This window comes from Paenibacillus sp. J5 (assembly GCF_054955055.1).
In genome coordinates this window covers 115344-230686 of sequence record NZ_JBUEDD010000003.1, presented here as the reverse complement: position 1 = coordinate 230686, position 115343 = coordinate 115344, and the positions used below count along the sequence as shown (strand labels likewise).

Annotated in this window: 88 protein-coding genes (2 of these 88 cut by a window edge); 44 read left to right on the top strand and 44 right to left on the bottom strand. The window is 55.0% G+C overall.

The window, feature by feature from the left end:
* A protein-coding gene (locus ACY1JZ_RS06245) for a glutamine--tRNA ligase/YqeY domain fusion protein (RefSeq protein WP_270166544.1) crosses the window boundary here: on the bottom strand, positions 1-1546 show its 5' portion. It extends 113 nt beyond the left edge of the window; only the first 1546 of its 1659 coding nucleotides appear in the window; it begins with the start codon at positions 1544-1546; its stop codon lies beyond the left edge, outside the window.
* Positions 1547-1799: 253 nt separating this feature from the next.
* Between ACY1JZ_RS06245 and ACY1JZ_RS06240 the strand changes: the two genes are divergently transcribed.
* The gene (locus ACY1JZ_RS06240; RefSeq protein ID WP_462628515.1) at positions 1800-2504 is read left to right on the top strand and encodes a hypothetical protein; all 705 of its coding nucleotides are present in this window, start codon (positions 1800-1802) and stop codon (positions 2502-2504) included.
* A gap of 237 nt (positions 2505-2741) precedes the next feature.
* Here ACY1JZ_RS06240 and ACY1JZ_RS06235 read toward each other — a convergent pair whose 3' ends face one another.
* A complete protein-coding gene (locus ACY1JZ_RS06235) occupies positions 2742-4091 on the bottom strand; it encodes a sodium-dependent transporter (RefSeq protein ID WP_270166546.1) in 1350 nt (449 codons plus the stop codon).
* Between the two features lie 151 nt (positions 4092-4242).
* On the opposite strand from ACY1JZ_RS06235, the gene ACY1JZ_RS06230 reads away from it, so the two are divergent.
* Positions 4243-4602, top strand: coding sequence for a LapA family protein (locus tag ACY1JZ_RS06230; protein ID WP_270166547.1), 360 nt, complete (start codon positions 4243-4245; stop codon positions 4600-4602).
* A 370-nt stretch (positions 4603-4972) separates the two neighbouring features.
* Here ACY1JZ_RS06230 and cls read toward each other — a convergent pair whose 3' ends face one another.
* Both cls and ACY1JZ_RS06220 read right to left on the bottom strand, forming a co-directional pair.
* The gene (cls, locus tag ACY1JZ_RS06225) at positions 4973-6412 is read right to left on the bottom strand and encodes a cardiolipin synthase (protein WP_270166548.1); all 1440 of its coding nucleotides are present in this window, start codon (positions 6410-6412) and stop codon (positions 4973-4975) included.
* 267 nt (positions 6413-6679) lie between these two features.
* On the bottom strand, positions 6680-7891 hold the full coding sequence (locus tag ACY1JZ_RS06220) for a foldase protein PrsA (protein WP_270166549.1): 1212 nt from the start codon (positions 7889-7891) through the stop codon (positions 6680-6682).
* A gap of 296 nt (positions 7892-8187) precedes the next feature.
* Between ACY1JZ_RS06220 and ACY1JZ_RS06215 the strand changes: the two genes are divergently transcribed.
* Positions 8188-10485: an ATP-binding protein gene (locus tag ACY1JZ_RS06215; RefSeq protein WP_270166550.1), complete on the top strand. Its 2298-nt coding sequence runs from the start codon at positions 8188-8190 to the stop codon at positions 10483-10485.
* Positions 10486-10498: 13 nt separating this feature from the next.
* Positions 10499-11815, top strand: coding sequence for a deoxyguanosinetriphosphate triphosphohydrolase family protein (locus ACY1JZ_RS06210; protein WP_270166551.1), 1317 nt, complete (start codon positions 10499-10501; stop codon positions 11813-11815).
* A gap of 213 nt (positions 11816-12028) precedes the next feature.
* Here ACY1JZ_RS06210 and ACY1JZ_RS06205 read toward each other — a convergent pair whose 3' ends face one another.
* The 9 genes from ACY1JZ_RS06205 to ACY1JZ_RS06165 form a co-directional block, all read right to left on the bottom strand.
* Positions 12029-15220, bottom strand: a complete 3192-nt coding sequence (locus ACY1JZ_RS06205) for an MMPL family transporter (protein ID WP_462628514.1) — start codon at positions 15218-15220, stop codon at positions 12029-12031.
* On the bottom strand, positions 15217-15684 hold the full coding sequence (locus ACY1JZ_RS06200) for a MarR family winged helix-turn-helix transcriptional regulator (protein ID WP_462628513.1): 468 nt from the start codon (positions 15682-15684) through the stop codon (positions 15217-15219). The genes ACY1JZ_RS06205 and ACY1JZ_RS06200 overlap by 4 nt, the downstream gene beginning before the upstream one ends.
* A gap of 479 nt (positions 15685-16163) precedes the next feature.
* Entirely contained in the window at positions 16164-21977 is a 5814-nt protein-coding gene (locus ACY1JZ_RS06195; protein ID WP_462628512.1) for a WIAG-tail domain, read from the bottom strand.
* A gap of 519 nt (positions 21978-22496) precedes the next feature.
* Positions 22497-23192, bottom strand: a complete 696-nt coding sequence (locus tag ACY1JZ_RS06190; protein WP_462628511.1) for a queuosine precursor transporter — start codon at positions 23190-23192, stop codon at positions 22497-22499.
* 360 nt (positions 23193-23552) lie between these two features.
* Positions 23553-24101 (bottom strand): glutathione peroxidase, encoded by a 549-nt coding sequence (locus ACY1JZ_RS06185; RefSeq protein ID WP_270166556.1) that lies wholly within the window; start codon positions 24099-24101, stop codon positions 23553-23555.
* Between the two features lie 267 nt (positions 24102-24368).
* Positions 24369-24767, bottom strand: coding sequence for a hypothetical protein (locus tag ACY1JZ_RS06180; protein ID WP_462628510.1), 399 nt, complete (start codon positions 24765-24767; stop codon positions 24369-24371).
* 171 nt (positions 24768-24938) lie between these two features.
* A complete protein-coding gene (gene pdaA / locus ACY1JZ_RS06175) occupies positions 24939-25733 on the bottom strand; it encodes a delta-lactam-biosynthetic de-N-acetylase (RefSeq protein ID WP_462628509.1) in 795 nt (264 codons plus the stop codon).
* A gap of 93 nt (positions 25734-25826) precedes the next feature.
* Positions 25827-26525, bottom strand: a complete 699-nt coding sequence (locus tag ACY1JZ_RS06170; protein ID WP_462628508.1) for a Na-translocating system protein MpsC family protein — start codon at positions 26523-26525, stop codon at positions 25827-25829.
* Positions 26526-26613: 88 nt separating this feature from the next.
* Positions 26614-27540 carry an ATP-binding protein gene (locus ACY1JZ_RS06165; protein WP_270166559.1) on the bottom strand — a complete coding sequence of 309 codons (927 nt, stop codon included), beginning with the start codon at positions 27538-27540 and terminating at the stop codon, positions 26614-26616.
* 378 nt (positions 27541-27918) lie between these two features.
* Between ACY1JZ_RS06165 and add the strand changes: the two genes are divergently transcribed.
* A complete protein-coding gene (gene add, locus ACY1JZ_RS06160) occupies positions 27919-28971 on the top strand; it encodes an adenosine deaminase (protein WP_462628507.1) in 1053 nt (350 codons plus the stop codon).
* A gap of 149 nt (positions 28972-29120) precedes the next feature.
* Here add and ACY1JZ_RS06155 read toward each other — a convergent pair whose 3' ends face one another.
* Positions 29121-29300 carry a hypothetical protein gene (locus tag ACY1JZ_RS06155; RefSeq protein WP_462628506.1) on the bottom strand — a complete coding sequence of 60 codons (180 nt, stop codon included), beginning with the start codon at positions 29298-29300 and terminating at the stop codon, positions 29121-29123.
* Between the two features lie 259 nt (positions 29301-29559).
* On the opposite strand from ACY1JZ_RS06155, the gene ACY1JZ_RS06150 reads away from it, so the two are divergent.
* The gene (locus ACY1JZ_RS06150) at positions 29560-29712 is read left to right on the top strand and encodes a DUF1540 domain-containing protein (protein WP_270166562.1); all 153 of its coding nucleotides are present in this window, start codon (positions 29560-29562) and stop codon (positions 29710-29712) included.
* Between the two features lie 145 nt (positions 29713-29857).
* On the opposite strand, the gene ACY1JZ_RS06145 is transcribed toward ACY1JZ_RS06150, so the two are convergent.
* The 7 genes from ACY1JZ_RS06145 to ACY1JZ_RS06115 all read right to left on the bottom strand — a co-directional run bounded on the left by ACY1JZ_RS06145 (position 29858) and on the right by ACY1JZ_RS06115 (position 39513).
* On the bottom strand, positions 29858-30970 hold the full coding sequence (locus ACY1JZ_RS06145) for a nitric oxide synthase oxygenase (RefSeq protein WP_462628505.1): 1113 nt from the start codon (positions 30968-30970) through the stop codon (positions 29858-29860).
* A 123-nt stretch (positions 30971-31093) separates the two neighbouring features.
* Entirely contained in the window at positions 31094-33190 is a 2097-nt protein-coding gene (locus tag ACY1JZ_RS06140; protein WP_462628504.1) for a PAS domain-containing protein, read from the bottom strand.
* A 259-nt stretch (positions 33191-33449) separates the two neighbouring features.
* A complete protein-coding gene (locus ACY1JZ_RS06135) occupies positions 33450-34643 on the bottom strand; it encodes a M14 family zinc carboxypeptidase (RefSeq protein WP_462628503.1) in 1194 nt (397 codons plus the stop codon).
* 85 nt (positions 34644-34728) lie between these two features.
* Complete coding sequence (locus tag ACY1JZ_RS06130; RefSeq protein ID WP_462628502.1) at positions 34729-35553, bottom strand: MBL fold metallo-hydrolase; 825 nt, start codon at positions 35551-35553, stop codon at positions 34729-34731.
* 41 nt (positions 35554-35594) lie between these two features.
* Positions 35595-37766 (bottom strand): PAS domain-containing protein, encoded by a 2172-nt coding sequence (locus ACY1JZ_RS06125; RefSeq protein WP_462628501.1) that lies wholly within the window; start codon positions 37764-37766, stop codon positions 35595-35597.
* A 129-nt stretch (positions 37767-37895) separates the two neighbouring features.
* Positions 37896-39020, bottom strand: coding sequence for a response regulator (locus ACY1JZ_RS06120; protein ID WP_462628500.1), 1125 nt, complete (start codon positions 39018-39020; stop codon positions 37896-37898).
* A complete protein-coding gene (locus tag ACY1JZ_RS06115; RefSeq protein ID WP_270166570.1) occupies positions 38998-39513 on the bottom strand; it encodes a helix-turn-helix transcriptional regulator in 516 nt (171 codons plus the stop codon). The genes ACY1JZ_RS06120 and ACY1JZ_RS06115 overlap by 23 nt, the downstream gene beginning before the upstream one ends.
* 375 nt (positions 39514-39888) lie before the next feature.
* Between ACY1JZ_RS06115 and ACY1JZ_RS06110 the strand changes: the two genes are divergently transcribed.
* From ACY1JZ_RS06110 to ACY1JZ_RS06090, 5 genes are all read left to right on the top strand, one after another.
* A complete protein-coding gene (locus ACY1JZ_RS06110; protein WP_462628499.1) occupies positions 39889-41661 on the top strand; it encodes a stalk domain-containing protein in 1773 nt (590 codons plus the stop codon).
* 70 nt (positions 41662-41731) lie between these two features.
* On the top strand, positions 41732-42433 hold the full coding sequence (locus ACY1JZ_RS06105) for a response regulator transcription factor (protein WP_270172690.1): 702 nt from the start codon (positions 41732-41734) through the stop codon (positions 42431-42433).
* Between the two features lie 14 nt (positions 42434-42447).
* The gene (locus ACY1JZ_RS06100; protein WP_462628498.1) at positions 42448-43929 is read left to right on the top strand and encodes a sensor histidine kinase; all 1482 of its coding nucleotides are present in this window, start codon (positions 42448-42450) and stop codon (positions 43927-43929) included.
* Positions 43930-44065: 136 nt separating this feature from the next.
* Positions 44066-45217, top strand: coding sequence for a polysaccharide deacetylase family protein (locus tag ACY1JZ_RS06095; protein WP_462628497.1), 1152 nt, complete (start codon positions 44066-44068; stop codon positions 45215-45217).
* A 193-nt stretch (positions 45218-45410) separates the two neighbouring features.
* Complete coding sequence (locus tag ACY1JZ_RS06090; RefSeq protein WP_462628496.1) at positions 45411-47015, top strand: histidine kinase N-terminal 7TM domain-containing diguanylate cyclase; 1605 nt, start codon at positions 45411-45413, stop codon at positions 47013-47015.
* A gap of 74 nt (positions 47016-47089) precedes the next feature.
* Here ACY1JZ_RS06090 and ACY1JZ_RS06085 read toward each other — a convergent pair whose 3' ends face one another.
* Complete coding sequence (locus ACY1JZ_RS06085; RefSeq protein WP_462628495.1) at positions 47090-47776, bottom strand: DUF1129 family protein; 687 nt, start codon at positions 47774-47776, stop codon at positions 47090-47092.
* A gap of 52 nt (positions 47777-47828) precedes the next feature.
* Complete coding sequence (locus tag ACY1JZ_RS06080; protein ID WP_462628494.1) at positions 47829-48167, bottom strand: PadR family transcriptional regulator; 339 nt, start codon at positions 48165-48167, stop codon at positions 47829-47831.
* 541 nt (positions 48168-48708) lie between these two features.
* Between ACY1JZ_RS06080 and trpB the strand changes: the two genes are divergently transcribed.
* A complete protein-coding gene (gene trpB / locus ACY1JZ_RS06075) occupies positions 48709-49872 on the top strand; it encodes a tryptophan synthase subunit beta (protein ID WP_462628493.1) in 1164 nt (387 codons plus the stop codon).
* Positions 49873-49991: 119 nt separating this feature from the next.
* Here trpB and ACY1JZ_RS06070 read toward each other — a convergent pair whose 3' ends face one another.
* Positions 49992-51749 carry a hypothetical protein gene (locus ACY1JZ_RS06070; RefSeq protein WP_462628492.1) on the bottom strand — a complete coding sequence of 586 codons (1758 nt, stop codon included), beginning with the start codon at positions 51747-51749 and terminating at the stop codon, positions 49992-49994.
* 460 nt (positions 51750-52209) lie between these two features.
* Between ACY1JZ_RS06070 and ACY1JZ_RS06065 the strand changes: the two genes are divergently transcribed.
* The gene (locus ACY1JZ_RS06065) at positions 52210-52647 is read left to right on the top strand and encodes a DUF1641 domain-containing protein (RefSeq protein WP_270166580.1); all 438 of its coding nucleotides are present in this window, start codon (positions 52210-52212) and stop codon (positions 52645-52647) included.
* Positions 52648-52684: 37 nt separating this feature from the next.
* On the top strand, positions 52685-53863 hold the full coding sequence (locus tag ACY1JZ_RS06060) for an NAD(P)/FAD-dependent oxidoreductase (protein WP_270166582.1): 1179 nt from the start codon (positions 52685-52687) through the stop codon (positions 53861-53863).
* 135 nt (positions 53864-53998) lie between these two features.
* Here the strand turns inward: ACY1JZ_RS06060 and ACY1JZ_RS06055 are convergent, their stop codons facing one another.
* Entirely contained in the window at positions 53999-54430 is a 432-nt protein-coding gene (locus ACY1JZ_RS06055; protein WP_462628712.1) for a GNAT family N-acetyltransferase, read from the bottom strand.
* A 74-nt stretch (positions 54431-54504) separates the two neighbouring features.
* Positions 54505-55488 carry a LacI family DNA-binding transcriptional regulator gene (locus ACY1JZ_RS06050; RefSeq protein ID WP_270166584.1) on the bottom strand — a complete coding sequence of 328 codons (984 nt, stop codon included), beginning with the start codon at positions 55486-55488 and terminating at the stop codon, positions 54505-54507.
* A 300-nt stretch (positions 55489-55788) separates the two neighbouring features.
* Here ACY1JZ_RS06050 and ACY1JZ_RS06045 point away from each other — a divergent pair, with 300 nt between their 5' ends.
* From ACY1JZ_RS06045 to ACY1JZ_RS06030, 4 genes are all read left to right on the top strand, one after another.
* Entirely contained in the window at positions 55789-57108 is a 1320-nt protein-coding gene (locus ACY1JZ_RS06045; protein ID WP_462628491.1) for an ABC transporter substrate-binding protein, read from the top strand.
* A gap of 69 nt (positions 57109-57177) precedes the next feature.
* On the top strand, positions 57178-58062 hold the full coding sequence (locus ACY1JZ_RS06040; protein ID WP_462628490.1) for a carbohydrate ABC transporter permease: 885 nt from the start codon (positions 57178-57180) through the stop codon (positions 58060-58062).
* Positions 58062-58889 carry a carbohydrate ABC transporter permease gene (locus ACY1JZ_RS06035; RefSeq protein WP_462628489.1) on the top strand — a complete coding sequence of 276 codons (828 nt, stop codon included), beginning with the start codon at positions 58062-58064 and terminating at the stop codon, positions 58887-58889. The genes ACY1JZ_RS06040 and ACY1JZ_RS06035 overlap by 1 nt, the downstream gene beginning before the upstream one ends.
* Positions 58890-58908: 19 nt before the next feature.
* Positions 58909-60435 (top strand): glycoside hydrolase family 32 protein, encoded by a 1527-nt coding sequence (locus tag ACY1JZ_RS06030; RefSeq protein ID WP_462628488.1) that lies wholly within the window; start codon positions 58909-58911, stop codon positions 60433-60435.
* A 266-nt stretch (positions 60436-60701) separates the two neighbouring features.
* On the opposite strand, the gene ACY1JZ_RS06025 is transcribed toward ACY1JZ_RS06030, so the two are convergent.
* Positions 60702-61349 carry a hypothetical protein gene (locus ACY1JZ_RS06025; protein WP_462628487.1) on the bottom strand — a complete coding sequence of 216 codons (648 nt, stop codon included), beginning with the start codon at positions 61347-61349 and terminating at the stop codon, positions 60702-60704.
* Between the two features lie 217 nt (positions 61350-61566).
* Between ACY1JZ_RS06025 and ACY1JZ_RS06020 the strand changes: the two genes are divergently transcribed.
* Positions 61567-62265, top strand: coding sequence for a class I SAM-dependent methyltransferase (locus tag ACY1JZ_RS06020; RefSeq protein ID WP_462628486.1), 699 nt, complete (start codon positions 61567-61569; stop codon positions 62263-62265).
* Positions 62266-62536: 271 nt separating this feature from the next.
* Here the strand turns inward: ACY1JZ_RS06020 and ACY1JZ_RS06015 are convergent, their stop codons facing one another.
* The 7 genes from ACY1JZ_RS06015 to ACY1JZ_RS05985 all read right to left on the bottom strand — a co-directional run bounded on the left by ACY1JZ_RS06015 (position 62537) and on the right by ACY1JZ_RS05985 (position 74674).
* Positions 62537-63679, bottom strand: coding sequence for a response regulator (locus ACY1JZ_RS06015; RefSeq protein WP_270166595.1), 1143 nt, complete (start codon positions 63677-63679; stop codon positions 62537-62539).
* Between the two features lie 680 nt (positions 63680-64359).
* Positions 64360-68292 carry an S-layer homology domain-containing protein gene (locus ACY1JZ_RS06010; protein ID WP_462628485.1) on the bottom strand — a complete coding sequence of 1311 codons (3933 nt, stop codon included), beginning with the start codon at positions 68290-68292 and terminating at the stop codon, positions 64360-64362.
* Between the two features lie 152 nt (positions 68293-68444).
* A complete protein-coding gene (locus ACY1JZ_RS06005) occupies positions 68445-69746 on the bottom strand; it encodes a pyrimidine-nucleoside phosphorylase (RefSeq protein ID WP_462628484.1) in 1302 nt (433 codons plus the stop codon).
* A 134-nt stretch (positions 69747-69880) separates the two neighbouring features.
* Positions 69881-71062, bottom strand: coding sequence for a phosphopentomutase (gene deoB / locus ACY1JZ_RS06000; RefSeq protein ID WP_462628483.1), 1182 nt, complete (start codon positions 71060-71062; stop codon positions 69881-69883).
* 13 nt (positions 71063-71075) lie between these two features.
* On the bottom strand, positions 71076-71477 hold the full coding sequence (locus ACY1JZ_RS05995) for a cytidine deaminase (protein ID WP_462628482.1): 402 nt from the start codon (positions 71475-71477) through the stop codon (positions 71076-71078).
* A gap of 63 nt (positions 71478-71540) precedes the next feature.
* Entirely contained in the window at positions 71541-72209 is a 669-nt protein-coding gene (gene deoC / locus ACY1JZ_RS05990; RefSeq protein ID WP_462628481.1) for a deoxyribose-phosphate aldolase, read from the bottom strand.
* 173 nt (positions 72210-72382) lie between these two features.
* The gene (locus ACY1JZ_RS05985) at positions 72383-74674 is read right to left on the bottom strand and encodes a UvrD-helicase domain-containing protein (RefSeq protein WP_462628480.1); all 2292 of its coding nucleotides are present in this window, start codon (positions 74672-74674) and stop codon (positions 72383-72385) included.
* A gap of 245 nt (positions 74675-74919) precedes the next feature.
* Between ACY1JZ_RS05985 and ACY1JZ_RS05980 the strand changes: the two genes are divergently transcribed.
* Genes ACY1JZ_RS05980 through ACY1JZ_RS05965 form a run of 4 tightly spaced genes read left to right on the top strand, consistent with a single transcriptional unit; the run spans position 74920 to position 77500 of the window.
* Positions 74920-75375, top strand: a complete 456-nt coding sequence (locus ACY1JZ_RS05980; protein ID WP_462628479.1) for a hypothetical protein — start codon at positions 74920-74922, stop codon at positions 75373-75375.
* The gene (locus ACY1JZ_RS05975) at positions 75368-75784 is read left to right on the top strand and encodes a hypothetical protein (protein WP_462628478.1); all 417 of its coding nucleotides are present in this window, start codon (positions 75368-75370) and stop codon (positions 75782-75784) included. Before ACY1JZ_RS05980 ends, ACY1JZ_RS05975 begins: the two co-directional genes overlap by 8 nt.
* 6 nt (positions 75785-75790) lie before the next feature.
* Positions 75791-77038 (top strand): glutathionylspermidine synthase family protein, encoded by a 1248-nt coding sequence (locus ACY1JZ_RS05970; RefSeq protein WP_462628477.1) that lies wholly within the window; start codon positions 75791-75793, stop codon positions 77036-77038.
* Between the two features lie 24 nt (positions 77039-77062).
* Complete coding sequence (locus ACY1JZ_RS05965) at positions 77063-77500, top strand: DUF350 domain-containing protein (RefSeq protein ID WP_270166604.1); 438 nt, start codon at positions 77063-77065, stop codon at positions 77498-77500.
* 117 nt (positions 77501-77617) lie between these two features.
* On the opposite strand, the gene ACY1JZ_RS05960 is transcribed toward ACY1JZ_RS05965, so the two are convergent.
* Complete coding sequence (locus tag ACY1JZ_RS05960) at positions 77618-78700, bottom strand: branched-chain amino acid aminotransferase (protein ID WP_462628476.1); 1083 nt, start codon at positions 78698-78700, stop codon at positions 77618-77620.
* 126 nt (positions 78701-78826) lie between these two features.
* Between ACY1JZ_RS05960 and ACY1JZ_RS05955 the strand changes: the two genes are divergently transcribed.
* The 5 genes from ACY1JZ_RS05955 (at position 78827) to ACY1JZ_RS05935 (ending at position 83984) form a co-directional block, all read left to right on the top strand.
* On the top strand, positions 78827-79729 hold the full coding sequence (locus tag ACY1JZ_RS05955; RefSeq protein ID WP_462628475.1) for a LysR family transcriptional regulator: 903 nt from the start codon (positions 78827-78829) through the stop codon (positions 79727-79729).
* Positions 79730-79896: 167 nt separating this feature from the next.
* Entirely contained in the window at positions 79897-81099 is a 1203-nt protein-coding gene (locus ACY1JZ_RS05950) for an AAA family ATPase (RefSeq protein WP_462628474.1), read from the top strand.
* A 22-nt stretch (positions 81100-81121) separates the two neighbouring features.
* The gene (locus tag ACY1JZ_RS05945) at positions 81122-81880 is read left to right on the top strand and encodes a PD-(D/E)XK nuclease domain-containing protein (RefSeq protein WP_462628473.1); all 759 of its coding nucleotides are present in this window, start codon (positions 81122-81124) and stop codon (positions 81878-81880) included.
* A gap of 191 nt (positions 81881-82071) precedes the next feature.
* Positions 82072-83280 (top strand): MerR family transcriptional regulator, encoded by a 1209-nt coding sequence (locus ACY1JZ_RS05940; RefSeq protein WP_462628472.1) that lies wholly within the window; start codon positions 82072-82074, stop codon positions 83278-83280.
* A 17-nt stretch (positions 83281-83297) separates the two neighbouring features.
* Entirely contained in the window at positions 83298-83984 is a 687-nt protein-coding gene (locus ACY1JZ_RS05935) for a class I SAM-dependent methyltransferase (protein WP_462628471.1), read from the top strand.
* An 88-nt stretch (positions 83985-84072) separates the two neighbouring features.
* On the opposite strand, the gene ACY1JZ_RS05930 is transcribed toward ACY1JZ_RS05935, so the two are convergent.
* From ACY1JZ_RS05930 to ACY1JZ_RS05920, 3 genes are all read right to left on the bottom strand, one after another.
* Positions 84073-84264, bottom strand: a complete 192-nt coding sequence (locus ACY1JZ_RS05930) for a hypothetical protein (RefSeq protein ID WP_462628470.1) — start codon at positions 84262-84264, stop codon at positions 84073-84075.
* A gap of 141 nt (positions 84265-84405) precedes the next feature.
* Complete coding sequence (locus ACY1JZ_RS05925; RefSeq protein ID WP_462628469.1) at positions 84406-84801, bottom strand: YvaD family protein; 396 nt, start codon at positions 84799-84801, stop codon at positions 84406-84408.
* Positions 84802-84866: 65 nt separating this feature from the next.
* Complete coding sequence (locus tag ACY1JZ_RS05920; RefSeq protein ID WP_462628711.1) at positions 84867-85193, bottom strand: DMT family transporter; 327 nt, start codon at positions 85191-85193, stop codon at positions 84867-84869.
* A 349-nt stretch (positions 85194-85542) separates the two neighbouring features.
* Between ACY1JZ_RS05920 and ACY1JZ_RS05915 the strand changes: the two genes are divergently transcribed.
* The gene (locus tag ACY1JZ_RS05915; protein WP_270166614.1) at positions 85543-85965 is read left to right on the top strand and encodes a hypothetical protein; all 423 of its coding nucleotides are present in this window, start codon (positions 85543-85545) and stop codon (positions 85963-85965) included.
* Between the two features lie 210 nt (positions 85966-86175).
* Here the strand turns inward: ACY1JZ_RS05915 and uraA are convergent, their stop codons facing one another.
* A complete protein-coding gene (gene uraA, locus ACY1JZ_RS05910; RefSeq protein WP_462628468.1) occupies positions 86176-87465 on the bottom strand; it encodes a uracil permease in 1290 nt (429 codons plus the stop codon).
* Positions 87466-87754: 289 nt separating this feature from the next.
* Between uraA and thrC the strand changes: the two genes are divergently transcribed.
* Positions 87755-89149, top strand: coding sequence for a threonine synthase (thrC, locus tag ACY1JZ_RS05905; RefSeq protein WP_462628467.1), 1395 nt, complete (start codon positions 87755-87757; stop codon positions 89147-89149).
* 191 nt (positions 89150-89340) lie between these two features.
* Here thrC and ACY1JZ_RS05900 read toward each other — a convergent pair whose 3' ends face one another.
* A complete protein-coding gene (locus tag ACY1JZ_RS05900; protein WP_462628466.1) occupies positions 89341-90300 on the bottom strand; it encodes a GGDEF domain-containing protein in 960 nt (319 codons plus the stop codon).
* Positions 90301-90755: 455 nt separating this feature from the next.
* Between ACY1JZ_RS05900 and pepT the strand changes: the two genes are divergently transcribed.
* Positions 90756-91994 carry a peptidase T gene (gene pepT, locus ACY1JZ_RS05895; protein ID WP_462628710.1) on the top strand — a complete coding sequence of 413 codons (1239 nt, stop codon included), beginning with the start codon at positions 90756-90758 and terminating at the stop codon, positions 91992-91994.
* A 257-nt stretch (positions 91995-92251) separates the two neighbouring features.
* Here pepT and ACY1JZ_RS05890 read toward each other — a convergent pair whose 3' ends face one another.
* The gene (locus ACY1JZ_RS05890) at positions 92252-94252 is read right to left on the bottom strand and encodes a glycoside hydrolase family 127 protein (protein WP_462628709.1); all 2001 of its coding nucleotides are present in this window, start codon (positions 94250-94252) and stop codon (positions 92252-92254) included.
* A 172-nt stretch (positions 94253-94424) separates the two neighbouring features.
* Between ACY1JZ_RS05890 and ACY1JZ_RS05885 the strand changes: the two genes are divergently transcribed.
* The 13 genes from ACY1JZ_RS05885 to ACY1JZ_RS05825 all read left to right on the top strand — a co-directional run bounded on the left by ACY1JZ_RS05885 (position 94425) and on the right by ACY1JZ_RS05825 (position 111865).
* Positions 94425-95261, top strand: coding sequence for a helix-turn-helix domain-containing protein (locus ACY1JZ_RS05885; protein WP_462628465.1), 837 nt, complete (start codon positions 94425-94427; stop codon positions 95259-95261).
* Between the two features lie 109 nt (positions 95262-95370).
* A complete protein-coding gene (locus tag ACY1JZ_RS05880; protein WP_462628464.1) occupies positions 95371-97200 on the top strand; it encodes a sensor histidine kinase in 1830 nt (609 codons plus the stop codon).
* Entirely contained in the window at positions 97175-98794 is a 1620-nt protein-coding gene (locus ACY1JZ_RS05875; protein WP_462628463.1) for a helix-turn-helix domain-containing protein, read from the top strand. Before ACY1JZ_RS05880 ends, ACY1JZ_RS05875 begins: the two co-directional genes overlap by 26 nt.
* Before the next feature lie 328 nt (positions 98795-99122).
* Entirely contained in the window at positions 99123-99998 is an 876-nt protein-coding gene (locus tag ACY1JZ_RS05870; RefSeq protein WP_270172702.1) for an ABC transporter permease, read from the top strand.
* A 21-nt stretch (positions 99999-100019) separates the two neighbouring features.
* Positions 100020-100916 (top strand): carbohydrate ABC transporter permease, encoded by an 897-nt coding sequence (locus tag ACY1JZ_RS05865; protein WP_270166627.1) that lies wholly within the window; start codon positions 100020-100022, stop codon positions 100914-100916.
* A 99-nt stretch (positions 100917-101015) separates the two neighbouring features.
* Positions 101016-102557, top strand: coding sequence for an ABC transporter substrate-binding protein (locus ACY1JZ_RS05860; RefSeq protein WP_462628462.1), 1542 nt, complete (start codon positions 101016-101018; stop codon positions 102555-102557).
* Positions 102558-102827: 270 nt separating this feature from the next.
* Complete coding sequence (locus ACY1JZ_RS05855; RefSeq protein WP_462628461.1) at positions 102828-104171, top strand: ABC transporter substrate-binding protein; 1344 nt, start codon at positions 102828-102830, stop codon at positions 104169-104171.
* Between the two features lie 145 nt (positions 104172-104316).
* Entirely contained in the window at positions 104317-105282 is a 966-nt protein-coding gene (locus ACY1JZ_RS05850; RefSeq protein WP_462628460.1) for a carbohydrate ABC transporter permease, read from the top strand.
* Positions 105283-106125 carry a carbohydrate ABC transporter permease gene (locus ACY1JZ_RS05845; protein WP_270166635.1) on the top strand — a complete coding sequence of 281 codons (843 nt, stop codon included), beginning with the start codon at positions 105283-105285 and terminating at the stop codon, positions 106123-106125.
* Positions 106126-106161: 36 nt separating this feature from the next.
* The gene (locus ACY1JZ_RS05840; protein WP_462628459.1) at positions 106162-107979 is read left to right on the top strand and encodes a cache domain-containing sensor histidine kinase; all 1818 of its coding nucleotides are present in this window, start codon (positions 106162-106164) and stop codon (positions 107977-107979) included.
* A complete protein-coding gene (locus ACY1JZ_RS05835; RefSeq protein ID WP_462628458.1) occupies positions 107976-109595 on the top strand; it encodes a response regulator in 1620 nt (539 codons plus the stop codon). The genes ACY1JZ_RS05840 and ACY1JZ_RS05835 overlap by 4 nt, the downstream gene beginning before the upstream one ends.
* 305 nt (positions 109596-109900) lie before the next feature.
* The gene (locus ACY1JZ_RS05830; protein WP_270166638.1) at positions 109901-110326 is read left to right on the top strand and encodes a MarR family winged helix-turn-helix transcriptional regulator; all 426 of its coding nucleotides are present in this window, start codon (positions 109901-109903) and stop codon (positions 110324-110326) included.
* A 150-nt stretch (positions 110327-110476) separates the two neighbouring features.
* On the top strand, positions 110477-111865 hold the full coding sequence (locus ACY1JZ_RS05825; RefSeq protein WP_462628457.1) for an MFS transporter: 1389 nt from the start codon (positions 110477-110479) through the stop codon (positions 111863-111865).
* 292 nt (positions 111866-112157) lie between these two features.
* On the opposite strand, the gene ACY1JZ_RS05820 is transcribed toward ACY1JZ_RS05825, so the two are convergent.
* The 3 genes in view from ACY1JZ_RS05820 to ACY1JZ_RS05810 are tightly spaced (at most 33 nt apart) and all read right to left on the bottom strand, a layout consistent with a single transcriptional unit that may run on beyond the window.
* Positions 112158-113768, bottom strand: a complete 1611-nt coding sequence (locus tag ACY1JZ_RS05820; protein ID WP_462628456.1) for a response regulator — start codon at positions 113766-113768, stop codon at positions 112158-112160.
* A gap of 33 nt (positions 113769-113801) precedes the next feature.
* Entirely contained in the window at positions 113802-115172 is a 1371-nt protein-coding gene (locus ACY1JZ_RS05815) for an ABC transporter substrate-binding protein (RefSeq protein ID WP_462628455.1), read from the bottom strand.
* Positions 115169-115343, bottom strand: the 3' portion of a protein-coding gene (locus ACY1JZ_RS05810) for a cache domain-containing sensor histidine kinase (RefSeq protein WP_462628454.1). Its footprint extends 1589 nt past the window's final position; the window shows 175 of its 1764 coding nt (coding positions 1590-1764); its start codon lies beyond the right edge, outside the window; its stop codon occupies positions 115169-115171. The genes ACY1JZ_RS05815 and ACY1JZ_RS05810 overlap by 4 nt, the downstream gene beginning before the upstream one ends.

The following is a 115343-nucleotide window of genomic DNA, read 5'->3' as shown; positions in this document are numbered from 1 at the left end:
ACTTGTCATGAGCATTCACACTGGACATATTCGGCTCCACGAAGCCGTGCAGCACCTCCAGCGAGTTCGGATTGATGCACTCCATGAACGGCTTGCCATCCTCCTCGGCCTCATCCGTAATGAGCGGCTCATACAGCCGGAATTCGGCAGGCACTGCCTGCGAAGCCTCCACCCAGTGGATCGTTCCCTTCACCTTGCGGCCAGTAAACCCGCTCCCGCTCTTCGTCTCCGGGTCATAGGTGCAGCGCAGCTCGACCACATGGCCGGACTCATCCTTGATGACCTCCTGGCACACGATGAAGTACGCATGCTTGAGACGCACCTCATTGCCAGGGAACAGGCGGAAATATTTGCTCGGCGGATTCTCCATGAAGTCGTCCTGCTCAATATAGATCTCGCGGGAGAATGGAATCTGGCGGCTGCCCAGCTCCTCGTTCTCCGAGTTATTCTCTGCTTCCAGCCATTCGGTCTGTCCTTCCGGGTAATTCGTAATAACCACCTTGAGCGGCTGCAGCACCGCCATCGTGCGATTCGCCTTCAGCTTCAGATCCTCACGGATAAAATGCTCCAGCATCCGCTCATCGACCGTGCTGAATGCCCTCGCCACACCAATCTCGCGGCAGAACGCGCGCAGCGCCTCCGGCGTATACCCCTTGCGGCGCAGCCCGGAGATCGTCGGCATCCGCGGATCATCCCAGCCGTCCACCGCCTGCTCGTCCACCAGTTGCTTCAGCTTGCGCTTGCTCATGACCGTATTGGTCACATTCAACCGTGCGAACTCGTATTGCTTAGGCGTCGCTTCCATCTCACATGCCGCAATGACCCAGTCGTACAGTGGGCGATGATCCTCGAACTCCAGTGTACAGATGGAATGCGTCACGCCCTCGATCGCATCTCCCAGCGGGTGGGCATAGTCGTACATTGGATAGATGCACCACGCATCGCCTGTCCGGTGATGATGGGCATGTGCGATCCGATACAGTACCGGGTCGCGCAGATTAATATTCGGAGACGCCATATCGATCTTGGCGCGCAGCACCTTCTCGCCATCCTTGAACTCTCCTGCGCGCATCCGGCGGAACAGCTCCAGATTCTCCTCCACGCTGCGGCTGCGGTACGGACTGTCCGTCCCCGGCTGGGTCAGCGTGCCGCGCGTCTCGCGAATCTGCTCGGCGTTCAGGTCGCAGACATAAGCCAGCCCCTTCTCGATCAGCTTGACCGCGCGCTCGTACATCTCCTCAAAATAATTCGAGGCAAAGCACAGATTGTCCCATTCAAACCCGAGCCAGCGCACATCCTCCTGGATCGACTCCACATATTCCGTCTCTTCCTTGAGCGGGTTCGTATCATCGAAGCGCAGATTCGTCTTGCCGCCGAACTCATCAGCCAGCTCGAAATTCAGACAGATCGACTTGGCGTGACCAATATGAAGATAGCCATTGGGCTCCGGGGGGAACCGGGTTACAATCTCGCTTACCTTGCCGCTGTTGAGATCATCGATGACGATGCTTTTAATGAAATTTGAGGACGATGTCTTGTTCTCCACTGCAATCAACCTTTCCCGTCAATACTTTGATAACTCCGATATATAAATGCCTGTATCTCCTTATAATACACAATTTTGCTGTGGAATATAAGCTTTCATGACAACCGTGCAACAAAAATCACCGATGGCACGTTTCAACTAGAAGACACGCCCTGGTAGCCGCCTATAATATTTTTACAGGTTTTGTACGATAAACACTAGGGAGCCAACATGCAAGACCATTCTATTATTTCTGCAAGGTAAGGTGTAATCGATGGACAAAAAAATCAAGAAAGTCAGAACGCCGCTCGGACTGATCGGCATCAGATGGTACAAGAGCAAGGATGGCACGCGCTGGATTCGATTTGGAGAAAACGGAGAGCGCAGGCGGATTGGGCGCGGCCTCTTCCTCCTCACACGAACAGCAACCATCCTGCTCATCGTAGCTCTCCTGGGCTGGAACGGCTACAAATTCGGCATGAGCTACGCCTCGGACAAGATGATCGAGCAGCTCTCCGACCAGTTCGTCAATGCCGAGGAGATCGAGCGGATGAAGCAGGACCCGGCCGTTCAGCAACTGCTTCTTGACCACGCCGACGAGCTCGGCAAGGAATATATCGACAAGCTGAACCTCCCATCCGTCCCGGCGACCCCCGTCACTCAAGGTACGACACCGCCGGTCAAGCCCGACGCAGCAGACGGAAGCCAGGCGACCACAGCGCCAGACGACCCGTCCTCCGCGTCAGAGGAGCAAGGCAAGAGCAGACTGGCCGTCAAGACGAAGGAGGAAGCACTGCAACTGCTGCTAGGCAAATTCTCCATGGACGAGCTGAAGACCCTGGCGAATTCCGCCAAGGGAGGGCTGACTGATCAGAAGAAGGTGGAGATCAAGAACACCCTGATGGAGCGCCTGACCTCGGAGGAATTCGAAGCCGTCAAGGTAGTCGTGCTGATGGAGCTGCTCAAGAAGGAAGGCTGAGCGGATACTGCGGTTCGGTCGACAGCCGTCATTGCAGCACTGCACCTCGCGCGAGGAGCTGCGTGCAGTGCGGGGAGCTGCGTGCAGTGCGGGGAGCGAGCGCGTGAGCCTTAGGCCAGTGCCTTCACCCGCTCCCCCGCCCTTCGCTCCGACTCTCCGTCCCGCCTCTGGGCGCAGCTCGCGCCCAGGAGGCATTTTCCCTCTGCCTTCATGTCTGGCAACCCGCCTACCTCTACATTACTCACCCAGCGACAGTACGCCGGTGCTGGATAACAGCACCAGCAGCACGAGCAGCGGCACCACATAGCGCAGCATGAACAGCCACAGCTTCAGCCACCCCTTATGAATGCCCGCCTCATCCGCCGCCCCCTTCCACACATAGCCGACGAACAAGGTCACGATCATGCCGCACAGCGGCAATATGATATTCGCGGAGATAAAATCCATCCAATCAAAGAATGACCTGCCCGCAACGTCCAATCCATCCACTGCCCCGCCGACGGACAGTACGGACGGCACCCCGAGCAGGAAGCACAATGTGCTCACAGTAACAGCGGACTTTGTACGGCTCCAGCCGTATCGATCCATCGCCCATGCTACCGGCACCTCCAGGATCGAGAAGGCCGAGGTAATGGCAGCGATCGCCAGCAGCACGAAGAACAAGCCCCCGAACAAGCCGCCCAGCGGCATCGCCGAGAACGCCGCCGGGAGCGCGACGAATACCAGCCCCGGCCCTTGCGACGGCTCCAAGCCGAAGGCGAAGGTTGTCGGGAAGATAATGAGTCCCGCCAGCAGCGCATACAGCAGATCGCCTACACCGATGGCAATCGTAGCCGTGCCCAGCGACTGCTCCTTGTCCACATAGGCGCCATAGGTCATCAGCACGCCCATCCCCAGCGACAGGGAGAAGAACGCATGCCCCAGCGCAATGAGAAATGACTGCGGCGACAGCTTGGAGAAATCCGGCTCCAGGAAGAAGGCTACACCTTCCCCTGCCCCGTCCAGCATCAGCACGCGCACGACGAGCATGAGCAGCAGGATCACCATGCCGGGAATGAGAATCCGATTATAGCGCTCGATGCCTCCGGCGACTCCCCTGGCGATGACGTAGCCGACAATGATCATAACGACGATCTGCCAGATTAGCGGTGAGAACCCACCGATGAAGCCCTCGAAGCGCGCACCGTAGCTCTCGCCGTTGAACAGCTTGCCGCTGAACGAGAGCATCGCATAATGAAGCGTCCAGCCTGCGACCACGGCATAATAAGAGAGAATGATGAACGGGCCAGCCACAGCCAGCAGACCCAGTCGACTCCAGGTCTTGCTGCCGCTTAGCCGCAGCAGCGAGGTCGAGGCATTGCCTCGCCCGGCTCGTCCAATCGTCATCTCTGCCAGCAGCACTGGCAAGCCAATCAATACAAGACAGATGATGAACAGCAGGAAAAAGGCCGCACCGCCATATTTGCCGGTAACATAAGGGAACTTCCATATATTCCCCAATCCTACAGAGCTCCCGATCGCTGCAAGGATAAATCCATAATTCGTGAACCGCTCCGCGCGGTTATGATTGGTATGATGTTCGTTCATGCCCAACGCTCCTGTTCTTTACAAAGATACATAATGAATCCTGTAGATGAATTAGTATTTACCATGGCCGCCTGCGCTCATTCATTTTCTACCGGGTACATATATAGTGTATAATGAGCACAAACTCACTCCGTAGAAATGAGGGTCTATCATGAGAACACAATGGATGGTCATCTCCGCATTGCTGTTTGCACTCGTCACCGCCATCTTCGCCGTCATTAACGTGGACAAGGTTCAAGTCAACCTCGGCTTCGTCCAGACCCAATCCCCGTTAATTCTGGTCATCCTGGTCTCGACACTGCTTGGCGGTCTGACCGTCTTTCTATTCGCCATCTTCCGCCAACTCAAGCTGTATCGCACGATCAAGCTGCTGGAGAAGCGGATTGCCGAGCTGGAATCAGCCACTCCTGCTGGCAGCGCGTCGTATAGCAGCGCCTTCGGCGAGGAGGCTCCTTCCGATTCAGCATCGAATAGGAGCGCTCAGGATACCTCCCTTCACAAGGAGCCGTAGGGCACTGGGCACGGTCAGACACGCCTAGCCATGAACCCGGTCAGTTGGCTGGGCTCATGGCGATTACGAGAACCCGCTCATAAAATTAACACTGCAAAAATAAAATAGTCTGAATATTTACATTATTCCGCAAACAGAGTATAATAGAGTCATCCCCAAACGAAAGGAGCGCACAACACCGGTTCACCGTTATTGTTTAATCGGTTGCTGTATCAGCATCTTCTCAAGAAGAAACTAGTAGCGCGTTCAATATCAGGGGAGAGGAGGAGCATCCACCCAATTGAATAATGTCGATGACGAACGATAGGGATGACCTTTATCTTTAAGATAAGAGGTCATCCCTATTACGTATGACACCTCCACATTAGCACTATAGAATCGGAGATAACAGCCTGGCAAGCGACTCCTTGAATCTCAGCATCAGCGAACGGTTCTGATAATTCTCCAATGTTAGCTCGGTGCTCGTGCGCATGTCCCGCTCATAGATCTGCTTGAGCCTGGTTGCCGTCGCCGTATCATAGATGAAGGCATTCATCTCAAAATTCAGCCTGAAGCTGCGGATGTCAATATTGGCGGTGCCGACTGAAGCAATCTTCCCATCCACCACGATCGTCTTGGCATGCAGGAAGCCGCTATTATACAGATACACCTGCACGCCGCTCTCCAGCACCTCGCCCAGGTAGAACGACGATGCCCAGTAGACCAGCTTGTGATCCGGCTCGTTCGGAATCATAATCTTGACATCGACACCAGAGATCGCAGCCAGCTTGAGCGCAGTCAGCAGACTGTCATCCGGGACAAAATACGGCGTCTGCAAATAGATGCTCTCCTTGGCGGCATAGATCATCTTCAGGTACCCGTTCTTGATCTGCTCCAGCACAGAGTCCGGGCCGCTGGATACGATCTGCATCCCGACGGAGCCGCTTCCTTCCGCCGTCTGGAAATATTCCAGATCGAGCGGAATCTGCGCGGTCGACGCCAGATTCCAATCCAGGATGAACTGTACCTGAATTTGCTGTACAGCCCCGCCCTCCAGCCTCAGATGCGTGTCGCGCCATGGGCCGAAGCGCTTGGTGATGCCGAGATACTCATCTCCGATGTTAAAGCCGCCGATATAGCCATATTGACTATCGATGATCACCAGCTTGCGGTGGTTGCGGTAATTCAGACGCAGATTGAGCAGCGGGATGCGAGATGGGAAGAAGGCTGCCACATGCCCTCCGGCATCGATCAGCTCCTGCACGAAACGGCGCTGTAGACGACGCGAGCCGACATGGTCGAACAGAAACCGCACCTCCACCCCCTCGCGGGCTTTGCGGACGAGCGCATTCATTAGCCGACGCCCCAGCTCATCATCCCGTACAATAAAGTAAAGCATATGAATGTGCTCCCGCGCATTTTCAATATCCTCCAGCAACGCATCAAACTTGCTCTGTCCATCCGTAAATATCTCGATCCGGTTATCCTGCGTGTACAGCGAATGACCGCTAACCAGGTGCATCAGAATGAGATCATGATAGTCGGAGATTGCCGGGTCCTTGAATTCGATTTTCCGCTGCTCCAGCATATGGAACTGATTTTTCAGCAGTGTACGCGCATAATTGAGGCGATCCTCCTTGATGCGGTAGATTTTGCGTCGGCTCAGATTCTGCCCGATGATGAGATAGAGGATGAAGCCGACACTGGGGAGAAAGGATAATACCAGCAGCCATGCCCAAGTCGCTGCAACATTGCGCCGCTCCAAGAAAATAACGACGCCTGCAAGAACGAAGTTCAACACGTATAACAACGTGATCACATTTTGCAGCATGCTTTAGCAAGCCCCCATTCTGTCTTGTATACTACCTCTATTATCTATAAAATCGGCAAAAATACCAGTCTATTATTATTCACAGCCGTCTTGCAGCAGCAAAAAGAGCAAGCACTGTGGCATCCCCACAGGCTTGCTCTTATGCTGCTTTGTATACTTAGCTTCAACTCCTGCTTCGCATCACCGACACGGGCGCCCTGCATGACTAGGCGCGTGCAGCTTGCGCCCGAGGACGAGCTACCGTCCTGCGCGAATGGAAGAGGCTCCTTATTCAGTCTTCGCCGGCTCCTGCTCGGTCTTCGCCTCGTCCTTCTTCTCGTCCGAGCTTGGATTGCTCTCCGTGCTCTTCTCTGGCGTTTCCTTGAGCCTATTCTCGATGGCCGATTTGGCCTTCAGCTCCTCCAGCCATTGACCAGACTTCTGGTAGACCTCCTGATCCTTAAGCTGCTCGGTAAGCTCGTCCTTCTTCTCTTCATAGGTAGGTGTCGATTCTTCCTTGCGCTCCGTTACTTTAATAATATGGTAACCGTGTTGCGTCTTCACAATCTCGCTCAGTTCGCCTACCTTCAGGGCAAATGCCGCCTGCTCGAACTCTGGCACCATCATGCCGGTTCCGAAGAAGCCCAGATCGCCGCCATTATCCTTGGACCCTGGATCCGTCGACTTCTCCTTCGCCAACGTCGCGAAGTCCGCTCCGTCCTTCAGTTGCTGCAGGATAGCCTTCGCCTCATCCTCGGTAGCCACCAGGATATGCGATGCTTTCACTTCCAGTGGAGTCGTCATGTATTGCTTGTTCGTTTCGTAGAACTCCTTCACCTTATCCTCACTCACGTCAATCGTCGGCTCCAGCAGCTTGCGCAGCTCGACCTGATGATACATCTGCTTGCGCAGCGCCTGTTCGGTGAAGCCGCTCTGTGACGCCAGGTTCAGCAGTTGCTCCTTAGAGCCGTATTGCTTCTCCAGCTTCGCCCATTCCGCGTCCACATCCGCATCGGTAACCGTAATCCCTGCTTTCGCCGCCTCCTGACGCAGCAGCTCCTCCGTGATCAGGTTCTCTACGGCGTTCGCTCCGCCTGCCTCCACCATCGAATCATACAATGTATTCTTATTGATCTCCACGCCATTGACTACCGCTACCACGTCATTCGAAGCCTTCCCGCTGAGCGGCCCGGTTACCGCTACCACAATCAACAGCACGAGCAGTACGAACGACACACCCATCCACACTGCGGCAGCCTTGTTCGGCTTGGCAGCGGATGCCGCTGGCTGCTCTTCCTGCAGGCCATCCTGTACCGGCTCGCTATATTCCCCTCTCCCATCCTTGCTATCTGTATCATGCTCATGTTCATGCTCCGCGAAGCTCTCTCTCTGTTCTTCTGCGTTGCGGCGCTCCTCATGTTGATCGTTGCTGCTATGGTCCTTAGCCGGGTCGTCGCCGCCCTGCAAGGAACCTGGTACCTTGTTATCTTCCTCTTTCATTGTTCTGCCCCTTCCCTCATTGGCTATTGCAAATTCTCTAAATACTATAACAGATTTACAGAAACTGTACCTTAAATCAAAATAAAAAATCTATCCCGTCTCTCCGGACAGCACCCGCCGCGCCCTCCTTCTCCCTGCTGCCAAACCATCCATCCCTATCGTGAGTCGAATGGGGCACATGAGATAACTATACAGAATTTAGCAACTTCAGTTTAATAATTGCAGCGAAACGTTAATTACGTGTACACTTCTATAGAAGCCCTCAATGGCCGAGATTTTATAAGGAAGGTGCAGGCATGTCCATTAAGCTGAAGTTGTCCATCTGTATTACGCTTGTCGTGGCGATCGTCTTATTCCTGAATATCTCCATCTTTTATTTTACGACAAGGGACGGGCTTATATCCAGTGCCAGACAACAATCACAGACCATCGCCGAACAGATTGGCATCGCCCTTGAAGTCTCCGAATCCTCGCGTCAGAGCATGGAGGAATCCCTGGGTCAGATGCTGCGCATGGCAGCTCTGACCGCCTTGCAGCAGCTTCCTTCCGACATTGACGACGTAACCAACGAACAACTGGTACGCCTTAGCCAGGAGCTTAATATTCAAGATATTACGCTCTGGCGCAAGGATGGCAGTGACATCATATCCGAGAAATCATCCGAGCCGGACGAAGTGGGGCTAAGCTCCAGAAGCTGGGGCTACTGGCACACCGCCTTCACACAGCTATTCGAGCAACAGAAGGTGACGATCCCGCAGGGACAGAAGCTGCTGAACTTCTGGTCCGGGCCCTACAATTATGCGACCTCGAATCCCGACCAGATTAATAAATGGGGCTACTACTACAATGGATCAACCAACTACATCATCAATCCCTACATCAGCGCCGAGTCCTTGCTCTCCTTCAATGAGCGGTTCAGAGTCGATACGCTCCCCAGACTCATCCATGGCTATGACAGCGTCCTTGAGATTAACGGCTTCGACCCCGAATTCACCGGCAAGGACCCGATTCTTCGCTTGAAACGAGGTCGGATTGTCCACAATCTGGATGTTCGCTCCGTCCTCTTCGGCAGCAATCACTACGTCAACCCCGACCCCGCCGTCGATGTTGACAGCATTCACGCGGCTGCTCAGACCGGGGAGCTGCAGATGCAGACAGCCGAGATTAACGGCAAGCAGGTGACCAAGTATTTCATTCCTTTTCAAGGAAAAGACAAGCCTTATGTATTCAATATTGTGCTCGATCAGCAAGCGATTGAGCGGCCACTCTATGACCAGTTGCTGCTGCAGACGCTGATCTCTCTCTCCTTGCTGATGATTACGCTGATTAGCAGTTATTTTATATCCGGTATTCTGATTCGCTCGCTGTACCAGATCATGTCCAAGGTGAACGATATTTCCTCTGGCAATTTCGGCGCACGCATCGAGCTGAGCGATGCCAAGGATGAATTCGGCCTGCTGGCCTCCAGAGTGAATCTGATGTCAGACAATCTGCAATTGTATATGAGTCGGCTGAAGAATTCGGCCGAGGAGCTGCGCAGCACCAAGGAATACCTCGAATCCTTCATTAATCATACCTCGGACGCCATCCATGTCTCCGATCTGGAGGGCAATATCACTCAGGCGAACCGGGCATTCCAGCAAATCTACGGCTGGGACATCAAGGAGGTAGAGGGCGGACTGCTGCCCGAGCAGCTACAGGTGATGCGAGAGGAGGAGCTGGCGCTGATCAGTCGGATCATGGAAGGGGAGACGGTGACGGACTATGAGACCGCGCGGATCACCAAATCCGGTGGCCATGTGGATGTTAGCCTCACCATCTCGCCGATTCGGGATGAGAACGAAGAGGTTGTCGCGATTGCTACCATCTCCCGCAATATTACGGACCGCAAGCAGACGGAGGAGATGATTCTTCGTTCAGAGAAGCTGTCCGTCGTCGGTCAGCTTGCCGCAGGCGTGGCGCATGAGGTGCGCAACCCGCTCACCACTCTGAGGGGCTTTGTGCAGTTGCAGAAGACGAAGGGCACTGTTAGCGAGAGCCATCTTAATATTATGCTCGCAGAGCTGGATCGCATCAACTTCATCGTCAGCGAGTTTCTCGTCCTGGCCAAGCCGCAGGTCATCTCTATTCAGACGTTCAATCTGCGCAAGCTGCTGAGCGATCTGGTCATGCTGCTGGACGGACAGGCCAATCTCGACAAAATTCAGATTCAGGTTCCAGAGCAGGGCCCGCCCATGATGGTAACCGGGGAGCCGAATCAACTGAAGCAAGTCTTCGTCAATCTGCTCAAGAATGCGATGGAGGCCATGCCCGGAGGAGGAACCATTTCGATGGAGATGGAACAAAATAAAGAAGGGATGGTCATTGTCCGCGTCCACGATGAGGGAGCGGGCATCGCCAAGGAGGATCTGCAGCATATCGGCGAACCGTTCTTCACCCGCAAGGACAACGGCACGGGTCTGGGACTTATGATCTGTCAGCAGATTATTTCTCATCACAAAGGAATACTCAATGTATACAGTGAGCTGGGGCAAGGTACAACCGTTGAGGTGATATTGCCCGCTGCTGCCAGTGAGCCTATACTCGGCCTATAAGGAGGATTGTCCGATGGATTTGCGAACATTGCGGCTCGATGAGCCGTCCATTCATAACTTTAGCGAGGAACGGGATGAATATGAACGCGATTATGCGCGCATGATTCAGTCCCCTGCCTTTCGTCGGCTGCAAGGAAAATCTCAAGTATTCGGCGCTGGAACCGGTGATTATTATCGGACACGACTCACCCATTCGCTTGAGGTGTCACAGATCGCCCGCGAGGTTGCCCGTCGTCTGACCAAGCGTTATCCATTTCTCTCCCGCAAGGAGCACCCTGGACTGATGATGGAATCGGCTGTTGTCGAGTGCGCGGCGCTGGCGCATGATCTGGGTCACCCTCCGTTCGGACACAAGGGAGAGGCCGTACTGAACGGCCTGCTCCTGCAGCATAGCGGCATCCCCTATGAGGGCAACGCGCAAAATTTCCGCATTCTGATGTTTCTGGAGAAGCGCGCTGGCAGCGGCAGCGGTCTCGATCTGACGGCGGCCGTGCTGCTGGCCATTAATAAATATCCGTTCTCGCTGGGCGTTCCTGGCATGCTCAAGGGACTGTACACCTCCGAATGGGCGGCCATCCAGGAGCTGCGCGACCTGTGGCAGATGCCTGAGGGCTGCGGCACGCTGGAGACCCAACTGATGGATCTGTGCGACGACATCGCTTATTCCACGCATGACATCGAGGATGGCATACGCGCTGGCAAGATCCGCATGGATCGCGCCTTCTTCGAGGACAATCGCGTCGTCGAGCTGCTCGTGCAAGAGATTACACAAGATGAGCATAACAGCGATGTCTGTTGGGATGAGGTCGACATCCCGTCCATGGTGCGTAGCGTGCTGTCCAGCTATTACGCGCAATGGGAGGAAGTCTATGCCGCCTGCAACCGCGACTCCTCGCGCACACGCAAAGAGATGAAGGCGCGCTGGGTCAGCATCTTCGCAGGTGGTGTCGGCATCATCGACGATCAGGCGCACAACTGGAAGCGCGTCACCTTTGTCCGTGACGGACAGAAGGATTATGAGCTGCTGCGGACGATGGAGGTGTTGAAGAAGCTCGCCTGGGTAACGCTGATCAAGGATTTTCGCGTGCAACGACTGCAGATGCGCAGCGAGATTCGCATCCGCAGGCTGTGGGACAGCTTCATCGATCCGGATTATGGGCGGCTCATCATCCCCCCGGACTGGATCAATAACTATGAGCAGCACAAGCAGCAATGGCCCTGGGCCCGCTTCGTTGCCGACTACATCTCCGGCATGACCGATGCCTATGCAGACAAGGTCTATGCCGAGCTGTTCTCAGGCATATCCGGCTCGATCTATGAGAAGGACTGAGCACGGCAAGCAAGCACAGGCGTTACTTCGATACCAGTTAAAAAAGCGCGAGCGGCCAGCATGCGGATCATTTCACTTGATCCCTGCATGCTGACGCACTCGCGCTTTTGGCTGTGCCGTCAATCTGGAATGTATAAATGCTTATCTCTTCCAGGCATCGGCTTCCGCCTTGCTCCCTTCAGCTCTTGCCTTCACCGATGTCGTATCGTCGTATCAATGGGAGACGTTGCCGCCCCTGCTGCTGGTGTGCCCAGCCACGTGGTTGCCCGTCTCGCCGCTGCGCTTCATGAAAGGCCACCAGTTGGCCTCCCCGAACATGCGCACCATGACCGGTACGAACAGCGGCAGCATCACTAGTGCATACAAGAATAATCCACTTAATACGAGTGTTGCAATCTGGAGCAGCGACATAACGCCGGACGGCAGCATCGCGGCGAAGGTACCACCCAGGATGAGCGCAGCGGACATAATGACCGTCCCCATGTTCTTCATCGAGAGCAGGATCGCCTCCATCGGCGACATGCTACGGTATTCCTTGAACCGATCCATCAGGAAGATACTGTAGTCAATACCTAGCGCCATCAGCATGACGAAGCCGAAGAACGGCACCGCCCAGCTTACGCCCGAGTAGCCCAGAATACGGACGAAAATCACCTCTGTCATCGCGAGCGACGTGTAATACGTCAGCAGCAGCGATGCGACCAGATACACCGGAATAACAAACGAACGGAACAAGATGATCAGAATAAGCAGAATGCCTGCCAGCATGAAGATCGCCGTGCGGGAATAGTCCGCAGCCGAGATATTTTTCAAGTCGTTGTTCGTGCTGGATACACCGCCTACCGCCAGCTCTGCCTGTTCAAAGGCTGTGCCCTTAATCGCCCGTGCTGCTGCTTCCTGCAGCAATGGTGTCTTCTCCAGCGTCTCTGTCGCATACGGATTGCCTTCGAAGACCACCTCGAATTTCGCCAGCTTGCGATCCTCGGACATATACACATCAAGCGCCGATTGGAATTCCTTCTTGTCGAGTGCCTCTTCCGGCAGGAACCAGCCTGTCATCTGACGGTTCGATACACCGGACAGCTCATTCAGATAGGTCTGGGCGGATTGCAAGCCGTCCGATACCTGTGTCAAGCCGTCGACGCTCTGATTGAGACCATCCGTCAGCTTGGATAGCTGTCCATTAATATCTGCGAAGCCGTTCTGCAGCTCCTTCTGACCACTCGCCAACTGCTCAAAGCCACCTGACAGCTCTGGAAGCTTCTTAATAATCTGCCCTTGCCCATCGGCTGCTTGCTGAACGCCTGCCTGCAGCTTGCCGATTCCCTCCGCAAGCTGACCCAGCCCGTCAGCCAGTTGCTCCTGACCGGAGATGGCCTGACTCAGGCCGCCATTGGCCTGCTCCATCCCACCGCCTATGCCTGCCAACTGCGTATTCAACTGTGTCAGCCCTTGGCCGATCCCCTCAGCCGTTGCCTTCGAGATCGCTAGCGATTGCTGCAGCTCGCCGAATATCGCATCCTCCTTCAGCTCGGGATGCGCCTCACCGAGCGCGCCCAAGCGCTCCAGTGTGCCGCCCAATTGAGCCGCAAGCTGACCCTGCTTCTCCGCCACATCCGCGTAGCCCGCGGACAGTTGACTGACACCGCCGCTCATCTGGCGATAGCCATCCAGCAGCGACTTCGATGCCTGCGCGAGCTGGTCGGCGCTTGCCTTGGCCTGCTCCAGCCCGGCCTTCAGCTCGCCCGCTCCCGCGGAGCCGTCGCGCAGCCCCTTCTCGATCTGCTTCAGGCCGTCACCGAGCTGAACGACGCCCGACTTCAGCTTATTCGTGCCATTGATTAGCTGCGCTGTACCATCGACAGCCTCATCCAGCTTCGGCGCATTATCACTTAACGCCTTGCTGGCATCGGCCAGACCGTCGCCGATCTTGTTCAGGCCGTCTCCGCCTTCGCCCAGTCCCTCGCCGAGTGTCTCCACCTGCTTGCCGACCTCGAAATCCTCCAGCGCCTCGCCTGTAGGGCGAGTGGCGCTGCGAACAGCCTTCACACCGTCCACCTTGGCCAGCTCCCGACTGATCTGCTCTACCGCAGCCAGACCTTCAGAGCTGTCGAGCGGCTGATCCACCTTAACCACTACGGTAGATGGGAGAGTGTCGCCAGGGCCGAAGCTGTCAGAGATAATCTCGAACGCCTTGACCGAATTATACTTATTACCCAGCTCATCCAGCGAATTGAACGATACCACTCCCTTGTACGACACCAGGAACGGAACGATCAGCACCGCCAGAATAATCAGCGCGCGCAGCGGACGCTTCAGCGAGAAGGAGCCAACAGCCCCCCACACCGCGCTCTGCTTATGCTCCAGAGAGCCTCGCTGCGGCCAGAAGATCGCCTTGCCCATCACAGCCATAAAGAATGGCACTACCGTCACCAGAGCGATCATCATGACGGCGACTCCCACTGCGACAGCGACCGCTGAGCGGTACAGCATGAATTGAGAGAAGCTGATCGAGCAGAAGCCGACCAACACCGCTAGCCCGGAATAGAATACCGTCTTGCCTGCCGTGCGATATGTGGCAAGCACAGCCTCTGTGCGGTCATTGCTATGCGCCAGCTCCTCCTTGAAACGGCTGATCAACAGAATGCAATAGTCCGTCCCGATCCCGAAGAGAACGGCAACCATGAATATCTGTGTAAAATTGGATAATGGGAAATCAAAATAATGCACCAGGAAAGCAACAATCGACTGTGACACCACGTAGCTCAGCCCGACCGTAACGAGCGGAATGAGCGGGGCAATCGCAGAGCGGAAGACGATGAACAGAATACCGAGAATGAACACCAGCGTAATGATCTCCGTCTTACGCAGCCCTTCCTGAGAGCTTTGTACTACATCCTCCATAATAAGCCAGTTTCCGGTAAAAAAATGGTCGACGCCGATACTCTCCGTCGCCTCATACAGCACATCCCTCATCTCGCCCGGCGTGCGTCCGTCCGGCACGATACTGATGAGCGTCAGCACCGTCTTGCCATCCTCGGCCTTCATCTGCTCTTCCAGCTCAGGCGTAAGGAAATGGCTCATCACTGATGTGATGCCGTATTTAGCCTTATCGCGGTCGAGTGCTTCTACCCCTTGCCGGATCTCTGCCAGATCCTTCTCCGTCAGTCCCTGCTCGTTATGAAAAGCAAGTACCGCCGACTCTGACTTCGACGCCTCCTCGCTGCCATTCTGGAGCTGAATCAGCAATTCATCCGCCTTGGAGGATGTATATCCATCTGGAACTCCGATCTGCCCTTTGTCCCGCACAAGCTGCTCCATGTTGGGCGCACCGAGGAACAGTCCCACTGCTCCGACCAGCCACAGCACCAGAATGAGCCATTTAAACTTCAATATCATCTTCATGTAGCGTTACCGCTCCCCTCTGGAGGTTCACTGAGCACCCGACCCAGCTTCTCAAACAAATACATAAATTGCATGGCCTCTTCTAATTCAAAATGCTGCAGGTACATCCCGAGCATCTCCTGGATCTTCTGATCGAGCGTCTCTGTAAGCTCCTTCCCCTCCCCGGTCAGCTCCAGGTGCGTCACCCTGCGATCCTTACTGTCCGGTCTCCGTTGCAGCAGCCCCTTATCAGCCAACCGGGTTATGATGGCCGTGATCGAGCTCTTGCCTACACAGAACCATTCCGCCAGCTCCGACGAGGTTACGCTGCCCTTTGCATTAATTTTGCGGAGCATAGAAAATTGGTCAATTGTCAGCTCCACAGGGATCAGCTCCCGAATAAAAGCATTCACCCTGCGGTTCACAATGAACATCGTCGTCTCATATCGCCGGATAATATCCGGCAGCATGGATTGATCGACCAATGCTCTGCACCTCCCCCTCCTTGTCCGTGCCTCTGCCTCGTAAGACAACGCCTGACAGCCGACGCGGCATCACATCGATAATTAGTTTGCAGATCGAATAATTTCACGATCAAATAGTTTCACTATTGAACTATATCACCCATCGCTATTTTACGTCAAACTCTGCAAGCGCTATTAATTATGTCTATTATGTGAATTGAAGCATACAGTCTCCTCCATAACGTTGTTCATCCAAAAAAAAGAATGCCTGCTTGCGCGTAGCAAGCGGCATTCTTCAATCGTAAACGGCAGGCGCCGTTCTAGGGCGTGTCTGAACACTCTGAACGGAACAGATCTGGCCGAATTTTCGTTCCAGGCAAGGCGCATTTTCGCAGGCGTACCGGGGGTACGTCAAGAAAAAGCAACGCAGCATGGGGCGAAAAGGCGGGGAGAGATGCCCTTGAACGGGTGTTCAGACACGACCTAATGAGTTAAGCTAGTTATTTGGGGCCTATCGCGATCCAGTTCAGCGTCCCGCTCGGGTTCGGGCTGATCCGGTTTCGAACGATCGTAATGATCGCGCCCTCCGGTGTTTTGGACTGGACATAGGCGAGACAGCACGGGTGGTCAGTCGTCGCTGTCATTGCATACTGGTCGCTGCCAAACGGCGTATCGAACAGGATTACCACATCGAGCTGCTCCTCCTGCGCGTCGAAGGCGAACGGCGACAAGCCGAAGGATTGGCCGATGACATGGTCAGCCGATAGACTGACTACTGGCGAGAAGGCCAGCTTCGACAGTGGCACCGAGCAATCTCCCAGATGCAGCCCGGTGACCGCCCCCGCCTCAAGAACAGGGGGCCCTCCTGCGCTCAGTACCCCTGGTGCCAATTTGTCGGCAGTAATACTGCCTTCAGCTAGCAGTTGACCCGTCAGCGCTCCGGGAGCCAGATGCTCCGGCTGGACTGCCCCGGCGGACAGATGATGCGTGTTTATTGCCCCCGGAGCCAGCTTCGCCCCGCTCACCGCTCCATCCGCCAGCGCTGCCTCGTCCACGGACTCAGAGGACAGATGATGCGTGCCTATTGCCCCCGGAGCCAGCTTCGCCCCGCTCACCGCTCCATCCACCAGCGCTGCCTCGTCCACGGACTCAGAGGACAGATGATGCGTGCCTATTGCTCCCGGAGCCAGCTTCGCCCCGCTCACCGCTCCATCGGCCAGCGCCGCCTCATCCACGGACTCAGAGGACAGATGATGCGTGCTTATTGCACCGGGAGCCAGCTTCGCCCCGCTCACCGCTCCATCCGCCAGCGCTGCCTCATCCACGGACTCAGGGGTCAGATGATGCGTGCTTATTGCACCGGGAGCCAGCTTTCTTCCGCTCACCGCTCCATCCGCCAGCGCTGCCTCATCCACGGACTCAGAGGACAGATGATGGCTCTGCACGGCCTCGGACGAGAGATGCGAGGATATGATGGCGTGCCGTGCAATCTTGTCGCGAGTTACGGCTCCAATATACAGTTGCTCGCTTCCTACAGAAGAGGGCGCAAGCTGCTCCATTCCGATGCTGTCAGATTGAAGGTGGCTGCCGCAGACGGTTCCCTCCCGCAGCTTCGCCCCGTCTATTGTCCCGTCCTCCCAATGGTCAGCCAGGCGCAGCTCACTGCTCAGATGATAGACCGTGACCGAACCGGCCGCCAGATGGTGCGAGCGTACTGCCTTATCTGCCAGATGATGAGCGTCTATCACGCCCGAAGCCAGCTTCGTTCCACTCACCGCTCCATCCGCCAGCGCTGCCTCATCCACAGACTCGGGAGCCAGATGATGCGCGCCTACCGCACCGGATGCAAGCTTCGTTCCACTCACCGCTCCATCCGCCAGCGCTGCCTCATCCACGGACTCAGGAGCCAGATGATGCGTGCCTACCGCACCGGATGCCAGCTTCGTTCCACTTACCGCTCCATCCGCCAGCGCTGCCTCATCCACGGACTCAGGAGCCAGATGATGCGTGCCTACCGCACCGGATGCCAGCTTCGTTCCACTTACCGCTCCATCCGCCAGCGCTGCCTCATCCACGGACTCAGGGGTCAGATGGTGCGTGCCTACCGCACCGGATGCCAGCTTCGTTCCACTCACCGCTCCATCCGCCAGCGCTGCCTCATCCACGGACTCAGGAGCCAGATGGTGCGTGCCTACCGCACCAGAGGCCAGCTTCGTTCCACTTACCGCCCCATCCGCCAGAGCCGCCTCATCCACGGACTCAGGAGTCAGATGATGGCTCTGTACGGCCTCGGGCGAGAGATGCGAGGACACGATGGCATGCCGTGCAATCTTGTCGCGGGTGACCGCTCCAGTATATAACTGCTCGCTTCCTACAGAGGAGGATGCAAGCTGCTCCATCCTGATGCTGCCAGCTTCGAGATGGCTGCCACCGATCGTTCCCTCCCGCAGCTTCGCCCCGTCGATCGTCCCGTCCTCCCAATGGTCAGCCAGGCGCAGCTCACTGCTCAGATGCTCGGCTGTGACCGAACCGACTGCCAATTGCTGAGCGCCTACGCTGCCTGAGGCCAGATGGTGCGAGCGTACTGCCTGCTCTGCCAGATGATGAGCATCTACCACGCCAGAAGCCAGCTTCGTTCCACTCACCGCTCCATCGGCCAGTGCTGCCTCATCCACGGACTCGGGAGCCAGATGATGCGTGCCTACCGCACCGGATGCAAGCTTCGTTCCACTTACCGCTCCATCCGCCAGCGCTGCCTCATCCACGGACTCAGGAGCCAGATGATGCGTGCCTACCGCACCGGGTGCTAGCTTCGTTCCACTTACCGCCCCATCGGCCAGCGCTGCCTCATCCACTACGTCCGGTGCCAGATGGTGACTCTGCACGACCTCAGGCGAGAGATGCCAGGACACGATAGCGTGCCGTGCAATCTTGTCTTGGGTGACCGCTTCAACATACAATTGCTCGCTTCCTACAGAGGAGGGCGCAAGCTGCTCCATCCCGACGCTGCCAGCTTCGAGATGGCTGCCACCGATCGTTCCCTCCCGCAGCTTCGCCCCGTCGATCGTCCCGTCCTCCCAATGGTCAGCCAAGCGCAGCTCATCGCTCAGATGCTCGGCCGTGACCGAGCCGGATGCCAGATGATAGGATTGCACGGCCTGCTCCGCCAACTGAAGGGCAGTTACAGCCCCCGGGCAGATGTGCCCGGTTTCCACCGATAACGGGGAGAGCTTCTGGGAGCTGACGCTACTGTCTTGAAGCTGCTCCGAACCGACACTTCCCGGCGCCAGATGGCGGCTGGACACGGTGCCCTCTTGCAGCTTGCCACCCGGGATCGAGCCGTCCTGCCACTGCTCCGCGGCGAATATCTCGCGTGACAGATGCCTAGGCTCCACAGCACCCGACTGAAGATGGCGGCTGTGCACCGCTCCGTCACCCAGATGCTGTGCCATGAGCGCTCCCGGCGCCACATGGATGCTGCGGATAGCCTCCGCAGTCAGCTTCTCTGGGCCGACCACGCCATCTTGCAGCATCTTGGCACCAACGGAGCCCTCAGACAGATGCTCGCTGCCTACTGAATCTGGCGCCAGATGGCGCCTGCCGACCGACTGAGCCGACAGATGCTGCGCGGTGACCGCATCAGTCACCAGATGTCTTGCGCCGATGCTTCCTTCACAGATTGTATCGGCTCCGACCGCCTTCGCCTCCAGATGGGCAGCCCCTACTGCGCCAGGCGCCAGGTGATCTGCACCGATGCTCTGCGATGCCACGTGACGCGACTGCACCGCCTCATCCGCGAGCGTGCTGTCCGTTACACTGCCTGCTGCCAGCTTCTCAGCCGTTACAGCGCCGTCAACAATCGTCTCTGAGGTAACCGCTGACGCCGCCAGATGACCGCGCTCCACCGCACCCTGCTCCAGATGGGACGCATTCACCGCACCAGCCGCCAGCTTCGTGGCTGTGACGGCTCCATTCGCAAGTGCTGCCTCATCGACTGCACCAGCATCAAGATGAAGCGTGTGAATCGACTCTGGCGCGATATGCGTAGCCGCCACCGAATGCAGCGCCAGCTTGCTCATCGTAACTGCACCGTTGGCTAGGTGGGTGGAGGATACCGAATCCGCAGCAAGCTGTTCCCCGCCCACACTTCCAGGCTGAAGATGCTCGGTGCCGATCGCCAGCCGCTGAAGCTTGCTGCCGGGTATGAATTGTTCAGGCCACTGATCTGTCTCGAATACGTCCGGTGACAGATGCTGCCGGGTAACCGCTCCTGCCGCCAACTGATCGCTGCCGATAGCTGCCGGTTCAATATGCTGGCTCTCCACTGCTGCCGGCGCGATATGTTCCGCTCCTACCGCCTGATGCGCCAGCTTGGAGGCCGTCACCGCCTGATTGCCAATGGCCCGTTCATCGACTGCTTCCGCCTCTAGGTGCTGCCGGGAGACCGACTCCGGGGCGAGCTGTGCGGAGCCTACAGCGGATGACGCCAGATGACCACGCTCCACCGCACCAGGTGCCAGCTTGCTAGAGCTGACGCTCCCGTCGCTCAGCTTGGCGGATGTCACCGCCCGGTCGGTCAGCTTATCGGTCGAGACCGACTCCGGCGACAGCTTGACGGAATTGACGACATAGTCCGCCAAGTGATGGGCAAACACCGTTCCCGCTCCTAGCTGGCGTTCGGTAACCGCACCTGGCGCCAGCTTCGCTGAAGTGACCGCCTCATGCGCGATCGCATCCGTTCCGACGCTTCCCGCCGCCAGATGAATAGCCTCGACAGCGCCAGCCTGAAGATGGCGGCCGCCTACAGCCCGCTCAGCCAGCGCCTGTGAGCCGACGCTTCCCACATCTAGCTTCGACCGGGTAACAGCTCCATCCGCTAGCTGAGCCGCGGTCACGGAGCCGCATGCCAGATGCTCCTCACCTATAGCATCCGGCGCGATCGCTTCAGACCCTACCGCGCCCTGCTGCAGATGCTCAGAGCCTACGATGCTGGACCTAAGATGGCGCCCGCTAACCACACCCTGCTGCAACTGCTGGGCCCCCACACTTTCCGGCGCCAGATGAGCTTGAGTTACGCTGCCGCTGATCAGATGCCTGCTATGCACGGCATAGTCGGCAAGCTTGCTCGCTGTCACACTATAGTCGGACAGCTTGGAGGACGTTACAGCATGGTCAGCGAGCTTGATCGTCGTGACCGCCTGCTCCGCCAGCTTGCTGGAGGTCAATGCGCCATCAGCAATATGACCCGATTCGATCTGTCCGGCTCCGATCTGAGCGGCTCCGATCGCCCCTTCCTGGATATGCCTCCCATCTACGGATTGAGGCGCTAAGCTATGAGCCGTCACCGCCCCCGCCTGCAACGAGCGACTGCCCACCGCGCTGGGGGCAAGCTGCTGCTCTCCGACGGATTCGGGCGCCAGATGGCGGCTATGGATGGACGACTCCGACAGATGGTGTGGCTGGATCAGTCCAGGCTGAAGATGATCTCCGCTTAGCGTCGAAGGACCAATCTGTCGACCGCTGATCGCCCCCTCCGCCAGCTTGCTGCTGGTGACGGCTCCGTCAGCCAGCTTCGCATTATCGACCGCTTCATTGGCCAAGTGAATGCTCTGCACTACACCAGGGCCAAGCTGAGCGGCTCCGATCGAACCCGGCTCCAGCAGCTCGCCCGCGATGCTCTCCAGCCTCAGATGGCGGGCATCGATGGAGCGTTCCGCCAGCTTCTCGCCACTGATGATGCGATCCGCCAGCTTCTCGGGGCCGATCGTTCCATCCTGCAGCTTCCCGCCGCCAATCGCCCCTTCCCGAATGTGCTCGCTCGTTATCGATTGCGGCGCGATATGCGCCTCGGTGACAGATTGAGGAGCAAGCTTCGCTGAGGTGACAGATTGAGGAGCAAGATTGATGCTCTCCACAGCGTAATCGGCCAATTGCTGCGTACTGACACTCTTATGCTGCAGTTGATTCCCGCCAATCGCGCCACGAGCCACCTTGCCCTCCGTGACTGAGCCTGGAGCCAGATCATCCGTATATACCAGCGGCATCGGCATGCTGCGTGCAGCCGCTGCAGCCTGTCGCTCTGTCCAGCGCTGCGTCCGTTCCTCCTGGGTTAGTTCGTCCTCTTCTGCCTCACTGAGTGTGGCGTCTTCCTCGTCAGACACACTCTTCATGCTGCTCTCATCCAGCTCGGGCTGTGACATGGCCTCCTCTTCCCAATCGGTATGTTCCGCGCTATCCCTCCACGTCTTCGCACCAGCTATACCCACATCTATCGCTCCGTCTGCAACATCATCAGCCGCATTAGAGTCCCCCATATTTCTCCATTCCCTTATCACAGGCGAAATCGGCGCGGATGCAGAATGAACTCCCATCTCCTTCTCCGGTATACCCCTGCCGGCTCTGCTCGGCCTGCCCCTGGTCTCCTCATCCAACCATTTCAGCTCGGAGGACCTTGGATTATCAATGTAAAACAGCGGTTTCTTTTCCCTTCTGCGCTTACCTCGCTTGTTCGTCGCCATCGCCTTCTCCTTTGCATCGCCTAGTTTCCTACAGCATATGCATCGATAGGCGGGCAGGTCACAGACTTAACGGCTACAGCCCGTCATGCAATTCTTCCGTTGTTTCTGAGCATCAAGCGCAGATGATTTCGCCGTCCATGACAGGCTAGGCTTCGTAACACACGAAAAACCTTCCCCAAGACAGGAGAAGGCTCGAATTCCCATAGATCGGCTCAGCAGCAGCGGAGCATGAATCCGCATAGTCGGCCAAGCTCAGGCACACTCGCTGCATGAACGCCTCCCGCATGAGCCCTACCGAGAGGACTACCAGGCAGATTAGACCGTGCTCTGATGATCATCTGGATGATGGTAGCGTCTGGAGATGTAGAGCACCGGAGTCGAGGCAACGGAGATGACAAATTTGAATAGATACGTAGTGAAGAGAATTTGCAGCCACACCACGAAGCTGTACTGACCCACAAAGGCGATCGTACAGAACACCAGAGAATCTACCAGTTGGCTAAGTGTAGTGCTGCCGTTCATCCGTATCCACAGTTGGCTTCGTGCTGGAAACCTCTGCCTCAGATAGCTGAACAGTCTCACATCCAGCAGTTGGCTGATAAAATACGCCGCCAGGCTTGCCAGTGCCAGCCGCGGCAGCATGCCGAAGATTGTCTGCAACGACTCCTGCGCCAGATCGCCCGGCTGCGGGGTAAATACGAGCGCCATCTGCATCATAATCGTCGACGCAATCAGCGTGAAGAAGCCGAACCAGACCGCCTTGCGCGCCGCTTGTGGCCCATACTTTTCATTCAGCAGATCGGTCGCCATGTAGATCGACGCATAGATGGTATTGCCGAGCGTCGTAATGACGCCTGCGACCTCAATCGTTTTTACCACCTGAATATTAGCAATGACAGTAGCAAAAGCCACCCAGGCATACAGTCCGCTCTTGCCGAACAGCCTGTAGCTTACGGTGAATAAGGTAAAGTTGACGAGTACAAACAAGATGCCCCAAGTTAGATTAAACATGGATGTCTCCCTTTAGTTTTGATAACGCGGGATGGTTGCGAACCGCGAATACAGCCAAAACACCCTGACTCCCATCAAGCTGGAAGCAGGGCATCCGCCATATTGAATGGCATTACTTTACTACAGATTGTGAAGGCGTGCAACTTCGCTCTCCCAGGCAGCAGTGCATACGACAACCCCAATAAGTGCTAGAGCCTGTCTTCAAACCAGCTCAAGGACACCCCTCGGCGCTTTTCGCCCCATGCCCGTGCAGTGTTGCTCTTCTTGACATACTCCTGATATGCCTGCGAGAAAGCTCCTCACGCTTGCGATCACAGCATTAGCCTACTAACAGCCTGCCCAGGCGTCAGCAGGCCTATGCTACAATACGTTCTCAATACTGTCCCTGATTGCATCAACTGAGGCAACAGGCTCGAAGCGCTGAATGACACGCCCTTCCCGGTCAATCAGAAATTTCGTGAAATTCCATTTGATCGCATCTCCGTGCAGCCAGTGTGGAGCCTTGTCCGCCACCATCAGCTTCAGCAGCTTGCCGTTCATATTCGATTCATCAAATCCGCCGAATGGCCCTGATTTCTTCAGGAAATCATATAACGGATGCGCCTGCTCGCCGTTGACGTCGAGCTTGGAGAACATAGGGAATTGCACGCCGTAGTTAATCTGACAGAACGACTCGGCTTCCTGACTGCTGCCCGGCTCCTGCTCGGCGAATTGATTGCATGGGAAACCGATCACCTGCAGGCCCCGCTCTTTATATTGATCGTACAGCTTTTGCATATCGTCGAATTGCGGCGTATATTTGCATTTGCTGGCCGTATTGACGATGAGCACCGGTTGGCCTTCATAATGATATAGAGGAAATCGCTCTCCGTTTGTCTTTGTTACAGTAAAATCATAGATCGTCGCCATCGTCATGGCACCTCGCATTCTATTGGAGTAGAGCCGTTAGCCCTCCGCATCCGAACACCGCCAATGACCTCGCAGATAATCAATTTTAGTCGCTGGCAGCAGGGCGGCAGAGGCCGTTGGCTTCTATTATACATTAACAGCTTTCTCACTGTCCTGGCTATTATGACGCTGCCCTGTCTGAACAGAGCGGCCCTATCGCATCGCAACGACACTGAGCCTAAGTAGCGAAGCGAAGCCGGTTGAGCCGATTGCCCTGTCCGCTTCAGCTTAGCCGTTTCTACTTCTCTGTCCTGATCGTTCATTGCCAGAGGCACGGGTTCGCTTCGCCTCACCCCGCTCACGGAACACCTGCCGCAGACCACGCGAGTAGAGGAGCCACAGCCCCGCCGCGGCATAGCTTACCAGGATGACCAATGTTGCGACCGGATAGGGCAGATTCATCGCTATAACGCCGGTCAACCCTAATCCTCCAACTGCCGCACTCACCAGCAACAGCACACTCAGCACAAGCCTCGCCCAGTTATGGCCTTGTCGAAGCAGGATGAGCAGCGCACCATATATGAAGAAGGTGACTACCTGACCTGAGATGAACATGGCCACCGTCTGATACGTCATTAATAGCACTGCCAAGCTGCGCAATATCAGCTTCTCTCTTCGTTGCAGCATCGAATGAGCCCTCCTAACGAGACGAGCGTACTTCATCTATATCCCATTATCTATATCCCATTATAGTGGAGTTCGTCCCATTACGCACGATGACAGGCAGCTTACATGCATACAAAGAGCCCTCAGCTCTACACACGGTAGCGGCCGAGGGCTCCCTGATTGTATTACGTATTACGGCAGTTCGTACAGTTGCTTGTGTCCCAACTCGTCCAGACTGCGGAACTGATAGCCCTGGGCACGGGCAGCATCGATAATATCGCTAAGCGCCTCTGCGTTATCCTTGGAGACAGAGTGCAGGAGCATAACAGCGCCCGGATGTAGTTGACTCATCACATTATCATAGGCATAGCGCTTGCCGCGCTGCTGCTTCGTGTCCCAATCCTTGTAGGCTACCGACCAGAACACATTGGTATAGCCCATCTCATGACTGACCTTGAGCGAGTGCTCGCTGAAGATGCCCCGCGGCGGGCGCAGATAGTCCATTCGAGACTGCCCTGTCACTTTGGCTACAGCATCCTTCACCTTATTCAGCTCTTCCTTAATCTGCTGAGTAGAGATCTGTGTCATATCCGGGTGGCTCCAGGAGTGGTTGCCTATAATATGACCCTCAGCCGCCATCCGCTTGAGCAGCTCCGGCTGGTCGTTCACGTAATGACCGGTAACAAAAAAGGCAGCCGGCACCTTCTTGTGCTTCAGCACATCCAGAATCTGACCTGTATACCCATTCTCATAACCATTATCAAAGGTGAGGTACAACGACTTATCCGCTGCCCGTCCAAGAAATACACCACCATGTCGTTCAAGCAGCTCCTTGAACCCTTCCTCATCGATCGAAGCCGGACTGCCGCCACGACTCTTCTTGAAGCCGAAATGATAGGGCTGGGCAGCCGCCAGCGCTCCCGGTGCCAGTGCCAATGCCAGAATGATGAGCAGACATATCGCAGCACGACCGCGTTGATTGAACATTGAACTTCACCCCTTGCACATTCGTTACAAGGTAGTATGCCAAGTTCGCCCGTATCTCATCCGGCTATGGCGCGCTTGGTGCAGACGACAGGATTAACGGTTGCCGGTGACCAGCAGGATGGCACTCTTGTCCTGCTCATAGTTCCAGTCTACAAAGCAATCCTGAACGCGCTTGTTCAGGATGAAGTCAAAATTACTGTTATGTAAAAGACGTTCTTTCTCCATGCTCTTCTTGATTCTCTTGAGCAGCTCGCCCTGCCCGTGACGAATCAGTTCCTTCTCCACCCCAAGCAAAATCCCCTGACGAATGACCACCAGTATCCGCGGGTTAAGCTCGAAGCTGATGATCGTATCAGGCGCTCGTTCATTACTGTGGCTAATCTGCCTAAGCTCCCGCTCCAGCTCGAGTTGACCGGTATAGCTCGTCTCCAGAGGCGGAATGCCGGGTATCGGCTGCCTGAAGAGCCCCAGCAGCATCATCGTCCGTTCTTTCACATTCCAGTCATAATAGATTTCTTCCAGCCGATTCTCGGTTAGGTTTTCCACATAATCGGCTATCTCCGGAACCATCGTCTCCATCAGCCTGTCGCGCATATCATGAATAATTGCCTCATGTCCCTGCTCTAGCAAGACGCGCTCCGTGGGAGTAATAAAATTGCGCAGGTAGATCGCCATCACATTGCCCCCTAATGACACGAACACGGATTCTGGCCCCTTACCGAAAAAATCACGAAGCAGCTTGCCGGTATAGCTGGCAATTAGTTGCTGATGTTGGTTAATTTGTTGACTCATAGGATTTGACTCGTCCATGGTCTATGTATAGCAGATTCCCCATTACACAGGCCACCAGTTCGAGCTTGTGACAAGTCCTGTTATCCCCCTATCTCAGAAAAATCGGCAATTTCACGGTTACTGTTGTACCGCCGTTTCCGTTATTGTGAAAATCAAGCTTCCCGTTGTGCTCCGCAACGATACGATGGCTTATCATCAATCCCAGTCCCGTTCCTTGCGCCTTCGTTGTAAAAAACGGCTCGCCCAGCCGCCCAAGCAGCTCCGTACCAATCCCGACACCCTGATCAGTGATCTGTACCGCCGCCCACTTATCGGACGAGGTCAATGTAATATTAATTTCGCCTCCTTTATCCATAGACTCGATTGCATTTTTGATCAAATTTATAAACACCTGCTTCAGCTTATTCTCTTCCCCGTGAACGATCATGTCCTCCTGATCGCACTCCGCAGGCAGGATGCGCAGCTCGACGTTATAGAGGTTGGCCTGGGCGTGAAGAAGCAGAGCAACGTTTTGTAGGAGCGAATATAAGCGCACCTTCTCCAAAGCCGAGGGTTTGGGCACAGCCAGCTCCAGCAGCTCGCTGACAATGCCGTTGATGCGGTCAATCTCGGTCAGCATCAGATCGGTATACTGAGGATTTTTCGTTCGTCCAAGCTGAATGAAGCCCTTCAGGCTGGTAAGCGGATTCCTAATCTCATGCGCAATACCGGCCGCCAGCGTCCCGGCCAGCGTGAGCTTCTCTGTCTCCTCCAGACGACCCTGCAGTTGTTTATTATTCTCACGGACGCTGCTCTGCTCAGCAATCGTATGCTCCTTCAGATACAGCAGCTTGTTACATCTGATGTGATAGACGATTCCGCCTGTGACCAGCCCGGACGCAAACAGAAATCCCCAGAGCCCAATTACTAGCGAGCTGCCCAGAATATACAAGATGACCTGGTTGACCAGTACAATAATGACTCCTAGACATATGACCAGCGACATAGGGAGTTGAAACATTTTCCTATGAAACATCCCCTTCAAACCCCCAGCTTTTGAAAAAAATGTAATAAATAAAAAAGCCTAACTGCTCACTAAGAGTAGTTAGGCCATGCAGTGACTTGGATTCGCGTTGAATCTTTCACTCATTTACCCGTAATACATCGTTAAGGTTCATTCTAAACAGGTTTGCTATTCTATGTACGATAGGAATTAGAAGAACCAGCAGCAAGATGGTATTGAATAACTGTATATCAATTCGCATATATCCGCTCCCAGTCGACCCCATTATATCACAAGGACTTGCACAAAAAAAGCTATTTGACGCTTGATAACAAAAGATTGCTTTACAGCATTTGACTTTTGACGAACACCTCGTTATGTTGTGTATATTAGAGCAAAGGAGCCGATATGATGATTCATCCGATTCCAATCGACAAGCTGCGGCTGATGCCCAAAACCGAGCTGCATCTGCATCTGGATGGCTGCGTTCGCCCGGCCACGCTGATCGAGCTGGCACAGAGTCAGCACTATGCCTTGCCCGTGCAAGACGCTGCTCAGCTATTGCCCTATATGCAGGTCGGTGAGCACTGCGGCAGTCTGAAGGAGTACTTAGAGAAGTTCGATTTCGTGTTGCCGCTGCTGCAGACAGCGGAGGCACTGGAGAGAGTGGCCTACGAGGCCGTGGCGCATTGCGCGGAGCAGGGCTGTCTCTATGCAGAGATTCGCTTTGCCCCACAGCTTCACACCATGCAAGGGCTGACGCTTGTCGAGACCATCCGCTGTGTACTCCGCGGCCTGACGCAGGCACAGGCCGACCATGACATCCAGGCGCAAGCGATCATTATATGCATGCGCCATCATAGCGAGGCGCTTAATCTGGCTGTTGTCGAAGCCGCCGCCCTGCTTGCCGGGCAAGGCGTCGCAGCCGTTGATCTGGCAGGCGATGAGGCTTCCTATCCGCCGCGGCTGTTCCGCCGGGTATTCGCCCGCGCTCGCGAGCTGGGACTTCCGGCCACAATCCACGCCGGCGAGGCCGCCGGTACGGATAGCATCCGCGAGGCACTCGATGGGCTGGGTGCTGTCCGTATAGGCCATGGCATCCGGTTGAAGGAATCTCCAGAGCTAGTCGCCGAGGTACAGTCACGCCGTGTGCCGCTTGAGATGTGTCCGACGAGCAATATTCAGACGAAGGCTGTGCCAGGCTGGGAGGCTTATCCCATCCGCGAGTATGTCGACAGAGGACTTCTGGTGACGGTCAATACCGACAATCCCACGGTATCCAACACGACCCTCACTTCGGAATATGCCGAGCTGAATCGCCGCTTCGGATTCTCCTGGGACGAACTGAAGCAGATCGCGCTGAACGGCGCCGCAGCCGCATGGCTGCCTGAGGCGGATAAGCAGGCGCTGAGAACAGCCATGCTGGAGAGATTCAGCAAGCTGGAACAGGAAATGAATCCATAGGCATATACGGGTTGAAATGCAGCAGGCTCCTTCGCGATACGCGAAGGAGCCTGCTGTTGCTATATCAATATGCAGCCCCGGTAGCTGCCCCAGTATATAGCGCAGCATCTGCCCAGACAGTCACCTTCATGCTGCCTTGGTGCTTCCTGCTAGGAATCCTTGTTATGGACATACTCATTTGGGATATCCCCGTTGTTTTGGGGGTTATTATTTTTATATTGGCTTTTGCGACCGTTGCGGAATTCCCCGCCATGCACCTCGGATGTACGCTGACCGTTGTTGTCGCTGTTCTCATTTCGGTTGCGGTTGTAGTTCACATTGCGGCTCATCATGCAGCCCTCCCTTCTGATGCTGTAGTGTCTAACGGGAGAGCAGGAATTATACCTCGCACGCCATGCCCCGGCAACTTAGATGAGGCGTCTGGGAGCTTCCTGGCAACGATGCGACAGCATCTGTGCCTAGATGCATCGCAGCCCTATGCGGTTGCAGGGCAAAGTAATGCCGGGCCGTATTGCACAATTTTGCTGCGCACACGTATAACAAAGCCCGATGTTTACCCATCCTAATAGGGAGAGAGGAGGTGAAACCATGGCACAAGATGTATTGTGTGAAGTAAACTCCTGTAAATATTGGAGCAACGGCAACAAATGCAGCGCGTCCTCCATCTATGTCGTAAGCCGCGGGCAGCATGCCCGCAACTCGGAGGAAACCGACTGCAAAACCTTCGAACCCAAGCTGTAGTCTATCAAGCAACCCCATATCAGATTCCACGAAGACAGCGGCCTCGGCAGGGCCGCTGTCTTCGTGCTGCCGCTGCTGGTTACAGTATTTCCAATAATGATAATTATTATCACTTTTTATCTTCCGCTTGATTCTCCAGGTGAGTTCAATCCACTCCGTAGGGCTTTTCCTGATATTCAAATCCCGGGCTATGCTCCTGATCGTGGTAGGCTGAATGGAAGATATGTGTGGTAGCTGGCGATAGCGGCGGAATCAGCCATGACCAGCGTCCCGTGACCTCCCGTCCACTCTCTGCCTCCCGCTCCTCGAAGCGTTGAAACTGCGTAGCGGCAGTGTGGTGATCGACGATCGTTACACCATGCTTCTTGTAGGAATCCAGCACCGCGGCATTCAGCTCCACCAGTGCGCGATCCTTCCACAGGGTCGAGGCATGTGAGGTGGGGTCAAGCCCCATCGCCCTGGCTACGGCGGGAAGCATGTTGTAGCGGCTCGTGTCCGCCAGATTGCGCGCCCCAATCTCGGTGCCCATGTACCATCCATTGAACGGTGCCGCGGTATATGAGATGCCTCCGATCTCCAGCCGCATATCCGATACGATCGGCACGCCGTACCACTGTAACCCCAGCTTATTGAATGCCGCCAGTTGCGGATGGCGGATCGGCACCTCCAGCACATCCTCCCTGTGTAGCGGGAACCACTGCGGCCTCTCCTCGCCGATCTGAATAACGAGTGGGAGCAGATCGTAGGCCGTCCCGGCTCCCCGCCAGCCCAGGGACTGGCAAACCTCGGTAAATCGCACGGACGCCGGATCGCCCAGCACCCCTTCACCCGTCTCATAGCCAGCATAACGGATAAGCTGATGATTCCAGATGCGGACATCGCCGCCCTGCTCCAGCCCGGATGCCTTGAACACGGTAATCGCCGGGCGGATACGACCGCCATTGGTTGCCCAGCGGATGTGATGCTGCAGAGCGTCAGCAATCTGCCGGGCATCGGTCAGCGCCCGCGCGTCGATTACATGCAGCGTCTCCCAGAACAGCCGACCGATGCAGCGATTGCTGCCTCGCCACGCCATCCGCGCGCCATGCTCCAGCTCCTCCACTGTATGCGTATAGGCCCCTGTCTCCTCGATTGCCTCGCGAATGGCAGCCAGCCGTTCCTCTGTCTCCTCATCCGTCTTCCCCAGCTCGCGGTAGCAGCGATGGATAAACTCGCTTGCCTTCGCATATCGCTCCTGTTCCTGTTCCTGTATGTTCATGGTGTTCCCCTCAGTTCAATAAGTACCCTTATTATAGCTTAGCTACAAAGCCGATGCCAATCCACAGCCCGAAGCTGACAAGACACAAACGACACGCTTTCGTTGTATCAGCCTGAGGGTAGGCTACAGCAGAGCGGGCAGCCGGATCGATACCGTCGTCCCGACATTTTCCACGCTGGAGATGTGCATGCAGCCCTTGTGCCCTTCAATAATGTTGAAGCTTACCATCATGCCAAGCCCTGTGCCCTTCTCCTTGGTGGTGAAGAATGGCTCCCCTAGCCGCTGCAGCTTGTCCGATGGAATGCCGCAGCCCTCGTCGCGAATGCTGATGCCGATCATATCATTATCGACCCGCTTCATGGAGACATGAATGATCCCGCCCCCTGGCATCGACTCAATCGCATTTTTGAGCAGATTGATGAAGACCTGCTTGAGCTGATTCTCAACACACTGGATCAACGGCAGCGTATCCTCCACCTCAGTAATGATATGCACCTTGTTCAATATAGCCTGTGTATCGATTAATAGCAGAACATCATTCAAGATGTGCAGCAGGTTGCTGGGCTGGAAGTTAATGATCTTGGGCTTGGACAGCAGCAGCAGCTCGTTAATAATATGCTCGATCCGGTTGAACTCCGAGAGCATGATGGCAATATATTTCTCATTGCCTCCCTGCGCCTTCATCAGTTGCACGAATCCCTTGAGCGCTGTCAGCGGATTGCGGATCTCATGCGCGATCCCCGCCGCCAATTCGCCCACCGCTGAGAGCATCTCGGATTTGCGCAGCAGCTCCTCCGTCTTCTTATGCTCTGTAATGTCCTCCGACATCTTCAGATAATGGATGATTTCGCCGTCCTTGTTTTTGATCGGCTGTATGGAGCAGCTCTCCCAGTACCAGTCGGCATCCCCATGCTTGCGCCGGTTTTTCAAGTCGCCAGACCATTCCTTGCCGCTGGCAATGGCACGCATGATCTCGCTCACCTGGCTCGGGGAAGCGGTGTGGGCATTCAGATACTCTCTCAGGTTGCAGTGCAGCACTTCCTTCTCCGTTAGCCCCGTCTTCTTGGTAAAGGCCGGGTTCACGTATTCAATATAGCCCTCTACATCCATAATCATGACCATGCTTGGGCTCTGCTCAATCGCATACGACAGCTTCTCCAGCTCTGTGTTCGCCTGCTTGAGCTCTGTAATATCAACGAAGGTCAGCACTGCGCCATGCACCAGGTTGTCCATCGTCCGATAGGGCAAAATACGCATACTGTACCACCGTCCGCTCAGACTGCGTACCTCGCGTTCAATGGTTTTGTATGAGGACAGCACCAACTGAATATCCTCCAGCAGCGAATTATATTTTAATTGATGGGTAATGTGGTAGATCGGGCGACCAATATCGACTTGCATCAGGTGAAACAGCTTCGTTGCCGACGGCGTAAACCGACGAATATGCATCTCCGTATCCAGGAACAGCGTTCCGATTCGTGTGCTGACGAGGAAATTGTCCATATCATTGTTCAACTCGGTCAAGTCAAATAATTTGCGTTGCAGCTCCAGATTGACCAGCATCAATTCGTTATTGACCGTATGCAGCTCCTCGTTGCTGTTCTTCAGCTCATCATTAACCAGCACCAGCTCGTCATTCAGCTCCAGCAGCGCATTGTTGGAGGCCTCAAGCTTCTGAATCGTCTGCTTCAGATTGTCCTGCGTACATTCCAGCTCGCTCTCCAAGGCGCGAATATGCGTATAGACGCTGTCGTCGATCCCTGCGATTCCTGCAATACCCGCCGGTCCTTCCCCCGGAATTTCCTCGACGATAAAAATTACCATCAGCTCCATCTCTTTCTGAGCGGAGAACGGCTCCACCGCCAGATGCATCCGACCTCTCCCCGAATCATCCACCACATGAAAGTCGCGGCAGACGACCTTGCGATTCTCCTGGCGGGCTTGATGGAGCGCGGTACCGATAACCAGCGCTAGCTGCGATGACAGCATCTTGAACAGATTCAGGCTGATCTTGCCTTTGGGAATGGCAATATAACGCTCGATCGGGCCGGACGTATGTACAATATCGTTGAATTTATTCACCAGGATACAGGGCGGCAAAAACTCATTTATCAACGTGCTATACAGCTCCGTTTGTTTCATGCAAGCTGTATTCAACGAAGTTTCGTCCACGCTCCAATCCTGATTGGAGCATGCAGAAGCTATTGGATCTGCTGTCACCGCGGCACAACCTCCCTGCGCTATGGCTCTCCCTGCGCTATGACTTTTCCTCACCCATTTCTCCCCGCGCCTCGCAAATTCCTTCCCTGCGTCAAAAGCTCTATTGGTTCGACAAAGCTTGCCACGTTCTGCACAGCCATAAGCTGCGTCCCCACCTTCATCGCTTGCTCAGATGGACACCGGTTGTATTCTGATCCATGAACGAAAGCCGCCTCTCTGCAGCAGAGAAGCGGCTTGGAATCGGGCCTTCAGATTGATATTATGTGAAGTCGAGACTAACAAGGAAGATGCCCAGGCTCTCCTCAGCGATCGCATCCAGCTCGGAGAGCGGCAGCGGGTTGACCCCCTCTCCCAGCTCGATGGTGAAGCCTGGCCTGCGCCAATCCTGTATGAACCAATCCTTATACCCGGCGTAGCTGTCGATCGTCTCCACAGGTGTATAGCCGCTGACACGGGCAAATTCATTAGCCAGTGTCTCTGATTCCGGTGGCTGCAGCCCCTCAAAGCCCCAATAGATGACCCGCCCCTGTGTGTGGTAAGCCAGCACGCGCGCGTAATCGCTCTGCCTGGTCAGCTCCGCCAGTGCAATCGCCTCCGGCTCGGTCAGCGGCGCCGTACCCGGATAATCGCGCGGGGACGGCTGCTGGAGCTGACGCTCCGCTTCCCGCTCCCACAATGCCGGGAACTGGTCGTTCAGATCCACACCGCGGATGTTGGCCTTCCAGCCGGAGAAGTCATCGCTTCCGCCATTGATCTCCAGCACCTGCGAGCGCAGCGGCTCCTCGGCAGGCGGTCCGCTGATGACCAGCTCGACCCCGTCCGGGTTGACCATCGGCACAACCGTCAGCATCGTCTGAACATAACGCGGCTCCATCTTCAGCCCGCGCAGCTCGCCGCGATTAGTCAGAGCCAGCACATAGTCATTCAATTGACGCATCAGGACAGGGGAGGTAATCCATTCATTGGCGTGAATAGCCGCATTGATATGCACACGATTCACACCACGTCCGACGTCCACTGCCGAAATATTGCGTCCCTGCACCGAGCTGCCTATGTAGCGACGACGGATGAAGGGGTAGAGCTCCGTCAGACGGTTCAGATCCTCTGTCAGTACCGTGTAGGAATAGGGCCGATCGGTATCGATGATCCGCCACGTCACTCGAAGCGGCAATTGAATGCGCTGTCCTGCCTGTAGACGGGATGGCTGCACCTCTGGATTTAATGCATAGATGCTCTCCAGCTCCACTTGGCGGGCAGTGGCAATATCCCATAGCGTATCGCCCGCCTTGATGGTATACGCTACAGTCTGGTAGCCAGGGATGCGAACCTGTCCCCCGACTGCCAATGCAGATGGAGCCAGCCCAGGATTAGAGTCCTCGATGAGCTCCAGCGGCACTCGAAACCAGCGGCTGTAGCCCCATAACGTATCTCCTCGTCTGACCGTAATGTTCATATCGCCGCCCCCTCTAACTTATCGCTACTTCTACCTTATGGAGAGGAACGGTGAATGATGACTGTCAGCACACCTGCGGCAATCCTCAGCCGCGTCCTAGCTCACGTTCGATAAGCGAGCGATTGGCCCGGTGAAACTTGCTCATATTCCGCGGGAAGGGGCAATCCGCGATGAGGGCTTCGATGCCCGCGTCATCCCCGCGCAGGATTGCGGCTCGCAGCGCGGCAATATACGCCTGATCCTTCTGCTGCCTGTGCCGCATCTCCTCGCGGTCACAAGTCGGCTGCCCATGTCCGGGGATCAGCAGTCTCACCTCATGCTGCTGCATTAGGTCGTCCAGCTTGCCGATCGTTGATTCATACTGCCTACTATTATGATAGATATAAGGGAATTCGATGTCGGATAGATAATCCCCAGCCAACCACAGTCCCAGCGGCTCGACCAGCGTGAAGATGCCATCATCGTTGTGACCTGGAGCATGGTAGAAGGTGAGTGTCGTACCTCCGAGCTCAAGCTGCTGTCCTTCCTCAGTGACCACTTCATCCACCCGTGGGTAGCTCACCGGATAGGGCCTGCTAATATAGTAATCGTCATCAAAGGCATGAATCTGCTCCAGGATGCTCTGCTGCTGCGCCTCTCCCTTGAAGGCCAATGCTGCACTGGCAATAATCGTCGCCTCCGGGAAAGCCCCAGCACCCAATATATGGTCAAAATCTGAATGCGTCAGCACCATGTACAGCGGACGCTCGCCGCGTATTTCCAGCACATAGCGGCGTATCTCCTCTATCTCATGAGGCAGCCAGCTTGGATCGGAGACAAGCACGGCATCCTCCGTCACCACGACAGTGGAGATCGTCTGATACAGCGCGCTCCTGAAGACCGCCACGCCCTCCTTCTCCCACAATAGCATAGGTGATTCTCCTTCCCATCCACTAAGGTGACGTCTGCTTTCTACTGCAGCGGCAATTTCACCTTCACTGTCGTTCCATGGTCAACCTGGCTATAGTACCGAATCGACCCATGATGCTCGTCTATAATATTGAAGCTGACCAGCATGCCCAGTCCCGTTCCTTTATCCTTGGTTGTGTAGAATGGCTCGCCTACTCGCTCCAGTTGTGCAGGATGCATCCCCTTGCCCTCATCGGCGAACAGGATGCACAGACTCCCATCCTCCAGGCGAAGCTTGATCCTCAGATGGCCACCGCCAGTCATTGATTCAATCCCGTTCTTGATGACATTGACAAATACCTGCTTCAACTGGTTCGCTTCACAGTAGAGCATCGGCAAGTCGCTCTCCATATCCAGGTCAATCATCACATTAGCCAGATTTGCCTGGGTGCTCAGCAGCTCCACAACCTCCTGAATAATATGGCTGAGATGGTTCATCTTGTATTGTGGCGTCTGTGGCTTGGCCAGCAGCAGGAGCTCACCCAGAATCAGCTCGATACGGTCAAACTCGCTCTGCATAATGTTGAAATAACGCACGCGCGTCTCATTCTCCGCACGCAGCAGCAGCTTGGCGAAGCCCTTCAACGCCGTCAATGGATTGCGGATCTCATGCGCTATTCCCGCAGCCAGTTGGCCTGCCGCCGACAGCTTCTCCGATTTCCTGAGCAGCTCCTCGGCCTGCTTCTTCTCGCTAATATTTTGCACCATACCGAACAGACAGAGTGGTTCTCCTGCCTCATCATAGATCAGAGAGCCGATCGTATGAAGCTGAATGACCTTGCCATCCGGCAATATCATGCGCAACACGGTATCGTATGTATCTCCATGAATACAGTGCTGAATCGCTTGCTTGACCTGACCGACATCGTCAGGATGAACCCGCTCATAGAACCCCTCCACGGTTCCGTCGAAGTCCCCCGGAACGATCTCCAGCATCGTATACAGCTCCTTGGACCAGAAGACTTGGTTCAACTGGAGATTATAGTCAAAGTACCCCAGTCCCCCCATCTGCTGGGACAGCTTCAGATTTTCCGTGATGCGCCTGATCTCCAGCTCTCGTTGACGATGCTCGCTAATATCTTGCAGCAAGCCGACCACATGAATACGTCCGCCTGACCGCTGCACGACTTCGCCTTGTATACGCACATTCCGAAAGCCGCCTTCGGGTCGCAGCATGCGCAGCTCATAATTATAGCGGTAGCCTGGAGGCTGCTGGTGGGTATGGACGATATTATGGCTATAGCGCTCCCGGTCATCAGGATGGATATAGCATAGAAGCATGTCTGATGTGAGTGGAAGCCTGCAGGCTAGCTCGGCAGCCGTCCCCAGTATCTCCTCCACCTCGGGAGAGATATAGATATACTGACCATCTCTATCCCGTTCCCAGCCACCGAATCGGCCAAGCTTCTGCGTAATCTCGAAGCGTTCCTCCAACTCCTTACGCTCAGTCACTTCCCGGCTTATACACAAATATACATAGCGATCCGCATGCTCTTGGTCGCTGATCTGCTTCACCGTGGTCTCAAACCAGTAGTAGGTGCCATTGGCATGCAGCATTCGGTAGGTGAGAAGCACCTCGTTATTTCTGATCGCCTCGCCAGACAGCGCATTACCGACAGCCTGCACATCATCGACATGAATATAATCGGCAGCGCGCTTGCCAACCAATTCGTAAGGGCGGTACCCTAACAGCTTGTATATAGAGGGCGAGACATAGCTGAACCTGCCCTCCGGGTCCTTATAGCTGATGACATCCATCGCATGCTGCGGCACCATCTCGACCAGATGCCGTACATCACCCCCGGTTTTGCTCGGCTGAACCGTATTCAAGTTATGGAACACCAGCAACAGTCCTTCGGAGGAAGGGTAGACACTGACCTTCAGCCATAAGGCAAGCGGCGGATAGTAATCCTGGAATGTGTAGCTCTCCTGGATATCATGTGGCGCAGGGTATTGGCGGAACAGCCGATAATTGAGCGCCTCCGGGAACTGCTCCACCATATCCTGGCCGATCAGAGCGTCCGCAGCTCTAGACAACCTTCGCGTCACCACGTCATTCACATACAGGATACGCCACTGCTTATTCACAGCGATACAGCCGTCCTGCATCCCATTGAACAGAACATTCAATGCCTCAGACGAGTGTAAGCTGAAGTCCATCTGTGATGAGTCCAAACCCAATCCCCCTCGTACCATGATCTATGATCCTGTATTCGCCACTATGGATATGTCGTCTGGGCCGCCGAAGGTGTATTCGGTTAGCGGCTCGTTCTCCTGACCTTCCGGCTGGGCCAGCACCAGTCGCTAGCTGGACAACCCCTCCATACAGTCCCGGTAGCGCTGCTCGGTCTGCTGAGAGGGACGGATGCCCAGATCGATACTGAGCACCCGCTCGAATGTCTCATAGTGCCGACGCAGTGCAGCGGTATTACGCAGCTTGGCATAGCAAGTCAAGGTCAGGCGGCAGATTTCCTCCGAATACGGTTCTCTGGCTTGTAGCGCTTCCAATAATCCTACTGCCCTCTCCTCACGCCCCTGCTCCAGATCGTAGCGAACAATAGCCAATGCAGCATTTAAGTATTTCTGCAGAAGCTCGCGCCGCCTGGACTCCGCCCATGCATAATCATGCTCAGCAAGATAATCGCCCCGATATAGCTGCAGCGCCTCTGCAATCTGCTTCCGCTGGTGGTCGTTCTCCACCCCGTTCCCCTGCAGCGTCGATTCGAAGCGATCCACATCACTGACCAGCACCTCGGCAGACAATCGATAGCTGTCCGAGCCATATTCGACGGTGGCAGGCAGCTTCATGTCCTTGAGCAGCTTGCGAATCTGGTAGACCGATGTATGGAGATTGCTTACTGCGCGCTCCTGCTCGAAATCCGACCAGAGCTCCTCCATAATCTGCTCTTTGGGTATCCAGCGATTCTTATAATGCACCAGCAGGGCGAACAGCTCCTGCGTCTTGCTCGTCCTCCAGCGCATCTTGCCCTCACCGCTTAGCTCGATCCGTTGGAAGCACTGAACAGCGATGCTCTCTCCCTTCTCTTGCTCGCCAGGCTCCTCAGCATGACCCAGGTATTTCTCAATACGGTTCAGTGTCTTGGCGAAGCGCGCTGGAGACACCGGCTTCAGCAGATAGTCTATGGCCTGCAATTCGAACGCCTCTAGTGCGTAATCGGAGTATGCTGTGATGTAGACGATATGTACATTGCGGTCGATTTCCCTAATCTTCTCCGCCGCCTCAAGGCCAGTGATACCAGGCATGCCAATATCGAGGAACACTATATCTGCTTGCTTTGCGGACAACTGGGCTAGGCCTTCCTTCGCAGAGGTGTGCTTCCCGATAATCTGACAGCGGCCATCCTCCAGCAGCAGCCGCTCCAACTGCAACAGAGCCAGTTCTTCATCATCGATTAGAATGGCCTTCATCCTTCATTCCCCCCAGCAAGACTAGTTCGGCCAGGCCGGCGGTCGGCTCATCATGCACAGCTCCCGCCAGGCGAGTGTGTTCCATCCGAATCGCTGTCTGTATGCCCATGGCGGTCATGACTGCCTCCAGCTTGCCGACAGTAGCCCCATAGTATTCGTTACGTTCATCCCTGGATACCTGGGACTCGGAAACCCCCAGCCTCGCGGCCAGCTCTGCCTGGCTCATATGGATAAAGATTCGGTACGCGATGAGGTGGCGGCCAAGCTCGGTCAACCTCTGCAACGGTGGAAAGACGCCACGCTTGATCTCCTCATAATAGCGGATGTCCATGGCGAGCTCCTCGCAGACACGATTGAGCGGCTCCAGCTTCTCAGCGGTCTGGCGCTCATCTATTCCAAGGAGCTGAAGCCGCCTGATTTCGGCAGCCCGCTCCGCTTCAACCTTTCGCAGCCTTTGCTGCGCCTTTTCGTAAGCTGTTCCATTCTTGATCACAATTGCAGCATACCTGAGACACATCCCGAGCCTTCGATGTTCATTAGAATCTCCCTTTCTATTCTATTAATATCTACTATTGTATGTAACATGTTTATATGTTAAGTTAACAAAATTGTTAAATTAATCATATAGCAGCGAGTCCATGTCGTCAATTTATGTTTGAGACAGCCTTGGAGATGGGTATGGAGATATGGCTATGTGCCAGAAGTCCAAATTTTTCATTTGGAACGCAACCTTCTCGATCCATTTGCGTTAATTATTCGGTACTACCAATTTCAAGATTGGAGTTACTATAATTTCAAATTTTCAGATGTTCAAATCTACGATAAACAACGATACGATTAAGGATAATTAAAAGGAGAGCTTGTCAACATGAGAAAAAGAATTCAGAAACAACTGGTAAAAGTAACGATCGGTTCGATGCTGCTGGCGACCCCGCTATCCGCCGCACAGGTGCTCGCCCAAGACACAACCACCCAGTTCCATACCCTCGTCCTGCAGCAGGACAGCACGACGGTAGAATATAATGGACAGCTATCGATTGCCGCCCAGCCTGTCACCTATGCCAAGGGCGCCAACTTCATTCCGCTGAGTACCGTCGCCAAGCTCTATGGCTATACCGTAACCTATGATGCTGCGACCAAGGAGTCGGTTGTGTCCAAGGATGATGTGGAGCTCCGATTCCTGGCAGGAACGACCCGCTATACACTCAATGGCGAGGAGCGCTTCGCAGCCAGCGAGCTGTTCACTCAGCAGGGCAGCATGATGGTGCCGATCCGCACCTGGTCGCAGATTACCGGCAGCCGCTTCGAGGTTTCGGGTACAACCTACGCTCTATCCTGGAGAACAGAAGCCAAGGCGCCTGAGGTGAAGCTGCCGCCGTTTGCCCAGTTCTCCACGAACAAATCCGTCTACAAGATGGGGGAGCCGATTGAATACTATAACGAGAGCTACGATGATAACGGCACGATCGTCAAAACAGAATGGGTAGGCAAGCAGCGCGCCTTCTTCCGTCCGGGATTCGTGAAGGTCACGTTGAATGTGACCAATAACCATGGCCTCACCAGCTCGTACACCCAGGAGCTTCGCATCACAGAGGAACAATTATATTCAGAGGACGAATTCAACCTGCTCTACACGCCGCCAGGCGACAAGCTCCCGTTCAGCGGATCCTCCGTGCTGCGCATGGAGAATGTGCCCTATACCATCGAGTCCTCGCCGATGCAGCTTATTCGCAGCAACAGCCCGGAATATTTCCTGGAAGAGGGCATCGCCTATCAGGACAGCCTGGCAGGCACGTTCCGCATCAATATCCATAACGGCAATCGGTCGGGCAAGGCGCTGACGATCTATATGGTTGCGACCAATAACCAGAGCTATCCGGTGGCTTATAATATCAATGCCTTTGGCAAGGGCGGCCCAACAAACTATGTCTCCACCAGCGGTAAAAATGCGGTTGCCCGCTTCCTGGACGACTTGGCTCATGGCAAACCACGCGAGCAGGTTATTCTGCAGCCAGGCGAATCGGTTATCGTGCTGCCCGATGTAGCCGATACACCGCTGAAGCCAAACCTCATCATGACCTCCTATACGGAGATCCATACAACGGATGAACTGCAGTTCACCGTGGCGGCTGTCGATGCGCAGGCGCATCCGAATCAGTCCATCTTCGAGCTGCTCCCCGAGCTGAAGAAGCTTGATCGCGATGGACGCCATGTGCGCGGAACCTTCCAGGATGCTGACCGTTCGCTGATTATCAATGAATCGCTTGGCTATAAACCGCAGCGCATCGCGATCGGAGACCAGAAGGTCGATTCGTTCCTGGTCGGCATGGACAGCATGCTGGGTGTGCAAGAGACGAACAAGGGCAATACCGGAGTACGCTATAATATCCAGGTGCGTGTGGCTCCTAACACGCTCATCGGGCTGAATGCGCGCGGCGGACACTATGCAGGGGCATTGCTCGTCAATGACCAGGTCGTGCAGATGGTGGAGAAGAGCATCCTCAAGGACCCCAATGAGATGGGCGTCCTGTACCGGACCGGCAATACGGAGGAGCTCGTGACCCTGACGCTGATCGTCGCGTCCGGCAGCAATCTGCCACTTAGTCTGCTGTTTGTTCCCATTAACAGCTCTGCCCAATAATGTGGTAAAATAGAGGGAGTCTCTGCACCGTTCTCTTGGATGCAGGGAAAGCATCGGTTGTAAGGAGGTCATCACTATAGAGACCATACTACTGGTTGATGACGAGAAGGAAATTATTAAATTAATGGAGATTTACTTCAACAATGAAGGATACAAGCTGCTCAAGGCCTCCGATGGGTTGGAGGCTCTGGAGCTGCTCGAGCGACACCAGGTCGATCTGATTATTCTCGATGTCATGATGCCGCGCATGGACGGCCTGGAGGCCTGCATGAAGATTCGTGAGCAACAGAATATGCCGATCATTATGCTCTCCGCGAAAAGTCAGGACATCGACAAGATCGCCGGACTCAGCATTGGCGCTGATGATTATGTGTCCAAGCCCTTCAATCCTCTGGTGCTGATGGCGCGGGTCAAATCCCAGCTACGTCGCTACAAGCGGCTGAATACACCTGCGGCTGTCGATGATCAGAGCGTCATCGAGATTGATGACCTGGTCATCCATATTGCCAATCATACCGTCACGGTCGACCAGGAGCCCGTCAAGCTGACACCTCGCGAGTTTGCCATCCTGAAGCTGCTCGCAACCAATCTCGACAAGGTGCTCAGCATGGATCGAATCTACCAGGAGGTATGGAACGAGCCCTTCATGGAATCCAAAAATACGGTCATGGTGCATATTCGCAAGCTACGTGAAAAAATTGAAAAACAGCCGCAATCCCCCCGCTATATTAAGACGGTATGGGGCATTGGCTACAAGATGGAATCATCATGAGGAGGAGAGCGTCCATGAGTGACACGCCCATCCGTAGATATTTCATGCTCATTCTAACCTTTCTGCTCAGCTTCGTCGGCACTGTCGGCCTGATGGGACTGGGCGCATTGGCCGTGGCCTATGCGCTGCAGACCTCTGCACTGCATGGGCTGGCTGCCTCGCTCATCAATTCGGTCGGCTCGGCTGTCACCTTCATCATCGTCGGCACGCTCCTCTATATTGTATTGTTCGTATGGATAAGCACCAGGCTTGTATTTAAGCGTAAACCCGACCTGCCTGTCTCCTCCTCCGCCGGCTGGGCGCTGTCGCTGAGGTGGAAGCTGCTCGTGCATATTGCTCTCTCCTGCGCTGCCGTGGCAGCCTTTTTATTTGTCGGTTATTTGCTGTCTACAGCACTGCTGACGATTCGGCCGCTCAGCTATCCGCTGGAGTGGCTGATTAATTGGATCGGCTCCGTCCCGCTGATGATCGTCACTGGAATAGCCGTCTTTCTCGTCTCCTTCGTTATCCTGACCAATGAGCTCATGGACCATCTGGAGAAGCTCGGCCGTGGCCTGCAGGAGATTAGCGCCGGTCATCTCGACCATAGAGTGGACATCGGAACGCGCGATGAAGCCGGCTGGCTGGCCGAGCAGATGAACGGCATGGCGGAGCAGCTCAGCGAGCAGATTCACGAGATTACGCAGGGCTTGAAGCAGATGGAGCAGGGGCAGTTCGACGCGCTCATACCTGAAGGAGCAGGCGACTTCGGCCTGATCGCTGCAAGCATTAACCGGATGGCTCGCAAGCTCGACCAGCTCATCAGAGATGAGCGGCTGGCAGAGCAGACCAAGCATGATCTGATTACCGGGGTATCCCATGATCTGCGGACACCGCTCACCTCCATTCTTGGCTTCCTGGAGCTGATCGAGAAGGATCGTTATCAAGATGAGGTCGAGCTGAGGTACTACATCAATATTGCCTATGAGAAGGCGCTGACGCTGCAGCAACTGATCGATGATCTGTTCGAATATACCCGTGTAAACAACGGACTGCCGCTGCACAAGAGCCGGATCGACATGGTCGGGTTCATACAACAATTAGCGGATGAGTTCGTCCCGACCCTGGAGAAGCATAAGGCGGAGCTTCGTATTGAAGCCTCCGAGCCCGTTCTTGAGCTGGAGGCAGACGGCAGTCTGCTGGTGCGCAGCTACGAGAATCTGATCTCGAATGCTATCCGTTATGGAGGGGAAGACAAGTATGTGGATTTGAAGCTGTTCACCGCGGAGGGCCACCTCGTCATCCAGGTGATCAACTACGGGCCGCCGATCCCTGAACGGGACATTCCGCATTTATTTGACCGCTTCTACCGCGTGGAGCGCTCTCGCTCGAAGCAGACGGGAGGAACCGGGCTGGGGCTAGCGATCGCCAAGAGCATCGTGGAGGCGCATGGAGGAAGGATCGAGGTGCAGAGCAACCAGGAGCGAACCCTGTTCCAGACCAGCTACCCGCTGTAGATTATTATAATAATTTTAAGGATTTGGATACTGTTCTCTTAAACTTTATCGTTTATAATCATCTAAGATGACTGACAGGCAATCCAACTACACGACGTTATAGTTCCTAGTTTGGAAATAGAGGAGGAGATTTATGATGATAACACGTAGAAAGCCGTGGCTGGCTGTGCTCGCCCTGCTCATGATAGCATCCCTCATGCTGAGCGCATGCGGCGGCAAGGAAGAGGAGCTGACGCCTGACCCTTCGATTAAGATCGTTGTGAACGGCAAGGAATGGTCGAACACAGGGGCTGCGCTTAATGCCGATGGCAAGCTGATGGTGCCTTCCGATTTCCTGAAGAAGGCTGTGGAGGAGGGAGAAGACCCGCCTGCCGAGCATGTGGAGGGCACGGTCTACTACTCGAATCAGGTGGCAGTGCTCATGTATCATGACCTCACCGAGGGCGAGACGACTAAGGCCGCGCTGTCGGTCGATGCGTTCGCAGAGCAGATGGAACTGTTGAAAACCAACGGATTCCATGTCATCAGTATGAAGGAATATTCGGACTTCATCCTGAAGCAGCAGCCCGTGCCGGACAACGCGGTGCTGATTACCTTTGACGACGGTTATGAGAGCTTCTATAAGCTGGCATATCCAGTGCTCAAGGAGCACGGCTATCCCGCCACCAACTTCGTCATTGTCCGGTTCATCGATGAGCAGATCGGCGTGCCTAAGATGACCTGGGATCAGATGCGCGAGATGCAGAAGGACGGCATGACCTTCTATACTCATACCTATGATTCACACCTGTATGTCGAGGTAGACAAGAAGGGCAATACGAAGCCAGCGCTCACCGCGCAGAAATATTTGCCTGACGAGGACCGCAAGGAGACCAAGGAAGAAGCCAAGCAGCGGATTACCGCAGATCTGGCGCAGGCCGAGGAACGGCTGACAGCGGAGCTTGGCAATACGGATCGTATCATCGCTTTCCCTTACGGCGCCTTCAATGATACGGTGATGGAAGTGCTGAAGTCGCTAGACATCCACATTTCCTTCACGGTCAAGAAAGGCATCAATTCCAGTGCGGAAGCCAATGGTTTCCGCGTGAACGGAGCTGACGTCAAGGAGAATCCACAGATCGTCATTAATCATCTCAAGACGATCAGCGCAGCCTCCTATGGCGATGCGCAAGGCAACTCCTCTAGCAAGCTCGTGTCGCTGCGCGCCTATTGCGACAAGAATGGCATCAGCCTTGCCTGGGATGCCGCCAAGCGCCAAGCCGTACTCTCCTTCAGCAAGTCGGCATAACCGACTCGAACATGATGCCCTCCAGGCTCTAGCAAGCGCCTGGAGGGCTTTTTGACGCATTCACATCGCCCTAACTCTCGCCAGCCGCCATTGCAACTGGCCGTCCCGCTGCTTGTGATTTTATGTTACGATCACTATATCGACACAAAAGGTAGCCGAAGCTTACATCCTGCACTGATGGAGAGAGATAGATATGGACATCTATATTGCCAATTATATCGTGATCGTCTCGGTCGCAGGGGCATTGAATGTGCTGCTGGGATTGTATGCATGGTTCAAGAAAACCAGCTTTACCGGTATCCGCATCTTTTCCGCCATGTCCTTTGCCTCGTCGTTCTACATCTTCGGCTTCGCCATGGAGCTGGGAAGCGTATCCTTGGAGGAGATCAAGTTCTGGATTCAAGTGGAGTATATCGGGCTGCCGTTCATCTCCCCGCTCTGCATGATTATGGTCGGACATTTCGTAGGGGCAGAACGGTTCAGGAGCAAGCGACTGTTCGGGCTGCTGATGGTGATCCCCGTCCTATCGGTTCTGATGCTCTATACCAATGATGATCATCACCTGTTCTACCGAACCATTTATTTGCGCGGAGACATGGCCACCCCGCTCGCTGACATGGTATTTGGCGAATGGTATGTCATTCATGGCAGCTACACCTTTGCGTGCATTGTTGTATCTGGTTACCTCCTGATCCGCCGGCTGCGCAACATCGAATCCGCCTATCGCACGCAGATCATCGTCATGCTGGCTGGCGTCTTCCTGCCTATGATCGGGTCCTTCCTGTATCTGGTTAGTCTGACGCCTTACGGCATGGACCCTGTGCCGGTCATCATGTGCCTGACCTCGGGCATGTATGCCTGGGCGGTGTTGTCCAATGGCATGTTCACCATCACGCCGGTCGCCCGCGAGGTGATCTTCGAGAGCATGCGCGATGGTGTGCTTGTGCTCGATGAGCACAAGCGGCTGGTCGACTATAACTCCGCAGCAGCCTTGATGCTGCGAACTCTGGGGGCTGCCACTATCGGAACCCCGCTCAGCAGCCTTTGGTCTAGCCAGCCGGATGGCTCGGGCGCTGTTGATACCTTCGATGAAGCCAGAGAGGAACAGATACTACGGTGGCGAAGGGATGGCGCCATCTATACCTACGGCGTGCGCACCTCGCCGATCCTTCGCAAGGAGCAGCCGATCGGGCGCACCATTATTTTGACCGATGTCACCGAACGGACGGCGCTGGAGGAACAGTTGCGTTATATGGCGTCTATGGATGGTCTGACTCGAATCTATAATCGTTCCTATTTCATGCATGAGACCAAGGAAAAAATGGCAAGCGCCTCCTATACAGGCCGCTTCGTCTCCCTCATTCTGCTGGATATTGACTATTTCAAGCGGATCAACGATGGCTACGGACACGATATTGGGGATACCGCACTGGTGCATGTCGTCAATGTCTGCCGAGGGCATGTACCGGTGGACGGTATTTTGGGGCGCTATGGCGGGGAAGAATTTATGCTCTGCCTTTTTGGCTACAGTTTGTCGCAGTCAGGCGAGCTGGCTGAGCGCATTCGCCTCGATATAGCAGGCCATCCGCTTGAGCTCTCTGATGCCTCGCTTACGCTCTCCGCCAGCTTCGGCATCGCATCCGGCACCGCAGGTCAGATCACGCTGGAGGAATTGCTGCGACGGGCAGACCAGGCGCTGTATACCTCCAAGGCCGGAGGACGCAACTGCATCCATCTGGCAGCAGACGAGGGGAATATCCGGCTAGAGATGGGCCAGCGTGAATTGCTTGGGCCATAAGCGAAGCGCACGGTAGTACGGTAGCGTTGCGAGCCCGCAGGACGCAAGAGACCGTGCGCTTCGACGCAACAGCTTTAATCACGAAACAGTACTCGTTGCCCAAGCAGCCCCACAGCAAAGATTGCAAGACATATCCATGATGAGACACTCCATGTCGGGAGCCATTCCTTGCCGAATACAGCAACACAGACGATAGCTCCTATGAACACCGTATTCAGTGCGAAAAACAGCCACTTCATGCTCTGCTTCCCCTGCTTGAAGGTGCTCTTATGAACAACCGCAAGCAGCAGCCGGACAAACAGCAACGATGACAGGCCGATCGCTACAGGCACCATGAGCGGAATGTCCACGAGTTGACTTCCCTCCCCGTCACCTCCAAATGATCGGATCAGAGGGAACAGTCCTTGCACCAAGAAATACCAGGTCAAGGCGATCCAGGGCACCATAACAAGCAGCTTCAATTGTTCCTGCTTCCCTGCTCGGGGCAATTGCTCTATCAATTCCTTGCAGTACCCTTCCGGGTCCTCTCCGAACACCTCACGTGCACTCTTACCCCCATGCTGGGCCTCAATCAGATGTTGCAGCAGCTCCAGCAGCAGCTCCTCTCCTTGCCGTTCCTCCACTCCGCTGGTGCGGATATATACCATCATGTCACTGTAATAGCGTTCGTTATCTGGATGAAGCTGCTCCCGCAGCCTATTGTTCTCCTCAATCATATGCCGGATCGAACGCTGTTCATCGCGTACAGCATTTTTCTTCATCGGTACTCCCTCCCTATCGCTTTGGCATCATACTCCTGTTGGAAGTATCCTGTTAGCTCCCTTGCGCAAGCGTCTGATCCACGCTTGATCTCAGGTGAGTCCAGTTATGCCGGAATTGCTGCAATATACTTGCTCCCTCATCTGTCAGACGATAATATTTGCGGGGCGGCCCACCTGAACGTATATCTGACTTCATGTAGCCTTCAATCCACTTTTCCTTCTGCATACGCAGAAGCAGCGGGTAGATGCTGCCCTCGCTGACATAGTCGAAGCCACTGCGCTCCAGCAGGAGGCACAGCTCATAGCCATATACCTCATGCTTGTCGATAATGGCCAATATGCAGCCTTCAAGTATTCCCTTCAACATCTGTGTATAACCCGATCTGCTCATCCCTCTCCCCTCCTGCGCCTCGTATGATGATTAGCTATATTGCAATGCAAGGTAGTTAAGCTAACAAGATTAGTCCCCCTTATAAAGCGGCTTAACACGCTTGCAACTCCAATAGAGCGGAGTTCTGGTACATCGCACACCCATGGGTCGAGCTGCATCCACTGAATACCCAACCCAACAGTCGAATGCACTGTCTGGACAACATAACGAGCGGGTAAACCAAACTACCTTGTATTATCATATAGTTTAGGGTAGACCGCTCGTTTTGTCAATCCTGCCAGCAGCCGCCAGCTTCCTGTTCCGTCTATTACTGCTTCACTTGAATGGTCAACGCGTCGTTGCCCGGGCCTTGTTTGAGCGTGGCGCCAAGACCCTCCACTACAGCCCTTAGCGGGGCATAGGAGCAGGTTTTCCCGTACCAGAAAACTCGCCTCGTCCTCATTCGTCAATAGCCAACAACAAGCTTTGACAACCCTTTCATGTTCCATTACGATGTGTATAGAAAATAGTTCATTCAATCTATTGGAGGCGGATCGGTCTTATGGCTAACGAACAGGTTAAAGCAGGCTACTTCGGGGAATTCGGAGGCAGCTTCGTCCCGCCGGAGCTGCAGGAGGTGCTCGACTACCTCGGTGAGCAATTCTTGAAATACAAGGATGATCCCGAATTCAATGAGGAATTCCGTTATTACGCTCGCGAATATATCGGACGGGAAAATCCCCTGACCTATGCACGCCAGTTGACCGCCAAGTGGGGAGGCGCCAAGGTCTATCTGAAGCGCGAGGATCTGAACCATACCGGCTCGCATAAAATTAACAACGTGGTCGGCCAGATTCTGCTGGCGAAGCGTATGGGCGCCAAGCGCGTCATTGCCGAGACCGGAGCCGGTCAGCATGGCGTCGCCACAGCAACCGCCTGCGCGATGTTCAATATGGAATGCGTCATCTATATGGGAGCAGAGGACACCCGCCGCCAGGCGCTCAATGTGTTCCGTATGGAGCTGCTGGGGGCGAAGGTCGTGCCGGTAGCCAAGGGCCAGGGTCGATTGAAGGATGCGGTGGATGAGGCGTTTGCCGATCTCGTGCAGAACTATAAGCACACCTTCTATCTGCTCGGCTCTGCGGTTGGCCCTCACCCGTTCCCGACGATGGTCAGACACTTCCAATCGATCATCAGCGAGGAATCCAAGCGGCAGATTATGGAGAAGGAGGGCCGCCTGCCGGATGCGGTCATCGCCTGTGTTGGCGGCGGCAGCAATGCGATCGGCGCCTTCGCTCACTATATGGACGAGCCGTCGGTGCGGCTGATCGGCGTGGAGCCAGACAAGGCGCCTACGCTCACACAGGGCGTACCAGGAGAGCTTCACGGGTTCCGCTGTCTTGTCCTGCTCGACGAGCAAGGCAATCCGCAGCCGACCTATTCCATCGCGCCTGGACTCGATTACCCTGGTGTGGGGCCAGAGCATAGCCAGTTGAAGCTGTCGGGACGGGCCGAGTATGCTGCTGTCTCCAACGAGGAGGTACTGGAGGCCTTCCAGGAGCTGTCGCAGACGGAGGGCATTATTCCAGCACTGGAGAGCTCACACGCGCTGGCGTATGCCAGAAAGCTCGCTCCTTCAATGGGTAAGGATCAGATCATAATTATTAACCTGTCCGGTCGCGGCGACAAGGATGTGGAGGAAGTATTCCGCATGCTGCGCGGATAGTCGCTTCCAGCTTCATGCAGCAGCGTCTGCCGCATGATCCCACGCAACATCGAAGAGGCTGCGCCGCTGGCTTACATGCCAGACGGCGCAGCCTCTCTGTCTGTGCAGGAACGCCTCGATTAATGCGGGTAAGTATGAACGATGCCCATATCATAAGGCAGGCCATACTTACTGTCTGCCCGCGCAACTGCAAGCGTATCGCCCGCTTCATCCCAGCCGAGCGGCAACCCCGGACCGTAAGCGGCGAGCTGGCGTTCTGTGACGTCATACATCCATAGCCAGCCATTCTCTGTCTGCAATGCGATATATGAACCCTGCGATTGCGCGACAAGCCTCGCTATCTCTAATCCTTCGGGCAGTTGGCTCCTGATCTGCTTGAAGATGTCCTCGGATACCGCCCCTTCCATCGCTCGGGCTTCCTTGCTGCGGACATCAATTATGGACGCACCGTAATTCTCACGCTTATCCGGCACCGCAATTTCCGTTGCACTGATCCAGGACATCGGATACGGGAAAATAAATCCATCGCTTTTATTCATATAGGCTGCCTCTTCATGCTTATACAGCTCCTTCCCTGCCTGATCCAGCACCAGCAGATCCGCTGCAGAGCCAACAAAATCATCGGATGACTGCAGTACGGATACCCTCTTGCCATCCGGCGATGAAGCTACAGCAAAGATCGGCTTCTTGAATGTATGCAGCTTAACGACCTTACTTGTATCCATGTTGACCCGGTAGAGCGTCCGATTGCCATACACAGCATAGGTTGTGTTTCCTACATGCCGGTCAGAGAACAACACGTCGACGCCATACTCATTGCCATACGCACCGGCATTATTCGGCCTGTCGATGCGGATGCGTCGCTGCTCTTTGTGCTTGTTCACTCGTGTCTGGCTGCCATCAGCATGGTAGAACAGCCACTCCCCAGACTTGCCTGCACGGTCATACACGGGCTGCACCAGCAGCGTATCCTGCATGCCAATGCTGTCTTCATGCTGCCGTGACGGTGTGATCCAGCTCAGACGGTTCATTAGTCTTGACGTCCCGAGCGCAGCCTCGACAGCAGGGAGTTGATTCGCGTTAGCGAACCGTTCTCCCTCTGCTGTAAGCAGGCCCCCGAAGTGCAGCAGCACTGGCTGTGCAGGCGGCTCGGCGAACCGAATGAGGACACGCTGCGGATCTGTCCAGGCCAGCTCATACTCTGGCTGCATATGGCCGAGCCAGGCGGTCTGCCCGAGCGAGCGCTTCACAGCGGCAGCCACCGAATCCACCTGCAGTGGCCGATTCGCATAGACGCTGACGCCCTGCTCATCCAGATGGGGCTCGACCCGGAGCAGCGCCTCATCTCCACTCCCCCCCAGCAATACATCCAGCCAAGCCGTCGGCAGCGCCAGCGCTGGAGTGGCCTTCGCTTCGCCAGCTTCCTCTATCTCCTGCAGCAGCGCCGCGGCATCGATTCGAGCGGTTGAGCGCAGATCGCTGAGCCTATAATACTGAGACTCCCCTGCCGACAGGATACGCAGCCGGTAGTCCGTACCCATACCCGCCTCATCGGTTAACAGCCCATGCGCCCCCTCCTGAACGGCTGGCGCCTCGTGTATCCCCGCGATAACGACTGCGAGCTTCTGCGGATCGGATAAAGTGAATTGCCACGACGCGCTAGGCATGTCCAGCATCACCTCAATCGCTTCGATCTGCGGCTCCTTCGGCGCCTGCGGATCGGGCGGCGTCGGCTCCACGTTCAACGTTTCTGCCACGCCGTTCGCGTTCGTGCAGCCAGCCAGCAGAAGCAGGACCGTCGCCAGGACAGCGAGCAGAGCCGATCTTTCAGGCCGTTGCTGACCTCTGTTTCTCTCGGGTACGGATTTCATTGTCATTAGGCTTGAACCTCCCCAATTCCACATACTGTTCGGACTTTGTTTCCAGCTTATCCATATTCTCTATATTAACGGGATGAATGTCCATAATGTTACATGAGATATATAATTATATACGCCGATGTCCTAACGGGAAACAAATCATCATTCGCTCAAAAGTACACATCGGCTATTAGCGATTTCATGTATACAGGCTTACCTATCAAAATACGACAGCAATCTTTTCAAAAAATCATGCGAAATAACGCATATTTTATTAAATTTTGTCCAATTTTAAAATTATGTTTGCAGTTCAGACGAAATAGGAATAAAATGAACATAAATGTGATCAAGCCATTCTAATTCTATCCCTATTGTGAAATTTATCACAATTCATGGTGAAATGACGTGCAAGCGCCAGTTCGCTCGCACCGATAACAGAATGAGGATGGTTCATTCAAGCATGGGAGGCTGTTTTTTTATGTCGGAAACGTTAACGCAACAACCGGTAAATGAAGCTTCTGCAGGCGCCGCTCGCACGGAGCTGGACGTACTGGACCAGTTGATGAAGCCAGAGGTTCAGAAGTCCCTTACAGAGCTGGTAGAGCATCTGCCTAAGCTCGCAGAGATGGTCACCATCATGACCAAAGCTTATGACATTGCCCAGACAGTAGCTACAGACAAGGTGCTGATCGGTGACTTCAAGAATGGATTGGGCGAGTTTGTACAGCCGATCGCGGACAAAGCCAAGGGCATCGCGGCTGTTGCTGTTGAAGCAGGCGACCGTGCACAGGCAGAGCAAACAACTGTTGGCCTGTTCGGACTGCTCAAAATGCTGAAGGACCCGAATGTCCAAAATACGTTGCGCTATGCACAGGCGTTCCTGGCTGTACTGGGCGAGCGTCAGCAACAACGTTAATCGGAATATTGAACCAACACTTGAACGGAGGATAAGTATGTCGAAGCATATCGTAATTTTAGGCGGGGGCTACGGCGGGCTCCTGACTGCGCTGACTGCCCGTAAGCATCTCTCGGAGCAGGAAGCACAGATTACCGTCATCAATAAAATTCCTTCCCACCAGATCGTGACCGAGCTGCACCGTCTGGCTGTAGGCGGACTGGATGAGCGCAATGTCGCCCTGCCGCTGAACAAGCTGCTGAAAGGCAAGTCCATCAACCTGGTCATTGATACGGTTCAGAGCATCGATCTGAAGAGCAAGCAGGTTCGTCTGGCTGGCGGCAGCACAACGTCCTATGACAATCTGGTTATCGCCCTTGGCAGCGAGACCGCATTCTTCGGCATCCCTGGCCTGCAGGAGTATAGCCTGACCCTGAAGTCGGTCGAGGACGCGAATCGTGTCCGCGCTCATGTCGAGGCTCGAATCGATGCCTATGCAGCCTCCAAGAACCCTGCCGACGCTAACATCGTTATCGGTGGCGGCGGTCTGTCCGGCATCGAGCTGATCGGCGAGCTGGTTGACAAGCTGCCTAAGGTATGCGCGGAAAAAGGCGTGGATTTCAATGAGATCAGCCTGTACTGTGTTGAAGCAGCGCCTTCCATTCTCGCTGGCTTCGCCCCTGACCTGGTCGAGCGTGCGAAGGAAAGCCTGGAGAAGCGTGGCGTGAAGTTCCTGATCGGAATCGCTGTAACTGAAGTTCAAGGCAGCAAGGTGCTGCTCAAGGACGGCTCCTCCATCGAGACGAATACACTCGTATGGACTGGCGGCGTTACAGGCAATCCGCTCGTGGCTGAATCGGGCGTTGAAGTGAACCGTGGACGGGCAACGGTCAATGAGTTCCTGCAATCCACCTCCCATCCTGAGGTCTATCTGGCAGGCGACAGCGCGGTTGTATTCGGACCAGAGGGACGTCCATATCCGCCAAGCGCACAAGTGGCGTGGCAGATGGGTGAAGCAGTCGGCTATAACCTGTTCGCAACCTACAAGGGTCTGCCGCAGAAGGCCTTCGATCCGATCTTCTCCGGAACACTTGCGAGCCTTGGCCGCAAGGATGCCATCGGCACGATCGGCGGCAACCAACTGAAGCTGAAGGGAACACCGGCTACACTGATGAAGGAAGCGAGCAACGTGCGCTACCTCACGCATATTAACGGCCTGTTCTCGCTCGTCTATTAATAGCCATAGATACGTCAACAGCCTTCCAGACCACGACTGCGTGGTTTGGAAGGCTGTCTTTGTTGGACGGCCTGGCTCTGCCTCTTATGCGGCCCCAAGGCACTCAGCCATGGGCCGCTGCCTATGGCTGAGTGCCTATGGCAACTGCTTGACCATCGTCACATGAGGAATATTCTCCTCCAAGAAGACGTCGGATACGGTACGGAACCCCAGCTTCTCATAGAACGGCTCCGCATGCACCTGAGCGTTCAGCTTCAGCTTCCTGTGTCCTGCGTCTCTAGCCAGCTCCTCCAGCTTCGCCATCAGGACACGGCCTACTCCATACTTGCGGTACGCAGCAAGCACACAGATGCGCTCCAGCTTGGCTGCATCGTCCACCACGCGCAGACGAGCCGTGCCCGCAGGCTGACCCTCATGCAGCGCAAGGATATGGGTCGTCGCCGGGTCCACATCATACTCGTCGAACTCATTTTCCTCCGGTACGCCCTGCTCCTCTACAAATACCAGCTTCCTTATTCTAGAAGCCTCAGCAAACTGTTGCTCGGTTGTAATGTCTATTACCTTCATATCGTTTACCTTCATGTCGTTCCCCTGTCCCTTCTGAATCAGATTAGAGTACATCTCGGCCTTGAGCCGAGGCACTATGTTGTATCTCCAGTGATCAGCTCCACACCAACCACCGTATTGTTCAGCTCCTCCTCGCCCTCGATCAAGCGAATCAGGCTGGAGCACAGCATCTTGCCGATGCGGTCGATCGGCTGCTTGATCGTGGTCAGCTTCGGATTTTGCAGCATTCGTGTAAAGCTATGGTAATCATAGCCGACGATGCGCAGTTGCTCAGGCACACGAATGCCATGCTGTACCGCGTAAATATACAAGGCATAGGCCAAAATATCATTGCTGCAAAATACCCCGTCATACTCCGGCAGATGCTTGGACACTTCCTGATCAATGAAATCCCAGTAATACTCGAACGTCAGCTTGTTGGGCGCCCCTTGAATCACTCGATGTGGGAGATCATGCTTCATACAAACGAGCCGAAAGGCGTCTGTGCGCCGATTAGGGAGCAGGTCGAAGGTCAACGGCCCGGACACATGCAGCAGCTTCCGGCAGCCGCGAGCAATCAGATGCTCGGTCGCCAGCTCCCCGCCCTGAAAATTATCTGCGCCTACATACGGAATGTCCGATGAAATAATCCGATCAAACGACACAATCGGCATCTTGACCTTCTTGTATTGCTCCAGATCGAGTGTATGACTGCACATGACGATCCCATCCACCCGATTTTGCCGCAGCATGCTAATATAATTAGCTTCCTTATCTGAATAGCCTAATGAGTTGCATATCAAGAGCTTATAGTTTTGCTCGTTGGCATACGTTTCCACATAATGAATCAGTTCGGCAAAGAAAGGATGCTTGGAATCCGGCACAATCATACCGATCAGATCAGACTGGCTTCGCTGGAGCGCACGGGCGATCTGATTCGGATGATAATCAAGCGTGGACATCGCCTGCTCCACCTTGGCTCTGGTCTCCTTGTTGATATAGCCGCGATTATTAATGACGCGGGAAACCGTGGTCACGGAAACACCGGCTAATTTGGCCACTTCTTTAATATTGGACATGGTTCACTTCCTCTGCAGACTGCGGCGGCGGCGAGCCGCTGCGACAGCCGTTGATAAGCCTATGGGCTTAGTATACCATGAATTCAGATATTGACGCCTTTTTTATATGGTAACGTTACAACCTTCAATCATTAAGAATAAACCCTTTAATATCAAGCACTTCATAGAATAAATATATAGACAATCTCCATTTATGACGTTTTTATATGAAAACGATTGACATATAAATATCGAGTCGTTACAATAACTCATGAAAGCAGTTACAGTTCCATGTAGAACAACAAAGGGGAGAGTTGATCCATGAAATCCAAGCTTCTAACATTAGCTGCACTAACCCTTGCGCTCGGCTCCATATTGTCCGCCTGCGGAGGCGATTCCACTGGGAGCACAGACGCATCTTCTGGCGGCAATACCCAAGCCTCAGCAGACAAAACCTCGTTCTCTATCCTGATCGGCAAGCCAGAGATTGCCGAACAATTCGAGAAGACGACGAAGGAATATGCTCAAAGCCATAATGTTAGCATTTCCGTTATTCCGCTCGGCAATCAGACCGCCTATGAGAAGCTAGCGACCTTGTATGCCTCGAACAATGCCCCTACCATGATGCTGCTTGGTCAGGAAATTCCCGATATGACCGATAAGCTGGTCGACTTGAGCGATCAGCCCTGGGTTCAACATGCAAACGTTGGCACACTGGATTTTGTGAAGGATGGGGACAAAATTGTAGGTATGCCACTGACCGTTGAGGCCTTCGGTCTCCTCTACAACAAGCAGGTGCTCGATGAGGCTGTCGGCGGCAGCTTCGATCCGTCCACCATCCGCACCCGCGATAGTCTGAAGGAGCTGTTCGACAAGATTGAGGCCACAGGCAAGGGCGCGATCCATGTGTCGCCGATGGATTGGTCGCTGGGCGCTCACCTCTCCAACATCTTCTTCACTAACCAATCGCCGGATTCGGCGGAACGCCATGCCTTCCTTGACAAGCTGAAGTCGGGCGAGGCGGATCTGAGCGTCAATACGGTCTATAACGGCTGGGCAGACACCTTCGACCTGATGAAGCAATACAATCAGGCCAAAGGCTCTCCGCTCGCTCCGGTATATGATGACGGTACACTGGCGCTCGCAGGGGGCGAGGTCGGCATCTGGTTCATGGGCAACTGGGCCTACCCTCAGTTGAAGGAGGTCAACCCGGATGGCGAGTTCGGCTTCCTGCCTGTACCCATCAGCAACAACCCGGAGGATTACGGCAACTCGCAGATTTCGGTCGGCGTTCCCTCCTACTGGACGATTGACGCGACCACAGCAACCGCCGAGCAGCAGCAAGCCGCCAAGGAGTTCATGAACTGGCTCGTTAGCGACCCTGCCGGGCAGGACGCTTATGTGAACCGCTTCAATTCCATCCCGGTCTTCGACAACTTCACTGTATTGCCTGAGGATTCGCTGTCTGTAGCGATCATGAACTACACCAGCAGTGGTCATACTCTAGAATGGATGAACACGTACTATCCGGTTGGCGGGTGGGCCCAGATGGGCGCCTCCATGCAGAAATATTTGTCCAACACCATCGACCGCGCGGCCTTCACCAAGGAACTGCAAGACTACTGGGGCAGCTTGAAGTAAGCTGCCGCTACAGATGCCTCCCGCCCGAGGAACGGGCGGGAGCGGACAAGAAGGAGGCCTGATTACACCGTGTATACTGAAGAGAAATTTTCCAGCCGGGCAAGAGCGTTCCTCCTGTTCGCCCTTCTTCCATTGCTGGCCTTTGCCGCAGTGGTCGCCATTCCGCTGCTCCTCGGGGTCTATATGACCTTTACCGACTCCAGCGGAGGCGCTCTGACGACAACCTTCAACGGTGCCGCCTATTATACGCAAGCGTTCGGCGACCCGCTCTTTTGGCAATCGATTCTGTTGACACTTCAATATGTTCTGTTCAGCCTGGTGCTGACGAATGTCATCGCCTTTGTGCTCGCTCTGCTGGTGACCAGCGGCATGAAGGGACAGAACATGTTCCGCCTCGGTTTCTTTACTCCTAACCTGATCGGCGGCATCATTCTCGGCTTTATCTGGCAGTTCCTGTTCTCGCGCGTCTTCGTCTATTTCGGTCAGGCACTGGATATAGGATGGTTGTCCCACTCCTGGCTTGCCGAACCGACCAAGGCATTCTGGGCGCTCGTCATTGTCGGCGTCTGGCAAAATTCCGGTTATATGATGCTCATCTACATCGCAGGTATTCAAGGCATCGACAAATCGCTGCTGGAGGCTGCCTCGCTCGACGGGGCAACATGGTGGGGTCAACTACTCAAGGTGAAAATTCCGCTGATGATCTCGGCGTTCACGATCAGCCTGTTCTTGACATTGCAGCGCAGCTTTATGGTGTTTGATACCAATCTGTCGCTGACGAACGGCGGTCCATATCGTTCTACCGAGATGATCGCGATGCATGTCTATAATGAAGCCTTCAAATATCAGAATCTGGGCGCCGGGCAGGCCAAAGCGCTGGTGCTGTTCGTCATCGTCGCCATCATCGCGCTGGCTCAGGTCGGCATTATGAAAAGAATGGAGGTCGAATCCTGATGACTCTCCTGAGAAGAAGCATCGGGCCGCTCAAGTTCGTCTGCGTGTCGCTGCTGCTGCTGGTCTACATTTTCCCATTTCTGCTGATCGTCATCAATGCCTTCAAGACACGGCTCAAGGTCGTCTCACGCCCGCTCTCTCTGCCGGAGAGCCTAAGCTGGGACAACTTCGCAAGTGCCATGAGCAAGATGAATTTCGCCCACGCGCTAGGCAATTCGCTACTCATTACAATCGTCTCTGTCGTGCTGATCGTGGCGCTCTCCTCCATGCTCGCCTATTATCTGGTGCGCTGGAAGACCCGGACGAACGGTATCATCCTGATGGCGCTGGTCGCCTCGATGATCGTACCCTTCCAGGCGCTGATGATTCCATTCGTTACGATCTACGGGCAGTTCGGCCTACTGAACAGCAAGTGGATGCTCTGCTTTTATTACCTTGGCTTCGGCCTCAGTCTGGCAGCCTTCATGTACCACGGATTCATTAAGGGGATTCCGAAGGATCTGGAGCAGGCGGCCTATGTGGATGGCGCGTCACGGCTTCAGGTGTTCGCCCGCATCATCTTTCCGATCCTCGCGCCGATTACGACGACCATCGCTATCCTGGATGTGTTATGGATCTGGAACGACTTCCTGCTCCCTTCCCTGGTACTGCTGACGGAGGAGAATCGGACGCTGCCGCTGTCAACCTTTTACTTTTTCGGCAAGTACACCTCCAATTACAGCGAAGCGATGGCAGCTCTCGTGCTGTCGATTATCCCGATCATAATCTTCTATCTCGCGATGCAGCGACAGATTATTAAAGGCGTCATCGACGGCGCGGTCAAATAACACAGGTTGAGGTGACAAGATGAATCATCAGGATCGCATTGCCGCGGCCGAGAGCTCGCTCGCGCAGCACCGCTTAAGGGCAACGAACGGAGCCTGGTATCCGCAGTATCATGCCGCTCCGCCTGCGGGCTGGATGAACGACCCGAACGGCTTTATCTACTTTAATGGCGAATACCATCTGTTCTACCAGCATCACCCCTACTCGCCCCATTGGGACAATATGCACTGGGGGCATCTTGTCAGCAGTAATCTAGTGGACTGGCATCATGCCCCGATTGCACTCGCCCCCAGTGAAGCGTATGACCTGGACGGCTGCTTCTCCGGCAGCGCGATTGAAGTGGATGGCAGGCTCTATCTGCTCTACACCGGCAATGTGTGGACCGGCGAGAACCGTGATGCCGATCTGTTGCAGGTGCAGTGCCTCGCTGTAAGCGAAGACGGACGGCACTTCACGAAATATGCAGGCAATCCCGTTATTCGCTCAGCACCGGATGGCGACATCCATCCGCATCACTTTCGGGACCCCAAGGTGTGGCGGCATGATGGCCGCTACTATATGATTCTCGGCTCGCGCACGCTGGCTCATCAGGGTCAGGCGCTGCTGTATGCTTCGCCTGATCTCAAGGAGTGGAGCTTCGTCCAGGTGCTGGCGGGCGGCGTGGAGCCATACGGCTATATGTGGGAATGTCCTGACTTATTCCCTCTGAACGGGCAAGACGTGCTTATCTTATCTCCACAGGGCATGAAGCCTGACGCCGACAACTATCATAATCTGCATCAGTCCGGTTATTTCGAAGGGAAACTGAACTATCGCACCGGTCGTTACACCCATGGAGCCTTCACCATGCTGGATTATGGCTTTGACTTCTATGCGCCGCAGACGACGACGGATAGCCTCGGAAGGCGCATCATGATCGCCTGGATGGCGATGTGGGAGAGCGAGATGCCGGAGCGAGAGGAAGGCTGGGCCGGGGCGATGACGCTACCGCGCGAGCTGCGCTACGAGCAGGGACGGCTGCTCACCGTACCTGTGCCGGAGCTGGCGCGATTGCGTGCCGAGCTGTCGGAGACACCCCGACTGTCTGTAAGCGGCCCTATCGACCTGACGGAGCGCTTCGGCTTGTCCGGCGACGTCTACGAGCTGGAGCTGCTGTTGCAGACACAGGAGACGAGGCGCGTAGAGCTGCTGATGCGGGTAGACCCTGCTACAGGAGAGGAGACGCGACTCATCTACGATCAGGAGCAGCAGCGACTGATCCTTGACCGAAGCCGCTCAGGTCAAGGGCCGGGCGGTGTGCGCACAGCGCCGGTGCGCGCGGAGGACGGGCAGCTCCACCTGCGTATCTTCATGGACCGCTCGTCCATAGAGGTGTTCGCGCAGCATGGAGAGCTCGCGATGACCGCCCGCATCTATCCCGGCGCACAGGCAACGGGCATCCGTCTGGCAGCCGAGGGACGGCTGGAGGTTCTGGAGCTGCGCAAGTGGGCGCTCCACAAGGGGATGCACACAGATAGAGCCGAAGCACGTCGCATCCCGTCTGCTTGAAGCCCGGAAGTGCTAAGCCCAGCAGTGCTAAGCCCGGACAGACATCCCTCGCTCACCCAAGACCGTTCGTTCGTGCGCCTGCCGGGAGGACGGTCTCAATAGACAGCGTTGGCAGCACTTTCGCCTGCACACCTGGCAGCCTGCACACCTACACACCTGCACACCTGGCAGCCTAGAAGCCTGGGCGCTCGCATAGAGACAGCCACAGCCGCTCACGGGAACTTCCGCGCGGGTAGCTGTGGCTGCAGGCTGTCCCTATGCGTCAGCTAGAGCATGCGCTGCAGCGCCTCCCGGCTCTCCAGATGCTCCCATAGATGCACAAAGTGCGCGGCCTCCCCCTCCAGCAGCAGGAGCAGATCATCATTCAGTTGCGCCGGAGTCATCGGGTAGAGCGCCGCCTTTTTCAGATTAAGCATCCCATAAATCGTATCCTTCTGCTGCTCCGTGGTGGTGTCGGCGGCCGCGGTCATCAAGGCCAGAGCCGCGGCCGCGGTGCGCTTCTGAAGCTTCTGCGTTGCTTCCTTGAAGTAGAGCTTAATCAGATAACGCTGACCGTTAATCCGCAGACCCAGATCAGGCGTTGCTCGTACCGTAAGCCGTCCGAAATGCCAACTGGCTGCCTCCGGCTCGAACCATTCCAGCTCCTTACCGCGGCAGAACCATTTGTATTGACGCACTGCCTCCTCATAATGATGCCGCTTGTGCTCATTCGCCTCAACGATCACCTCGTCCAAACTGTCCAGATTCGCTCCTGTGCGCAGTTGGTGGCTGATGCCCCCCTTCAATTCCCGCCAAAAGTCATAGGCGGCATCGTATTCCTTATTCCGAATCTGCTTCACCTTGGTGATCTTCGATTGCCCACGTTTGAGAGTAAAATCTACGAATTGGGTAAAGCTCACTTCAATTTCCTGCATCCATCCGCCCTCCTTCCCTTCTGTACCCTAACAGTATATGGGAGGTTCGCGGAGGAATATGACCGATCACAGCTTGAGGAGTTGTTGGGGGTGAGGGGAGTGAAGGAGCGCATACCCCCCTGTTATAGGTATAATCTATAAATAAAATAACTTTTATATATTTCAATAAGGTGACCGTTTCTTATACAATAGCTTCAAACGTTAGGAGGTTATATCGATGAAGGACGATATCAAACGGCTCTTTGATGCCAATGCCAGCCACTACGACCCGGAACGCCGGCAGCTCATCCCTTGCTTTGACGACTTCTACGGAATGGCACTGTCCTTGGTAGACAGCGCCTCCCCCTCTCCCCGCATCCTTGACCTGGGAACAGGAACCGGCTTGTTCGCCGCGATGATACTGGAGAAATATCCGGCGGCGCAACTGACGCTGGTCGACCTGAGCGACAGCATGATCGCCGTAGCCAAGGAACGCTTCGGATCGTCGGATCGCATCGACTATCTGATCGCGGACTACACGGAGATGGAGCTGGATGGCGGTTATGACTTCGTCGTCTCCTCCCTGTCCATCCACCATCTGCCCCATCCGCTGAAGCAGCGGCTGTTTGGCAAGGTGCACTCCTGGCTGCGGGACGGCGGCGCCTTCGTCAATGCGGATCAGGCTGCAGGACATACCGCGGCAGCAGATGCTTACTACCGCAAGCGGTGGCTGGAGTCGGTGCACGCCAGCGGACTCGCGGCAAGCTCCATCGAGGCCTCGCTGCGCCGCAGAGCGCTGGACATCAACGCCACGGTTGCTGACCAGCTCTCATGGATGGAGCAGGCGGGCTTTACCGATGTCGATTGCTTGTACAAATCGTTTGACTTTACCGTTTTCTATGGTCAGAAGGCCAGCTCTCCTGCCATAAATGCGTAACATGCAGCTCTGATAAGCGCTGTATAGCAGCAGCCGCAGTATGGCCTACCGCAGGGATGATGCCACGAATACGATTGGCCCCGTCACGGGCGGGCCATAGATGCAGCCTCCCTGCTAGCGGATTCAGCCTGGCGCCTGCCTTGGCTTGTTCCTAACCGAATGAAGGCCTCATCCTGCCGACGACGACAAGATGAGGCCTTCATTCCGTTCTCCCGCACATCACACTCTGCATTGCTACACAACGTAGCTAAACATGACATAGATGTCCTAACTACGACACGCCACGCTCTGACCGCCACTGCTCATACCATCGCCTGATTTCACTGCTCACTTTCATATCCAGCTCCAGCTCCAGCCGCGAGCTGAGCAGATCATATTGCTGTTCTACACCGACCGTCTTCCCTCCGGCTGCATAGCAGCGCATCAGGTTATAGTAGCTCTGCTCATCCAGCGGATAGAGCTGCTGGTAGAACTGGTTAATCGATATGGCCGATGACAGCAGGGAGCGCTCATAATAGAATTCACTGAGCTGCTGCACATGATGAATCCACAGACGTCGCAGACGCTCACGCTCCGGCTCCGCCCAGAGATAGCCGTAATCGCCGAAGTAGTCGCCTTTATATTCGAACAGTATCCGCTCATGCAGCGGCGCAGACCGGACATCCAGCGGAGGCAGCTCCTTGAGCTGCCGCTCCCACTCCTCCGAATCGATCAACACATCGCCAATATCCAGCTTGTATCCGGCGTCCAGCCGTCCCTTCTGGAGATCGATTCCAGCATTAAAGGTCTTGAGCACACGACGGATCAGATAGATAGTCGTGTATAGTTGCGTTGCTCCGCGATCTGGTTCAATATCCGGCCAGAACAACTCGATCAGCGTATCGCGGTTAACCATCCGCTGGCGGCTATGCAGCAGGTAGGCGAACAGCTCTTGCGCCTTGTTAGTACGCCATCGGATCAACTCTGGCTCGCCACCTTGCAGTTGCAGCTTCAATGATTGGAAGCAGTGCAGCATAACCTGGCTGTCTCGGCTGTAGACGGGCTTATGTGTATCCAGCCGCGCGCGCAGCCGATCCACGGTCTTCCTCAGGCGCTCACGGTTAATCGGTTTCATGAGATAGTCCAAGGCGCACAGATCAAATGCCTGAACCGCATATTGATCATACCCGGTAACAAAGACTATCTCAGTGGAGGGCAGTTGAAGCTGCAACTGCTCCCCCATCTCCAATCCATTGATCTCCGGCATCTGGATATCCAAAAACATTACATCGGGACTCAGCTTCTTGGCTTCATCCAGCACCTGAACCGGATCTGTAAACATGCCGACGACCTCGACACCTTGCACATCGCGCTCCAGCATCTTCTTCAGATGCATCAAGGCCAATTTCTCATCATCAACCAATATCGCTCTCATTGGAATACCCCTACCTTGCTGCCCTAACCGCAACGTACTCTAGGGCGTGTCTTCAACCCCGCTCAAGGACTTCCTTTACCGCCTCTTCGCCTGGGATGCATTACATTCCCTGAACATGCCTCAAGTGTGCCTGCGAGAAACCGCCTTGTGTGGAATGACCCTTCGGGCGCAATCTGTTCCTTCGGGGGGTGAAGACATGACCTAGCGAATTAGGGAATATTTATGTAGTCCATGTAACTATATTCTATATCCAACTGCACTGTCCAGCCCTCAGGCTGGCATCAAGCTGTAGGTACGCCTCCTTGGGAGGAGCCGCTTCTGTAAAGCATACGTCCTGCAGCTTGCCTGCGCGCCAACATTATTGTATCCCCCATTATTTTAATACAATTACATAGTTTAAGTAAGTATGCTTTCGAAACAATTGACAAAAAACAATGATTCATGCCGAAGGCTGTCTATTCGTGCAGTATGCTCTGCCTGATTGTAACTGCTGCCGCAACAGGATGTCCAATACAAATAAGCGCAGACTACAGGCTATGAGGCCTCAGAGTCTGCGCTTCGTTTGTCGAAGGGTCGCTTCCAGACAACCGATGCAATAGACAACTAAAGCCTCCTTATCCATCTGTACAGTGGATAAGGAGGCTGAACTTTGCAGAAAACCTGCTCAATAGTCTATCGAATTACGGCTGTACCACGCTATAGCTATGCTTCGTCGAAGCTTCAACGATGTCGCTGTATGCCCAATAGCTCGCATCAACGTCAGGCCATACCTCCAGCGTTCCCTCCAAATGTGGCGCCCGGTCAAATAACTGATTCAGAATGGTCACTGCTTCTGCGCGTGTCACCTTTCCATCCAGATCAAACCTGCCGTCTGATTTCCCTGGCAGCAAGCCTGTCGACTGCACCGCTGCAATCATGTTGCTCGCCCAATGGTTCGCTGGGACGTCGCTGAAGCTGGAAGGCGATTCGCCCACGGTGAGCTTCAACTGATTGAAGATGATCACGGCCATCTCCGCACGGGTAACGCCCCCCTCCGCCCGGAAGGTTCCGTCGGCATACCCGCGCAATAGCCCAGCCTTGCTCGCTTGTGCAATGGTCTGGCTTGCCCAGTGGCTCTCGCTCACATCCGCAAAGCTGCTGCCTAGTGTTTCCGCTTTGGACAGCCCATTCAGACGCACCAGCATCGAGGCCATCTCCGCCCGTGTCACCGCCTGGTCAGGGCGGAAGAGTCCATCTGGATATGCCCTGATATACGGCTCATGGACTGCTTCTCCCTCGCCCAGTTGGACAATCGCATAGACGCCGAATGTGTTCGATACGAACCGCAAGCCCTGCTCGCCATTGGCAAGCGTGACGATCTCTGGCGTTATGATCTGTTGAGTGCCATCCGCAAGCTCTGCATAGATCGCCAGCTTCTCAAGGAACGCCGCCCGCTCTGCTGCATCGGCTGGCAGTGTCATCCCGGTCAACGGCAGCGTCAGCTCCGCTTCGCGGCTCTGCAGATTCGTCTCCACCTTCACCGGACGAGACAGCACGCGCACCTGCTCCGATCCTGCCAGCTTCTGGACAGCCTCTGTCGCTGCCCGCTCAGTCAGAGCATCGCGTCCTGCTTGATCCTTAACCGGCACAAGGCGGAAGTAAAGGTCTCCGTTCACGTCGTTCAACGAACTGCTTGGCACACGTACTATGCCATTCTCGCTGAAGATTTCCACATCCACCTGACTCCCCTTCAACTGGGCGACTGTGGCTGCGGGCACATCCACCTTCACTTCACTCACTTCATCCTTCGTATCTGGAATTACAATCCGCACGACCTTGTCTTCCTGCCCCTCCGCACGGCCGATCGCTTCCTTCGCCTTCTCTGGCGTGAACACAACCCGATCCGTAATCTTCCCATCGGAGGCTGTCGTGCGCTCCAGTTCGACCTTCGTCGTATTCAGATTTCCTGCTCCCGCTTCGACATCGACCGGAATAATCTGCTTGTCTGATCCGCTGCTGCCCTCCGCTCCCCATGACACGGACGGTGCAACAGGGGCTGACGGATAATATGGACGGAGCGTCAGCTTCTCTCTGGCTTCTGTCAGATTCGACAGAGCTGCCGCTACTTCGGCTGGTGTAGCATTCGCCTTGTCCAATACTCTCGTTGCTTCCGCCAAGGCCGCTTCCAGTGCCCCCCACGTCGCAAGGGTATACGTGCCAGCCTTCAGCTTCTCTGCCATAATCGCATCCTGCTTTGCCTGAAGCTCACGCTTGTCCACCAGCGCCACCCGTGCCGCCTCCAGCTTGGCATAAGCCTGATCCACGGCTGTCTGGGTCGCATTCGGGTTGTCGAGCGCCGCGTGTGCTTCCGCCAGTGCGTTCTCAAGCGCCAACCAGTCGGCTGGCTCATAGTCTGTTTCGTTCAGCCCTTCAACTTCCAGCGCCTTCTCCCCCAGCGCAGCCTTCTCAACCAGCCCCTTGTGGGCCTCATCCAGGCGTGCTAGCGCAGCATCTATATCCTCCTGAGTGGCTGTACCATTGCTCAGTATCTGCTCTGCATCCGCCAAAGCAGACTGCAAATTGCTCCAGTTCTCTGGATAGTAGTCGGTCTCGTTGAGCGCCTTGACAACAGCAGCCTTCTGTTGCAGCCCTAACGTGCGTACCAGCCGCTCACGCGCTGCATCCAGGCTCGCCTGAGCTGCATCCACTTCTCGCTGCGTCGCACTGCTATCTGCCAGTACGCTACGCGCCGCATTCAACTGGCTCTGCAGCTCTGCCCAACTGCCCGTGGTATAGTGCGCGGCATTCAGCGCCTCCTCCGTGATTCGGCTCACACTGCCGCGCAGCGCTTCGTAATCGACGAGATTGGCGCGCGCCGCATTCAGCTTGCCCAGCGCGTCATCCACTTCAATCTGGGTCGCGTCCGCATCCGCCAGCACGCGCTCCGCTACCTCCAGCGCATATTCCAGCTTCTCATAGTTGTCCGGGCTGTAGTCGTCCCGGTTCAACGGCTTGAGCTCGGTTACGCGAGCCTGCAGCGCGCTCTTCTCCACTAGCGCCTCTCGTGCTATGTTCAATGCAGCCAGCGCGGCATCTACCTCCGTCTGGGTCGCATCGGTGCGCCCCAACACTGCATCTGCATGCTCCAGCGCAGCCTCCAGCGCCTGCCAGTTCTCCGGATAATAATTCGCCGGATTCAACTGCTTCAGCTCCAGCGCGCGATTGTCCAGCGCTTCCTTATCCACCAAGCCTGCTCTGGCCTGATTCACCCGCTCCAATGCCGCTGCCAACTGCTCCTTGGTAGCATCATTCTGAGCCAGCACCAGCTCGGCTGCATCCAACGCTGCCTGCAGTTGCTGCCAGTTCGTCGCATAGTAATCGGCTTCCGTCAGATTTTCCGCTCTGATCTCCTCGGTTCGATCCTGGAGCGGCTTCTTGCTAACCAATGCCGCACGCGCTTGCTTCAGATCGCTTAGCGCCTTGTCGACCTGAGCCTGTGTCACTCCAGAGGCAGTCAGGACCGCATTAGCAGCCGCCCATTGCGCCTGGAGCGCCCCCCATGAATCCGTCGTGTAATGCTCCTCATTAAGCGTTCCTGCCTGAACACCCGAATCCAGATCATCCACTTCAGTCTGGAGCGCTTCCTTATCTACAGCCGCATAGGCTACCGTCTTGGATGCACTGATATTCACAGACGTATCATCCTCCGGCATGCCCCCGTACTCCACAATATATCCCCGCACAGAAGTATTATTGGGATGGAAATCATTCCATTGCCCCTGATTAGAGCCTGGGCCGAAAATATGCGCTACCCATTCGCCAGAGGAATTGTTCGGCTCGCCCGCAGCCCAGTTATTGTACTGTTCGGCTACAGGCCCATAATTACCGCCACCACTTGTATAGCCCTTCCAGAACGCCAGACCCTTCCCGGAGTCCATCAGCCCTTCCGGCCCTGTGACCCAACGCCAGTCTCCTGCCGGATGGCTGATGTCCTTGGCGCCGATCCAGCCAATCCCTAATGTTTTCTGCTGAATAAAATTATTCTCTTCTACATTGCTAATCGTAACCAGATAGCCCTGACGGCCAAAGTGCTCTCTCTGGGCGGCTGCGCTTCTCGCATTCTCCCATGTAATCGCCGAGCTCTGCGTAATATATTCATAATAATGACCGTTCCCGCTAAAAGGAAGGGCATTGCCAAGTGTGAAGCTGACTGTTCGATCAACCTGCTCGGTTGAAGTCGTCACAAACTCAACACTCCGCAGCACCTCCTGATATTTCTCCACCGAGGCGCTCCCCAGCAGAGTGAGGATACCTGTCTGTGCTTTGAAAGCTACCTCTATCCCCGTATGATCCGCTTCCACTTGCAGCAGATCGCCAGGCTGTGGATTATTAATCATCACCGTGGCACTGTCCAAGGTCGGCTCTGCCAGTGTCAGGGTCAGATTCGGGTCGACCTGCACCTTACTCCCGCCCCAGGATGTTGTCTTCCCTGCCGATGTAATTATACCCTGTTGTCCAGGCTCTGCCTGCGCATATCCCGGCGCCAATGCGCCCGACATGCTCACCAGCACTAATGTCAGCACTAACAACATCGTCAGCAGCCTGTGCCAGTATCCTTCTTGCCTATAAGACATATTCCATACCTCCCACATTATTTTGGATAATAGATAACCAAACCAATTACTACACTTTCGGAGTATAGCAACCGAATCTATCCCAAAACTATACAAATTAAAAAGCGCCTCCTGCCGATGTGGCAAGAGGCGCTCTACTGCAACTGCATAGATTATTCTACTATCGTATCATAGATCAGCGGCGGTGCTTCCGCGTGCCCTGCAATCTGGATATGGGCGCGTATCAGCTCTGCAACCTCCCCCACCTGCTCTTGGCTTGCATGCAAGGTGGCCAGCGATTCGCCGACCTTCACCGGGTCGCCGATCTTCTTGTTCAGCACGATTCCAACTGCCAGATCAATCTGCGCCTCCTTGGTTGCCCGGCCTGCGCCGAGGAGCATAGCGGCTCGCCCGATCTCATCAGCAGTCATCGCCGATACCACCCCATCCGCACGCGCCTCGACTTCAATCTGATAGGGCGCCTGCGGCAGCTTGGCTGGATCATCGACAATAGACGGGTCGCCTCCCTGACTGGCGACGAACACCTTGAACTTCTCCAGTGCGCTCCCGCTACGGATAGCCTCCCTCAGCAGCTCCTCCGCCTCCTCCAGCGTGCCCGCCTTGCCCGCCAGATAGACCATCTGCCGCCCCAGCGCCAGGCAGAGCGCCTCCAGATCCTTCGGTCCCTCGCCGCGCAGCGTATCGATCGCCTCACGCACCTCCAGCGCGTTACCGATCGCATGGCCCAGCGGCTGGCTCATATCGGAGATGACAGCCATCGTCTGGCGCCCGACGCGGTTGCCGATGTTCACCATCGCCTGCGCCAGCTTGCGCGCCTCCTCCACCGTCTTCATGAAGGCGCCGGCCCCCGCCTTGACATCCAGCACGATCGCATCGGCTCCGGCAGCAATCTTCTTGCTCATAATCGAGCTGGCGATCAGCGGGATCGACTCGACGGTCGCCGTCACATCACGCAGCGCATACAGCTTCTTGTCCGCGGGCGTCAGATTGCCCGACTGACCGACCACCGCCAGCTTGTTCCGGTTCACCAGCTCGGTGAACTGCTCCGTATCCAGCTCCACATGGAAGCCCGCGATCGCCTCCAGCTTATCGATTGTGCCTCCGGTATGTCCCAGTCCTCTGCCGGACATCTTCGCCACAGGAACATCCAGCGCTGCGACGAGCGGCGCCAGCACCAGCGTCGTCGTATCGCCGACGCCTCCGGTAGAATGCTTGTCGACCTTGGTTCCCTCAATGGCTGACAGATTGATCGTATCGCCCGACTCCACCATAGCCATCGTCAGGTCTGCCCGCTCCTGCTCGGTCATATCCTGAAAAAAAACCGCCATCGCCCAGGCGCTGATCTGGTAGTCGGGAATCTCGTCCTTCGTGTAACCCTCGATAATGAACCGTATTTCCTCTGCCGTCAGCTCCAGGCCATTGCGCTTCTTCTGTATCAGATCCACCATTCTCATCCGCTGCACCTCCGATAGTTCATTCGTATGTACGGCTCCCCTGCATCTCGCAGTTGCCGTCCTGCCGCCTTGTGACTGCCGCCGGGGTCAGCCCGCGGCCGCTCTATCGCTTCAGCTCACCGAGCCGCCTGCCTTCAGGACAGCTCCCTCAAGAAGCTTGTGCCATGCTCTGGCATCGACACGCCAAAATTCTCCGCTACCGTGGCTCCAATATCCGCAAAGGTGCGGCGAAGCTCAAGCTCCCTCCCGCCTTGCTGGAAGCGCGGCGAGTAGACGAGCAGCGGCACATATTCACGGGTATGATCGGTGCCCTTGTACGTCGGATCGTTGCCGTGATCGGCAGTGATAATGAGCAGGTCTTCGTCATCCAGCCTGGCGAGCGCCTCAGGCAGTCTGGCATCATATTCCTCCAGCGCTCGCCCGTAACCCTGCGGGTCGCGCCGATGACCATATAGAGCATCGAAGTCCACCAGATTGAGGAAGCTCAGTCCTGTGAAGCGCTCATCCAGCACCTTCACCAGTTGATCCATGCCGTCCATATTGGAGGCGGTGCGGATCGCGCGCGTGACCCCTTCGCCATCGTATATATCATTGATTTTGCCCAGGGCGATGACCTCCAGTCCCGCATCCTTCAGCTCGTTCATCACGGTGCGGCCGAACGGCTTCAAGGCATAATCATGGCGATTGGCTGTGCGCTTGAACGCGCCAGGCGAGCCCACATAAGGACGGGCAATGATGCGGCCCAGCATATACGGGTCTTCACGGGTAATCTCTCGGCAATAGTCGCAGATGGCATACAGCTCCTGCAGCGGAATAATCTCCTCATGAGCAGCAATCTGCAGCACGGAATCAGCCGAGGTATAGACGATAAGCGCTCCTGTCTTCATCTGCTCCTCGCCCAGCTCGGCGATAATCTCTGTCCCGCTGGCAGGCTTGTTGCCAATTACCTTGCGCCCCGTATGCTGCTCGATCCGGTCGATCAGCTCAGCAGGAAAGCCATTCGGGAACACGCGAAAGGGCGTATCGATGCGCAGCCCCATAATCTCCCAATGACCCGTCATCGTATCCTTGCCGCTCGATGCCTCCTGCATCCTGGTATAATACGCCTGCGGTTGAGCCGCCGGGGCAATGCCAGGAATGGGCCGAATGTTGGACAACCCCAGACGAGCCATATTCGGCATATCCAGCCCGCCGCAAGCCTCCGCGATATGTCCGAGCGTATCCACATCCACATCGTCGAACTGCGCGGCATCCGGCGCCTCCCCGATCCCTACGGAATCGAGCACAACCAGATGAACCCGCTTAAATACTGCCATGTGTTCCGCCTCCTTAACCCTTCATATCGTCTGCCCGGAATGCCCCCGGCAGTAGCTGCGCCATCGTCCATTCCTCCACCTCGCCGCGCAGATTGCCCAGATAGATTCGCGTATGCTCATCGCAAAATTCAGCCAGCACCTGCCGACATGCGCCGCATGGAGATACCGGACCATCCGTATCCGCAATGACCGCGACCGCATCGAGCTTGCGCTGCCCCTCTGATACCGCCTTGAAGATTGCCGTGCGCTCCGCACAATTGGTCAGACCATACGAAGCATTCTCGATATTGCAGCCATGATAGACTTTCCCGTCCCCGGCAAGCACCGCTGCTCCGACCGCGAACCCGGAATACGGGATGTACGCTTGCTGACGCGCTCTGCGCGCCTCCTGCATAAGTTGCTCCTTCATCTGCACGTTCCTTTCTGTACGAAGGTGAGAAGGGGCGAAGCTGGTGTTATAGCCTGCCGTCCGCCCCCTCTAGTAATCCGATGCCGCGCGCAGCCCCTGCATAATCTGTACGCCCGAGCTGCAGCCCAGCCTCGATGCGCCGGCTTCCATCATTGCTCTCGCATCCTCATAGCTGCGGATGCCGCCCGATGCCTTGACCTTCATCTGCGCAGGGATCGCCGCACGCATAAGCGCCACATCAGCAGCCGTTGCTCCGCCAGTAGAGAAGCCGGTGGATGTCTTGACATAATCTGCACCGGCAAGAGCCGCCAGCTCACAGGCCAGCTCCTTCTCCCTGTCTGTCAGCAGACTGGTCTCGATGATAACCTTGACCAGCGCCTGCCCCGCAGCAGCCTCCACCACAGCACGTATATCCTGCTCGACCTCCGCCGCAAGCCCGCTCTTGAGCGCACCGACAGCGATGACCATATCGACCTCCTGCGCTCCATCTGCAATCGCCGCTCGTGTCTCATAAGCCTTGACCGCGGTGGCGGAGGCGCCCAGAGGAAATCCGATAACAGTGCAGACCTTCACCTCAGTCCCCGCAAGCTCCTCCGCAGCAATCTTGACCCACGCCGGATTCACGCATACCGAAGCAAAGCCATATTGCTTGGCCTCTGCTGCAAGCTGCACAATGGCCTCCTGCGTCGCATCCGCCTTCAATAAGGTATGATCAATCATGCCCGCTATATTATCCATATCTGCTCCTCCTTCTACTATGGGGGGTGTCTTCAATCTTCACAGGGCTGCGGTGATCGTTGCCCCTTGAAGAGGTTTGCAGACACGCCCTAGTATTGTAAGTTCTTGCCCACATCATACCACGTTGGCAAAGCCGGTTACAAAGCCCAAGCCCTCACGCTATCCGCCGTTCTTCAGACCGGAACCTCGCGACTCCCCCGCTCCATCGGCGCGCCGCATAGCGGGCATTCTCGCGGCCTTGACTGCCCTGCCGCCGCGGCCTGTACATCGGCAGCGCTCATCCGTGTCCATGCCTTGCATGGCTTGCGCACACAGCGCCAGATGGGCACCGTCTCCATCGGCTTCTTCCGCTCTGCCTCCTGCTCTGTCCTGCTGAACGGGGCGGCCACGAAGCGCGACACCTGTGCCCGCTTGCCGCGATGCAGTGCCGGCGAGCTGATGATCAGCTCCTCCCGCGCCCGTGTGACGGCAACGTAAGCCAGACGCCGCTCCTCTTCAAGCGCCGCCTGCAGCTTCGCGCTCCCCTGCTCCTGCACATACGAATCCTTCATTCGGTCAGCCTCGAGAGCCGAGCTGTGCGGCAGACTGCCCTCCGATGCGCCGATGAGCAGCACCACCGGAAATTCAAGCCCCTTGGATCGATGAATCGTCATAAGCGCCACACGGTCGCCCTGCTCCTGCAGCTTGCCCCCCGCCTCATCCGTCCTGCGCTCCTTCAACTGCTCAACGAATGCCAGGAAGTCGTCAATCGTAGCAAATCGCTTGGCCGAGGTCTCCAGTTCATCCAGCAGCTCCTTCAACATCTCCTTATGCTGCGTCAGCCGCTGCGTGTTGCTCGTCTCCAGATAGGCATCATAAAATTGCTTGCGAATGTGCGCGACCGCCGCTGTCGGCTGCATCAGCCTGAGTGTGCGGATCAGCGCCAGCCGCTCCCCAATCTTCTGCTGCTGATAATCCTTCAGTCCCGGCAGCGTATCCAGATAGGTAAGCGGCCCCTTCCTTGGCCTTGCAGCATCGTGCGCATAGATATGCGCCATCGCCCGCTCTCTATTGACATATAAGGTAGGCAATATGCCTTCCATCGCCCGGAAATCCCGGCGGTGCTGCGACAGCCGCAAGTAATCCAGCACCGGACGAACCGCGCTATGCTCATAGAGCAGCAAGCCTTCCCCATACTCAATATGCGGCACTCCCTGCTGAATCAGTTGCTCCAGTATCGCGCGGCTATTGCTCGCCGAGCGGTACAGAACCGCATAATCTCCATACATGCGACGGCCAGCAGCCACCTCCTGACGGATATGACGAACCAGCCCTTGCGCTTCTTCATCCGAATGGAGCGGTCGCATATACCGCGGGCTGTTCTGCTCCCCCTGCGTCCGCGCCGCCTGCAGCGTCTTCTCCCGCCTGCTGAGATTGTGGCGAATCAGCTCATTACCCAGGCCGACTATAGCAGGCACCGAGCGATAATTCGTATCGAGGGTGATGACGGTCGCACCCGGATAGAGCTGCTCGAATTCCAGGATGAACGCGCTGCTCGCCCCATTGAACGAATAGATTGTCTGGTCGTCGTCGCCTACCACCATCAGATTGCGCCGCGGCTCGGCTACCATGCGCACCAGCTCATATTGCAGCTCGTTGGTGTCCTGGAACTCATCCACCATCACATAATGGAACCGATCTTGCAGCGCACGCAGCAAGGCTCGGTTCTCCTGCAGCATCCGGTACGCCAGCAGCAGCACATCATCAAAATCAATCTGCCCCTGCTCCTCCTTCCACTGCTCATAACGCGACAGAATCTGCTTCATCTCGCGCTCGCCTGCCGTATCCTCTGGCATATGCTCTACCGTCAGCTTGCTGCTCTTGTAGGAGGACAGCAGGGACAATAGCGTCTCCGGCTGATACGGCCCCTGTATGCCCAGCTCACGCATGAGCTGCTTCAATACAATATGCTGCCGCTGCGTGCTGCTCAGGATCTCCTGCTCCAGCCCTTGCCTGCGAAGGAGCTGCAAGAAGAACGAGTGGAACGTCCGCGCGTGCAGTTGCCCCGCCTCTTGCCCAGTCATGCCCGGCAGCCGCCCGATTCGCTCTCTCATCTCGGCCGCGGCCTTGCTGGAGAACGTGAGCAGCAGGATGCGCGCTGCTGGAATGCGCCTGACCTGCAGCATATATCCAGTACGTGCAATCAACATCGTCGTCTTGCCTGAACCGGCCCCGGCAAGCGCCAGCAACGGCCCTTCAGTATGCCTAACCGCCTGTAGCTGCGCCTTGTTCAGATGAATACCGCCCTGCTCTAACAGGCGGAAATATCCGGCATCGGCGCTATCCGCCTCGACCAGCTCGCGCGTCGTCTCCGGCGACGCCTGGTGCGCCATGGGGATTCGTCTGAGCTCAGCCCCTGCAGGACGCTCGTCAAGCAGCTCCTCCGCTACGCCTCCCGATGTCTCGCGCTGTGTCTGTCCATTCATCACATCTATCACTTCCCTTGCTCTCTACCCTTATGAATTCGAACATCGTCTAACGATAGTGTACCATACAGCAGGAGAAGATCGAGCGGTAAGCAGCCGAGGAGGAAGCCTGCAAAAAATCAATTGGCGGCAGGCGGCTATTGGAGTAAGATGATAAATGCTGGCACGCAGAATTCTCGTAGTGAAACGATTCCCCGCCCTGCTCCGTACAATCAGACATATCAACGATCAGGGGGAAGACCAACATGGCTAGATTAGTATATCGACTGGCAGATGAACAGAGCGGCCATCCGCAGCTATATCATTACAACCAGATTACCAAGGATGAGATCATGCTGCGATTTGCCTGTGATTATTACGTCAAGGACGGCGTGGTGTATGAAAAAAGCTACTGCGGCACAGAACCGGACGGTTATGTAATCTATGTCGAGGAGGCTGTGGAGGAATCTGCGGCTCAACCGGAGGCTGCGGCAGACAGTTGGCGCGGCATTCGTGTAGAGCTGCGCCAATACGAGGAGCACGCGTCCTTCTCCCCGTTGATTCGCATCTTCGACTACAACGAGGAAGAGACAGTGTTGCTCCTTCTGCTTAGCGATGTCTGCACAGTAGACGGCACCTTGTGGGAGAAAGTATCCACCGAGATCGACGAGGATCGCAAGCTGTACGTATATTATGCCAGAGAAGGGGAGCATCATGGCTAAAGACAAAGCAAGACTGCTGGCGTCCATGTTTTTAAGCACTGCGCTAGCAATAGGAATGACAGGATGCAGCTCTACCAGCAGCTCAGGCGGGGGAGTCTCCGCAGGCGGAAGCTTCTCCGGCGGCTCAGGCAGCGCCTTCGTTCCGGGGAACGATCAATGCGTGGATGTTGATGAGGATGGCTACTGCGATGATGATCGAACTTCCCGAGGGTCCTACTATGGCACGCACGGGGGCAAAGCCTATTATGAAAGATCGTCCTCTTACTCCAGTCGATCAGGCGTCAGCACAGGCTCCAGAGGAGGACTCGGCAGCAGTGCGTCCAGCTCAGGCGGCTATAGCGGCTCAGACAGCTCAAGTGGTTACAGCGGCTCAGGCGGCTACAGCTCAGGCAGCTCCTACGGAGGGTAGCCGACCATGAGTACATATGAGCAACGCAGAGCAGACATCTACGAGCCGCTGCGCCAGGAGGGGCTGTTCACCTGGGACTGGATGTACGGGGAAGAGTACGCCCTGGCATCCATTCTCTGCGAGCCGCGTGCGATGTATGAGGAGCTGTCGCAGGGCGCAGAGCGGCTGGGACGCATCTTCCAGCGGGTCAAGGAGGTGCTGCGGCAGGCGGAGGATGGACTGCTGCTGGGGCTGGGAGTTCCCGGATCAGCTCTGCAAGCGGTCAGGGAGTCCGTCTGGCAGGAGGTTCCGACTGTCATTGGCAGATTTGACTTCGCCTGGACAGCCGACGGGCCGAAGATGCTCGAGTTCAACAGCGACACGCCGACCGGTATTGTGGAGGCCTATGTGGTGAACGATCGCGCCTGCCGTTACTACGGCGTTCCGAACCCGAACGTGGGCATGGAGCACCATCTGCTGGAGGCCTTCCAGCAAGTGGGGGAAGCTTACCGCAGCAAGGGATATACCATCGATCGCATCGCCTTCACCGCCCTTGGCTGGCATGAGGAGGATGCGGCCACCGCCCGCTATCTGCTACAGCAGTCAGGATTTGCCCATGCCCGATTCGTGGCGCTGGAGGAGCTGCGTGTGTATGAAGATCGATTGTGTCAGCTCACAGCCGAAGGCGAGCATGTGCCAATTGATCTGCTGTATCGACTGCATCCAATTGAGAAGCTCGCTGAGGAGCACGATGATGACGGCTATCCCACAGGCGAGCATGTGATCGAGCTGATGGCGCAGCGCAAGCTGGCGGTGATTAATCCGCCGGATGCCTTTCTCATCCAGTCCAAGGCCGTGCAGGCGCTGATCTGGAGCCTCTATGAACAGCAGGCCTTCTTCGATGCACAGGAGCTGGGATGGATCGGGCGCTACATGCTGCCGACCTATCTGGACAACCGCTTTGCCGGGCGCGATCCCTATGTGAGCAAGCCGTTTCTCGGGCGCGAAGGCGGCGGTGTGACACTCTATGACGCTTCCGGGGGCGAGCTGGAACGAGATGGCGAGCTGTCCTATTGGGAGCAGCCGATGATCTATCAACAGGCTGTCCAGTTGCCTGTGCGTACCGTCGAGACCTTGAGCGGGCCGTATGAGGGTCATGTACTCTGGGGTGTATATCTGATCGGCGGCCAGCCATCAGCTACAGTGGCGCGGATCGGCAGCCGCATCACCAACAACCTGTCCTGCTTCGTGCCTGCTGCCATTCGGGAGCCATAATAATGATATGGGAGGTCATCTGCTTTGGATGAACAATGGGAGTATATTAGCAATTTTTTGATCTATCTTGCGGTGACGCTGCCACTGCTGGGCCTGGGGCTGGTAATCTTCATCCTGTCCACGCCTTACCGGGAATTCGCCATCATACGCGAAGGCTCCGACACGACTGACCCGCAGAAGATGGCAGCAGCCAAAGCAGTCGCCCACGACTTGAGCGGCAAAGTGATCGGCCTGGCGATTGTACTTGCCTCCGCCATCTATCATGCCGTCGGCATCACCGATCTGATCATGTGGGGAATGCTTGGCATCTTGTTCCAGGTGGCTATATTCTACCTGTTCGAGCTGCTCACACCCTTTCGCATTACGCGAGAGATTCCAGCGGGCAATGTGTCGGTTGCCATCTTCACCTCACGCCTGAGCATGGCGACCGGACTGCTGATGGCTGCACTGATCAGCTACTGATGCGCTACTATAGTACACGGATGATACGCTAGCCATAAAATGAAGCCTTCCTCGCCACATACAGTGGGGTGGAAGGCTTCATGTCTTAGCAGATCCATATCTTGCTTACGAGCTCGCCTACGCCTCAGCGCCCTTCAGCTCTACGACCCAACCGAACGGATCAGGGCGCTCGCCGCGCTGAATGCCTGTCAGCTCGTTGTACAGTCTGGACGACAGCTCGCCCGTCTGCCCGCCGCCGATCACAATCTTGCGGCCCTGCCAGTTCAGCTCGCCCACAGGCGAGATCACAGCCGCGGTGCCCGTGCCGAACGCTTCGATCAGCTCGCCGCGGTCATGCGCCTCGAACAGCTCCTCGATGGAGATGCGGCGCTCTACAACCTCCACACCCCAGCTCTCCAGCATCTGGATCACAGAGGCGCGCGTAATCCCCGCCAGAATGCTGCCATTGAGCTCCGGCGTGACGATCTTGTCACCCAGCTTGAAGAACACATTCATGCTGCCAACTTCCTCGATATACTTGCGATGTACACCGTCCAGCCACAGCACCTGGGAGTAACCCTCCTCGGTTGCCTTCTCCTGCGCCTTCAATCCTGCCGCATAGTTGCCCGCCGTCTTGGCCTCACCTACGCCGCCTGCTACCGCACGAACATAACGAGATTCGACATGAATCCGCACTGGATGAATGCCCTCTGCATAATAGGAGCCTACAGGCGAGAGAATGATCATGAACTTGTACTGCTGCGAAGGAGCGACGCCCAGCAGCGCCTCGGTCGCAATGACGAACGGACGGATGTACAGTGAGGTTCCCTCGGCACTCGGCACCCAATCCTGGTCGACCAGCACCAATTGCTTGAGCGCCTCCAGTGCCAGCTCCTCGTCAATATCGGGGATGCTCATCCGCTCATTGGAGCGATTCAGACGCTTCAGATTCTGATCCGGGCGGAACAGCAGCAGCCGACCATCCTCCGTGCGATACGCTTTCAAGCCTTCAAAGATCGTCTGTCCGTAGTGGAATACCTTGGCTGCAGGATCCAGCGTAATCGGTTGGTAAGGCACGATGCGAGGGCTATGCCAGCCCCGGTCTCCGTCATAGTCCAGAATAAACATATGATCGGTGAAGCTGCTTCCGAAGCTGATCTTGCTTACGTCTGGTTTGGTCTTCTTCTCCGTGGCCAATTCAATGGAAATGGAGTATGTCATATTCGCAACATCCTCTGTCAATTAGATTTGTTAGTTGAATGATACCAATTCTTCTCGTATATTGAAAATATCTGTTTTGTACATCTATTATACCTTAAAAGTATAGCCCAAGGGGAGACAAAATATATGGATCTGCGTCAGCTTCGATACTTTCTTGCCGTGGCCCAGGAGGGTCAGGTTACGGCAGCGGCCAAGCTGCTCAATATGGAGCAGCCGCCGCTGAGCCGTCAGCTTAAACAGATGGAGGAGGAGCTTGGCGTCACCCTGTTCGATCGCAGCGGGCGCAGGCTCAAGCTGACTCCGGCGGGAGAGCTGCTCAGAGAACGCGCTGAGCAGCTTCTGCTGCAATATAATGAAACGGTCAAGGAGGTGCAGGAGTTGGACGAGGGCGTGCAAGGGGTGCTGGCGATCGGCGCCGTCGTCTCCTGTGTCTCCCTGCTGCCGCCTGCCATCGACAAGTTTCGGCGCAGATACCCCCAGGTATCCTTCAAAATTCGCGAAGGTGACCATTCGCTGCTCGGCAGCCAGTTGGAGAAGCGGCAGATCGAGCTGGTCGTAGCTCGCCTGCCATTCGAGGCGGGATTCGACTCCCAGCACTACGCTGTGTTGCCGCTTCCTTCCGACCCCTTCGTCGCGATCCTGCCTACCCAATGGTCGGAGTATGATGGACGAGAGTCGATCATCCCGTCCGAGCTGGCGCGTCATCCGTTCCTGTCGCTGAAGAGCGATCAGACGACGGGCATGCATGAGCGTGTCATGTCGGAGTTCCGCATGGCGGGCGTTCAGCCGTCCATCCTCTGCGAGTGCTCCAGTGTAGTGATCATTATCGCGCTGGTCGCTGCTGGCCTGGGAGCCACTATATTGCCCAAATCCGTCATGACCTCAGCACTGTTCAACAACGTGCGCATGCTGGATATGGAGCAGGCGGATTTCCACTCCGAAGTGGGCATCGTCTGGCTCAAGGAGCGCTACCTGTCGCGGAGTGCGCGTAATTTTATCGAGGTGTTCTCGGAGGGGACGGTTTGGTGAAGAAACGGGTTTTCACCTTTGAAAACTGGCCAATTGGTCTAGAATATATGATCTTACTCTATTTTAAGCATCTTCTAGTATTAAAAGTCCGTATAGGTGATCATAAGCTTCTATAACTTCATATTAAGAGGTATACTGATAAGAGGAATGAAATTAGGGGTGATCCTTTGAAGCTGCGAGTTAAAGATGTATTCATTGCTGGCGCGTTGCCTATACACACCTATATTTCGCGTAGAGCGGAGTTTGGAATTACGTATGAAGCTCGCCTCCGTAATGCGGTGGATATGACCGGTTTTCTGACTTCGATAGTCGGCCCATCGAAAACAGGTAAAACCGTATTATGCGATAAAGTGATTGGTACGAATCGCTATGTTGACTTTATAGGGAATGACTTCAAAGAATCCGAAGATTTTTGGGTTACGATTGCACATAAAGTTGGCATTCCACTTGAACGTGAGCATACGAAAATACAGAAGACCGAAGGTCAGGGACTTGCTGGCACCACCGAAGCCATCACCACGTCCATAACGGAATCCTTTCGCTCGAATAAGGATAAAGTCATTCAATATTTTATTCAACATGATCTTGTCCTGCTGCTCGATGACTTCCATTATGCTTCATCGAGCAAGCAGCTCGAGATTGCTTATCAGCTCAAGGATGCCATCCGCAAAGGTCTGCAAACCATCATCATCTCTCTGCCACATCGCTCCGATGATGCCATTCGGAAGAATGCTGATCTAAGCGGCAGATTGAATCTGATTAATATCGAGCCTTGGAACAAAGAAGAGCTGAAGGAGATTGCGATTGCGGGCTTCGGTAAGCTTGGAATGAACATTGATCCTGCAATTGCTGAGCATATCGCGCAAGAAAGCCTGTCCTCGCCGCAGCTCATGCAGTCCATATGCTACAATCTCGGCATGATTCTTGACCTCGATCATTTGGGACCAACAACTAATCCTGACCAGAGCGTGCTAAACCAAGCATACAAGATGACATCTCTTAATCTGCTTGCTTACCAGGAAGTAGCCAGGAAACTGAAGACAGGCCCTAATCCAAGAGGGCAGAAACGGAAAACCTACCTCACCATACACGGGGAAGAAGTCGATACCTATGAATTGCTATTAAAGGCCATAGCATATGACCCGCCAGTTGTCAGCCTGTCAACGGATGACATGAAAGGACGAGTCGATGTCCTGCTAGGAGACGCAGTTGATAAGCCCACACGCAAAAAAATTAAAGAGAACATCGGTCAGATGCTGTCCATTATTCAAAACAGTGAGCCTATGTACCAGGTATTCGATTACAAGGATGATGAAGTCTATATTCTGGAGCCGCTATTCCTGTTCTACCTGCGCTGGGGTATTCTATAGCTGAAGGATCGGAGGTCATTGCTTGACAACTATTATTGGAGACAAAGCAGCCATCATCGCCGCGATTCAGGAGCAAGTTCAGCTATCATCAGCTTGGATGGACGATTCGTCCTTGTCCAATAGGTGGCTGAGCACTACCAGCCGTATTTTAGAACGCTTCTTTTCCGATTCATCCGTGGCGCAAAAGTTTGTACTCGTTGCGAGAGAGGGAACCCTTGCTGCCGTCTCTTATCTGGAGGATCTAACTGCGGACATACAGGCGGGTTTGTTTGATTCCATCCTGCCAGCACAGGAAATTGACGAAGCACATTTTCACATCATAATCGGGAAAATCCTTCAACATTTTAATAAGCACATGGAAGAGATGTATCACAAACCTGTACATGGCAAAGGAACGCTACAGCAAGAGAATCTGAATAAAATTACCTTAGGTAATGAATATGATGTACAGCGCGTATTGTTCTCCCTGCTCCGACCGCTATTTCCTGAAACACGAGTAGAAGTGGCCGGTGACGGAGGCTACAAAGGATACCGTTCCGACCTATTCATTGACACCTATGACACGGTGATCGAAGTCAAATGTTCTCGTCCAAGCATGTCCGAAAGAACACTCACCGAAGAAATCGGATCTGATGCATACCATTACACCTCAAAATATGTCTACTTCTTTATTTATGACAAAGAAAGAATTATCTCCAATGTAGATGCTTTTTGCAAAAACTATAGCAGGCCGTTTGAAACCAAGCAAATGAAAACCATCGTCATTCAACCTGTACAGTAACTAAGTATATATGAACGCTGCTGATAACCGGCAGCCTTTTTTTATTGTTGCTTACAGTGCCTCTTCCCATCTGTAAGCTGACTAAGATTGCTTCAATTTGGCTTGACGCTCCAATAATTTCGCTAACTGCTCTTTACCTGTACGCGGCGTGAAGGTTTACACTAGGGGAGAATTCAGGGAGGTGAACGGCAATGAAGATACGAGAAGCAGCGCGGGTGCTGGGCGTCTCCGCCCGAACCATTCGCTATTATGAGGAGAAGGGGCTGCTGACCCCGGCGAAGGAGCATCAGAGCGGCTACCGTGTATTCACCGCAGAAGATATAGAGCGACTGAAGCTCATCATCGCCCTGCGGCAAGCCGGAATGAAGACTGCCAGTATTGCCGAGGCGCTGGCTTCCGGCCTTCAGCAGACACAACCTGCGACCGATGCGCTGCGCTTGCTGCTGCAACAGCACCGCTCGGAAACCATGCAGCTCTGGCTATCACTGCGCCAGCAGCTAGAGACGACGGAGGGGCTACTCCAGTTGCTGGAGCTGGCGCCTGCGGAGACGATGCCGATAACGGATATGTTTAGGCAGGCTCAGGATGCGAGAGTGATGAGTGAGCAACGGGGCAATTGGCAGGATCACTGGAATTATGACCGGCTTGCCGCCGAACACGACCAGATGGTACTGCGTGGCGAGGGCATATATCGCTATTATGAAGAAGCGTTGGCAGCGACCGTATCCAGATTGGCTCCGGTTGCAGGTGAGAGCGGGATTGATCTTGGAACAGGCACAGGCAATCTGGCTGGCAGGCTGCTGGCGCTCGGAGCGACGATGTCTGCCATCGATCAATCTCCGGCGATGCTCGCGCAGGCAGCGAGCAAATACCCACAGCTTGAGACTCGGCTCGGCAACATGCTCGCTATTCCCTATATCGAAGGCAAGTTCAACTTTATCGCCTCCAGCTTCGCCTTTCGACATCTGTCGAAGGATCAGCAGCTACTGGCGCTGGAGGAGATGCACAGAGTGCTGCGCCCTGGCGGGCGAATCTGTCTGGTCGATCTGATCTCGCCGTCAGCCTCAGCCGTGTCCTCGGACTCAGCCGCAGATCGCGTTGGGCGAAAGGTTGACGTGCCCGGCGCGAGCTCATCAGTCCAGTTGGACACTACTAAGCGAGAGAATCCTCCCGCCTCAGTACATGCAGCAGCCGTCCCGAACAGCTCGGTTATCTGTGGCGAACAGCTATCCCCTGGTGAAGCGGATGCGCACCAGATGACACGCCTGCACACAGCACTGCGCCCAGCGCTCAAGTGGCTGACCCATCATCACTATGATGTGGAATTGCAGCCATTGTGTACAAATCTATACCTTCTATATGCGTTCAGTCTCCCTGAACATACCGATCAGTCTAAATAGAAGGGAACATCTCAATCATGTCTAATCATTTGCATATCTATAATGAACAGGCCGACCAATACCATCAGTTGGTCGCCCGGCAACCGAATCTGGCCTCCCTATTGCACGAGATTCGCCCGCTGAATGAGCTGGAGGTGGCTGAGCTGGGCGCTGGAACCGGACGCCTGACCCTGCCGCTGGCGAGCGGCGCAGCCTTCGTGACGGCGCTGGACGCTTACCCTACGATGCTGGAGGTGAACGCGAGACGGCTGGCAGCAGCCGGGCTCATCAATTGGCGCACAGCCGTCGCCGACCACCGCGAGCTTCCCTTGGCTACGCACAGCGTAGACCTTGTTGTCGCCGGGTGGAGTCTATGCTACCTGGTACATGCTGGCGTGCCCGAAGCTACCTCCAACCTCGCTCGCATAATGGAGGAGATCGATCGCATCTTGCGACCCGGCGGAACCGTCATCATCCTGGAGACGCTGGGCACTGGCCTCGCGGAGCCGCAGCCGCCGGACGAGTTGGCTGATTACTACGCTGCATTAGCAGACATCTATGGGTTCGAGCATCGCTGGATACGTACCGATTATGTATTCGATACGATCGAGCAGGCTCAGGAGCTGACCTCCTTTTTCTTCAGTGAAGAGGTAGCCGCACGAGCCGCAGCACAGAAGTCGGCCTTCGTACCGGAGTGTGCAGGAATTTGGTGGAAGCATAAGTGAAGCACCCCTTGCAAGAATATGGGGCTTGATCGTTCAGATTAGGAGCTCCTTGGGGTGAGCTAAACAGATACTTCTTATCTGTAGCCGCTTATTTCGTTAACTTGGAGGTTAGAATAATAGAGGTTAGAAAGGAAAGCTGAATCGAAATAACGACACACAGGGCGATCAGGATCAGGGTGTCTGTATCCCCATTTCCACTCCCACTGAGGAGCACTGCAATGAGCGCCCACAATCCAATGGTGATCATAAGAGACAGCAGAAAGACAAGCAATCGTTTCAACCTAACCCCCCCCAGTTCAAAATATTACGAAGGGGTCGCAAACTGCAGCCCCTTCCTTCTACTACTAACCCAGAGAATTATACCGCTACATGAGTAGCGAATCATCAGATGTCTATAATTCCAGTGGAGATAAGACATTGATTAAGATACTTTACTGTAACCACTCATTACGGTTCTCAGAAAAAATAAAGGGTAGATTAATAAATATAGGTTAAATGCCCACCAGTACGGATCAAAATCGTTGGCAAATGCCCAGAAAGCAATCGCTTGAAGTCCAGAGCAAAAGGTGAGGACAAGCGATATTAACGCCCAAGGTCTCCAAGACGGTCGGTTTTTTCTAAATAAATACAAGCTGCCAAGGCCAGTGATGGAGATCAGGATGTCGAGAGGAAAGAACGACCAGTTCCAGTGAATCATAATAGGGTTGTTGTAATCCTTGAACGCCATCGACTCTGGAATGATATGAAAATAAGTTACAATCCAATAGACAATGAATCCAATATCTGTGACTAGGAAAAAAGGTTTTAAGAGCTTCATTTATTCTCTCCAAAATTAGAATTTAAAGGCGCGACTCATTAGCAACAAGGGAGGGTTGCGATTGGCTAGCTGCTCGTCCCTTCGCTCAAGTTCAAAGTAACAACCCCTATAATAATCAGAAGGATTGCAATGACCTTGGCTAAGGACAATTGCTCATTAAAATAAAATAGACCCATAACGGAAATGATGACGATCCCCATCCCCGACCACACGGCATAAGCAACAGATACTTCGATTCGTTTAAGAGCTAGGGTTAAAAATACTAGACTGGTCAAATAAAAGACTAATAACAGTATGCTGGGAACTAACTTGGTGAACCCGTCTGACAGCTTCATGCTAGTCGTTCCCGCTACTTCGAAGATAATGGCCAGACCGAGATATACCCATTGAATATCAATCGCCCCCTTATCTATACTAATAAAATTCCATAAAATAAATCATACACCAATAATACCTTGTTCGGCAAAAATCCGTTCTTGAGCAAAATCAGTACCTTAACGCCTCAGGAATTTGGTGGAAGCACACGGTGTAACAAAATGAAGAGCTGCTGCGTCTATAGGATACAGACTGATATAAGGCAGGTGTATGATGCCTCAATCCTCTCGCCGCAGCCGGCTCATAATGCGCCTCGCTATGCTTGCCCTGATCGCTCTGGCTACCGCGCTGTATCCCAGCATTTCAGCCAGATTGTATTTTAAAGTGGAAGACAGCGAGCCGGCCATGAGGCAGGCTATCGAGCAAATGACGAACGAAAACATTCACATACAGCGTGTGGCCCAGCTTGATAACCGTCGCTTCGCCCTGTTCACCACAGGGGATGCAATGGGCAGCGCGGCATTCACGCAAGGTCCCAACGGCAAGCTCAAGCTGGACTCAACCAGTGGTGTTGGCAGCGGTGCGATCCCGTACCAGATTGTGACCACCAATAAGGGACAATACATTATGTATGCTGGCAATCATACAGACGAGCTGCATCGATTCATTCTATTTGTAGAGGATGAGCGCTACGAGATGATCCTGCCAGAGGAGCCTTATGTGATTATGTTCGAGCCCCTCATCCGTGAGACAGAGCTCACTTACCCCACAGCCGCGATCTCCTTCGACCAGGACGGAAACGAGACGGGCAGAATCAATCTTCCGAGCAGCTATGTGCTGACGGAGTAGCACGCGAATACATTACAGTACATACTCATCGACTGGCCGCCGTCATGCAGCGAAGCACCGCGTGCTGATGCCGGGCGTTGGCGGTGCATCCTTAGCGGGATCTGCTGTGGCATGCGCTCACAGCCAATACAGCCAACTGCTGTCCACCCACACAAAGAAACACCCCGCAGGAAGAAGCGCCAGGCGCCGCTCACTGCGGGGTGTTCTGTCTTAATGTCCTTGGCTCTCCGAGGACTCAAAGCGCTCGAACAGCTTGAAGAACAGGCTCAGCACGATGGACAGGACAGTAGCTAGCGCCATCCCCGTCAGGCTGAAATTGCCGAGCTTGAGCACATAGCCGCTCAGCCCGATGACCAGCACACTGCTCGTAAGCAGCATGTTGGATGTCTTGGAGTAATCGACCTTCGTCTCAACCAGCATCCGAATGCCGGAGGTCGCAATCACGCCGAACAGCAGCAGCGATACACCGCCCTTGACTGGATCGGGAATCGTGTTGATCAGCGCCGCCAGCTTGCCGAGGAAGGAGAGCACAACGGCGATCACGGCCGCTCCGCCAATCACCCATACAGAGTAGACACGGGTAATGGTCAGGACGCCGATATTTTCCCCATACGTTGTGTTCGGTGTCGAGCCGACAAACCCGGACAACAGGGTGGATACCCCGTTCCCCATCAGCGAACGGTCAAGTCCAGGGTCCTTGGACAGATCCCTGCCGACAATCTTGCTCGTTACGATCAGATGACCGATATGCTCTGCCACCACTACGAGCGCCGCAGGCGCAATGACCGCGATGACAGCCAGCTCGAACTTCGGCGTATAGAAGGTCGGTACGGAGAACATCGAGGCTTGCTCGACAGGAGCAAAATCCACATATCCCATCAGATAGGCCAATAGATAGCCAACCACCAAGCCGATCAGAATCGCGATAATCTTGAGGAAGCCGCGCAGCACCACATTAGCGATAATGATGGTGAACAGTGTCACACAAGCAATCAGCACCGCCTTAGGGTCCATTACCCAGCTCTGCGCCTGAACCGGGTCGCCTGGCGGGATGAAACCGGACATGCGTGCTGCGACCGGGATCAGCTCCAGGCCGATGACCATGATGATCGCGCCCATAGCCGCGGGAGGGAAGACGACATCGAGCCATTTGGTCCCGGCCTTGTTGACGACCAGACCTACCACGATGAAGATCAGGCCACTGACGATAAAACCGCCCAGCACCGTCTCGTAGGGGTAGCCATCCGACATCACAGCCAGCACCGGCGACAGGAAGGCAAAGCTGGAGCCGAGATAGGCGGGAATTTTCCCTTTACACATTAAAATGTACAGCAGCGTGCCGATACCATTCATGAGGAGGATGGTGGCCGGGTCTACCTTGAACAGAATCGGGACAAGCACGGTCGAGCCGAACATGGCAAATAGATGCTGCAAGCTGAGCGGCAGGCTCTGCAGCAGCGGCAGTCGTTCGTCAACCTGGATTTCGCGGGGCTGGCTCACAATGAAAGCACTCCTTTTGTTCTTCTATAATCTATCATTACAGCGGCAGCCATGAACAAGGGCAGCGGTCATGAGCGTGTCATATCGTGCGCTACATCAACCCCTGCTAGACAGCCATCACGTCCAGCTCGCCTGCTCCAGCTTGGCCACTGCAAAAATCCCGCCTTTTATCATATCAGATTTTGCGCAAATTACCATGATAAATGTCTAGGCCAATCCAATATCTAATGCTCATGCCGACAATTATTGTGATATAATAAGCAACAAATTACATTTTGAGGGGATGCAGATGAAATATTTTAGTACTAGAGGGAATGTCGCAGGTGTCGGCTTCATCGATGCTGTGCTAATGGGACTCGCAGATGATGGCGGTCTTCTACTGCCAGAGCAGATTCCCCACCTGACGGAGGCGGATCTGGCCCGCTGGAGCAAGCTCGATTACAAAGCGCTTGCCCATGAGATTTTCAGCATCTATGTCGACGGAGACATCTCGCCAGAGGATCTGACCGAACTGATCGAGCAGAGCTACTCCACCTTCCGCGATCCCGCGGTGACGCCGGTGCGCATGCTGTCAGATGAAGCTTACGTGCTGGAGCTGTTCCATGGACCGACCTTTGCCTTCAAGGATATCGCCCTGCAATTCCTTGGCAATCTCTACTCTTATATTTCCCGCAAGCGCAACAGCATTATTAACATTCTCGGCGCAACCTCGGGCGATACCGGAGCCTCCGCCATCGAGGGCGTGCGCGGCAAGGAAGGGATTCGCATCTGTATTCTGCACCCGCACCAGAAGGTTAGCCGGGTTCAGGAGCTGCAGATGACGACAGTAGACGATGCCAACGTGCTTAATCTGGCCGTCAAGGGTAACTTCGACGACTGCCAGCAGTTGATCAAGGAGCTGTTCGCCGATGTCGAGTTCAAGACGAAGCATCATCTGCGCGCGATCAACTCGATTAATTTTGCCCGTATTCTGGCTCAGACCGTCTACTACTTCTATGCCTACTTCCAGGTAGCGGCACAGCATGCCGACGCGAAGATCAACTTCAGCGTGCCGACAGGCAACTTCGGCGACATCTTCGCAGGGTACCTGGCGAAGCGGATGGGGCTGCCGATTCACAAGCTGATTCTGGCAACGAACGAGAACAACATTCTGGAGCGCTTCGTGAAGGAGGGCGCCTATCAGCTAGGCGAGTTCCGCATGACGCACAGCCCGTCCATGGACATTCAGATTGCCAGCAACTTCGAGCGTTACCTGTTCTATCTGCATAATGGCGATGCAGCACAGGTGGAACGTCTGATGAGCCAGTTCAAGGCCGAGGGACAGATCACGATCGGCAGTGAGCAGCTCACACAGGTGCAGACTGACTTCGCAGCGCATGGCGTAAGCAATGACGAGTGTCTGGGTACGATTCGCCAGACGCATGAGACCACAGGCTATCTGCTCGATCCGCATACAGCTTGCGGGATCGCAGCGGCGAAGACACATAGCGGCAGCGGCGAGATTACAGTCACGCTGGCCACCGCTCATCCGGCCAAGTTCGATGAGTCGATCCAGCTCGCTCAGATCGAGCAGACCTTCCCGGCTGAGATCAGCGCGCTGTTCGACAAGCCGCAGCACCAAACGATCGTCGACCATTCCAAGGAAGCGGTTGTCGAGCATATTGTGAAGCTGTATCAGGCGTAAGACTGATCTTGCAGACCAGACGGACATCTGACGGATCTGCATGCAGACTGACGTAAGACAGACATAAGGCATAGAGCCGCGTCCCCTTCGGGCGTCCTCTATGCCTTATTGTTCGTTGCGCGCGGTAAAGCTCCGTATTGCCTGAGAGCTGCCAACGCGCACACCGCCCGTAGCCGCTTCGCTTATCTCGCTCAAACGATGCCCTCATTATCGCACAGGCAGCTCCCCTGTATAGACTTGCACACCTTCTTGATGCGAGCGGCCTCCTTCGCAATCTCGTTGATGGTTGCATAGCTGCGCCTCGCATTGGTCACGGCGGCTATGGACACCGTCACGAGCGGGATCGGCCCGCTCACCCCTGACCTGCCCTCAGCGAGCACATAATTATGATCCAGGTCGTGGCTGCTGTAGAATTCTTTCTTCATCTGCTCGAATGCCGTCATGACCCGCTGTGCGACCTCCTCGAACTGATGATGAGTGAGAATCGCGATGAAGTCATCTCCGCCAATATGCCCAAGGAAGGTATCGGGGAAGGGAAAATGCTCGCGCAGCAGGCTGGAAGTAGCCTGAATCATCTGGTCACCCATATTGAAGCCGTAGCTGTCATTGTACGCCTTGAACTGATCCAGATCGATATAGAGCACGCTGAAGCAATCCAACTGCAACAACTGCTGCAGCCGGTCATCAATCATCCGGTTACCAGGCAGCCCGGTCAGCGGGTTCAGAAATCTCGCCATCTCTGCGCGAACATCAGCCACGGCCAGCAGCAAGCCGCGAATCGTCACCGCACCCAGCAGCACTCCCTGTGACATCACCAGCACCAGATCATATAGCTTGTCCACCGTGCGCTCCATCGCTTGCAGACTCACATCCGTAATCTGCGCCGAGCTGTCCACCACTAGCGGCTGTCTGTCCATCACTAGCCCGATTGGTCGTCCCATGTACAGATTGAATCCGTACCGTGTGCCGATCTCCTGAAAGAAGCGACCACGCATCATCAATGAGACGGCCCCGTTCTTTCCGACCACAGCTACGCCCTCCAGGTTGGATTGCTGCTTGAATAATTGATAGACTGCATCACAATTCGTCTCCGGAGCAACCACAGGTATGGGCTCCGCGATTTCACCGATTTGCGTTCGAATCTTCTTCACCTTCTGCCAGCGAATTTGCTAAAGCTCAGCTATGATCCTCATCTTACATTTTATCTCTGATCGATCGTAAGCGAAAGCACAGAGAACAGCACACAATATTCGATCATCCATAGCGTATTCGCGAAGGGGGAAGTGCGGTGTGATAAAAGGTTATTCCGGCCATTGCTCTCTCTCTGCGAGCTCTCATTATTGCTTCCATCGTACCATGAGATAGCCGCAGAAGTATAAAATGAAGGTAAATTTTTGGACAATCCGGGCAACTTACTCGTATTCAAGCCAGCTTCTCGACCCTCGTCCTGCCTCTCTCGTTGTCTGAGCGACCCGCGTGCTACAATAGCCGATTCAGGCTATACTATACTAGAGCGTGTATGCAAGCCCTCATAGGGGCATCTACCACCGTCTTTTCGCCGCCAAGCACGACCCATCCATAACTTGAAGGGAGTTGCCTATATATGATTCAACAGGAGCTCATCAACCGCTTCACTTCCTATGCGCGGATCAATACCCAATCGGATGACAGCAGCCCATCCTGCCCATCCACACCAGGACAGTTGGAGCTTGCTTCCAAGCTGGTCGAGGAGCTGAAGGAGATTGGCATGTCGGAGGTGAGCATGGACGAGCATGGCTATGTCATGGCAACGCTGCCGTCCAATACCGAGGAGCCCGTCCCCGTCATCGGCTTCCTCGCTCATCTCGATACAGCGACCGAGCTAACGGGAGCCAACGTGCAGCCACAGCTCGTCCAGAATTATAACGGAGGAGATATTATACTGAACGCAGCGCAAAGCATTGTGCTGTCTCCGCGCGATTTTCCCGCGCTGGCGAATTACAAGGGGCTTACGTTGATAACGACCGACGGAACGACGCTGCTAGGTGCGGACAATAAAGCCGGGATTGCCGAGATTATGACCGCGATGCACCTGCTGCTGCGCAGCCCGGACATCAAGCACGGCAAGATTCGAGTGGCCTTCACGCCAGATGAGGAGATCGGGCGCGGGCCGCATCGGTTCGATGTATCCGCCTTTGGAGCCGACTATGCCTATACGGTCGATGGCGGGCCGCTGGGCGAGCTGGAATACGAGAGCTTCAATGCTGCTGCGGCAACCATCGTATGCAAAGGGGTGAATGTCCACCCTGGCACAGCCAAGGGCAAGCTGCTCCATTCCGCCAAGATCGCCATGGAGCTGCACAGCAAGCTGCCCGCCGCCGAAGCGCCGGAGCATACGGAGGGCTATGAGGGCTTCTATCATCTGACCTCCTTTACCGGCAATGTCGAGGAGACGAGGCTCCACTATATCATTCGCGACTTCGACAAGCAGGGCTTCGAGGCTCGCAAGGCACGTCTCTCCGCAATTGTCGAGGAACTGCGGGAGCGCTACGGTAACGAGCGGATCACACTGGAGATGAAGGACCAATATTACAACATGCGGGATCGGATCGAGCCGGTCAAGAAGATCGTCGACATCGCCCATGATGCGATGACCAGCCTCGGCATCGCGCCAATCGTCAAGCCGATTCGGGGCGGCACCGACGGCTCGCAGTTGTCCTACATGGGACTGCCGACACCGAATATATTTACAGGCGGAGAAAATTATCACGGCCGTTATGAGTTCATCCCCGTAGAGCATATGGAGCAGGCGGTGCATGTCATCGTCGAGATTGCCAGACGTTACCCCGCCGCATACGGCAAGTGAGCCGGCCTGATCCGCAGAGTCGGAGCACCGCGCGCAGCTCCCGGCGCGGTGCCTCGCTGCATGACGGCGGTCGGCCTAATAACTCGTCTGCTCAGGCGTTGCTGGCAGGCGCCCTATCGTCAGTTGGCACGGCTGTTCATGCGATGCTCCTGCTCTGTTAGCCCAATCTGCCACGCAGCAAACGCCGCTCCATCCTTCGTGGAGCGGCGTTTGCATGTTATAGCCTGCTATACATCGCGGGATAGCTGCCATGCTGGTTAAGTCCGCAGCCACACTGCCATCTCGCCCTCGCCGCGGTTGCCCCACAGATAGTACGGCACGGCGCGCAGCACCGTAGCCTGGCGAGCTTTGGCGGATGGACGATACAGATGGTTGCTCCATCCCTCGTCCGACTCGCGGAAGCCTGCCAGCTCGATGATGACCGCATCCTCCGGCAGTCCACATGCTGTGCCAGGCAGCAGCTTGGCTGCGAAGTCCCCCCCTTCCCCATCCTGTGCAGCAAGCGTCAGCGAGGCGAGCGGCGCAGCATTGTCCGCCTCCTCGAAGCAATAGACGAGCGGCCCGCGTTGCAGTGCCGCCTTGCCTGCATTGGCACGCACCTGCGGATGAGCCTCCATCCGCTGCACGGACATATCCAGGCTCAGCTCGACCCGGTCGCCCTTGCGCCAATTGCGAGTGATATAGGCGTAGCCATCACGCGAGCAGGCAGCCAGCTCGACAGCCTCCCCGTTGATGAGCAGCCCGGTATCCCGGCTCCAGCCCGGCAGTCGGACAGCGAGGGTGAATTCGCCCTCCTGTGCCGGCTCTACAGTCAGCGCGACCTCACCGCTCCACGGCAGGAGACTCTCCTGCTCCAGCCGGATGCTGTTGCCGCCAGCCAGCCGAACCTCCGTCTCCCCTGCAATATACAGATGGACATAGAGCGTGTCGGCGCTGGACGAGTAGACATATTCGCCAAGCGATGTGAGCAACCGGGCTACATTAGGCGGACAGCAGGCACAGCCGAACCAGCCTGGTCGGGTCGGCTTGACATGATGCTTGCCCGGATTGTGACGGCAGGCAGCAGGCCAGACCTCCAGCGGATTAACATAGAAGAAATGCTTCCCGTCCTGCGCCATGCCTGCAATAACCGTGTTCATCAGCGCCCGCTCCATCACATCGGCATATTCCCCCCGCGGCTCCAATTGCAGCATACGCTGAGCGAAGAAGATGAGACCGATAGCAGCACAGGTTTCCGAATAGACCGTATCATTGGGCAGATCATAATCAAAGGTGAACGCTTCGCCGTGATGGGTCGAGCCGATACCGCCTGTAATATACATCTGCTTGCCAGTAACCTTGCTCCATAATCTGCGGCAAGCCGCCAGCAGCGACTCATCCTGCAGATGCAGCGCCAGATCAGCCATGGCTGTGTACATGTAGACGGCGCGTACCGCATGACCAACAGCCTCCTCCTGCTCTCGTACAGGAAGATGAGCCTGATGATAAGCCAGATTCGGGCTGCCAGCCGGCGCTCCGTTGCTCCAATGCGATATTTTCCCTCTGCGCTTCCATTCCTCAACAAGGAAGCTCGGCTGCTGGCCGCGCTCGTTGATAAAAAAAGCGCTCAAGTCCAGATACCTCCGCTCCCCGGTCACCTGATACAGCTTCACTAACGCCAGTTCGATCTCCTGGTGACCATCGTAGCCGCGCAGCTTGCCCTCTTCTTCACCAAACACGGTCGCGATATGGTCGACGAAGCGGCAGACCACATCCAGCAGCCTGCGCTTGCCCGTTGCACGGTAGTATGCAGTGGCCGCTTCAATCATGTGACCTGCACAATACAGCTCGTGGCAATCGGTCAGGTTCGTCCAGCGGCGCCCCGGCTCCTTCACTGTATAGTAGGTGTTCAGATACCCGTCTGGCTGCTGCGCTGCCGCGACCAGCTCGATCAGTTGATCGGTCTGCTGCTCCAGCTCAGCATCTGGCCGCAGCATCAGCGAGTAAGCCGCCGCCTCCAGCCATTTGGCGACATCGCTATCCTGGAACACCATCCCGCCAAACTCGCCCTCCGCCCTCCCGGCAGCGATCTCGAAGTTGCGGACGGCATGACTTGGCTCTACGCCAGGCACACGATCATGCAGCGTCTCATATTGATACGGAATGACCACATCCTGCACCAATCGAATCGATGGTGACCAGAAGCGGTCCTCGATATGAACATGCTCCAGCGGCACAGGCTGACATCCAGCCGACTGCAGCTCTCTCGTATTGCTCATCATTAACAAGCACATCCCTTCCATTAGCTTCATCAATGGTTAATCGTGATTACCATCTACGGACGGTAACAAATCCGGGTAGACAATTCTCATTCTAGCGCTTACAATGTGCTCATACTACAACCGATCTCTCCTAAAAATACTCCAATCTCACACAAAGGAGGCTCATGCGATGGACCGTTCGTATTGTCTGCTCCCCTCTCTGCCGCTGCCTTACTATCTGGAGAGCGGCATCTCCTGCTATGCGCCAGGGGATGCACATCCCGCCCGCCGCAGTATCGGTGTCTACGATCTGATTCTCGTCCAATCCGGTCGACTCTATGTGGGAGAGAACAGCCATCAGTGGGAGCTCGCTGCCGGAGAGAGTCTGCTGCTGCTGCCCGATGCCTATCATTACCCGCTCTCACCCTGCCAGGAGCCGACCCGATTCTACTGGGTTCACTTCCAGCATGGAGGCTGTCCGAACCATCCACCATCTCTGGATAGTAGCGAGCCGGAGCCAGATCGAATACGGCTGCCGAGATACAGCCGGCTCAAGACGCCGGAGCAGGCGTATCAGAAGCTGGATTCGCTGGTGCGGCTTGCCGCGCAGCCGCGCTCGGCCTCCTTTTGGAGCCAGCAGCAGCTCTTTCATGAGCTGCTCCGTATGCTGGACGAGCAGACCATGAATGGCGGACTGTCACGTGTGCGCACAGTCGCTGAGGCGGTAGAGGGCTATATCCGCTCCCACTACCGGCAGCCGCTCACCTACGCGGCAATGTCTAAGACCCTTCATTACCATTACAACTACCTGACACGGTGCATGAAGGAGATTCACGGCATTACGCCGATGGAATATCTGCTTCGCCACCGTCTGGAGCAAGCGCGGCTGCTCCTGCTCAAGACGGACTGGCCGGTCGCACGCATTGCCGAGGAGAGCGGATTTGAGAGCGTATCCTATTTCTGCCGCCGTTTTGCCCAGCGCTGGCAGCGCACCCCGCTTCAATACAGGAGACAATATACCTCATGATCTCCGCCAGCGCCCCCATGCTCGAAGGTCTGCATTGCGTCATATTGGGGCATTTTCTAATTGTAATCGCTTCCAATGGTAACTATAATAGCGATAAAGGAGGACTCCGATGAGACGACTACGCTGGCTGTCGGGCAGAACGCTGCGCTTCAAGCTTTTAGCAGGCTTTCTGCTGCTTGTCATTCCACTCGTTGCATTCATGATCTATAACAATATATATGCCATTAATGTCGTGCGCAATCAGGTCGCACAATCCAATAAGAACATGATTATTTTGTATATGAATCAGATTGACAGCAAGCTGGAGGAGGTGGAGAAGCATCTGTACAACGTGGCTGCCGAGGATACGGGACTGCTCGTGCTGGAGCAGCCGCGCAGCCGCGACGAGGATCAGTATCAATTCGAGAAGTTCCAGCTATATCGCAACATGCTCAAGGACTTGGGCAACTACCGGAGCATCGATTTTTTTGTCATGTATTCGCCGGCTAATGATGATCTGATGCTCGCCTCCGCCAGCCACATCGAGTACAGAGAGCAGCTTGCAGCAGATGAGAGCCTCCGCAGCCTGCTCCAGACAGCAGGCTCGATCCCGGACAAACGCTGGTTTGTCCACACCTTCGCAGGAAAAGATTATTTGGCGCATGTCGTCCGCTATGGGGGCATGTATATCGGAGCACTCAGTAACGCACAGCAGCATATTGCACCGCTCAGCCTGCTGGAGTTGGGCAAGGATGGGCGGGTCTTCCTGGTAACCGAGGACTACAAGCCCTTGGCTGATGAGGACGTCACATGGGCCGCCCAAGACATCGCCCTTGACTATGCGGGCTCTGACTACAAGCTTACTGGTAACGATAATGCTTATATATTGGTCGGGGAAAATTCGCACCGCGGCAACTTCGGCCTCGCTGCGCTCATTCCCAACAGTGCTGTGCTCGAGAATCTTCCGTTCCTGAGGCGGATTGTGACCGGCATTACGATCGGCGCACTCATTGTTTTGCCGCTCATTCTGCTGCTCCTGCGCAAGCTGATTCTGTCACCGGTGAACCGGATTGTCCGCGCGATGCGGCGCATCGAGGATGGCAATCTGGACATTCGCATCGACCCGCGCGCCTCAGCGCTCGAATTCGAGGTGATGAACCACTCGTTCAACCGAATGATTGACCAGATTCAGCAATTGACCGTTCATGTGCTGACGGAGCAGGTACAGCGGCAAAAGGCGGAGCTGCGGCAGCTTCAGTTGCAGATTAATCCACATTTTTTCCTGAATTCACTGAACATCATCTATAATCTGGCGCAGGTCAGAGATTATCGGCTGATCCAGGAGATGTCGCACAGTCTCGTGCAATATTTCCGCTTCATGTTCCGAAGCGATTCCTCCTTGGTTCCGCTCGGAGAGGAGCTGGAGCATACGTATAACTACTTGCGCATCCAGGAGCTGCGGTTCCCGGATGATCTGACCTTCCGGCTGGCGCTTCCCGATGAGCTGCGCCACGTGCCTGTGCCGCCGCTGATGATTCAGACCTTCGCGGAGAATGCCATCAAGCATGGCATGAATGCAGAGCGACCGCTGCATATCGAGATTATCGTCTCGAAGGAGGACAGGCAGGAGGACAGACAGGAGGAGATGCTGCACATCTGCATCAGCGACACCGGCTGCGGCTTCCAGCCGGAGATACTGGACAAGCTGCAGCGCCACGCGCATCTGGACGGCGCAGATGGCGAGCAGATCGGGATCTGGAATGTGCGCCAGCGGCTGCAGCTTCTGTATGAGGGCCGGGCGCAGCTTCGCTTCTCCGCCCGCTCTGGCGGAGGCGCGACCGTCGAGATTCAGCTTCCGGCTGCGGATACAATCAGCGTACTTGCGGGGCAGCAGACACAGCAAGCCTCATCGATTCTGGAGGGGAGGGGTATGAATGAGAGAACTGCTGCTCGTCGATGATGAGAAGCATGCGGTGCGCGGCATTCGTGCCGGCGTATCTTGGGAGGACATGGGGTTCGCCAGAGTGCATGAGGCATACAATGTGACGATGGCCAAGCATGTATTCGAAGGACGACGAATCGATGTATTGATCTGTGATATTGAAATGCCCCAAGAGAACGGCTTCGAGCTGCTGGAGTGGGTGAAGGAGCATTCGCCTACCACCGAGACGATCTTCCTTACCTGCCATGCGGATTTCACTTATGCGCAGAAGGCGCTGCAGCTCGGCAGTTGTGATTACATGCTCAAGCCGGTGCGGTATGAGCTGCTGGAGGGCTCCGTGCGCAAAGCCCTCGATCGGCTGGAGAAGGCGGAGCAGGAGCGGGAGAAGATCAGCTTCGTCGAAACCTACGCTCACTATTACAAGCTGTGGGAAGCCTTCCAGCCGCTGCGACTGGAGCGATACTGGCAGGATCTGATCACCCGCGCGGTGCCCGCGACAAGGGAGAGCGTGCGCGAGGCGCTACAGCAGCAGAGGGTGGACTGTGACGACGACAGCCGTTTCCTAATCGTGCTGGTCAGCATTCAGCGATGGCACAAGGAGCTGACGCTTCGTGAGGAGAAAATAATGGAGTACGCGCTTCGCAATGCCCTTGAGGAGCTGGAGTCTGTCCAGGAAGCCGGTGGTCAGGTGATCCAGCTTCGCAGCGGAGCGCTGCTGGCCATCCTCCGATCAGGCGGCCCCGGCTCTACTTCCGCAGCTTCGGTAGAGACACAGTTGAACCGTTATATTGCCGCCTGCAACACCTACTTCTTCTGCGACCTGTGCTGTTACATGGGCGAGCCGGTCTTGCCCGAGCATATCCCGGACCTGTACGATGCACTGGCAGAGCAGGAGAAGCATAATGTCACCTTCAGCAACACCGTACTTCGTCTACAGGATCAACGAAGCCGTACAAGCGCAGCTCCGCTGCCGATGATGAATGGCTGGACGGAGCTGCTCAAGTACGGCAAGCATGCCGAGGTTCAACGCGAGATCGCCAGCTATCTGGACCAGATTCGTCAGGCGGGCGGCGTCGACGGGAGATGGCTGCATGCGTTCTATGAGGACATTCTGCAGATGATGTACCATGTGCTCTACTATAAGGGGCTGCGCGCGCATCAGGTATTCTCGGATATGATCAAGTCGGATCAGGAGTATGCCGCCAAGCGCTCGCTTGCAGACCTGGGCGAATGGATCAAGCGCCTCATTCATGAGGTGACGCGTCATATGCAGACACTCGATCAAGAGCAATCCGTGGTAGATAAGGTGCGGGCCTATATCACCAGCCATCTGAGCGAGGACTTGTCGCGGGACGATATTGCGAGCCATGTCTGCCTGCATCCTGACTACCTGGCTCGACTATTCAAGGGAGAGCTGGGCATGACCATCTCCGAATATGTGCTCCAGGAGCGCATTCATAAGGCAAGAGAGCTGCTGGCTGAATCGGCTCAGCCTATCACGGCTATAGCCTATGAGCTGGGCTACGGCAACTATTCCCACTTCTCCAAGATGTTCAAGAAGGCGGTGCAGATGAGCCCGCAGGAATACCGCAAGCTTCACCAATCCTCATAGACATGGCATTCGATGCCGCTTTAGCCGCCCCTTGATCCAGGGGCAGCTAAAGCGGCGTTCCTTCATGTAGGCTCCCCTGCTTACTGTATGCTCCTTCCCTCATCGCTGCTGCATCCTATAAAGTCGGAAAAGCACAAGTCGGAAGTCGGATTCGTCGTAGTCGCTCCCCGGCAAAATATCTAAGATGGAGATACAAACGACGAAGGAGGAATGAGCAGTGAATACGATTGCCAAGCCAGTCGCTGCCGCGAAGGAGCAGGCGCCGGAGCAGAGCAGACAGACAGCCGTCCGCAGAGCACGCAAGCGCATACTGCGTTATTGGCCGCTCATGGTCATGGTGCTTCCCGGCATTATCTATCTCTTCATTAACAACTACATGCCGATGTTCGGCCTCATTATTGCCTTCCAGGACTTCAACTACAGCAAGGCCCTCTTAGAAAACGACTGGATCGGCTTCAAGAACTTCGAGTACCTGTTCAAAACGTCTGATGCCTGGGTCATTACCCGCAACACATTGCTGTACAACATCGTGTTCATTCTGCTGAATACCACGGTAGCGATCGCTATAGCCATCATGCTGAACGAGATCAAGAGGAAGTTCCTCGCCAGGTTCTACCAGAGCGTCGTCTTGATTCCGTATCTCATCTCCATGGTCATCGTCGGCTATCTGGCGCTAGCGATGCTCAGCGGCGAGACCGGGTTCGTGAATAAGCAGCTACTGCCGATGCTTGGCATCGAGCCCATCTCCTGGTACAGCGAGGCCAAGTACTGGCCGTTCATCCTCACCATCATTAACGTCTGGAAAAATGTCGGCTATCTGTGTGTCATCTATCTGGCCGCGATCATCGGCATCGACCCGGAATATTACGAAGCGGCCAAGATCGATGGAGCCTCCAAATGGCAGCAGATTCGGGCCATCACCATACCGCTCATTATGCCTGTTATCACGATAATGACGCTACTGCAGATCGGGCGCATCTTCTACTCGGACTTCGGCCTGTTCTATCAGGTTCCACTGAATACGGGAGCGCTCTTATCGACAACCAACGTCATCGACACCTATGTGTATCGTGCGCTGATGAACCTTGGCGACATCGGGATGTCCTCCGCAGCGGGTATGTATCAATCCGTTGTCGGCTTCGTCCTCGTCATCGTATCCAACTACATCGTCAGCCGCCGCAATCGTGACAATGCGCTGTTCTAAACCACGAAAGGAGAATTACGCATGACGGTTACTAAGGAAAGAGTATTTCAAGCAGGACTGCACGCTGCATTCGGGATCATCGTGATCCTCTGCCTGATGCCGTTCGTGCTGCTATTCACGACCTCCTTCAGCGATGAAACGACGGTGCTGATCGAGGGCTACTCGTTCGTTCCCAGCCAATGGAGCCTCGATGCGTATCGGTTCTTGTGGCAGGATGCTGAACGCATCGCCCGCGCCTACGGTGTGACTATAGTTGTGACAATAGTCGGCACCTTTCTCGGTCTAGCCGTCTCTGCACTGCTGTCCTATCCGCTGGCACGCAGGGAGATGCCGCTGCGCAAGGCGCTTGCCTTCTTCGTCTTCTTCACACTGCTGTTCAACGGAGGACTTGTGCCTACTTATCTGGTCTACACCCATATCTTTGAGATGAAAAATACGCTGCTAGCCCTGATCATTCCGGGCTTGCTGACCAATGGATTTTTCGTGCTGATTATGCGCACCTTCTTCATGAACTCGATTCCGGTGCCGATTATCGAATCCGCTTCCATAGACGGAGCCGGCGAATTCAAGATATTCTTCACCATTGTCCTGCCGCTGTCGCTGCCGATTCTGGCAACCATCGGTCTGATGCAGACCATCGGCTACTGGAATGACTGGTTCAACGGCCTGATCTACATTACCGAGAGCAAGCTGTTCAGTCTGCAAAACCTGCTGAACCGCATTTTGCTCAATGCCCAATTCATTCAGAACAATGCCGCCTCCATGAACGTGACGGATGTGAATACGAGCACCAAAATTCCGATGGAAACCGTGCGGATGGCTATGGCGGTGATCGGTGTCGTGCCGCTGCTCTGCGCTTATCCGTTCTTCCAGAAATATTTTGTCAAGGGTCTGGTCATCGGCGCAGTCAAGGGCTAGGGCGTACAGGCAGACCCCTAGAACGGCTGGCCCCGGACATGTCCGGTTAAGATAGAACTAGCACTATTAATCTTTATTATTAGAGGAGGTCATTGATTTATGGGGAACAAAACATTTCGCATGGCGATTCTGCTGCTGGCATGGGTGCTGGTGCTCAGCGCCTGTTCTGGACAAGGCAGCGGAACCAGCTCATCCGGCTCGTCAGGCGGCAACACCACCGCCTCGGGCGGCGCAGGCTCCGAATCGGAGCTGGAGCCTTATGAGCTGACCGTGGCGTACTTGAATATTGGCACTGCAACCGATCTGCCGGAGATTCAGGCCGCGGTCAACAAGATTACACAGGCCAAAATTAACGCCACCGTCAAACTCATGCCAATCGATATCGGCGCCTGGCAGCAGCAGATCAATCTGATGCTCGCCGGCAACGAAAAGCTCGATCTGCTATTTACAGCATCAGGCATGAACTTCGGCACGCAGGCCGCCAAGGGGCAGCTCGTTCCGTTGAATGATCTGCTGGACAAGTACGGACAAGATATTAAGAAGGTCGTGGAGCCGGACGTGCTCAAGGCCTCCACGACCAGCGGCAGCATCTTCGGCGTTCCGAGCGTCCGTGACTGGGCGGCTGACTACGGGGTGCTGATGCGCAAGGATCTGGTGGACAAATACAATATTGATCTGAGCACCGTCAAAACCTATGACGATCTGGACGCCGTCTTCGCAGTGATTAAGAAGAATGAGCCGGGCATGGCGCCGATCGTGCCTGAAGCGCCCAGTTATGCTATCATCACTTCCATCCTTCCCGGCATAGTTGATCCGCTGAATGACGACAATGGCGTGCTGCTGGATCATGATAACGGCCTGAAGGTCGTCAATCTGTTCGAATCCGAGCAGTATGCCTCTCTGGTGAAGATGGCCAGAAGATGGTATGAGGCTGGCTATATTCCGAAGGACATCTCGACGAACCAGACTGCCTCTGAGCAGTTAGTCAAGGCGGGCAAGGCGTTTGCCTTCATGGCACACATGAAGCCTGGCTATGAGACGAAGTCCTCTCTGCTGACCGGCACCGAGATGGTCGCTGTGCAGCTTATTCCACCAGTGGCAACGACCTCCACCATCTCCAACGTCATGTTCAGCATCGCCAAAAACTCAGGCGATCCTGACCGTGCCATGATGTTCTTGAATCTGCTCTATTCAGATGCCGAGCTGGTCAATCTGATTGACTACGGTATCCAGGGCAAGCATTACGAGATCAAGGAGGGCAATGTCATCGGCTTCCCGAGCGGCGTCGACTCCAGCAATGCAACGTATAATCCGAACTTCGGCTGGATGTGGGGCAATCAGTTCCTGTCCTACGTATGGGAAGGCGACGATCCGAAGGTGTGGGAGCTGCAGGATGAATTCAACAAGCAGGCGAAGAAATCGGCGGCCATGGGCTTCAGCTTCACCGTCGATCCGGTGAAGACCGAGGCGGCAGCTATCCAGAACGTGAAGGATCAATACAAGATCGGCCTGGAGAATGGCACGCTTGATCCGGATAAATATCTGCCTGAATTTATCGATAAGCTGAAGGCTGCGGGCATCGAGAAGGTCATTGCCGAGAAACAGAAGCAGCTTGATGAATGGGCCGCTGCAAATAAATAAGCTGATCTGCTGCGAAGAAGCTGTCCGCTATAGGGACGGCTTCTTCGTTGTTGCAGCCCCCTGCTGCGCCCCACTCTCCCTCCCTTTGGCGGTCTTGCCCACTGCCTCATACTCCTCGATCATGGCAACAATAACGGGCAATCTCTATCCGGCTTACTTTTTTAATGATTTATCTTACCATTGTTTATTTGTCTATCCCCATATATCGTCTACAATATGAAATGTAAGCACTTTCAAATCTGACTCAATTCATTTCACAGGAGGCAAAACATGATCAAAGCGAGACTGATATTGGCCGCATTCCTTGCATTCAGCATCGTTGTAACGGGGTGCAGCAGCGCACCGAAAAACAGTCAACAGAGCAATTCCGCACAGGGGAACAACGCGCAGGCCGCTTCTGAGGATGGACAGATTGAGCTTCGCATGACCTGGTGGGGCTCGCAGACTCGGCATGATCTGACGACGCGCGCGCTGGAGCTGTTCGAGTCCAAGCATCCGAATATAAAAATCAAGGCCGAATATTCCGGCTGGGATGGCTACTTCGACAAGCTGTCCACCCAGGTTGCAGGCGCCAATGCGCCCGATCTGATCCAGATGGATTACGCCTTCCTGACCGACTATGCCAACCGCGGTACTCTGCTTGATCTGAGCTCGTACACAAGCGATGGCAAGCTGAGCACCTCGGCCATCGACGCGAGCATGCTCTCGGCCGGCTCCATCAACAACAAGCTGTATGCTGTAGCCTTAGGCGTCAATGCACCTGGCGTCATATACAGCTCTACTGTGTTCAAGGAGCTGGGTATTCCTGACCCTGGCCCGGACTGGACCTGGGAGGACTTCAGCGAGATTGCTGCCAAGATTGGCAAGGAGAAGGGGAACGGCTTCGTCGGCATGGCAGATGCCTCCGGCACCTTCAATATGTTCGAGATGATGGTGCGCCAGCATGGGCACGCCATGTTCCAGGAGGATACGCTGGGCGCAACCAAGGAGCAGTTGATAAAATGGTTCACGATGTGGAAGGAGCTCCGCCAGGTAGGCGGCATCACCTCGCCCGAGGCAACCGCAGGGATGACCAACGCGCTGGAGACACGTCCACTGGCTGTCGGCACGGCCGCTATGGACTTCCTCTGGTCCAACCAGATTACAGCCTTCAAGAGCGGGATGAAAAATCAGGACGATGAGATCAAAATTCAGGTTATCCCTCATGGCAAGGATGAGGCCAAGAGCGGAGAATACCTGAAGCCGAGCATGTTCATCTCTGGCAACGCCAAGACCAAGTACCCGGACGAGGTGGCAATGGTCATCGATTTCCTCGTCAACGATCCGGAAGCGGCAGAAATTCTCGGCTCAGAGCGCGGTGTTCCGGTGAACGCTACGATCCGCGAGAAGCTGATGGGCAAGCTGTCAGAGACGGAGAAGATGATCTTCACCTTCATCGATACTGTATCGGCTGACGCCAGCAATATTGATCCGCCGTATCCGCAAGGCTTTTCCGAGATCGACAAGAACTTCAAGACGCTGAGCGAGCAGATCGCCTTCGAGCAAGGCACGATGGAGGCCGCAATCGACGAGTTCATCACGGGAGCCAATCAGATTCTAGGCAAGGGCAAATAACATAGGCGCATCAGCAGTGGCCGCCATCAGGCGGCACTGCTGTATGCTGGCCCACGACTCGCCGCACAGACCGCAGCCGGTGCTGCTACAAGCAAGCGATCACAATTCGCAGCCATCCTGCTGCACGCTGAAAGGAGAGCAACTTATGAAGACGACACACACTGACCCGGCTCCGTCAGCCCGCACACGTACACGTACACGCGCGATCTCCGGGGCAAGCCGACAGCGACAGCATAGCTGGGCGGCCCTGCTGTTCCTGTCCCCCTGGCTAATCGGGCTGCTGCTGCTGACCATCGGCCCGATGGCGGCATCGCTCTATTTTTCCTTGACCGATTATAGCATTCTCTCCCATCCTGTATGGCTGGGTTTGGATAATTATGTCGAGCTATTTTCCAATGACAAGCTGTTCCTTACCTCCTTGAAGGTGACCTTCACCTATGTCTTTGTGTCCGTGCCGCTCAAGCTTATCTTTGCTCTGGCTGTTGCGCTGCTGCTCAACAAAGGGATGCGGGGGCTTGGTATCTACCGCACCATCTACTATATTCCCTCCCTGCTGGGCGGCAGCATCGCCATCGCGATGCTGTGGCGCAAGATGCTGGGCGGCGACGGACTGGTGAATCAGGTGCTGCTGAAGGTGGGGATTCATGCGCCTGATTGGGTCGCCAATCCCAGCTATGCGATCTATTCGATCGTGCTCTTATCCGTATGGCAATTCGGGTCATCGATGATTATTTTTCTATCCGGCTTGAAGCAAATCTCCGGCGACTATTATGAAGCCTCCTCTGTCGATGGGGCAGGCAAGATTCGTCAATTTTTCAGCATTACGCTACCGGTCTTGACGCCGGTCATCTTCTTCAATCTGGTGATGCAGATGATCACCTCGTTCCAGTCGTTCACCCAGGCCTTCGTCATCAGCAACGGCTCTGGCGGCCCGCTCAATTCTACGCTCATGTACTCCCTCTATCTGTATAAGAAGGGCTTCGCCTTCTTCCAGATGGGTTATGCCTCTGCGATGGCATGGGTGCTGCTGGCACTGATCGGCGTGTTCACCTTCGTGGTGTTCCGTTCCAGCACAGCCTGGGTACATTACGAGGATGGGGGGAAATCCTAGATGACAGCATCACTTCTTCGCACCGTCTGGATTAAGCATCTGGTCACGATCGGCATTGCGTTCATTATGCTGTACCCTGTCCTGTGGATGCTGGGCAGCTCCTTCAAGCCGGGGCATATGATCTTCTCGGAGATTGGCCTGTGGCCGCAGCAGTGGGTATGGAGCAACTACAGCTCCGGCTGGACAGGCATTCAGGGACAGTCGTTCTCGATCTTCCTTGGCAACTCGCTGCTCTTGTCTGCGGGAGCGGTGCTGGGCAACATCCTGTCCTGCTCGATGGCCGCCTATGCCTTCGCTCGCTTGAGCTTTCGATTCAAATCACTGGCCTTCGCCCTGATGCTCATTACGATTATGCTGCCGCATCATGTCACCTTGATTCCGCAGTATATCCTGTTCAATCAGGTGGGCTGGATCAACTCGTTCCTGCCGCTGATTGTTCCGAAGTGGCTGGCAACGGACGCTTTCTTCATCTTCCTGATCGTCCAATTTATTCGCGGCCTGCCGCGTGAGCTGGACGAGGCGGCGACCATTGACGGATGCGGCCCGATCCAGATTTATTGGCGCGTAATTATGCCGTTGTCCCTGCCAGCGCTTATCACAACGACCATCTTCACCTTTCTATGGACATGGGACGACTTCTTCAGCCAGCTCATCTACTTGAGCGATGTGACCAAGTTCACGGTACCGCTCGGCTTGCGGCTGTTCCTGGATTCGAGCTCACAGTCCGATTGGGGCCCGATGTTCGCGATGTCGGTGCTGTCACTCGTTCCTTGCTTCATCATTTTCATCGTCTGCCAGAAGTACTTCGTGGACGGTATTGCAACATCTGGCATTAAGGGGTAAGCTCAGGCTAATCTCATGAGTTAGGATGGATGACAGATGAGAAATAGGCTCCGCTTGCTCCCCTTACATGGAGTATGGCAGCGCAGCAAGCTGTCCACACTGATGATTGCCTGCTTTTTTACACTGAACCTGCTGTTTCTGCTGACGATTGCTATACTGGCTTACCGCTCCTTCTCCGATGTCACGTTTACTGAGATTAGCCGGGCGCGGCTCGCGCTGCTGAACGAGAGCACGCACCGCGGGTTTGACTTTATGACCAATATGACCCGGACCGCTTACTCCGTCGTCAGCAACAAGGAGGTGCAGGAGCGGCTGGAGGAGGCGCCCGCTTCCAAGTATGATGCGCTGACCCGGCGCCGCGAAATCTCTGCCCTGCTGCATCATACACTCGTAGTGAACAACGAGATCAGCTCCATCGAAATCTATAGCGACCTGTTCAATGATGTGCCTTACAGCGGAATGGACCTCGTGTATCCAACCAGCAGGCTGGCCGACCAGCACTGGTTCGCCCGCCTGAAGCTGGCGGATGCTGTCTGGATCTCAGAGCTTGAGAGCGCTTCATCCGATGCGCTCATCGGCTACGCACAGCATATGTTCGATAGCCAGGGCAGAACCGTCGGCTACCTGGTCATTCGCATGTCCCAGCAGGATGTGCTGCAGCACTTTGCCGATGTACCGATGGCTATGGATGGACAGGTCGTGATTACCGATACAGCCGGCAGAATGATCGCTACGGTCAATGCCGGGCCGCAGTCGGAATCGGGCAAGGGGCTGCCCGACCTCCCTTGGCTCCATGAGCACCCTGCAGACGCATATGACGGCTATGAGGTGATCCGGCAGGAGGGGCAGTCCTATCTTGCCCTCTACTCCAAGCCCAGCTCGGTACAATGGCGGCTGGTGCAGCTCATTCCTACCCGAGTGCTGCTGGCTTCGACCTATCAGGCTGGATGGATGGTGATGGGGCTAGGGCTGCTCATCCTGCTGGTTTCCGTACTGCTGACCTATCTGTTCGTCTCCAATATGATTCGCCCGCTGCGCAAGCTCATGCTGGATATGCGAAGACTGGAGCGCGGGGACTTCAGCGTGCGCGCTACCAGCAGGTTCACGGAGGAGTATGCTCAGTTGTCCTACAGCTTTAATCACATGGTATCCCGGCTGCAGGAGCTGATCGAGCATGTGCACATCGAGAGCAAGGCCAAGCGCGATGCCCAGACCAGTCTGCTGGAGGCGCAGATCAAGCCGCATTTTCTGTACAATACGCTGGATATGATTCATTGGCGCGCCCTCGACTATAATGCCAAGGACATCAGCTTCATGATTACCCAGCTAGGCAAGCTGCTGCGCATCGGGCTAAGCGGGGGGAAAATCTTCATTCGGCTCCGAGACGAGCTCGAGCATGCCCGCTGCTATGTCCGCATCCAGCAGGAGCGTCTGCCCTTCTCGATCACCTACACCGAGCAGATTGATCCCCAATTGAAGGGCTGTTATATTCCCAAAATCATCCTGCAGCCGCTGATTGAAAATGCTGTCCTCCACGCCAGACCACAGCAGCAGCAGCAGGAATTACGGATTGAGCTGACGGCTCGACCACTGGCGCCTGCCCATGGGCAACGGCCTGGCATCGAGCTGCTGCTGTGCGATAATGGGCAGGGGCTGAAGGAGGGCTGGAGCATGGAACAGGCCACCGGGATCGGGATACGCAATGTGCATCAGCGAATCGGACTGTATTGCGGTGCGCACTATGGATTGCAGCTCGCGAATCGGGAGCAGGGCGGCGTGATGGTGACGATTCGGCTGCCAGCCATCGAGACGGAGGAGCAATTACAGCAATGGCTGGAGGTGGATAATCGATGAGGACCATTATGCTTGTGGATGACGAGCCGCATATTATCGATGCTTTGAGCCGCCATGTCGGGTGGGAACGACTGGGACTGCGAATCATCTGTACAGCCGCCGATGGTCAGGAGGCGTATCGGCAGTATATGGAGCAGCGGCCACAGCTTGTCATTACCGATGTCAATATGCCTGGTATGAGCGGGCTGGAGCTGGCGCGCGCACTGCGCGCGGAGGACAGCGAGCTGCCGATTGTGATCTTGAGCGGATTCGATGAATTCGAGAATGCCAGACAAGCCATGCGCTTCGGTGTGCACCACTTCCTGCTGAAGCCGGCCAGTGTGCCGGAAATTGAAGATGTGCTAATGGAAATTACGCAGGAGCTGGATACAGCGGAGGAGAAGCGACGCCTGGAGGAGCAGTATCGCCAGGAGCTGGGGCGCATGCTGCCCTATCTGCGGGAGAAATTTCTATTCGATCTGCTAACGACGCGCTATCAACGGCATGAGCTCCATGAGGAACGGCTCGCGTTCCTCAGCATTGCCGTGCCGCGCCAGGCTGTTGCTATCAGTCTGCGCATCACCCGTCCAGCGTTGCTCGCCAGGCCCAGCGAGCGCGACTGGCAGTTGCTCAAGTTCGGCGCCGGCAACATGCTGCGCGAGCTGCTGCAGGAGTTGACCGACCGCACCTCTGTACAAAGCGATGTCGTCAACTACTCTGACAGTCTGTTCGTGCTGCTGCTGATGGACCCCGGCAGCGAGCCGCAGCGGCTGGCAGCGCTCTGTGAGCAACTGGCACACACCGCGACCCAGAAGGTGTCCTCCCTGCTCAAGATTGAAGCTGTCGCCGGGATCGGCTCCGTCCGCACTAGCCTGCATGAGCTGATTGACTCCTACCTGGAGAGCCGCGCTGCGCTTGAGGCAGCGGAATTCCAAGGAACCGGCCGCGTCTATCCTTATGCGGAGTGGGCGAAGCTCGATACTGCCATTGACCAGTATGGCCCGCTGCTCAAGCAGTGGAACGAGACCCTATCCGGGCGAGAGCCGGAGAAGGCCAGGGAACAATGGGGCAAGCTGCATACCTGGCTGCGCGAGCAGCCCTGCGGCTCGCTGACAGACATGCAGACGGTCTGCGTCAGTCTGTTCAGCTCGCTCATCCTCAGTTGGAATGACGAGTTCCCGGAGCTGGAGCCGCCGTGCACCATGTCACGCTTCCTGCAGGATATTCAGCAGCAATTCACCCTGGAGCAGCTAACCGGATGGATGGACAAGCTGGTGACCGGCTGGCTCGAGCTGGCAGCGCAGGAGTTCTCCGGCCGCCGCAGCAATCGGCTGGTTGACCGGGTGAAGCGGTACGTGGAGGAGCATTACAGTCAGGAGATCAGCTTCGCGGCGATTGCAGGCGAGCTGTTCGTTCATCCCAAATATCTAAGCCAATTGTTCAAACGGGTGACCGGGCAAAATTTCGTCCACTATCTGAACCATTATCGTATCCAAAAGGCGATTCACTATCTGCAATCCGGTCAGCATATGATCTACGAAATTAGCGAGATGGTCGGCTTCAATAACCCGACCTACTTCAGCCAGGTATTCAAGGTCGTCACCGGCAAGAGCCCTTCGGAGTATTTTCGGGTGTAACGGCCTTGCAATACCCTGCCCATGCGTTTCAAACCTCTACCGCAGACTTGTGGCAAGGAGTTTGCCTGCTACGCCAGACTGGAATCCACACATGACGTACAGGTTTACTGCTTAACCTCATTCCAGTCCTCTTTCATAGTTGTGTCATCCCTAGTCCATTAGGGCACAGTTAAAGATGCTATTTTGGAGAAATAGCATCTTAATTGATTTTTCGGTATTACATGATCTGATGATTGACATCACAAAAAAGTGAATTATAATGGTCTTAACAACTATAATCATGACTACTATGAAGGAGGAGTAAATTGGAACTAGAAAAGTATATTGGTGTTAATGTGCAGCGCGCGGCGCTTAAATTGAATAACTATTATCAAAAGGTAGTAAATCCTTTTGACATAACAGTGGATCAGTGGGAAATACTGATTGTACTATGGGAAAAAGAAGGGATTACTCAAAAAGAACTTGCAGAGAGACTGCACAAGGACCAAACGAATGTTGCAAGAATGCTGTTTAAGCTGGAAAAGAAGGGATTTATTTATCGTGTGGTCCACGAAACGGATAGAAGGTCTTTGCGTGTTTATTTAACTCCTAAAGGACGGGATATTAAAGTTGAAATTCTCGCCCCATCCATTGAAGCCTATAATAAAACTATCCAGGGGTTATCCGAAGAGGAAGTTGAAATGTTTAGAAGAATTCTTACCGTAATGTATAACAACGTAAAAGATCTATAATTCAAAGAAGACTGAAAAAAATTGAAGTGATTGTCCTACACAGTAAAGGTGGATAAACATTGGATGACACAGTTAGAGATTTCGGGTCATATACTTGCTGAAGCAACTATCGTCAAGACCATTTTATGATTACACGAGGAGAGTTGAAGGATGAAAATAACTCAAAAAGAAGTCGGGGTTTTCGATGCCAAGTATAGAGCATTGACAATAGGGATTATTCTTGCGGTCACTACTGTTGCGTTTGAAGGATTGGCGCTTGTGACGATTGCTCCTACCCTGGCTCAAAAGTTGGATGGACTTCATTTGTTTGGCTGGATATTCAGCGCTTTTCTTTTGGCACAGATCCTTGGAACAATGATTATGGGGCAGCGGATCAACAAAAACGGCGTTTTTGCATCGTTTGGTATATCGATCCTTATTTTTGTGATCGGCATCTTGATTGCCGCTAGTTCTGTAAACATGATTATGCTAATTATAGGGAGAGTGTTTCAGGGATTTGGTGCAGGGGCAATCATTACGTGCGTGTATTACAGCATTACCTTAGGTTATCCCGATAAGCTTAGAACGAAAATACTTGCTTTGTTTTCCGGCGCATATATTTTACCTGCTTTAATTGGTCCATATATTGCCGGACTTATAGCGGAGTATCTGTCCTGGAGATTTGTTTTTTGGCTGGTGCTTCCTTTCATTGGCTTGGCTGTTGTGCTGACGCTTCCCGCTTTTCGCAAATTTACAGTGAAAGAGAATGCCGCTTCAAAGAACAGCCGAAAAGAAGGCTATGCAGTATTACTGGCTATTGGAACGGGAATGCTGCTCTCTGGGCTAGGCTTTATAACCGATTGGAAAGGAATAGTACTTTCGGTAGCAGGCTTGCTGATTATGATTAATCCTTTGCGAAAGTTGCTACCTGAGGGCACCTTAAGTGCCAGAAGAGGTCTGCCTGCTACGATTGCTTCAAGAGGATTTTTTGTTGCTTGTTATAATGCGACTGAAAGTTATGTTGTCTTGGCTTTGACAGATGTGAAAAAGCTTCCAGCAGATTTGGCGGGATTAATTGTGGCCGCAGGCGCATTAAGCTGGTCAACGGCAGCCTGGCTACAGTCAAAGCTTGATGCTAAAGACCATGGAAAGGGCCGACAGAAACGGGTAACAATCGGTATTGGATTTATGATCATTGGAGTTGCTGCAGTACTGCTGGCTGTTGGCCTCCCTGGGGGAGGAATCACATTTGCAGTAATCTCACAGCTTTTCACTGGATTTGGCATCGGTTTGGCACATCCTACCACCGGAGCGATTGCATTGCAACACTCGAAAGCAGGTGAAGAAGGAGAGATATCCGCCAGCCTGCAGTTTACGGATGCATTTGGTCCGGGTTTAAGCATTGGAATCGGCGGAGCTCTCATTGTCGTTAGTCAGTCGCTGAATTTGGGGTTGTTATCGGGGATTATATTGGCCCTGTCACTTCAATTGCTTTTCGTTCTCCTGAGCTTTGCGATTTCCTTTCGCATCAAACAGGCGAAAGCCTCTGAGGAGAACTGATTCAGTCCTGAATTCCAGGAAATTGGATCAAATAATTGCTCTGTCAATTACTGATGGAGCAATTATTTTAATAGTTAAAAAATATGAACTATACATTCTTCTATACTACAACAAGAATGGATACTCCTTACCTCATTAAGGGCTTCTTCCAATTGAGGATAAATTAATATGCAGTAGCTTTTGAGAAAAGTCACCCCCTCCCCCGTACTGATTGCGAAATTTTTTCGAATGGGAAAGTGCCACCCCCAATTGGAAATAACCCGCTACTTGGCAGCCTCTTGACCAGACACTCTCATGCACGCTCACGGTATTCGGACGGCGTCATGGCCATGACCCGTTTGAATACCTGAGTGAAATACTTCGGGTCCTGGTAGCCGACGAGCGGCGCGACCTGGTACACCTTGACATCTGAATGCTTCAATATATACTTGGCCTTCTCGATCCGGCACTGGGTCAAATATTCCAGGAAGGTATAGCCCGATACTTGCTTGAATAAGGTACAGAAATGGCTCGCGCTCAGATCGACCAGCTCCGATACCTCCTCAATGCCCAGATCCTTATGATAATGGTTAGCGATATATTTCTTCGCCTTCTCAATCGCCGAGTGACCGTCCTCCCGCGACTGCTGGGTCGACCGCGCCATGATCCTGCCTGCGAAGGAGGCTCGCGCCTGGCCGATCAGCTCATCAAGCGTGGCGGCCTCCTCAAGCTGCTGCAGCAGCTCCTCCATCGAGCCGCCGCCATGAGGCGCATGGACATATTCGAGCTGCTGGTCAAGGATGACCGCTAGCTGCACGATGAAGCGGCGTGCAATCTCCGCCGAGAAGCCCTCCTGCTCAATATACGACTTGAGCTGTCCAAACAAGGCGCCCAGTCGTTCGACATCCAGCGTGCGGACACTCTCTGCCAGTTGCGACTCCAGATGCTTCGGATAACGTCCCTTGACATCCGACTGTCCGTCCTGTGCTCCGCGCGGCATCTCTTCGATGAATACACCCTCCCCGCCGGAATAGAAGCGCTGGTGCAGCGCCTGCAGCGCTCCCTCATACGCCTGGCTCAACTGCTCCAGTCCGTAAGCCTCGGGACTGATGCCCACCGAGCAGGCCAGCTTCGAGTTGCTGCGGATGGTGCGCAGCATCTCCTCGCCCAGACGCAGCTTGCGCTCGCGCGAATCCTTCGGGAACAGCAGCACCCACTCACCGCTGCGGAACGGGAATACGGTCAGTCCGCCGTTCTGCCCCGACCATTCCTCCAGAATGTTGCGAATGGCAAAGAACCATAGCCGCTTCTCCTCTGCCGTCCACTGGCGATTCATCGCCTCATAATGCTCCAATTGTACGATCATCATGAAGTAGGTCTGATTCAGCTCGCTGTTCTCCAGCCATTGAAGATGCTGGAGCGGCTTCTGGTTGCCCTCGATCATCTCGGCAAACATCCGCTCGCGAGCGAGCAGCGAGAGTGCCTGAACCGAGTGCATCAGCCGTTCACTCTCCAGTTGGCGTTGGCGCTCTCCGTCCAGCCGCTCGCGTGCCTTCACAAGAATCTCGGTCAGCTCGTCATGGTCGATCGGCTTGAGCATGTAGTCAAAGGCTCCTTGGCGCAGCGCCTCACGAGCATAGTCGAATTCCCCGTAGCCGCTAATAAAGATAAAGATCAATCCCGGATGCTCTGTCATGACCTGCTTCATCAGCGTAATGCCGTCGATCGTTGGCATGCGGATGTCACTGATGACAATATGCGGCTTCACCTCGGAGACTACCTGCTGGGCCTCCTCACCGTTCCTCGCTTCCCCCACGACGCGCAGCCCCAGCTCCTCCCAAGGAATAGCCGCCTTCAGACTGCGCAATATGATCGGTTCATCATCTGCCAACACGACGCTGTAGGTCACCTTGCTCTGTTCCATCCTCTCGCCCCCCATCTCCATGGTCACTCTCCATCATTGCATGTCTGGAGTCCGCCCTCCCGTCCCGGCGCCGCTGCTGCGTCGCAGCTCCCAATACTGCACCGATGCACGCTCCAGCTTCTCTAGAGCCTCCCCGGCATAGCTTGCTCCGCCTACCATTTCCTCTACAACCTGTAGGAACGAGCGCTTCACCTCTGGTGACAGGATGTTGTCATACGGTACGAAGCTATACTCGATCCGATCCATCAGCTCGAGCACCTGAGCAAAAACCGGGCCCGTTCGCTGCGAATCGACCTCGATCCGCATCGCCGGGATGCGCAACCCCTCATAGACAATTCGTTTCTGCACCTCCTTCGTGTAGAGCGCCTGCATGAGCTGCAGCGCGGCCTCCTTCTTCGCTCCCGACAGATTCGCCGACATACCGAGTCCGAACGTGTAGCCCCCGGCAATGGACGGCTTGCTCTGACCATCCGCCGCAGGGAACGGGATGACGCCAACCTTCTGCTGGAATTCCGGCGCCTCCTCGCTATGGAACAGCGTAATGTCCCAGTTGCCATTCAGATACATCGCTGCTCTCCCCTGTGTGAACAGGTCAATTGCGGCTTCGGTCGAGCTGCTGTTGGCATTAGGCGAGAACGCCCCGGAGCGCGCCCATCGCTGGAAATGCTGGAAAGCCTGCAGATAGCCTTCATTCTGGAACGAGTAGCCCTCCTTGCCTTGAATTAGACGCTCGATCAGTGACGGTCCGGCGTAACGATCCATCAGGTAGTGGGCAAATATCGCCGCTGGCCAACGATCCTCATTGCCAAGGGCAAACGGAATATACCCGTTGCGGGTCAGTACGCGAATCGCTCCGTCCAGTTGATCGAGCGTCTGTGGCGGCATGAGGCCGAGCTCATCGAAGATGGCCCGATTATAATAGATCGGCTCCGCATTGCCCTCGATTGGCAGGCCATACACCTTGTCATTGAATGTCCATAGATGAAGATCACGGAATTGCGACTTCAACCCATTATCGCGCACGAAGTCGCTCAGATCCATCAGCCGCTCCGCTCGTACATACGGCTCAATCTCAGCGCCGCCGAACAGGACGAACAGATCTGGAGGCGTGCCAGTGACCATCTCGCTCTTCAGCTTCTGCTCGCGGTGCACCGTCTGATCCATCCCCTCGAAGTTGACCTTCACATTCGGATGAGAGGCCTGAAAGCCGCGCACAGCTTCCTCGAATATATTGAGAATGGGCACATCATGCTCCCGCGTCCAGAAATGCCGGAACGTCAGCGTAATTTTCTCCGCCGTATCCTCCTCCGCTGAGTCGACCCGGTTCAGCGAGCTAACCAATACCACTCCAGCAAGCGCGAGTACATAGAGCACTACCCAGCCCCAGCTCAACCAGTTTCTCATTGTATTCGCTCCCTTCCCCCGGTACTCAGTCCCGAGCCTGGCCACACCTTAGGAAGCCGAATGCGAATGGTGGACCCGAAGCCCGGCGAGGAGCAGATCATAATCCCGTATGGACTGCCGAACTGGATGCGCAACCGCTCATGAACGTTGCGCAGCCCAACCCCGCTGTCC

What these genes read in the sequence shown, in the direction of transcription:
- ACY1JZ_RS06240 (WP_462628515.1), top strand. Translation starts at nt 1,800, where the DNA reads ATGGACAAAAAAATCAAGAAAGTCAGAACGCCGCTCGGACTGATCGGC.
- ACY1JZ_RS06235 (WP_270166546.1), bottom strand. Translation starts at nt 4,091, where the DNA reads ATGAACGAACATCATACCAATCATAACCGCGCGGAGCGGTTCACGAAT.
- ACY1JZ_RS06230 (WP_270166547.1), top strand. Translation starts at nt 4,243, where the DNA reads ATGAGAACACAATGGATGGTCATCTCCGCATTGCTGTTTGCACTCGTC.
- cls (WP_270166548.1), bottom strand. Translation starts at nt 6,412, where the DNA reads ATGCTGCAAAATGTGATCACGTTGTTATACGTGTTGAACTTCGTTCTT.
- ACY1JZ_RS06220 (WP_270166549.1), bottom strand. Translation starts at nt 7,891, where the DNA reads ATGAAAGAGGAAGATAACAAGGTACCAGGTTCCTTGCAGGGCGGCGAC.
- ACY1JZ_RS06215 (WP_270166550.1), top strand. Translation starts at nt 8,188, where the DNA reads ATGTCCATTAAGCTGAAGTTGTCCATCTGTATTACGCTTGTCGTGGCG.
- ACY1JZ_RS06210 (WP_270166551.1), top strand. Translation starts at nt 10,499, where the DNA reads ATGGATTTGCGAACATTGCGGCTCGATGAGCCGTCCATTCATAACTTT.
- ACY1JZ_RS06205 (WP_462628514.1), bottom strand. Translation starts at nt 15,220, where the DNA reads ATGAAGATGATATTGAAGTTTAAATGGCTCATTCTGGTGCTGTGGCTG.
- ACY1JZ_RS06195 (WP_462628512.1), bottom strand. Translation starts at nt 21,977, where the DNA reads ATGGGGGACTCTAATGCGGCTGATGATGTTGCAGACGGAGCGATAGAT.
- ACY1JZ_RS06190 (WP_462628511.1), bottom strand. Translation starts at nt 23,192, where the DNA reads ATGTTTAATCTAACTTGGGGCATCTTGTTTGTACTCGTCAACTTTACC.
- ACY1JZ_RS06185 (WP_270166556.1), bottom strand. Translation starts at nt 24,101, where the DNA reads ATGGCGACGATCTATGATTTTACTGTAACAAAGACAAACGGAGAGCGA.
- ACY1JZ_RS06180 (WP_462628510.1), bottom strand. Translation starts at nt 24,767, where the DNA reads ATGCTGCAACGAAGAGAGAAGCTGATATTGCGCAGCTTGGCAGTGCTA.
- pdaA (WP_462628509.1), bottom strand. Translation starts at nt 25,733, where the DNA reads ATGTTCAATCAACGCGGTCGTGCTGCGATATGTCTGCTCATCATTCTG.
- ACY1JZ_RS06170 (WP_462628508.1), bottom strand. Translation starts at nt 26,525, where the DNA reads ATGAGTCAACAAATTAACCAACATCAGCAACTAATTGCCAGCTATACC.
- ACY1JZ_RS06165 (WP_270166559.1), bottom strand. Translation starts at nt 27,540, where the DNA reads ATGTTTCATAGGAAAATGTTTCAACTCCCTATGTCGCTGGTCATATGT.
- add (WP_462628507.1), top strand. Translation starts at nt 27,919, where the DNA reads ATGATTCATCCGATTCCAATCGACAAGCTGCGGCTGATGCCCAAAACC.
- ACY1JZ_RS06155 (WP_462628506.1), bottom strand. Translation starts at nt 29,300, where the DNA reads ATGAGCCGCAATGTGAACTACAACCGCAACCGAAATGAGAACAGCGAC.
- ACY1JZ_RS06150 (WP_270166562.1), top strand. Translation starts at nt 29,560, where the DNA reads ATGGCACAAGATGTATTGTGTGAAGTAAACTCCTGTAAATATTGGAGC.
- ACY1JZ_RS06145 (WP_462628505.1), bottom strand. Translation starts at nt 30,970, where the DNA reads ATGAACATACAGGAACAGGAACAGGAGCGATATGCGAAGGCAAGCGAG.
- ACY1JZ_RS06135 (WP_462628503.1), bottom strand. Translation starts at nt 34,643, where the DNA reads ATGAACATTACGGTCAGACGAGGAGATACGTTATGGGGCTACAGCCGC.
- ACY1JZ_RS06130 (WP_462628502.1), bottom strand. Translation starts at nt 35,553, where the DNA reads ATGCTATTGTGGGAGAAGGAGGGCGTGGCGGTCTTCAGGAGCGCGCTG.
- ACY1JZ_RS06120 (WP_462628500.1), bottom strand. Translation starts at nt 39,020, where the DNA reads ATGAAGGCCATTCTAATCGATGATGAAGAACTGGCTCTGTTGCAGTTG.
- ACY1JZ_RS06110 (WP_462628499.1), top strand. Translation starts at nt 39,889, where the DNA reads ATGAGAAAAAGAATTCAGAAACAACTGGTAAAAGTAACGATCGGTTCG.
- ACY1JZ_RS06100 (WP_462628498.1), top strand. Translation starts at nt 42,448, where the DNA reads ATGAGTGACACGCCCATCCGTAGATATTTCATGCTCATTCTAACCTTT.
- ACY1JZ_RS06095 (WP_462628497.1), top strand. Translation starts at nt 44,066, where the DNA reads ATGATAACACGTAGAAAGCCGTGGCTGGCTGTGCTCGCCCTGCTCATG.
- ACY1JZ_RS06090 (WP_462628496.1), top strand. Translation starts at nt 45,411, where the DNA reads ATGGACATCTATATTGCCAATTATATCGTGATCGTCTCGGTCGCAGGG.
- ACY1JZ_RS06085 (WP_462628495.1), bottom strand. Translation starts at nt 47,776, where the DNA reads ATGAAGAAAAATGCTGTACGCGATGAACAGCGTTCGATCCGGCATATG.
- ACY1JZ_RS06080 (WP_462628494.1), bottom strand. Translation starts at nt 48,167, where the DNA reads ATGAGCAGATCGGGTTATACACAGATGTTGAAGGGAATACTTGAAGGC.
- trpB (WP_462628493.1), top strand. Translation starts at nt 48,709, where the DNA reads ATGGCTAACGAACAGGTTAAAGCAGGCTACTTCGGGGAATTCGGAGGC.
- ACY1JZ_RS06070 (WP_462628492.1), bottom strand. Translation starts at nt 51,749, where the DNA reads ATGACAATGAAATCCGTACCCGAGAGAAACAGAGGTCAGCAACGGCCT.
- ACY1JZ_RS06065 (WP_270166580.1), top strand. Translation starts at nt 52,210, where the DNA reads ATGTCGGAAACGTTAACGCAACAACCGGTAAATGAAGCTTCTGCAGGC.
- ACY1JZ_RS06060 (WP_270166582.1), top strand. Translation starts at nt 52,685, where the DNA reads ATGTCGAAGCATATCGTAATTTTAGGCGGGGGCTACGGCGGGCTCCTG.
- ACY1JZ_RS06055 (WP_462628712.1), bottom strand. Translation starts at nt 54,430, where the DNA reads ATGAAGGTAATAGACATTACAACCGAGCAACAGTTTGCTGAGGCTTCT.
- ACY1JZ_RS06050 (WP_270166584.1), bottom strand. Translation starts at nt 55,488, where the DNA reads ATGTCCAATATTAAAGAAGTGGCCAAATTAGCCGGTGTTTCCGTGACC.
- ACY1JZ_RS06045 (WP_462628491.1), top strand. Translation starts at nt 55,789, where the DNA reads ATGAAATCCAAGCTTCTAACATTAGCTGCACTAACCCTTGCGCTCGGC.
- ACY1JZ_RS06035 (WP_462628489.1), top strand. Translation starts at nt 58,062, where the DNA reads ATGACTCTCCTGAGAAGAAGCATCGGGCCGCTCAAGTTCGTCTGCGTG.
- ACY1JZ_RS06030 (WP_462628488.1), top strand. Translation starts at nt 58,909, where the DNA reads ATGAATCATCAGGATCGCATTGCCGCGGCCGAGAGCTCGCTCGCGCAG.
- ACY1JZ_RS06025 (WP_462628487.1), bottom strand. Translation starts at nt 61,349, where the DNA reads ATGCAGGAAATTGAAGTGAGCTTTACCCAATTCGTAGATTTTACTCTC.
- ACY1JZ_RS06020 (WP_462628486.1), top strand. Translation starts at nt 61,567, where the DNA reads ATGAAGGACGATATCAAACGGCTCTTTGATGCCAATGCCAGCCACTAC.
- ACY1JZ_RS06015 (WP_270166595.1), bottom strand. Translation starts at nt 63,679, where the DNA reads ATGAGAGCGATATTGGTTGATGATGAGAAATTGGCCTTGATGCATCTG.
- ACY1JZ_RS06010 (WP_462628485.1), bottom strand. Translation starts at nt 68,292, where the DNA reads ATGTCTTATAGGCAAGAAGGATACTGGCACAGGCTGCTGACGATGTTG.
- ACY1JZ_RS06005 (WP_462628484.1), bottom strand. Translation starts at nt 69,746, where the DNA reads ATGAGAATGGTGGATCTGATACAGAAGAAGCGCAATGGCCTGGAGCTG.
- deoB (WP_462628483.1), bottom strand. Translation starts at nt 71,062, where the DNA reads ATGGCAGTATTTAAGCGGGTTCATCTGGTTGTGCTCGATTCCGTAGGG.
- deoC (WP_462628481.1), bottom strand. Translation starts at nt 72,209, where the DNA reads ATGGATAATATAGCGGGCATGATTGATCATACCTTATTGAAGGCGGAT.
- ACY1JZ_RS05985 (WP_462628480.1), bottom strand. Translation starts at nt 74,674, where the DNA reads ATGAATGGACAGACACAGCGCGAGACATCGGGAGGCGTAGCGGAGGAG.
- ACY1JZ_RS05980 (WP_462628479.1), top strand. Translation starts at nt 74,920, where the DNA reads ATGGCTAGATTAGTATATCGACTGGCAGATGAACAGAGCGGCCATCCG.
- ACY1JZ_RS05975 (WP_462628478.1), top strand. Translation starts at nt 75,368, where the DNA reads ATGGCTAAAGACAAAGCAAGACTGCTGGCGTCCATGTTTTTAAGCACT.
- ACY1JZ_RS05970 (WP_462628477.1), top strand. Translation starts at nt 75,791, where the DNA reads ATGAGTACATATGAGCAACGCAGAGCAGACATCTACGAGCCGCTGCGC.
- ACY1JZ_RS05960 (WP_462628476.1), bottom strand. Translation starts at nt 78,700, where the DNA reads ATGACATACTCCATTTCCATTGAATTGGCCACGGAGAAGAAGACCAAA.
- ACY1JZ_RS05955 (WP_462628475.1), top strand. Translation starts at nt 78,827, where the DNA reads ATGGATCTGCGTCAGCTTCGATACTTTCTTGCCGTGGCCCAGGAGGGT.
- ACY1JZ_RS05940 (WP_462628472.1), top strand. Translation starts at nt 82,072, where the DNA reads ATGAAGATACGAGAAGCAGCGCGGGTGCTGGGCGTCTCCGCCCGAACC.
- ACY1JZ_RS05935 (WP_462628471.1), top strand. Translation starts at nt 83,298, where the DNA reads ATGTCTAATCATTTGCATATCTATAATGAACAGGCCGACCAATACCAT.
- ACY1JZ_RS05925 (WP_462628469.1), bottom strand. Translation starts at nt 84,801, where the DNA reads ATGAAGCTCTTAAAACCTTTTTTCCTAGTCACAGATATTGGATTCATT.
- ACY1JZ_RS05915 (WP_270166614.1), top strand. Translation starts at nt 85,543, where the DNA reads ATGACGAACGAAAACATTCACATACAGCGTGTGGCCCAGCTTGATAAC.
- thrC (WP_462628467.1), top strand. Translation starts at nt 87,755, where the DNA reads ATGAAATATTTTAGTACTAGAGGGAATGTCGCAGGTGTCGGCTTCATC.
- ACY1JZ_RS05890 (WP_462628709.1), bottom strand. Translation starts at nt 94,252, where the DNA reads ATGAGCAATACGAGAGAGCTGCAGTCGGCTGGATGTCAGCCTGTGCCG.
- ACY1JZ_RS05885 (WP_462628465.1), top strand. Translation starts at nt 94,425, where the DNA reads ATGGACCGTTCGTATTGTCTGCTCCCCTCTCTGCCGCTGCCTTACTAT.
- ACY1JZ_RS05880 (WP_462628464.1), top strand. Translation starts at nt 95,371, where the DNA reads ATGAGACGACTACGCTGGCTGTCGGGCAGAACGCTGCGCTTCAAGCTT.
- ACY1JZ_RS05875 (WP_462628463.1), top strand. Translation starts at nt 97,175, where the DNA reads ATGAGAGAACTGCTGCTCGTCGATGATGAGAAGCATGCGGTGCGCGGC.
- ACY1JZ_RS05870 (WP_270172702.1), top strand. Translation starts at nt 99,123, where the DNA reads ATGGTCATGGTGCTTCCCGGCATTATCTATCTCTTCATTAACAACTAC.
- ACY1JZ_RS05865 (WP_270166627.1), top strand. Translation starts at nt 100,020, where the DNA reads ATGACGGTTACTAAGGAAAGAGTATTTCAAGCAGGACTGCACGCTGCA.
- ACY1JZ_RS05860 (WP_462628462.1), top strand. Translation starts at nt 101,016, where the DNA reads ATGGGGAACAAAACATTTCGCATGGCGATTCTGCTGCTGGCATGGGTG.
- ACY1JZ_RS05855 (WP_462628461.1), top strand. Translation starts at nt 102,828, where the DNA reads ATGATCAAAGCGAGACTGATATTGGCCGCATTCCTTGCATTCAGCATC.
- ACY1JZ_RS05850 (WP_462628460.1), top strand. Translation starts at nt 104,317, where the DNA reads ATGAAGACGACACACACTGACCCGGCTCCGTCAGCCCGCACACGTACA.
- ACY1JZ_RS05845 (WP_270166635.1), top strand. Translation starts at nt 105,283, where the DNA reads ATGACAGCATCACTTCTTCGCACCGTCTGGATTAAGCATCTGGTCACG.
- ACY1JZ_RS05840 (WP_462628459.1), top strand. Translation starts at nt 106,162, where the DNA reads ATGAGAAATAGGCTCCGCTTGCTCCCCTTACATGGAGTATGGCAGCGC.
- ACY1JZ_RS05835 (WP_462628458.1), top strand. Translation starts at nt 107,976, where the DNA reads ATGAGGACCATTATGCTTGTGGATGACGAGCCGCATATTATCGATGCT.
- ACY1JZ_RS05825 (WP_462628457.1), top strand. Translation starts at nt 110,477, where the DNA reads ATGAAAATAACTCAAAAAGAAGTCGGGGTTTTCGATGCCAAGTATAGA.
- ACY1JZ_RS05820 (WP_462628456.1), bottom strand. Translation starts at nt 113,768, where the DNA reads ATGGAACAGAGCAAGGTGACCTACAGCGTCGTGTTGGCAGATGATGAA.
- ACY1JZ_RS05815 (WP_462628455.1), bottom strand. Translation starts at nt 115,172, where the DNA reads ATGAGAAACTGGTTGAGCTGGGGCTGGGTAGTGCTCTATGTACTCGCG.